The sequence below is a fragment of the Acaryochloris sp. 'Moss Beach' genome (genome assembly GCF_021497025.1).
GTDB lineage: Bacteria > Cyanobacteriota > Cyanobacteriia > Thermosynechococcales > Thermosynechococcaceae > Acaryochloris > Acaryochloris marina_A.
Window position 1 is genome coordinate 1 of sequence record NZ_CP071723.1, and the last position, 115,343, is coordinate 115,343.

The 115,343-nt window shown below is 45.4% G+C and carries 111 protein-coding genes and 10 pseudogenes; 57 read left to right on the forward strand and 64 right to left on the reverse strand.

All coding sequences use genetic code 11. The features are described from left to right. Nucleotides 1-45: 45 nt before the first annotated feature. The 10 genes from HRE53_RS32290 to HRE53_RS32335 all read left to right on the forward strand — a co-directional run bounded on the left by HRE53_RS32290 (nt 46) and on the right by HRE53_RS32335 (nt 4,563). Nucleotides 46-423 (forward strand): DUF6876 family protein, encoded by a 378-nt coding sequence (locus tag HRE53_RS32290; protein ID WP_235112779.1) that lies wholly within the window; start codon nt 46-48, stop codon nt 421-423. Nucleotides 424-481: 58 nt separating this feature from the next. Further along, nucleotides 482-823 carry a hypothetical protein gene (locus HRE53_RS32295; RefSeq protein WP_235112781.1) on the forward strand — a complete coding sequence of 114 codons (342 nt, stop codon included), beginning with the start codon at nt 482-484 and terminating at the stop codon, nt 821-823. A gap of 182 nt (nt 824-1,005) precedes the next feature. Further along, the gene (locus HRE53_RS32300) at nt 1,006-1,338 is read left to right on the forward strand and encodes a hypothetical protein (protein WP_235112783.1); all 333 of its coding nucleotides are present in this window, start codon (nt 1,006-1,008) and stop codon (nt 1,336-1,338) included. Between the two features lie 64 nt (nt 1,339-1,402). Continuing rightward, a complete protein-coding gene (locus HRE53_RS32305) occupies nt 1,403-2,041 on the forward strand; it encodes a hypothetical protein (protein WP_235112785.1) in 639 nt (212 codons plus the stop codon). A 32-nt stretch (nt 2,042-2,073) separates the two neighbouring features. Next, nucleotides 2,074-2,496, forward strand: coding sequence for a hypothetical protein (locus HRE53_RS32310; protein ID WP_235112786.1), 423 nt, complete (start codon nt 2,074-2,076; stop codon nt 2,494-2,496). 83 nt (nt 2,497-2,579) lie between these two features. Further along, the gene (locus tag HRE53_RS32315; RefSeq protein WP_235112787.1) at nt 2,580-2,912 is read left to right on the forward strand and encodes a hypothetical protein; all 333 of its coding nucleotides are present in this window, start codon (nt 2,580-2,582) and stop codon (nt 2,910-2,912) included. Between the two features lie 32 nt (nt 2,913-2,944). Beyond that, nucleotides 2,945-3,355 carry a hypothetical protein gene (locus HRE53_RS32320; protein ID WP_235112789.1) on the forward strand — a complete coding sequence of 137 codons (411 nt, stop codon included), beginning with the start codon at nt 2,945-2,947 and terminating at the stop codon, nt 3,353-3,355. Continuing rightward, nucleotides 3,355-3,738: a hypothetical protein gene (locus tag HRE53_RS32325; protein WP_235112790.1), complete on the forward strand. Its 384-nt coding sequence runs from the start codon at nt 3,355-3,357 to the stop codon at nt 3,736-3,738. Before HRE53_RS32320 ends, HRE53_RS32325 begins: the two co-directional genes overlap by 1 nt. Next, the gene (locus HRE53_RS32330; protein WP_235112792.1) at nt 3,731-3,991 is read left to right on the forward strand and encodes a hypothetical protein; all 261 of its coding nucleotides are present in this window, start codon (nt 3,731-3,733) and stop codon (nt 3,989-3,991) included. Before HRE53_RS32325 ends, HRE53_RS32330 begins: the two co-directional genes overlap by 8 nt. Continuing rightward, nucleotides 3,988-4,563: a hypothetical protein gene (locus HRE53_RS32335; protein ID WP_235112794.1), complete on the forward strand. Its 576-nt coding sequence runs from the start codon at nt 3,988-3,990 to the stop codon at nt 4,561-4,563. Before HRE53_RS32330 ends, HRE53_RS32335 begins: the two co-directional genes overlap by 4 nt. A 169-nt stretch (nt 4,564-4,732) precedes the next feature. Here HRE53_RS32335 and HRE53_RS32340 read toward each other — a convergent pair whose 3' ends face one another. Then, complete coding sequence (locus HRE53_RS32340) at nt 4,733-5,095, reverse strand: hypothetical protein (RefSeq protein ID WP_235112796.1); 363 nt, start codon at nt 5,093-5,095, stop codon at nt 4,733-4,735. Nucleotides 5,096-5,176: 81 nt separating this feature from the next. On the opposite strand from HRE53_RS32340, the gene HRE53_RS32345 reads away from it, so the two are divergent. Continuing rightward, nucleotides 5,177-5,386: a hypothetical protein gene (locus tag HRE53_RS32345; protein WP_235112798.1), complete on the forward strand. Its 210-nt coding sequence runs from the start codon at nt 5,177-5,179 to the stop codon at nt 5,384-5,386. A gap of 713 nt (nt 5,387-6,099) precedes the next feature. Here the strand turns inward: HRE53_RS32345 and HRE53_RS32350 are convergent. Continuing rightward, a complete protein-coding gene (locus HRE53_RS32350; RefSeq protein ID WP_235112799.1) occupies nt 6,100-6,828 on the reverse strand; it encodes a P-loop ATPase, Sll1717 family in 729 nt (242 codons plus the stop codon). Between HRE53_RS32350 and HRE53_RS32355 the strand changes: the two are divergent. After that, a pseudogene (locus HRE53_RS32355) lies at nt 6,811-8,050 on the forward strand (IS256 family transposase). The gene HRE53_RS32350 and the pseudogene HRE53_RS32355 sit on opposite strands and share 18 nt — an antisense overlap. A gap of 5 nt (nt 8,051-8,055) precedes the next feature. Here HRE53_RS32355 and HRE53_RS32360 read toward each other — a convergent pair. The 12 genes from HRE53_RS32360 to HRE53_RS32415 all read right to left on the reverse strand — a co-directional run bounded on the left by HRE53_RS32360 (nt 8,056) and on the right by HRE53_RS32415 (nt 16,784). After that, on the reverse strand, nt 8,056-8,400 hold the full coding sequence (locus HRE53_RS32360) for a hypothetical protein (RefSeq protein WP_235112801.1): 345 nt from the start codon (nt 8,398-8,400) through the stop codon (nt 8,056-8,058). 199 nt (nt 8,401-8,599) lie between these two features. After that, nucleotides 8,600-8,830, reverse strand: a complete 231-nt coding sequence (locus HRE53_RS32365) for a hypothetical protein (RefSeq protein ID WP_235112803.1) — start codon at nt 8,828-8,830, stop codon at nt 8,600-8,602. 204 nt (nt 8,831-9,034) lie between these two features. Beyond that, nucleotides 9,035-9,181: a hypothetical protein gene (locus HRE53_RS35460; protein WP_235112805.1), complete on the reverse strand. Its 147-nt coding sequence runs from the start codon at nt 9,179-9,181 to the stop codon at nt 9,035-9,037. Nucleotides 9,182-9,225: 44 nt separating this feature from the next. Next, nucleotides 9,226-9,786, reverse strand: a complete 561-nt coding sequence (locus HRE53_RS32375) for a DUF6009 family protein (protein ID WP_235112806.1) — start codon at nt 9,784-9,786, stop codon at nt 9,226-9,228. A 94-nt stretch (nt 9,787-9,880) separates the two neighbouring features. After that, nucleotides 9,881-10,669: a PD-(D/E)XK nuclease family protein gene (locus HRE53_RS32380; protein ID WP_235112807.1), complete on the reverse strand. Its 789-nt coding sequence runs from the start codon at nt 10,667-10,669 to the stop codon at nt 9,881-9,883. An 81-nt stretch (nt 10,670-10,750) separates the two neighbouring features. After that, on the reverse strand, nt 10,751-11,278 hold the full coding sequence (locus HRE53_RS32385) for a thermonuclease family protein (protein ID WP_235112808.1): 528 nt from the start codon (nt 11,276-11,278) through the stop codon (nt 10,751-10,753). Nucleotides 11,279-11,281: 3 nt separating this feature from the next. After that, on the reverse strand, nt 11,282-11,620 hold the full coding sequence (locus HRE53_RS32390; protein ID WP_315876959.1) for a hypothetical protein: 339 nt from the start codon (nt 11,618-11,620) through the stop codon (nt 11,282-11,284). Nucleotides 11,621-11,626: 6 nt separating this feature from the next. After that, complete coding sequence (locus HRE53_RS32395) at nt 11,627-11,914, reverse strand: HigA family addiction module antitoxin (protein WP_235112816.1); 288 nt, start codon at nt 11,912-11,914, stop codon at nt 11,627-11,629. A gap of 195 nt (nt 11,915-12,109) precedes the next feature. Next, nucleotides 12,110-13,228 (reverse strand): tetratricopeptide repeat protein, encoded by a 1,119-nt coding sequence (locus HRE53_RS32400; RefSeq protein WP_235112818.1) that lies wholly within the window; start codon nt 13,226-13,228, stop codon nt 12,110-12,112. Between the two features lie 242 nt (nt 13,229-13,470). Continuing rightward, nucleotides 13,471-13,983: a COP23 domain-containing protein gene (locus HRE53_RS32405; protein ID WP_235112819.1), complete on the reverse strand. Its 513-nt coding sequence runs from the start codon at nt 13,981-13,983 to the stop codon at nt 13,471-13,473. A gap of 129 nt (nt 13,984-14,112) precedes the next feature. Further along, complete coding sequence (locus HRE53_RS32410; RefSeq protein WP_235112820.1) at nt 14,113-15,576, reverse strand: tetratricopeptide repeat-containing serine protease family protein; 1,464 nt, start codon at nt 15,574-15,576, stop codon at nt 14,113-14,115. Nucleotides 15,577-15,836: 260 nt separating this feature from the next. Next, complete coding sequence (locus tag HRE53_RS32415; protein ID WP_235112822.1) at nt 15,837-16,784, reverse strand: hypothetical protein; 948 nt, start codon at nt 16,782-16,784, stop codon at nt 15,837-15,839. Between the two features lie 642 nt (nt 16,785-17,426). On the opposite strand from HRE53_RS32415, the gene HRE53_RS32420 reads away from it, so the two are divergent. The 5 genes from HRE53_RS32420 to HRE53_RS32440 all read left to right on the forward strand — a co-directional run bounded on the left by HRE53_RS32420 (nt 17,427) and on the right by HRE53_RS32440 (nt 20,154). Beyond that, the gene (locus tag HRE53_RS32420; RefSeq protein ID WP_235112823.1) at nt 17,427-18,068 is read left to right on the forward strand and encodes a ParA family protein; all 642 of its coding nucleotides are present in this window, start codon (nt 17,427-17,429) and stop codon (nt 18,066-18,068) included. After that, complete coding sequence (locus HRE53_RS32425; RefSeq protein WP_235112824.1) at nt 18,069-18,326, forward strand: hypothetical protein; 258 nt, start codon at nt 18,069-18,071, stop codon at nt 18,324-18,326. It begins immediately after the preceding gene. 130 nt (nt 18,327-18,456) lie between these two features. Continuing rightward, the gene (locus tag HRE53_RS32430; protein WP_235112826.1) at nt 18,457-18,711 is read left to right on the forward strand and encodes a hypothetical protein; all 255 of its coding nucleotides are present in this window, start codon (nt 18,457-18,459) and stop codon (nt 18,709-18,711) included. Continuing rightward, the gene (locus HRE53_RS32435; protein ID WP_235112828.1) at nt 18,708-19,154 is read left to right on the forward strand and encodes a type II toxin-antitoxin system VapC family toxin; all 447 of its coding nucleotides are present in this window, start codon (nt 18,708-18,710) and stop codon (nt 19,152-19,154) included. The genes HRE53_RS32430 and HRE53_RS32435 overlap by 4 nt, the downstream gene beginning before the upstream one ends. Before the next feature lie 682 nt (nt 19,155-19,836). Next, a complete protein-coding gene (locus HRE53_RS32440) occupies nt 19,837-20,154 on the forward strand; it encodes a hypothetical protein (RefSeq protein WP_235112829.1) in 318 nt (105 codons plus the stop codon). A gap of 745 nt (nt 20,155-20,899) precedes the next feature. Here HRE53_RS32440 and HRE53_RS32445 read toward each other — a convergent pair. The 10 genes and pseudogenes from HRE53_RS32445 to HRE53_RS32490 all read right to left on the reverse strand — a co-directional run bounded on the left by HRE53_RS32445 (nt 20,900) and on the right by HRE53_RS32490 (nt 28,812). Further along, complete coding sequence (locus tag HRE53_RS32445) at nt 20,900-21,412, reverse strand: hypothetical protein (protein WP_235112831.1); 513 nt, start codon at nt 21,410-21,412, stop codon at nt 20,900-20,902. A 318-nt stretch (nt 21,413-21,730) separates the two neighbouring features. Further along, the gene (locus HRE53_RS32450) at nt 21,731-22,099 is read right to left on the reverse strand and encodes an HD domain-containing protein (RefSeq protein WP_235112833.1); all 369 of its coding nucleotides are present in this window, start codon (nt 22,097-22,099) and stop codon (nt 21,731-21,733) included. Nucleotides 22,100-22,227: 128 nt separating this feature from the next. Next, nucleotides 22,228-22,827, reverse strand: coding sequence for a tyrosine-type recombinase/integrase (locus tag HRE53_RS32455; RefSeq protein ID WP_235112835.1), 600 nt, complete (start codon nt 22,825-22,827; stop codon nt 22,228-22,230). A gap of 319 nt (nt 22,828-23,146) precedes the next feature. Continuing rightward, a pseudogene (gene ftsH4, locus HRE53_RS32460) lies at nt 23,147-25,058 on the reverse strand (ATP-dependent zinc metalloprotease FtsH4). A 96-nt stretch (nt 25,059-25,154) separates the two neighbouring features. Next, on the reverse strand, nt 25,155-25,352 hold the full coding sequence (locus tag HRE53_RS32465; RefSeq protein ID WP_212664871.1) for an electron transporter: 198 nt from the start codon (nt 25,350-25,352) through the stop codon (nt 25,155-25,157). Between the two features lie 364 nt (nt 25,353-25,716). After that, nucleotides 25,717-26,673, reverse strand: a complete 957-nt coding sequence (locus HRE53_RS32470) for an RpoD/SigA family RNA polymerase sigma factor (protein WP_235112836.1) — start codon at nt 26,671-26,673, stop codon at nt 25,717-25,719. A 116-nt stretch (nt 26,674-26,789) separates the two neighbouring features. Further along, nucleotides 26,790-26,948: a high light inducible protein gene (locus HRE53_RS32475; RefSeq protein ID WP_235112838.1), complete on the reverse strand. Its 159-nt coding sequence runs from the start codon at nt 26,946-26,948 to the stop codon at nt 26,790-26,792. 302 nt (nt 26,949-27,250) lie between these two features. Next, a complete protein-coding gene (locus HRE53_RS32480) occupies nt 27,251-27,394 on the reverse strand; it encodes a chlorophyll A-B binding protein (protein ID WP_235112839.1) in 144 nt (47 codons plus the stop codon). 837 nt (nt 27,395-28,231) lie between these two features. Continuing rightward, the gene (locus HRE53_RS32485) at nt 28,232-28,501 is read right to left on the reverse strand and encodes a hypothetical protein (protein WP_235112840.1); all 270 of its coding nucleotides are present in this window, start codon (nt 28,499-28,501) and stop codon (nt 28,232-28,234) included. Beyond that, nucleotides 28,498-28,812 carry a hypothetical protein gene (locus HRE53_RS32490; RefSeq protein ID WP_235112841.1) on the reverse strand — a complete coding sequence of 105 codons (315 nt, stop codon included), beginning with the start codon at nt 28,810-28,812 and terminating at the stop codon, nt 28,498-28,500. Before HRE53_RS32490 ends, HRE53_RS32485 begins: the two co-directional genes overlap by 4 nt. A 575-nt stretch (nt 28,813-29,387) precedes the next feature. On the opposite strand from HRE53_RS32490, the gene HRE53_RS32495 reads away from it, so the two are divergent. Together HRE53_RS32495 and HRE53_RS32500 are read left to right on the forward strand one after the other, a co-directional pair. Then, nucleotides 29,388-30,200: a HEAT repeat domain-containing protein gene (locus tag HRE53_RS32495; protein ID WP_235112842.1), complete on the forward strand. Its 813-nt coding sequence runs from the start codon at nt 29,388-29,390 to the stop codon at nt 30,198-30,200. A 54-nt stretch (nt 30,201-30,254) separates the two neighbouring features. Continuing rightward, nucleotides 30,255-30,599 (forward strand): fertility inhibition FinO-like protein, encoded by a 345-nt coding sequence (locus tag HRE53_RS32500; RefSeq protein WP_235112843.1) that lies wholly within the window; start codon nt 30,255-30,257, stop codon nt 30,597-30,599. 429 nt (nt 30,600-31,028) lie between these two features. On the opposite strand, the gene HRE53_RS32505 is transcribed toward HRE53_RS32500, so the two are convergent. After that, the gene (locus tag HRE53_RS32505; protein ID WP_235112844.1) at nt 31,029-31,451 is read right to left on the reverse strand and encodes an antibiotic biosynthesis monooxygenase family protein; all 423 of its coding nucleotides are present in this window, start codon (nt 31,449-31,451) and stop codon (nt 31,029-31,031) included. A 75-nt stretch (nt 31,452-31,526) separates the two neighbouring features. On the opposite strand from HRE53_RS32505, the gene HRE53_RS32510 reads away from it, so the two are divergent. Continuing rightward, nucleotides 31,527-32,114 carry a TetR/AcrR family transcriptional regulator gene (locus HRE53_RS32510; protein WP_235112845.1) on the forward strand — a complete coding sequence of 196 codons (588 nt, stop codon included), beginning with the start codon at nt 31,527-31,529 and terminating at the stop codon, nt 32,112-32,114. 562 nt (nt 32,115-32,676) lie between these two features. Here HRE53_RS32510 and HRE53_RS32515 read toward each other — a convergent pair. The 8 genes and pseudogenes from HRE53_RS32515 to HRE53_RS32555 all read right to left on the reverse strand — a co-directional run bounded on the left by HRE53_RS32515 (nt 32,677) and on the right by HRE53_RS32555 (nt 48,052). After that, nucleotides 32,677-34,950 (reverse strand): WD40 repeat domain-containing protein, encoded by a 2,274-nt coding sequence (locus HRE53_RS32515; RefSeq protein WP_235112846.1) that lies wholly within the window; start codon nt 34,948-34,950, stop codon nt 32,677-32,679. After that, entirely contained in the window at nt 34,887-38,759 is a 3,873-nt protein-coding gene (locus HRE53_RS32520) for a WD40 repeat domain-containing protein (protein WP_235112848.1), read from the reverse strand. Before HRE53_RS32520 ends, HRE53_RS32515 begins: the two co-directional genes overlap by 64 nt. Then, nucleotides 38,756-40,066 (reverse strand): P-loop NTPase fold protein, encoded by a 1,311-nt coding sequence (locus tag HRE53_RS32525; protein WP_235112850.1) that lies wholly within the window; start codon nt 40,064-40,066, stop codon nt 38,756-38,758. Before HRE53_RS32525 ends, HRE53_RS32520 begins: the two co-directional genes overlap by 4 nt. Before the next feature lie 114 nt (nt 40,067-40,180). Beyond that, nucleotides 40,181-40,333 carry a hypothetical protein gene (locus tag HRE53_RS32530; protein ID WP_235112851.1) on the reverse strand — a complete coding sequence of 51 codons (153 nt, stop codon included), beginning with the start codon at nt 40,331-40,333 and terminating at the stop codon, nt 40,181-40,183. 192 nt (nt 40,334-40,525) lie between these two features. Further along, nucleotides 40,526-42,800 (reverse strand): annotated as a pseudogene (locus HRE53_RS32535) (tetratricopeptide repeat protein). Between the two features lie 143 nt (nt 42,801-42,943). After that, nucleotides 42,944-44,041: a TIR domain-containing protein gene (locus tag HRE53_RS32545; protein WP_235112854.1), complete on the reverse strand. Its 1,098-nt coding sequence runs from the start codon at nt 44,039-44,041 to the stop codon at nt 42,944-42,946. A 136-nt stretch (nt 44,042-44,177) separates the two neighbouring features. Beyond that, nucleotides 44,178-47,324, reverse strand: coding sequence for an NB-ARC domain-containing protein (locus HRE53_RS32550; protein WP_235112855.1), 3,147 nt, complete (start codon nt 47,322-47,324; stop codon nt 44,178-44,180). Between the two features lie 47 nt (nt 47,325-47,371). After that, on the reverse strand, nt 47,372-48,052 hold the full coding sequence (locus HRE53_RS32555; protein ID WP_235112856.1) for a CHAT domain-containing protein: 681 nt from the start codon (nt 48,050-48,052) through the stop codon (nt 47,372-47,374). A gap of 314 nt (nt 48,053-48,366) precedes the next feature. Between HRE53_RS32555 and HRE53_RS32560 the strand changes: the two genes are divergently transcribed. From HRE53_RS32560 to HRE53_RS32570, 3 genes and pseudogenes are all read left to right on the forward strand, one after another. After that, nucleotides 48,367-48,894 (forward strand): hypothetical protein, encoded by a 528-nt coding sequence (locus HRE53_RS32560; protein WP_235112857.1) that lies wholly within the window; start codon nt 48,367-48,369, stop codon nt 48,892-48,894. Then, a pseudogene (locus tag HRE53_RS32565) lies at nt 48,878-49,507 on the forward strand (hypothetical protein). Before HRE53_RS32560 ends, HRE53_RS32565 begins: the two are co-directional and overlap by 17 nt. Before the next feature lie 385 nt (nt 49,508-49,892). Further along, complete coding sequence (locus tag HRE53_RS32570; protein ID WP_235112859.1) at nt 49,893-51,119, forward strand: transposase; 1,227 nt, start codon at nt 49,893-49,895, stop codon at nt 51,117-51,119. Nucleotides 51,120-51,358: 239 nt separating this feature from the next. Here HRE53_RS32570 and HRE53_RS32575 read toward each other — a convergent pair whose 3' ends face one another. The 6 genes and pseudogenes from HRE53_RS32575 to HRE53_RS32600 form a co-directional block, all read right to left on the reverse strand. Then, entirely contained in the window at nt 51,359-51,661 is a 303-nt protein-coding gene (locus HRE53_RS32575) for a hypothetical protein (RefSeq protein ID WP_235112860.1), read from the reverse strand. A gap of 19 nt (nt 51,662-51,680) precedes the next feature. Further along, nucleotides 51,681-52,298, reverse strand: a complete 618-nt coding sequence (locus tag HRE53_RS32580; protein WP_235112861.1) for a ParA family protein — start codon at nt 52,296-52,298, stop codon at nt 51,681-51,683. 427 nt (nt 52,299-52,725) lie between these two features. Next, on the reverse strand, nt 52,726-52,962 hold the full coding sequence (locus HRE53_RS32590; RefSeq protein ID WP_212666982.1) for a hypothetical protein: 237 nt from the start codon (nt 52,960-52,962) through the stop codon (nt 52,726-52,728). Nucleotides 52,963-53,124: 162 nt separating this feature from the next. Beyond that, entirely contained in the window at nt 53,125-53,430 is a 306-nt protein-coding gene (locus HRE53_RS35065) for a hypothetical protein (protein ID WP_315876969.1), read from the reverse strand. Between the two features lie 28 nt (nt 53,431-53,458). Beyond that, nucleotides 53,459-53,752: a hypothetical protein gene (locus HRE53_RS35070; protein WP_315876970.1), complete on the reverse strand. Its 294-nt coding sequence runs from the start codon at nt 53,750-53,752 to the stop codon at nt 53,459-53,461. A gap of 458 nt (nt 53,753-54,210) precedes the next feature. Beyond that, nucleotides 54,211-54,612, reverse strand: a pseudogene (locus tag HRE53_RS32600) (ATP-binding protein); the annotation flags it as partial. 64 nt (nt 54,613-54,676) lie between these two features. Between HRE53_RS32600 and HRE53_RS32605 the strand changes: the two are divergent. Further along, nucleotides 54,677-56,361 (forward strand): annotated as a pseudogene (locus tag HRE53_RS32605) (IS1634 family transposase). A 15-nt stretch (nt 56,362-56,376) separates the two neighbouring features. On the opposite strand, the pseudogene HRE53_RS32610 reads toward HRE53_RS32605, so the two are convergent. Both HRE53_RS32610 and istA (HRE53_RS35465) read right to left on the reverse strand, forming a co-directional pair. Beyond that, a pseudogene (locus tag HRE53_RS32610) lies at nt 56,377-56,733 on the reverse strand (ATP-binding protein); the annotation flags it as partial. A 664-nt stretch (nt 56,734-57,397) separates the two neighbouring features. Next, nucleotides 57,398-58,135 (reverse strand): annotated as a pseudogene (istA, locus tag HRE53_RS35465) (IS21 family transposase); the annotation flags it as partial. A gap of 264 nt (nt 58,136-58,399) precedes the next feature. Between istA (HRE53_RS35465) and HRE53_RS32620 the strand changes: the two are divergent. The 3 genes from HRE53_RS32620 to HRE53_RS32630 all read left to right on the forward strand — a co-directional run bounded on the left by HRE53_RS32620 (nt 58,400) and on the right by HRE53_RS32630 (nt 61,126). Further along, nucleotides 58,400-58,552, forward strand: a complete 153-nt coding sequence (locus HRE53_RS32620) for a hypothetical protein (RefSeq protein ID WP_235112863.1) — start codon at nt 58,400-58,402, stop codon at nt 58,550-58,552. Nucleotides 58,553-58,684: 132 nt separating this feature from the next. Then, complete coding sequence (locus tag HRE53_RS32625) at nt 58,685-60,025, forward strand: DUF3370 domain-containing protein (protein ID WP_235112864.1); 1,341 nt, start codon at nt 58,685-58,687, stop codon at nt 60,023-60,025. A 681-nt stretch (nt 60,026-60,706) separates the two neighbouring features. Continuing rightward, complete coding sequence (locus tag HRE53_RS32630; RefSeq protein ID WP_212667171.1) at nt 60,707-61,126, forward strand: hypothetical protein; 420 nt, start codon at nt 60,707-60,709, stop codon at nt 61,124-61,126. Between the two features lie 184 nt (nt 61,127-61,310). On the opposite strand, the gene HRE53_RS32635 is transcribed toward HRE53_RS32630, so the two are convergent. From HRE53_RS32635 to HRE53_RS32645, 3 genes are all read right to left on the reverse strand, one after another. After that, on the reverse strand, nt 61,311-61,841 hold the full coding sequence (locus HRE53_RS32635) for a hypothetical protein (protein ID WP_235112865.1): 531 nt from the start codon (nt 61,839-61,841) through the stop codon (nt 61,311-61,313). Between the two features lie 100 nt (nt 61,842-61,941). Then, on the reverse strand, nt 61,942-62,424 hold the full coding sequence (locus HRE53_RS32640; RefSeq protein WP_235112866.1) for a hypothetical protein: 483 nt from the start codon (nt 62,422-62,424) through the stop codon (nt 61,942-61,944). A gap of 211 nt (nt 62,425-62,635) precedes the next feature. Further along, nucleotides 62,636-62,944, reverse strand: a complete 309-nt coding sequence (locus HRE53_RS32645; protein ID WP_235112867.1) for a cell division protein SepF — start codon at nt 62,942-62,944, stop codon at nt 62,636-62,638. 300 nt (nt 62,945-63,244) lie between these two features. On the opposite strand from HRE53_RS32645, the pseudogene HRE53_RS32650 reads away from it, so the two are divergent. Next, nucleotides 63,245-63,662 (forward strand): annotated as a pseudogene (locus HRE53_RS32650) (AbrB family transcriptional regulator). A 243-nt stretch (nt 63,663-63,905) separates the two neighbouring features. Continuing rightward, complete coding sequence (locus HRE53_RS32655) at nt 63,906-64,178, forward strand: RNA-binding protein (RefSeq protein ID WP_235112868.1); 273 nt, start codon at nt 63,906-63,908, stop codon at nt 64,176-64,178. A gap of 310 nt (nt 64,179-64,488) precedes the next feature. Here HRE53_RS32655 and HRE53_RS32660 read toward each other — a convergent pair whose 3' ends face one another. From HRE53_RS32660 to HRE53_RS32675, 4 genes are all read right to left on the reverse strand, one after another. Continuing rightward, nucleotides 64,489-64,803, reverse strand: coding sequence for an RNA-binding protein (locus HRE53_RS32660; RefSeq protein ID WP_235112869.1), 315 nt, complete (start codon nt 64,801-64,803; stop codon nt 64,489-64,491). A gap of 226 nt (nt 64,804-65,029) precedes the next feature. After that, nucleotides 65,030-67,501, reverse strand: a complete 2,472-nt coding sequence (locus HRE53_RS32665) for an ATP-dependent Clp protease ATP-binding subunit (protein WP_235112870.1) — start codon at nt 67,499-67,501, stop codon at nt 65,030-65,032. A 1,398-nt stretch (nt 67,502-68,899) separates the two neighbouring features. Next, complete coding sequence (locus HRE53_RS32670) at nt 68,900-72,673, reverse strand: plasmid replication protein, CyRepA1 family (protein ID WP_235112872.1); 3,774 nt, start codon at nt 72,671-72,673, stop codon at nt 68,900-68,902. A 494-nt stretch (nt 72,674-73,167) separates the two neighbouring features. After that, the gene (locus HRE53_RS32675) at nt 73,168-74,523 is read right to left on the reverse strand and encodes a sigma-70 family RNA polymerase sigma factor (RefSeq protein WP_235112669.1); all 1,356 of its coding nucleotides are present in this window, start codon (nt 74,521-74,523) and stop codon (nt 73,168-73,170) included. 644 nt (nt 74,524-75,167) lie between these two features. Between HRE53_RS32675 and HRE53_RS32680 the strand changes: the two genes are divergently transcribed. The 6 genes and pseudogenes from HRE53_RS32680 (at nt 75,168) to HRE53_RS32705 (ending at nt 78,930) form a co-directional block, all read left to right on the forward strand. Then, nucleotides 75,168-75,353 carry a ribbon-helix-helix domain-containing protein gene (locus tag HRE53_RS32680; RefSeq protein WP_235112670.1) on the forward strand — a complete coding sequence of 62 codons (186 nt, stop codon included), beginning with the start codon at nt 75,168-75,170 and terminating at the stop codon, nt 75,351-75,353. 659 nt (nt 75,354-76,012) lie between these two features. Then, on the forward strand, nt 76,013-76,153 hold the full coding sequence (locus tag HRE53_RS32685) for a hypothetical protein (protein WP_235112671.1): 141 nt from the start codon (nt 76,013-76,015) through the stop codon (nt 76,151-76,153). 102 nt (nt 76,154-76,255) lie between these two features. Continuing rightward, nucleotides 76,256-77,140 (forward strand): annotated as a pseudogene (locus HRE53_RS32690) (hypothetical protein); the annotation flags it as partial. Nucleotides 77,141-77,343: 203 nt separating this feature from the next. After that, a complete protein-coding gene (locus tag HRE53_RS32695) occupies nt 77,344-77,757 on the forward strand; it encodes a hypothetical protein (protein ID WP_235112673.1) in 414 nt (137 codons plus the stop codon). Continuing rightward, nucleotides 77,757-78,470 carry a hypothetical protein gene (locus tag HRE53_RS32700; protein ID WP_235112674.1) on the forward strand — a complete coding sequence of 238 codons (714 nt, stop codon included), beginning with the start codon at nt 77,757-77,759 and terminating at the stop codon, nt 78,468-78,470. Before HRE53_RS32695 ends, HRE53_RS32700 begins: the two co-directional genes overlap by 1 nt. After that, nucleotides 78,439-78,930 (forward strand): hypothetical protein, encoded by a 492-nt coding sequence (locus HRE53_RS32705; RefSeq protein ID WP_235112675.1) that lies wholly within the window; start codon nt 78,439-78,441, stop codon nt 78,928-78,930. The genes HRE53_RS32700 and HRE53_RS32705 overlap by 32 nt, the downstream gene beginning before the upstream one ends. A 123-nt stretch (nt 78,931-79,053) precedes the next feature. Here the strand turns inward: HRE53_RS32705 and HRE53_RS32710 are convergent, their stop codons facing one another. From HRE53_RS32710 to istA (HRE53_RS32740), 7 genes are all read right to left on the reverse strand, one after another. Beyond that, the gene (locus tag HRE53_RS32710; RefSeq protein WP_235112677.1) at nt 79,054-79,482 is read right to left on the reverse strand and encodes a UTRA domain-containing protein; all 429 of its coding nucleotides are present in this window, start codon (nt 79,480-79,482) and stop codon (nt 79,054-79,056) included. A 313-nt stretch (nt 79,483-79,795) separates the two neighbouring features. Next, nucleotides 79,796-80,140: a creatininase family protein gene (locus HRE53_RS32715; RefSeq protein WP_396133531.1), complete on the reverse strand. Its 345-nt coding sequence runs from the start codon at nt 80,138-80,140 to the stop codon at nt 79,796-79,798. After that, complete coding sequence (locus HRE53_RS32720; protein WP_235112679.1) at nt 80,137-80,298, reverse strand: creatininase family protein; 162 nt, start codon at nt 80,296-80,298, stop codon at nt 80,137-80,139. Before HRE53_RS32720 ends, HRE53_RS32715 begins: the two co-directional genes overlap by 4 nt. Beyond that, nucleotides 80,264-80,512: a creatininase family protein gene (locus HRE53_RS32725; RefSeq protein ID WP_235112681.1), complete on the reverse strand. Its 249-nt coding sequence runs from the start codon at nt 80,510-80,512 to the stop codon at nt 80,264-80,266. The genes HRE53_RS32720 and HRE53_RS32725 overlap by 35 nt, the downstream gene beginning before the upstream one ends. A 713-nt stretch (nt 80,513-81,225) precedes the next feature. Further along, a complete protein-coding gene (gene istB / locus HRE53_RS32730) occupies nt 81,226-82,014 on the reverse strand; it encodes an IS21-like element helper ATPase IstB (RefSeq protein ID WP_235112683.1) in 789 nt (262 codons plus the stop codon). Next, nucleotides 82,011-82,193, reverse strand: a complete 183-nt coding sequence (locus HRE53_RS32735) for a hypothetical protein (protein ID WP_235111857.1) — start codon at nt 82,191-82,193, stop codon at nt 82,011-82,013. The genes istB and HRE53_RS32735 overlap by 4 nt, the downstream gene beginning before the upstream one ends. Continuing rightward, nucleotides 82,168-83,475 carry an IS21 family transposase gene (gene istA / locus HRE53_RS32740; protein ID WP_235112685.1) on the reverse strand — a complete coding sequence of 436 codons (1,308 nt, stop codon included), beginning with the start codon at nt 83,473-83,475 and terminating at the stop codon, nt 82,168-82,170. The genes HRE53_RS32735 and istA (HRE53_RS32740) overlap by 26 nt, the downstream gene beginning before the upstream one ends. 108 nt (nt 83,476-83,583) lie before the next feature. Here istA (HRE53_RS32740) and HRE53_RS32745 point away from each other — a divergent pair, with 108 nt between their 5' ends. The 11 genes from HRE53_RS32745 to HRE53_RS32795 all read left to right on the forward strand — a co-directional run bounded on the left by HRE53_RS32745 (nt 83,584) and on the right by HRE53_RS32795 (nt 93,342). After that, on the forward strand, nt 83,584-84,036 hold the full coding sequence (locus HRE53_RS32745; protein WP_235112688.1) for a hypothetical protein: 453 nt from the start codon (nt 83,584-83,586) through the stop codon (nt 84,034-84,036). Between the two features lie 238 nt (nt 84,037-84,274). After that, nucleotides 84,275-84,451 (forward strand): hypothetical protein, encoded by a 177-nt coding sequence (locus tag HRE53_RS32750; protein ID WP_235112690.1) that lies wholly within the window; start codon nt 84,275-84,277, stop codon nt 84,449-84,451. Then, nucleotides 84,435-85,196 (forward strand): hypothetical protein, encoded by a 762-nt coding sequence (locus tag HRE53_RS32755; RefSeq protein WP_235112691.1) that lies wholly within the window; start codon nt 84,435-84,437, stop codon nt 85,194-85,196. Before HRE53_RS32750 ends, HRE53_RS32755 begins: the two co-directional genes overlap by 17 nt. A gap of 11 nt (nt 85,197-85,207) precedes the next feature. Beyond that, the gene (locus tag HRE53_RS32760; RefSeq protein ID WP_235112692.1) at nt 85,208-86,218 is read left to right on the forward strand and encodes a hypothetical protein; all 1,011 of its coding nucleotides are present in this window, start codon (nt 85,208-85,210) and stop codon (nt 86,216-86,218) included. Nucleotides 86,219-86,510: 292 nt separating this feature from the next. Then, a complete protein-coding gene (locus HRE53_RS32765; protein WP_235112693.1) occupies nt 86,511-88,337 on the forward strand; it encodes a hypothetical protein in 1,827 nt (608 codons plus the stop codon). A gap of 3 nt (nt 88,338-88,340) precedes the next feature. Then, complete coding sequence (locus HRE53_RS32770) at nt 88,341-89,447, forward strand: hypothetical protein (RefSeq protein ID WP_235112694.1); 1,107 nt, start codon at nt 88,341-88,343, stop codon at nt 89,445-89,447. Then, nucleotides 89,422-90,057 (forward strand): hypothetical protein, encoded by a 636-nt coding sequence (locus HRE53_RS32775; RefSeq protein ID WP_235112695.1) that lies wholly within the window; start codon nt 89,422-89,424, stop codon nt 90,055-90,057. Before HRE53_RS32770 ends, HRE53_RS32775 begins: the two co-directional genes overlap by 26 nt. Next, on the forward strand, nt 89,987-90,751 hold the full coding sequence (locus tag HRE53_RS32780) for a hypothetical protein (RefSeq protein WP_235112696.1): 765 nt from the start codon (nt 89,987-89,989) through the stop codon (nt 90,749-90,751). The genes HRE53_RS32775 and HRE53_RS32780 overlap by 71 nt, the downstream gene beginning before the upstream one ends. Nucleotides 90,752-90,817: 66 nt before the next feature. Continuing rightward, entirely contained in the window at nt 90,818-91,288 is a 471-nt protein-coding gene (locus HRE53_RS32785) for a hypothetical protein (RefSeq protein WP_235112698.1), read from the forward strand. A gap of 6 nt (nt 91,289-91,294) precedes the next feature. After that, nucleotides 91,295-91,972 carry a hypothetical protein gene (locus tag HRE53_RS32790; RefSeq protein ID WP_235112699.1) on the forward strand — a complete coding sequence of 226 codons (678 nt, stop codon included), beginning with the start codon at nt 91,295-91,297 and terminating at the stop codon, nt 91,970-91,972. 29 nt (nt 91,973-92,001) lie between these two features. After that, complete coding sequence (locus HRE53_RS32795) at nt 92,002-93,342, forward strand: hypothetical protein (RefSeq protein WP_235112700.1); 1,341 nt, start codon at nt 92,002-92,004, stop codon at nt 93,340-93,342. A 74-nt stretch (nt 93,343-93,416) separates the two neighbouring features. Here HRE53_RS32795 and HRE53_RS32800 read toward each other — a convergent pair whose 3' ends face one another. From HRE53_RS32800 to HRE53_RS32810, 3 genes are all read right to left on the reverse strand, one after another. Beyond that, nucleotides 93,417-94,034 carry a DUF4062 domain-containing protein gene (locus HRE53_RS32800; RefSeq protein WP_235112701.1) on the reverse strand — a complete coding sequence of 206 codons (618 nt, stop codon included), beginning with the start codon at nt 94,032-94,034 and terminating at the stop codon, nt 93,417-93,419. Between the two features lie 70 nt (nt 94,035-94,104). Beyond that, nucleotides 94,105-95,424 carry a COR domain-containing protein gene (locus HRE53_RS32805; protein ID WP_235112702.1) on the reverse strand — a complete coding sequence of 440 codons (1,320 nt, stop codon included), beginning with the start codon at nt 95,422-95,424 and terminating at the stop codon, nt 94,105-94,107. A gap of 43 nt (nt 95,425-95,467) precedes the next feature. After that, nucleotides 95,468-96,208, reverse strand: a complete 741-nt coding sequence (locus tag HRE53_RS32810; RefSeq protein ID WP_235112703.1) for a leucine-rich repeat domain-containing protein — start codon at nt 96,206-96,208, stop codon at nt 95,468-95,470. A gap of 184 nt (nt 96,209-96,392) precedes the next feature. On the opposite strand from HRE53_RS32810, the gene HRE53_RS32815 reads away from it, so the two are divergent. From HRE53_RS32815 to HRE53_RS32835, 5 genes are all read left to right on the forward strand, one after another. Next, a complete protein-coding gene (locus tag HRE53_RS32815) occupies nt 96,393-99,251 on the forward strand; it encodes a M23 family metallopeptidase (RefSeq protein WP_235112704.1) in 2,859 nt (952 codons plus the stop codon). Further along, nucleotides 99,187-99,417, forward strand: coding sequence for a M23 family metallopeptidase (locus HRE53_RS32820; RefSeq protein ID WP_235112706.1), 231 nt, complete (start codon nt 99,187-99,189; stop codon nt 99,415-99,417). Before HRE53_RS32815 ends, HRE53_RS32820 begins: the two co-directional genes overlap by 65 nt. Before the next feature lie 135 nt (nt 99,418-99,552). Further along, complete coding sequence (locus HRE53_RS32825) at nt 99,553-99,873, forward strand: hypothetical protein (protein WP_235112707.1); 321 nt, start codon at nt 99,553-99,555, stop codon at nt 99,871-99,873. 356 nt (nt 99,874-100,229) lie between these two features. Further along, entirely contained in the window at nt 100,230-101,246 is a 1,017-nt protein-coding gene (locus HRE53_RS32830; protein WP_235112710.1) for a hypothetical protein, read from the forward strand. A 116-nt stretch (nt 101,247-101,362) separates the two neighbouring features. After that, nucleotides 101,363-101,785: a helix-turn-helix domain-containing protein gene (locus HRE53_RS32835; protein WP_235112004.1), complete on the forward strand. Its 423-nt coding sequence runs from the start codon at nt 101,363-101,365 to the stop codon at nt 101,783-101,785. Nucleotides 101,786-102,122: 337 nt separating this feature from the next. On the opposite strand, the gene HRE53_RS32840 is transcribed toward HRE53_RS32835, so the two are convergent. From HRE53_RS32840 to HRE53_RS32850, 3 genes are read right to left on the reverse strand one after another with little or no spacing between them, the layout of a single operon-like run. Then, on the reverse strand, nt 102,123-102,362 hold the full coding sequence (locus tag HRE53_RS32840; protein ID WP_315876972.1) for a hypothetical protein: 240 nt from the start codon (nt 102,360-102,362) through the stop codon (nt 102,123-102,125). Nucleotides 102,363-102,381: 19 nt separating this feature from the next. Then, a complete protein-coding gene (locus tag HRE53_RS32845) occupies nt 102,382-102,918 on the reverse strand; it encodes a transposase (protein ID WP_235112712.1) in 537 nt (178 codons plus the stop codon). After that, entirely contained in the window at nt 102,902-103,186 is a 285-nt protein-coding gene (locus tag HRE53_RS32850; RefSeq protein ID WP_235112713.1) for a hypothetical protein, read from the reverse strand. The genes HRE53_RS32845 and HRE53_RS32850 overlap by 17 nt, the downstream gene beginning before the upstream one ends. Before the next feature lie 74 nt (nt 103,187-103,260). Here HRE53_RS32850 and HRE53_RS32855 point away from each other — a divergent pair, with 74 nt between their 5' ends. The 5 genes from HRE53_RS32855 (at nt 103,261) to HRE53_RS32875 (ending at nt 107,742) form a co-directional block, all read left to right on the forward strand. Next, on the forward strand, nt 103,261-104,016 hold the full coding sequence (locus HRE53_RS32855; RefSeq protein ID WP_235111995.1) for an IS630 family transposase: 756 nt from the start codon (nt 103,261-103,263) through the stop codon (nt 104,014-104,016). 67 nt (nt 104,017-104,083) lie between these two features. Beyond that, the gene (locus HRE53_RS32860) at nt 104,084-104,857 is read left to right on the forward strand and encodes a TraG/TraD/VirD4 family protein (protein WP_235112714.1); all 774 of its coding nucleotides are present in this window, start codon (nt 104,084-104,086) and stop codon (nt 104,855-104,857) included. Next, on the forward strand, nt 104,847-105,278 hold the full coding sequence (locus HRE53_RS32865) for a hypothetical protein (RefSeq protein ID WP_235112715.1): 432 nt from the start codon (nt 104,847-104,849) through the stop codon (nt 105,276-105,278). The genes HRE53_RS32860 and HRE53_RS32865 overlap by 11 nt, the downstream gene beginning before the upstream one ends. 465 nt (nt 105,279-105,743) lie before the next feature. Further along, on the forward strand, nt 105,744-107,261 hold the full coding sequence (locus HRE53_RS32870) for a hypothetical protein (protein WP_235112716.1): 1,518 nt from the start codon (nt 105,744-105,746) through the stop codon (nt 107,259-107,261). Between the two features lie 244 nt (nt 107,262-107,505). Beyond that, the gene (locus HRE53_RS32875) at nt 107,506-107,742 is read left to right on the forward strand and encodes a hypothetical protein (RefSeq protein WP_212665875.1); all 237 of its coding nucleotides are present in this window, start codon (nt 107,506-107,508) and stop codon (nt 107,740-107,742) included. 561 nt (nt 107,743-108,303) lie between these two features. On the opposite strand, the gene HRE53_RS32880 is transcribed toward HRE53_RS32875, so the two are convergent. The 3 genes from HRE53_RS32880 to mobF all read right to left on the reverse strand — a co-directional run bounded on the left by HRE53_RS32880 (nt 108,304) and on the right by mobF (nt 112,834). Next, nucleotides 108,304-108,714, reverse strand: a complete 411-nt coding sequence (locus HRE53_RS32880; protein ID WP_235112717.1) for a site-specific integrase — start codon at nt 108,712-108,714, stop codon at nt 108,304-108,306. Between the two features lie 188 nt (nt 108,715-108,902). After that, a complete protein-coding gene (locus HRE53_RS32885; RefSeq protein WP_235112718.1) occupies nt 108,903-111,911 on the reverse strand; it encodes an AAA family ATPase in 3,009 nt (1,002 codons plus the stop codon). After that, nucleotides 111,800-112,834, reverse strand: coding sequence for a MobF family relaxase (gene mobF / locus HRE53_RS32890; protein WP_235112724.1), 1,035 nt, complete (start codon nt 112,832-112,834; stop codon nt 111,800-111,802). The genes HRE53_RS32885 and mobF overlap by 112 nt, the downstream gene beginning before the upstream one ends. 101 nt (nt 112,835-112,935) lie before the next feature. Between mobF and HRE53_RS32895 the strand changes: the two genes are divergently transcribed. Then, the gene (locus tag HRE53_RS32895; RefSeq protein ID WP_235112731.1) at nt 112,936-115,179 is read left to right on the forward strand and encodes an SUMF1/EgtB/PvdO family nonheme iron enzyme; all 2,244 of its coding nucleotides are present in this window, start codon (nt 112,936-112,938) and stop codon (nt 115,177-115,179) included. The last annotated feature ends 164 nt before the right edge of the window (nt 115,180-115,343 follow it).

Sequence of the window (115,343 nt, forward strand, 5' to 3'; positions counted from 1 at the left end):
CTCCCGCTGCACTTACACCCAATCGCTACACAGGGAATGAATCTTATGATCACCGCTGAAAATCTTCAGATCGAACTCGCGCATTGTTATTGCAGCGAAACCCACTACAAGCACTGGCTAGGAATCCTTTACACAGAAGGCATTAGAACCCTTGCTATGAAGGGGGAATGCTACTGGCTCTTAGATGCTGTAGCTAGTCATCAACCTACCCAAGCCATCAAGAGTAACCCCAACCTCCGAGAATTCCAACTCTGGATGCTGACTGTCAATGAAAACCACAGTGCAGTCTTAGCCTGCTACGAAGACAGCCCCAACACTTGCGCTCCCGTCATTACCCAAGACATTCCTTCCACTGATTTCCCACTGCCCGAAATCAAGCTCTACGTGGAATATGGCGTATTGCTGCTGCCTTCTGAACACTAATCCCCTGGCTTGGGTGGTGCCTAACCACCCTCCGCTACATTCTCAACTGGAGTCAATCATGCAACTCGCTGAACTACAGACGGATTCTCTGTGGCCGTATCCCCAAATTGAACAAAACCTAACTAGAGAACAACAAGAATCAGACTACTGCGCCCCTTGGATCGAGATTGGGAGTGATGAGTATTGGTGGTTCTTAGAGTGCTTGCCACCTCTCTATCAAGACTCTAAAGGGTACGTAAATCCTGAGCTATACACCCATACCCCAGAAGGTAAGCCCCTCTACTTGGGGGTGATTGAAACCAACCATCAGTATTTTGCAAAGCTGGTGACTTTGGCTGAATACATCGAGCTAGATGTCAGCAAAGTTTCACTGCAACCCAGAGCAATCCCAGTTGCTTGATTTCTACTGGCTTGGGTAGTGCCTTATCTACTTGTTCAACACATTTCGTTTTCTACCGAGATTTTGAAAATTTGGGAGGCAGTTATGGACGCTTACACCCTCATTTGGTTCTTGCTCTGGCAACCCATCTACTTCTCACTCTTTCTCTATTTGTTCATCCCATTCGCCACAGAGGAAAAACAATGAAACCAACGACACGATTCAAGCTCATTCCCCAAGTCCAGTTCACCACCACGATTGAACTCCATGACCAACAGACGGCAATTCTCAACCGCTTGGTGCTGGGTAGCAAGGATCTAACCGATGACGAAGCTCTAGACCTGTGGCTGTCCCTTAATCCCTATATCCAAGTCTGTGACCATGCCAGCCCCAGAGATATTTTTTCTTCTCTCAGATATGCAGCACTAGCCGCTCTGCCAACGAAGCCCGAACCTAAGCCCCTTTACTCTGCCGAGCTTTTAAACTCCGTGCGCTCAGACATTGAAGCCGATGGTCAGGACTTCATTTGCTGCTGAGAGGGCATTCTGCCTATGTTTCCTATAACCGTTCAAACATCTATTCATTTTTGGAGAAAGTTCGATGACTACCGCTTTAGACAACAACGCTACTCGCAATGCTCTGACCAAGGCCATCAAGGAACATATCGATCCCACCAATCCCCAGAAGGTCAATATCAAGAAATACATCATCAAACAGTACAAACCTGAAGACCCCACCGGATTAGACAAGCTAGCTAAGTTTGCCTGGGAGCTTCACCACGGTAATCGCACTATGCGGAACCGCGATCATGTCCTCGAACTCTTCGGACTGTTAACCCTGGAAGCAACGGGGTTAGAACAGCGCAAGACCAATAAGGCCAAAGTCTCTCCCCTGAAAGAGGCAGTGTTCAAAGTGCTTAAACAAGTTGCAGGCCAGGACATTCTGATGATCGTTGCCCTGAATGAACTGATGGATCAACTCACGGTTACCCGGATTAATAGCTGGGAGACGTTCTTTAAGCAACTGTCAATTAAGCGATCAGAACTAGAATCTATAGCCGATACCGTGTATGAACTCTCGGGGGTTTCTCCTGGTGCAGTTGAAGACCTCGACGCTGTGATTGTGCCTCTCTACAACGATGCCCAGAGTGAAGACATCACCGCAATTGATTGGAGTAATCGCTCTTGGTGGGAGTGGGCCAATACAAAGCTACTGGAAAACATTGGCAAAGCTGCCTAGCTCCTCTCAATATTTCATCTTGGGTCAGCCCTGTGGCAATACCTCCCAGTAATCGGGGCTGGCCTTCCCTAGTCACTATTCCTTTGGAGAAAACCATGCAAGCCCAATATCCCTCCCCTGAACTTCCGCTGAATCTCCCCACTATCAATGTCGCTTATTCGCCTGTTTCTGTCCTCACTGTGGCGACAGCAAAAGACCTGATTGCATCCGGTGATCTGACTACCAATGGTGCAAAGCAACTCTTCAATCCTGCGGTCTGGCCCCAGCTAGAACCAGAGATTGAGCGCATTCCCTTTGACCTTCAAAAGGCCCAATGCTTCAGAAACTGCGTTGCCTATCTCATGGCCGGGGCTACAGCACTGAGATCCGAGCGTCGTCAGTTCGATGCTCTCAAATACATAGATATGGCATTGACCCTCGAAGCACTAACCCATAGCGGCTATGTCGATGTGTAGATCATTTCCGAACAGTAAAAGGCATCGCCAAACTCTTGCTGAATCAAGCGATGCCCGCTGTTAGATATTTAAGGCTTATAACTATGAAGCATTTTACACTCCCCCAACAAATTATCGGCAGCATTGAACTACCTTCATACGAGCTGCACACCAGACCTACCGCTGATAACGACCGCAAGCTCAATGTTTTCTTTGGCAGTCGGCTCATTGGGTATGTCTACATCAACTTTATCCAGGGTCAATCTAACTACGTCGGCACTACTCTCAATCATCAGTCCTTCGGCCCCTATTCCCGCAGGATAGAAGCTGCTGAAGCGGTCTTAGAGGCTTTCAATACAGGACTGACAGATGAACAACGTATGAGGGTCGCTCTTGCTCATGAGATGGCCGAGAACATGGCTGTCATTGCTTGCTAATCCCCAACCGTTACAGATGTGGAGGAATCGCCATGAAAATCACTATCGCTAAATCAACCCGTGCAAAGAAAGAGAAGGGCATCCAGATCAATGACCAATCCGTCTTGTTCTCTCCCTTCCATGTGTGGAACCCAGAGATTGAAAGCGACAAAGCCTATCAAGCTTACAAAGCTTATCTATATCAAGTCATTGACAAAGGGCTAGATCCTGCCGACATCGCTAATACCTTGGCCCAAAAGAATGGGCTGAAGATTTCGCTTCGGTGGAAGCCTGTTACTGGGGATGAAGTTAAACGCGAAGTTCAAAACCTAGCGCAAATTGCACAGACAACCAGCGGATTAAGCCTCATCTCAAATCGTGACCTTGGCTCTGAACACGGTCTTAAGGACTATCTCGAATGGAAGTATCCAGCCCCAGAGCAACAATCTTTGTTGGTGTCGTAATGCCAATAATCAAGGAACGATACGCCGACAACTGGGATGACATTGCAACACGGGTCAAGGATGCGGCCAACTGGTGTTGTACTGAGTGCGGTAAACCCTGTCGCAAGCCTGGGGTTAAGTGGTTGCACTTCGCTTTCTGGCTGATGATTAATCATCCTGAATGGTTCTCGCTCACTTCAGAGGGTGAGGAACAGAAGCCCCAACGTTTTACCCTCACCGTGGCTCACCTGGATCAGAATCCGCAGAATAATCACCCAAGTAATCTCAAGGCTCTCTGTGCCCCATGTCATTTGAAGTTTGATGCTCCATTTCGGCAAGCCAACGCTTACACCAAGCAGGAATGGTTTGGACAGTTAAATTTGGAGGATTTGAACAATGGATAGATCGATGTGGAACCTCCTTCAAAGAGGTCGAGGTGCCTTACAACTGAAACCACTGGGATGCCTGAGCAATCACAGCACGTCCTTTTGTTCTGGATGTGAACCTGAACAGTACTACGAATGTCAAGCCTGTGGCTATCTCCAGCCCTGGTGCAAAGGCGCAGCAGATGACTACCCTGAAATCTGTGATGACTGCTGGGGTCTCGCTGAACAAATGCACACAGTTATTAAAATCCCTATGGAATTCGAGCAATGAACGCAACCACAAACACAGTAACCTCCTCAACGCAGCCCAAAGCTATATTGCAACCCGCATCACAGAAACATCAAATCCCATCCCAAGATCCCGATCATGAAAGAGCACTGGGGTTCGGTGACAGTCCATCTGCCCTAGCCATTTTCTGTAATCGAGCCAATACAAGCACTTGGTACATCCTCGATAAAGACTCTCAGCCAGAAGAACTAAAGCAACCTGCTTTAACGGGTTATTTGATCAGTATCGAGTTCGTTCCCAAGGAATTCAGAGGACAACCTTCTTATAAACTCCGTTTCAAGATGAATGCTCATCGTCCTTGTACTTTGGAGGCGGGCTATGATTCGACTTTCGCAAAGGGGTTTCTGATTGCGATCGCAAGTCTGTCACCAGAACAGCTCAAGCAGCGGATCACCATTGAAGCTGTTCCTGCCGATGATGACAAGGTTTTATTCTGCGCGGTTTGGTTGGGGAATCAGAGGGTTTTTCAGCGGTGGGATGAACTGACTGACTGGAAGATGATCGCACGAAAGGCGATGGATAATGTGGCTCGGTTGAGAGCTTCCCCCACATGAACTCATGGGCTGAATACTTTGTTATCGCTAGCTCTAGGCTAATTGCAACCCTTTGGGCCAAACTTGAAATTACCAAGCAATCCGAACCCCTGATTGAGCCATGCCTTGCCGTCCTAGCAAAGTATTCTGAACGCGAGCGCATCAACCTGCAACCCACAAAAATATAGGCTCATCGTTTAATCACTTTTCCAATTAGGAATCCAATCATTATTGCAGTCAACTCGTATGAGAAAATTAGGATTGTAAAACCGATAAATGCGACAAAAGTCGAAAATATAGGGTTACTCTTTTGTCCACCTTCTTGTAATAATTTACCTTTGTACTCCTCATACCCCTCCAGATATTGTTCTTGTGTTAGTTCACGACCTCTTTCATAACTTTGGATACCATCTTGGGTGTAAAGATGACCTGTTAATAGACTAAAACCCACAAGAATGATCATCTTTGCAATAAATACGTTCCTGCCTGACTTTCGGATAACGAAAGTCACACTGTCTCCAGAAGATGGTTGGGGTGTTTCAGTAGAAGCCATAGATCAATCCTTGTTGGTACCTCATACATTTATCTCATAAACGTTTGAAGGCTCAACCAACTTTACCCATTCCACCTATCCATGTCAGAGCAAGATCAATACTCCATAACCCCCTCTCGAAATACTGAGGAAATTCTCGACAACTACAACAGCGATGCCAAGAAGATGCGGGCCAAAGCTGCTAGGGTCAGGATTGCGGCTCGACAGAAAGCGGAGCGGGATGCAGCCCAGAGAGCGGCGATTGAGCAGATTCCGCTAGAGCATCGGTACGTGCCCGATCAGGCTAGTTAGCTTCAAGAACGTACAGCCTGAGAAGCCAAGAGGTCTGCTTTCTATCTTTGAGTAGTTTTGAAACAGAAAGCTACTCAAAGATAGAAACTTTTATATAATAGTGGTTTTAAAACTCATTTTTATTAGACATCTTGACTCATAGTTTTGTACTAGTTGAACACTGGATTAATTAGTATAAAAAAATAGAGTGGTATGCAAAAGACTTCACACCAAATCTGACTTATGTACCCCCAAGATATAAGAAAGCCAAAAAAATGCTAAGAGCAGTAATAGTCATACCAATTGCCCAGCGAAATGACCTGTATTGGCACTCGAAAGTGCTGCAAACTGGTGACTTCTCAAAATTGAATAGTTCATCTCAATAAGCAATTAATATGACCACGAAAGACATGAAAATTTCAAGGTTTTGCTAAGTCAGATTTAGTATCAGTCTTTCTCTAATCGACAGGCTACATTAGTTTAAAGTTCAAAGATATTTAACATTAAATCTTGTTTCAATGATACTTAAATTTCGTATTAACTTTTTTTTCTTGAAGTACCCTAAAAGCAACAACTAAATATTCTTAATATCTACTCGAGGCTCTTTTAGATTTAAGGCACGAATTAAGCCATCATGTACTTTATAAACTTCAGACTCAATAAAACCTTGTGAGGGATAAAAACACTTATATCTCCATGCTGTTGAGGCCCCAGACTTAAACCCTATAATTGAATTAGAAAATAAAAAATCTTAGATCTTTTAGTAACTCACTTTGAGTTACCTCAATGCTAAGATTCTTTAATTGCTCTTCTAATTCTCCGCGAGTAAACTGTGTTGAAGCATGATTTTGAATCGCATCAAATAGCTGTTTGATGCGAGGATGTTGAACAGACCATTCATCGAGTAATTCTTGTTTCAGCCATTCTGAGTAGCCTGGTTCTGCTGTATAAATTGCTTCAACAGTTAAATTGTCGTACTCTACTGGAGTTTCTTCAAATGGGTCATTTACACTATCTTTCATTGCTTCAATAGTTCGATTCATCAAGCAAATCATATCTCTAGGACGCATCATAGAGCGTTTTAAAAGATAATTTGATGGTTTTGTGCGTTGACGCATCTCTTTCTTATCAAATAGTGTGTCAAGCTCTGTTACCGAGTTAATTCCCTTCTGATTAGCATAATAAGAAAGTCTCCGCAAAAGAAGCTTAAATAAATCAACTCTTTCCCATTTAAGAAGTGCTCCACAATCCTCTCGAAGCTTATTTGCATCATTAAGAGGTAAGACCGAGAAGATATCTTCACGCAAAAACACTAATGGACGAATCATGCCATCATATTTGGCAGTAAGAGTATCTGAAGCAGCTACTAATCCAGTAAGAACTTTGAGACTGATCAGAGTTTTGTGTAAGCGGTCTAGAATCCAAACACACCAGGAGACCGCATCATGTCTAGAAAGAAACAAGTACCCAATCGAGTTGATGAGCTATTGGATGAACTCATTGGAGAGAATCCACAGCCAGAGGATATTCTGGGCGAATCAGGACTGCTCAAACAACTCAGCAAACGCCTAGTGGAACGAGCCTTGGCAGGTGAATTGACTCATCACCTGCATCAATCCTCCGTCGATGAGCGTTCTCATGGCCCTAGAAACAGTCGCAATGGTTACTCGAAAAAGACCGTCCAGACTGAACAAGGAGAGATGGACCTATCGATTCCTCGCGACCGTTGCAGTGAGTTTGAGCCTGTCCTCGTGCCCAAAGGCCAGCGACGTATCGCGGGACTCGACGAGAAAATCATCGCCTTATATGCTCGTGGCATGACCACTCGTGATATTCGAGTCTCAATTGGTGGAGCTGTATGGGGCCAATATCTCTGAGGGTCTGATTAGTGACGTCACCAATAGTGTCATGGAGGAGGTTAAAGACTGGCGCTCAAGACCATTGGATGAGGTGTATCCGATTGTCTATCTCGATGCCCTGTATGTGAACATCAAAGTCAATGGCCAAGTCAGCAAGCGAGCCGTCTATGTCGCGCTAGCGGTAACTGTGGAGGGAAACAAAGAGCTGTTGGGATTATGGATAGGGGCTGCCGAGCGGGAGGGAGCAAAATTCTGGCTTTCAGTGCTCACAGACCTTAAAAACCGAGGCGCTCAGGATATCTTGATTGCTTGCTGTGATGGTCTCAAAGGCTTTCCCCAGGCGATTGAATCGGTCTATCCCGATACTCAAGTTCAAGTTTGTATCGTTCATCTCATTCGCAATAGTTTGCGCCATGTGCCTTGGAAGGAAAGTCGAGCCGTAGCTGCAGACCTCAAGCCCATTTATCAAGCGGCCACTTTGGAGGAATCTGAGGCTGCCTTGGATGCGTTTGCCAACAAATGGGACCAGACGTATCCTGGCATCAGCCAAATCTGGATACGGCATTGGGATAATATTGCTCCGTTGTTTAAGTACCCAATGGCCATCCGAAAGGTTATCTACACCACTAATGCCATTGAGTCGCTCAATCGCTCACTGCGAAAGGTGATTAAGACCAAAGCTGTCTTCCCGAATGAAGAGTCTGTCTACAAATTGATGTTTCTGGCGATGAGGAATATCTCGAAGAGATGGACCAGACCGATTTTGAATTGGAAGGCGGCGCTGTCCCATTTTGCTATTCTGTTCCCAACACGATTCAACTATTGAATACGTTACGGCTTACACAAAAATCTAAACACTCTCAGAACTTTTCTTGAGATATCTACAGAAACATCATCCCAGGCTTCATCAACACGATCGAAACAGATAATAATACGAAAATCTAATGGTTTCGACTTAGCAATTGCAGCTTCAAGAAATTTGATTAGATTCTCTATATTTTGCGAGAGCAAAGATTTAAAATCAGTATTTTTGTTAACATCATCAAAAGACAACTCGCCACCAGCCACTTGTAAAGAGTCTAAATTTCCTTCCCCTAAATCAAGCCCAGCACTAGGTAACTTAACTTTTGACAAAGCAAGAAGCTTTCTACCAATTATTTGATATATTGAAGGCAAAGGGTGGTCAAAAAGACTTTCTAGAACTTTCTGTGCTCTCTTAATTTCAGGTGGTACATCACTATTAGTTTCAATACATTTTGAGGCATAAGCTTTTATAACCTCGAGAAGAATTACAAATCTCCATGATTGTTTATAGGTGAGTGAATCCGCTGCATCTGAATTCTGGAGAAGTGAGTGAATTTTCCAATTATAATCTTCAAATGATAATGCAACTAATATATCTTTTTTGAGATAAATAGCTCTGTGGATTTTCTTTTAAGTATCGAAATACTGCTGTTTTCCCTGAGCCTTTACGTCCAAGTATTAAGAAAGAAGAATTACTTTCGAGAACAGTTTTGAGAACCCCGTTGTCATAGAAGTAATGAACAAGATTATCATCACGTTCCGCAGACACTTTTCCAACATTAATCCAATCGAGGACATTCATACAGCAACCCTAAAAATAAAATGAACAATTAATTCAAACAAGTAGAGCTTCTACGATATATTATTGTTCATAATTTACCTGAGATAAGTTTAGCTGTTTCTAACGCTTACTCAAATAAGATGGGTTGTATGTTTCCAAATTATTCATTTTGGTAGTATCACCCACGACAACTACTTTCCACTTTAAAAAAGACATCAAGATAAATCAATCAGCGCTTAAAGAAACACCAACGTCGCTATCGCCCCCCTCCACCTGCTCATCGGTAACCTCCAAATACCCCGACAATGCAGCCAGCGTCCGATGCCCCGATATCCGCTGAATATGCTTCGTCGGCACTCCAGCATTATGCATCTGGGTCAGAGCCGTGCGTCTGAAGCTGTGGGTGATGAAGCCACTTAACCTGAATTGCGTAGCTGAGCTACTTCTTGCTCCAGCGAGTGAATTTTTGATTCAAGTTCACCGACTCTTTCTGATACTGACTGACCTTGTATTGCCTTCTCTAGGTAGTCTTTGAGCGCATTCAATATAACCTCAGTTTCGGTTATACCTACCTGTTGAGCAACAATATTCATTTGCCAAAGATACTCTTGAGGAATGCGCGTAGTTATCTGTGGTTTTTTTGTGGGAGAAATTCCTCTCACCCCGGCTTCTATACTCTGAGGAACCACTGCACCTCTCGGGTAACTATCTCCAGAATACTTTTCTATATCTTCTTCACGGAGTGTAAATAAACGACGACAATGAAGCCCTTTGTTTCTTTCATCAAGGATGGCATCTTCTTTAAGCTCTGCAAAGCCAATTATTCTAGACCCGTTCCTGTGGTGCTGTTCACGGATCTCATTAGGTAAACCTTTTGGGGTTTCTACACATGTATACGATTGAAGTACCCACTCAGGTAATACATCTCGCAACCAAACAATACGAACTTCATCTTTAATATTGACCTGCTTTGCCAAGTTCATCCCTCTTTGATTCTTTAAGTAAATAAGGGTTAGAGCTATTAAAAACCCGCACTATTAAAATACCCAGAGATAATGTTCATGCTGCCAATCAAAACCCTAAGACCAATTGAACCCTTTGTAACTCCTTAGCTGTCTTCGGTAATGGCTCTGGCTTTTCTGATTTCGCTGAACAATATTTCTGATAACCACAGCGATCACAGTGGTTCCCTGTAGTAGGCTTCCAGTCCTGATCTGCCCTCAGCTTCATTGCCATATCCCCGATCAACTCCTTAACCTGCTGGTGATGTTCTAGGGTCACGTCAAATGTGATTTTCTGGCCTTGCCTTAGATAAATAAGGCTCAGTTTCTGAAGGGCTTTTTGATAAGTCTGCTCAAGGATCAGGTAATACAGTCCCAGTTGTAGATCAATCCCATCTAGTGAAGGTATGGTTTTGCTGGTCTTGTAATCTATCAGCTCCAAACCATCATCGGTATAGTCCAAGCGGTCATATCTACCAGCTAGGGAAAACTCGATGTTATTGACTTGGAAATTAGCTTTAAGCTTCGCCTCAACCCCAAGGGGCTTACTCATCATGGGTAGTGGGACAACGTATTTCTCGTAATAGAGCTGCAATGCCATCCACCCCTCATGGATCTGGGTTGGGTTCAGCTCTCCAGTATGCTGTTGCCAGCAGATGGCAAACCAATCTAGGGAAGGGAGGGGATAGGCATAGTTCCAATCTTTGTATATGTCTGCAAGTGCGCCATGAAGGGCATTTCCAAAGGCAGGCGATCCGAAAGCGGAGGGTGAAGAGAGTCCCCGCTCGTACTTAAAGTTGTATGCCTGGGGGCATTGTTTATAGGTGCTAAGCTTTGTAGCTGAGAGACGGTATGCCATCTGGGACACCTGAAAAGGCTAAATTCATCATAGATCCCGTCAATCAATAATGCATGACTGTTTCCTTTATCGTGTTAAGCATTAACGATTTCGCCGCCTAAATTCCCAAGGCATGATGGGGTTTTGTTGACTCCAGAAATTCAGCTTCTGAGATCGGGCCTCTTCCTCAGCAGCAACATACTGATCTGCTGTATCAGCACACCCATCCAGGTAACGGTGATACACCACGGCATGTCCTTCTGTGACAAGCTGAAGCCCAACGGATTTCCCCCTGGAATAAATCTCAGCCACTGTTCGGCCATATTGATCGATGTCAATCACTCGAAGCTCGATATCAGCTCCATTTGGAAGTAATGCCTTGAGTCTTTGGCTTGCCTCCGGTCCATACTCCTGTGAATACTCAGGACTGTCGATGCAGCCAATGCGAATCTTGTTCGGTGAGCCGTCTCGAGATTGCACTTGAAGACTATCGCCATCGCCCGTGCTGAGAACTGTGGCGGGAATGGTGTTTGTTGGGGCAATGTCGTTGGTTGTGGTGCTGGGGGGTGGGCTGCACCCAAAAAGTAGAAGGGTAAGGAAGAGATTGAAGATTGGACTTATGTTTTTCATGAATTAGTTGATCGAATCATCCATCCAACCACATCTTTCACAATCGTAATGGACTGGCCTGCTATCCCCAAAACTTGCACCGCACTTCGGGCAGATTCCTGTGAAGTATGGGTGAGACTCCAGCACCTCAATCCGCTCTACCGAAGTCAGATATCCTACCCAGTCCTTGACCAACTCACCGTTTTCAGAGATTGCCCCTAATGGTTGCCAGTCTTCAATCACTTTCGTAAAGTCTTGGCAAGGATTTTGATCAGGGCCACTCGGATGGATGGCACAAACGAGGAAGCCTTCAGCAAGGTATCCACTGAAGCGATCGCAACGTTGGCAAGCGGGGTGGATCATCAATACTTAAGTGAACTCTAATGCAACCAATTCTTCATGAGGGTTGCCCTGCTCAGCCATCCAGAGATCATAGTTAGCCTGCATGTCTAACCAGCTCTTTGGAGACCCCCCAAGTACTTTTGAAAGTCGAATCGCCATATCAGGAGTAACGGCACTTTGGCCTGAGACAACCCGAGAAAAAGTTGAGTGATAAACACCTAAATGAGTCGCCACTTTCCGGGCACTTATATCAAAAGGCTCAAGGTAGATTTCTTGGATCACTTCTCCAGGATGGGGTGGGTTATGCATTTTCATCAGTGGTAATCTTCATAGTCGAGAACATGAACATCGCCATACCCAAGATCTCAAAATGTCTGAATGTTGCCTCAACTATGGGCTAGATCTGTAACCCTGAAATGAACAGTGCCCAATAATCTATTCCGCTTCCAACGAGATTGGGGTTTAATCAGGCTCAAGAAATCTTATAGAACGAGGAAGATTCCAGGGAACCTATAGTTTTCTGAGTAATTCAAGGACAGTCTGATAGTCTTTTTGATTTCTCTGTTTCAGAAATAGACTGGCTGCAGTTTGTAAATCTTGTCTTGCTAGCGTTTTATTTCCCATCAAGGCATAGGTCAATCCTCTGCTGGTGTATGCTCGTGCACTTTCAGGTTCAAGAGAAATGCCTTTATTTAAATCTAAAAGTGCTTTTGGGTAGTCTCTCAAAGATTTATAGCTAGCTCCTCGATTGTTGTAGGCTTCTGCTAGTTTTGGGTTGAGAGTAATGGCTTTGTTATAGTCCGCGATTGCTTTTGGATGCTGTTTCAAGAGTTGATATACCTTCCCTCGGTTGTAATGTGATCTGGCACTTTTGGGATTGAGGGCAATCGCCATATCAAAGTTATGGATTGCCTTGGGATAATTTTCTAAGATGGCATGAATATTTCCCCGACTATCATAGGCTCCTGCCAATTTAGGATTGAGAGTAATTGCTTTGTTATAGTCTGTAAGAGCTTGGGGATATTTCTTCAAGGCAGCATAGACAAGTCCCCTGTTCCAGTAGATCAATTCGTCGCTAGGTTCGAGAGCAATGGCTTTACTGTAGCTTGCGATTGCTTGGGGATATTTCTTGACCCTTTTGTAGGCAACCCCTTGTACCGTATATGTCTCTGCATCACTAGGATTGAGCGCAGCTGCTTTGCGAAGGTCTGAAAATGCATTTGGATAGTTTCTCAACTGTAGGTAGGATGCCCCTCGGATTTTATATGCTTGTGCATCGCTAGAATCCAGGGTAAGTGCCTTGTTATAGATGGTGATTGCTTGTGGGTACTTCTTCAATCGAAACAGGGCAAGCCCTTGGTTTTTATAGGTTGCCGCACTAGGCTTAGGTTTGTTGATTGTCTTTGTTCTGTGAGGCTTTTGGGGCACCTGTTTGATAGAACGAGGGGGTGTCGCCCTTCTTTGTGGTGTTGGCTTTACATTGCGTAAGCGCCTTTTCTCAAGCTCAATCTGGCGTAAACGTTGCTTGTCTATTTGATGTTCAAAGATACGATCTTCGATGCTCGGAGGACCGACAAGGTAGTCTGATCGACCTGGGGTTGCTGAGCTGACCAGTGTCAAAACAATCACACCAGTGGTAGAGCAAGATCTAAATACAAAGTTTGTGATGCTCATGAGTTGATAAGTCTTTTGACTATGAAGGTTGAGCTAGTTGAGCCTTGTTGAGAACAACAAGGCTCAACTAGTAGATATTATGGGTGGAAGGAGTCTGTTTCTGCACCAGATCGCTCTCAAGCTTCTAGCGATCCTGTGAAAAAAATTAGCCGTATTCGGCATAACCCCCTATAGTGGCAAAGCTCTGTCTTTTCGATCTACTGGGTATGAGGTAGGTTTGCTGGGACTGAGGGGCTGCTTGATATGACAGGCTGTGTATCCAAAAACTTATCCATACTCACATGGACACGTCTTGGAATGTCATTGGGTGTATAGTTTATAGCCCTTACCCGCAAATTCATCAACTTTAAAAGTGTATGACCTGGGTTGCTCTTTTTTTTAAGAGTAAATAAAATATCTGTGCATTTAAGACCAACTGCAGGAGTAATACAGATAACATTTTGTCTTGTCTTTGGATCTCTTCCTGTCGTTAGATAAGCTAGAGTACCTTCTCGATAGTATTGTTCAAATAGGCTGGATACTTTCTGGCAATGAGCTTCTGGAGCCCCACCTGATTCAGAAAAATAATCTGAGTCCCACCGAATCACTGGTACAAGACCTCGCTTAGTTTTAGCGAGAGTCGTAGGAATACCTTGGTATTGGCTACAACTAAACCAAACTTCATTAGCCTGAGCTGGTTGGCTACTCATAAGCAGGGTTGCACCAGCCATTACGGACCATGCATGGATCTGGTAGTGTTTCATGGGCCAGTCAAAATTTCCTATGTCTACATACATGGATTCCCTCTAGACATACTAATGCCTTGGCTAGAATAGATTTATCTCGATCTCAGCTCATATTCAAAGTCGTTGTAGCAAATCCAAAGCTTTTTGATATAGCACTGGTTTATTCTGCTGCTGAAAAAGCCGTGCTGCAGTCTGTAAATCTTGTTTGGCTTTGGGTTTGTTTCCTATAGTTCTGTAGGTAAGTCCCCGGTTACCATAGGCATCGGCAAATTCGGGATTAATTTGGATGGCCCGATTAAAGTCTTTGAGGGCCAGATAGTTTTTTTTAATGGCTCTGTAGGCAGTCCCCCGATTGTAGTAGGGTAACGCAAATTGGGGATTGATTTGGATAGCCTGAGAATAGTCTTTGAGGGCCAGATCGTACCGCTTTAGGGCATAGTAGGTAATCCCCCGGTTATCATAAGCGATTTCAAGTTCGGGATTGATTTGGATGGCCTGAGAATAGTCTTTGAGGGCTAGGTCATACTGTTTTAGAGAATTGTAAGTAGCCCCCCGGTTGAAGTAGGCTAACGCATTTCCTGGATTGATTTGGATGCCCCGATTAAAGTCTTTGAGGGCTTGATCGTATTGCTGCAAGGCACTGTAATTAACTCCTCGATTGAAGTAGACTAATGCATTTCCGGGGTTGAGTTGAATGGCCCGAGTATAGTCTTTGAGGGCTTTATTGTACTGATTCAGGGAATTGTAGGTAAGCCCTCTGTTGTAGTAAGCATCTGCATTCTTGGGATTAAGAGCAATGGCTTGGTCGAAATCTTTAATAGCCTCTTTGTAATTACCCGTTTTATACTTGCCTACTCCTTGTAATAACCAATCATCTTTCGTTAATGTAGTTCCTGTTGATTCAGTTGCCCTACCTACAAATCCTAGATTGGGGCTAATATTTGCTGCTAAGTTTAAAAATGTATTGATAGGGATGCCTAGATTAAACCCCGTTTTCTGATATACCGTTTCTGTTTTTTGAACGCTTTGTTCAGCGTCTGCACGACCATGAATAGCAATGAGTTTGCCCTCACTGTTCAGAACGGCTCCCCCACTCATCCCAGGTAGTGTGTCATTGCCATATATCAATGCATAGCCATCTGCCAACGGACGTTTGGAGTTAGCCGTTACTTTTCCCTCTGAGAAATTCCACACAGATTCTGTAATAGCTGCTGTCGGCAATGGAAATCCAGAGACATAGATTGATGCTCCAGCTTTAACTGCTGTAGAGTCTCCGATATCAGCAACTTTATAAGTTTTTGGACTTGTAAACTCAACTAGAGCCAAATCGACATTGGGCAACTTCTTGACTTTGCTGTAATCCAACTCATGGAACTGGCCATCAGGCGTGACCACATCATATCCATCCTCGGTCGCTACGACATGGGCTGCTGTGAGGACTGTATAGACCTTGCCCTGACGCTTAATAATCACTCCTGAACCAGAGTTCTGACCATCAATCCGAACCGTCACCGCCTCTGCAATTGTGCCTACTTCAGTAGCACTCAATGCTTGGGCTGATTGAAAAGGTGTAGCCACTATTGCCGCTACACCCAAGACTATTGGTGTCAGAGAATAGGGTGATTTCATTAAAATTATTTTCAGCAGTATAAAAACTTGGAATTTATTGTAGCTCTTTGCCAGGCCTCAAACGACCGAAGCTGTATTTAGGGGCAGCTTAAACCCATAAGCTATGAATACCAAAGGTTATAGCTATTCTCATTAAATATTATTTATTGAGAATATTGTTGACTTACAAACGCTGTAACGACCAAAATTGGTTAATTACTATAGTGCATTTATACTAAATTGCCCCATATCGCAGCTACGGTCGTTTGAGGCCTAACAATGCCTTTCTCACGGGCGAGATTAAACCATTCATTAAACCCATCGGGTATTCCCGCCACCGCATCAATCGGGTTAGGGGACCAATGTTCTTGGATGGCTTTGACGAGCATCCCTGCCGGTCGCTTAGCCCGTCCCGCTTTTTTTTGTTGTCTGACGACACTCAGGGCATTTTGAATAATCTCCACAGAGGCCGACATGACCACCCGTTTGATATTCATATTCAGCGGTTGGGGAGCGATCACCTCTTCCACCTCAGCCTGTAATTGAGGGTCTATATTTATTTCTTCGGAGGAAAGCGGCACATTTTGAGGTTTAGGGTTTGAAGAAGAGTCTGTTCTTGTTTTTTCACAACCAGATTCAGATTCAACTGCAACATCAGGATCTACATTTTCCACATTGAGGTTTTGGGTAGAAATGGATATCCCTTCCTTGTCACTCTTAAGAACAGGGAGGAGTGGGTGGTGTGTCTTTGTTGTTTCTCTATTCTCTCTATATATAGAGACGGAGTCATAAGGCTTTGAGGGGTCTGTTTTGGACATTTTTGTCAGAGGTTGGACATTTTCATCCTGGATCTGGACATTTTTGTCACTGATAGAAAATGCGTCATTTGCGGTTTCAGGATGGTTGCAGATCAATTTGAAAATGCGGGCGGTGTAGCGGGTAACGATGGCGATCAGGCCAGTGGCGATCAGTTCTTCTAGAGCACGTTGAATATGCCGGATGCTGTAGGGCTGTTTTCGGTGGCCGCTGGACCACTGGGCAAAGTCTTTAAGATATAGTTCTTGGGGCTTTCCAGCGGGGACTTTCCGCAACAACCAGCGATAGAGCTGACCGGCACACGGAGTCAGGGTGAGGGCGATCGCGTCGTGAATAGCAGTGACGCGGGCAAAGGCTGTCATAATCATTGCTCCTATCGATTACATGGAGCGAGTTCGATAGGTGTCGTTAAGCCTTTTATAGAATGCTTGTCAGCAAGGATAGAAACACTCTAAAATAAGCAAACGATCCTATGGGTTCCTAACTTCTGCCTGCGTAAAGCTTTCAGTTAGATCCCGCGAATACTCGCTAAAAGACGATTTAGTTTTTTAGCCTGATGCCCGAGCTGTTTCTACCAGCTGGGGTTTTTCAGGTTTTGGGGGGTTAGAACACCTTTTCCTCCAAAAAATAATTCACGATGAATCTTAACCACCCATAGTACGCCTCTAGTCAGCCTTGGAAAACCATTTAAAACAAATGATCATATCGGTTCTGATATTTCGTCTTGGTTGATGACTTTACTACCCCCTCCGAGGATAGGCTCAAAATCCCGAGAAGGAAGATAGACCGATTTAGCGAAAAAACGAACTAGCTATAGAACGTCAACAATAATCGCGAAAGCAATAAAACACTATTTCGCTTAAAACCGAAATAGCGAAATAGCACTAATCGATCACAGTGCAAGAGAACAAATAATCCATTGCTATAAAATGTCTGAACCAGAAGACGAATAAACGTTTTCGTGCTATAACGAAGGCGTTCTTTAGCGAAATAGCGAAGAACTTATGACCGAATTTATTGGCTTAATCTCCCAAAAGGGAGGCGTTGGCAAGAGTACCTTAGCTCGACTATTTGCACGTGAATATGCAGCATCAAAGTGGGATGTCAAAATTGCTGATTTGGATATCTCTCAAGGCACAAGTACGGAATGGAAATTACGCCGTGAAGACAATGGCATAGAACCAGAAATCGCTGTTGAGCCTTTTCGCAGCGTGGCACAAGCGCTTAAGCATTCAGCCGCTTACGACTTAATGGTATTTGATGGGCCACCACATTCAATGGCAGGCACTCTTGAAATTGCCAAAGCGTCAAAGCTGGTTGTGCTGCCAACTGGTTTAGCATTAGATGATTTGCGGCCAACTATCCGGCTAGCACATGAGTTAGTAGAGAATGGGATTACAGAAGATAAAATCGCCCTAAGTCTTTGTAGAGTAGGTGATAGAGAGAATGAGATAAGGGAAGCCAGATCGTACATAAAGAAAACTGGTTACACTCTCATTCAAGGTTCTCTTCCAGAAAAAACCGCCTATCGTCGAGCAAGTGACGAAGGTAAATCTGTGTCAGAAGTAACCTATCTTTCTCTCAAAAAGCGGGCAGAAGAGATCGCCCAAGATGTAATCAATTTAATGTCACGGGAAACAGATTAAATGGCAACAAAACCACCACCACCACCGAGAAAAGGGAAAGGAAATCCACTGACAACCAGCAAAAAAGGGGATCCACCTAAAACTACAGAAACCCGTTCCAACTTAAATAAACCTGAGCCAGGTAAAACTGTGGACATGAATTTTAAAGTCCCTGCTGAATTTAAACGTGACTTTAAAATCACAGCAGCTATCCACGGAATTACCCAGAAAGACTTGCTCATGGAGATTTTTCGAGAATGGTCACAAAGAAATGGATAAGATAGCAATTTCGTGCTTTCGCTAAATAGCGACAAGGAATTTCTTCTATCACAACAGCTTTAAATCCCTATATTTCCCTACTTCTGAGATCACTCAAGCCACAAGTAATAAACACAAAAGAGATATTGGCATGGCACAAGAATTTATTACCCAAGAGCATATCGGCACAGATGGCATATTGCATCTCAATATCGACACAGCACTTCAGAATACTGATGTTGCCGTGAAGGTTGTTGTTGAACCGAAAGCTAATGGGCAAGCGTCATCAGATATCACCAATAAAGTCAAAACACTGGAGCAGTACTTTTCGAGTCCATTTCCACAAACACCAATTCTTTCAAACGAAGCTATTAGCCGAGAAGCAATCTATGGCGAACGTGGATGAATATCTTGATAGATACCAACGTTTTATTGCGTGAACGACAGGCAGAAAGTAATCAACATCAGCAAGCACGTAATGCACTTAGAGAACTAATAGTGCAAGGACATACTTTAATAGTGACTCCACAAGTTCTTGCAGAATTTTGGAATGTCTGTACTAGACCGTCAAAAAACAATGGTCTAGGAATGAAAACCAGTGATGTCACTAAAATTCTTGAGAATATCATGCAGATATTCTCTCTACATCGAGATAAGCCAGAAGCCTTCGATCATTGGCTCGATATCATCAAAAAAAATGATGTCAAGGGTGTTCAAGTCCATGACGCCCGATTGGTAGCCGCTATGATAGCTTACGGAATCACACACATCCTGACTTTCAACACAAAAGATTTCAAACGGTTCCAAGGCATAACCATTATCGATCCTAAAGATGTAGGCTTGCCTTAAAGTTAGTTGTAGAAAGATAAATAGAAAGAACGAAATCGTGATTTCGTTCTTTCGCTAAATAGTTCTAAAGCGAAAGAACATCTCTAGTCACGCAAATTTAAATGGCTTAGATATTACTCATCCCTATGATTAACTATTACCAATTTCTTAATAATCTCATATGGCAGTAAGAGCAATATGTATGCAGGCCAGCCTCGAAAAGCAAGAAATATTGAGCATTAAAAGCCAGTCTCTGTAGAATTTCTAGTCTTCATTGCAGGGTACCAGCTACACTTCAATTAGGCTATGAACTCTATTCGCCAATCAGATAAATATGCCTATAACCGATTTCAGCCATTTGAACCCTTTCTTTTTAAGAAGGATACAGTTTTAATAAATAATCTTTCAACTTATATTTTCAAAATCAAATACTTCACTTAATTTATATTGAATCTAGGTGTTGCTGCTTTTAGGTATTTATATCTTTATACCCTATAAATTTTCAATTTTTGGTCTTTGTATAGTTAGTACTCGAACAATTTGGCTGGTAGAGAACAAGACTGTCTTAGCACGCCTAACACCTTGAAATCGAAGGTGCCCCAGAACAGACTTGGGACGCTTCTCTCATGGTGGAAGCTTAGGCACTCATCGTGGGTAAACTAAGATCACTCTTTACTGACACCAACTTTGAGAAAAAAGACTTATGCAAGATATTAATCTTCAGAGTTCAGTCGCACATGCCCTCGCCAAGTATCGTAATCACCTAGAATTTACTGGCTATACCGTGGAAGATGCGGGAGAAGATGGACTCCTTAGCCGCCACCCTAGAAAGTCGAATCTCTACCTTAAACAAGTGGGCAATCGTGGTGTACTAGTAAGTATAATATACGGTGCAGAAGAAAATGTCAGGAGAAGTAATTTTCTAGAATTTTTAAATTCTCTGAATGCTGAATTTTTATTTATGAAAGCATATCTTAATGACAATGGATCGTTGCGGCTTGAGACTTTTTTTCGAAGGTGACTATGATCGCACTAATTTCTCAATACTTTTAGAAAATATTGACTTCGATATGAATGTTTTCTTAAATCATGAATTGCTTGAAGTGTATGTAAAGTAAATATCTGTATATAGGCTTGACCAGATTCGTTTCCCTTGTTAAGCAGAGATTGTTCTGTTATTCATAGTCTAAAAAGACCATACAAAGGCTATATTTTATCTATCAGTCAATCTTTTTCAATAGATACTCATACCCCTGAATGTCTACCATTAGATGCCAGCAGTACTGAAGATTCATAAAATACAAAGTTATATTTCTCTAATCCACTACAATCTTTTTTTTTACATGGCATATAGTTCAATTTAGCAGGGCTTATGTGAAATTCGAGTATAAATTTTCGGCGAGATATCTTTAAATTTATTATTAGACTGATTCTATTTTTTTCAGTAACAAATAATTCTTGAACATTTTTTTATGTTGACACAAATAATACGGACAGCTATAAATTTCTATTTCTTTAGCTATCGGCCAACCTACTAAATTTACAATCAAGATAAAATCTTTTTTACAGTTTTCGCATTTCTGTTTATTCGTGTATATAGCTTACAAACAAAAAATCATACAGATTAGTATAATTCTTATTTCTTAAATAATTTTTTCTTGAATAGCCTATTTTTTTATTCATAGCATCTTGAATTTCTGATGGGAACATAAGGTATTCAATTTTTTTGTTTCTTTCTAATAACAGAAATTATATTACTACTTTCATCATCCTGTAGTGTTTTTTGGCTTTCCATCTTCAAAAAGCCAAATTGCATCATCTTGTTTATAGGTTTTTCTTTTTGATACATCCACATTTACATAATAATCAGATGCATCAGACTCACTAATAAAAGATGAATTTTTACTTACCAGATTTACAGCTTTCTCTTTTAACTTTTCTGCCTCATAAGAATCATTAATAATGATAGACTTAAAAAGATTTCTTGAAATTAAACGTTGACAAAGATCGCACAAAATCGGATCTTTACAATCACACCATTCATCAATAAGAACCCAAATCTGGGCATCCATTATACGTGTATAGTCTTCTATATCTATTTTTTCTCCCTTGATAAATAATTTTCTAACAAGATTCTCATTACCATTAACTCTTCTTGGAAAAACAGATTGATCACCATCATGAAATAATTTTGAGGATCTTTTCAAAATTAATTTCAATATAACTGAAGCTGAACGAACAGCTTGATGATAGTAAATAACACGATACAATTGATCCAATGCTAATATATATGACTCAACTGCTTCAATTGCATGACGACTAATGGCAAGTGCATCAGGTCTATCCGGGTGAATATATAGAAAATTGATTATTCGACTAAGATCATATGTAGTATTTTTTTAGTCCTGCCATAGTTGAATCTCTTAAAACATAATCAAGTCTATCTGCATCCAACTGACTTGAAACAATTTTATAAACCCATTTTTGATTATTTAAAATTCTCTCATTTTTTATCAATATAGCCGACAATTTTTTTGGGTAAATCTTCATCTTCTTCAGTAAGTATTCTGTTGACTTCTGTATCTTCGTTAATCATTCTAATTGTCATTTTTTTCATGAGAAAAATTAGTATGACCAATATCATGAATGATTTCTTCAAAAGTATGACTAAAAGGGCCATGACCAATATCATGAAGCAATGCAGCAATAACTGTTGACACTCGCAGTTGAGGCTCAACTTTATCTGTTAAATCACTATTCAGTAGCACTCGCTGATACATTCTACGTGCAACATGAGCTACCCCAAGACTATGTGCAAATCGTGAATGTTCCATACTATGAAAAACAATATTTGTTAATCCATTTTGGCGAATATATCTTAAACGCTGTAATTCAGGAGTATCAATTAGTTTTCTTATTATATTATTCAGCAATTCAGTTTTCCCGGAAAACTGAATTGCCCCCATGCACTATATCTTGATAGGTTTTAGTACGATTCATATGAACTTAAAATAATTATTTTATTAATAGTTGGAATGCTAGCTATCCAACTATTAATAAAATAATTGAACAAAACTCTTTTCTTCCTTTACTCCTATAACTCCATCTCAAAGATCCGTGCCACATCCTTAGACTGAATTCCCAAATAAGCCATCGTCTGCTGCTGGGACTTATGCCCAAACGCCTCCATCAACAGCGGAATGGGTGTATGCCGCTTATACTGCCAATATCCCCACGTCTTTCTCAACGTATGACTCCCATAATGCCCATTTAGCCCCACCAACCGACACCAGCGCTTTACCATATTCGTCACCGTCGGCACCTGCAACACCGGACCATGCAGACTCCAGAACAGATAATCCTCATCCTCAAACACTCGAGACCTCAGCAGAGACTGAATCACCGACACCGCCTTAGAATTGAGCGTCACCAACCGATACCGATCTGTCTTTGACTGCTTCAGGTCAATCACATCCCCAATCCCCAGATACCGCACCTGGCCTGCCTTCAAAGACAGCAATTCATTCGCCCGATACGCCGTATTAATCCCCAACGTAAACAGACACAGATCCCGAGGACTTCCCGACAACAGCTGCTTAATCCCCGAGATCGCTTTTTTAGTCCGGATCGGCTCCACCTTAATCGATGAACCCAACTTCGGATGATTCGGATTCGACCCTTTTGGCAGCGGCATAAGTCACAAAAATAGCAATTAAGTTACTAGTCTATAACCCCAGAACTTAATCACCTATATTTCCCAGCCCCTACCATCAAAGCCTCAGCCCCTCTCCCCATCTCCCTCTTACCTACCAGAGAGATGATTAACTATTGAGCCAATAGTTAATCATCTCTCTTCTAGTACTATCGCCAGCCCATCATCCAGGTCTCTCAAAACCTTCTCTAATTCAGGCCTGACGGTAAACACACAAGCAGCAAATGAGATAAGAACAGGTCTACAAAAAAAGCCCCCTGCAAAGCAGAGGGCCATCAAAGGAATTTATCAATCAGAAAGTTTAGACAGCCAGAGACTCTTCAGTCTCTTGAACATGCTGTTCAGGCTGCCCCTCTAATTCAGGATGCACCTTAGCTAGCATTTCTCTAAGACCATTACCCTCAATTACTTCCTTCTCCAGCAACTGCTCAGAAATCATCTCCAGCAATTCCTTATTTCCCTTCAGGATAGTCAGCGCTTCTTGGTGAGCCGTCTCCACAATGCCCTTAACCTCCTTATCAATTTCCTTAGCAGTCTCATCACTGACGGCCCGGCGAGCATTCATCCCCCCACCGAGGAAATTATTCTGCTGACCCTTGTCATAAGCCAGAGGACCTAACACCTCACTCATGCCGTAAGACGTCACCATTTGCTCCGCTAAATCCGTCGCTCTTTGTAAATCATTAGAAGCACCCGTAGTAATACTCCCGAAGATAACTTCCTCTGCAGCTCGTCCACCGAGTAGAGTGGCAATCTGACCTCGAAGTTCAGCCTCATTCAACAAGAACCGGTCTTCCGTGGGGACTTGCAACGTGTAACCTAAGGCAGCCATACCGCGAGGAACAATGGAAATCTTCTCCACTTGATCCGAACCGGACATCTTGGCTCCGACTAGAGCATGACCGACCTCGTGGTAAGCCACAATCTTCTTCTCTTTCTCATTGAGCACTCGGCTCTTCTTCTCTAGACCAGCTACCACTCGCTCAATGGCTTCAGCTAAGTCTTGGGTTTCAACCACCTTGCTATTTCGTCGTGCTGCTAACAGAGCGGCTTCATTAACCAAGTTGGCTAAGTCAGCCCCTGCAAAACCAGGAGTACGTGTGGCCATGGCTTTGAGGTCAACATTCTCACCGAGCTTCACTTTCTTGGCATAGATTTCCAAGATGGCGAGACGACCTGTGAGGTCAGGACGGTCTACCAAGACTTGACGGTCAAATCGACCGGGACGTAATAGGGCAGGGTCTAAAGTCTCAGGACGGTTGGTTGCGGCTAAGACAATCACGGTGGCATCGTCGCTAGCACCAAATCCATCCATCTCTGTTAAGAGTTGGTTCAGGGTTTGTTCACGTTCATCGTTTCCACCCACGAAACCATTACCACCAGATCTCGATTTACCAATGGCATCGAGTTCATCAATAAAGATAATGCAGGGGGCTTTCTTTTTAGCTTGTTCAAACAAGTCACGAACCCGAGCGGCACCTGTACCGACAAAGAGTTCGACAAATTCTGAACCAGAGATACTGAAGAAAGCAACCCCTGCTTCACCCGCGACAGCCTTAGCCATCAGCGTTTTACCTGTTCCAGGAGGGCCTACAAGTAAGACACCTTTGGGAATCTTGGCACCAATATCAGTGAAGCGCTTGGGAGACTGGAGAAACTCAACAATTTCTTCGAGTTCGGCTTTGGATTCTTCTACACCAGCGACATCATCAAAAGTGACTTTGTTGTCGTCGCCTTCAACGTAGACTTTGGCTTTGTTCTTGGTCACAGACAAGGCACCTTGGGGACCACCGCCACCCATGCCACCACGACTAAAGAATTGGAAGATGGCCACAAAGATTACGGGAGGAATCACCCAACTTAGTAATGTGGTGAACCAGCGATTCGCAGGGGGGAGGAGTAGCAGCAAATTCAACACCCTTGGATTCGAGCAGCTTGGGTAGCTCTAAGTCAAAAATAGGTGTGGTTTCTTGAACTCGATTGGCATTCTCCTCTGTACCTTTGAGTTGATAGCGGATCACGTCTTGGCCAACATTGACCCGAGCAACCTCTCCATCTTGGACTTGCTCAATAAAGAAGCTATAGGGCACTTTAGAAACTTGTGGACCGTTACCAAAGGTCAACACTAGATTTAATACTAATAGCCCTAGAGGCAGTAACAATAAGATTGTTCTTAAGGGATTAGGACGGCGGGGTTTGTCATTAACTGGCATGAGAAGGTCCTTATCTAAAAAAGTTGTGTATGACTCGATGAGCAAGACTCAGGTCTTGAGGTGGGGATAATGTCCACCCTTTGTGGCGTTGGCTCTTTAAGCGAGGAGTCCAAGACGTTTGCCGTTGTCGCGAGCTAGTCGAATCCAACCTTGACGGCGACTCCGGTCAATACCCATTTGATTGCAGACATTCGTAATGGCTTTAGAGTGCATAGCGATGCCTTTGCCTCTGAGCTTTACAAATTTGGGCTGACCAACGATGTTGCGAACTAGGACGACGAGAGGGGCAAACATGATGAATTCCTTTGTGTAACGTTATGTAAACTATATTAACTAGTTTGTAACGTTGTGTCAAATAAATTTACATATTGGTTTTCTTATGGTAAAGAGATTGATTTTATATTTATTGCATTTTATAGCTTTAGATCAGATATTTTAGAAGTTAAATGTAGATATAGGGTTATAGATCCTATATGAAATCAAATAATCAAGTTTTAATAGATTATTTGCCAATTTATACACTTTTTATAAATTTTTTGACTTCATACTGAAGTGTCTGGGCTGATTGTCTTTTGTAAACGTATGTAAAACAAAAGCAGCTGCTCTTCTATATAAAGAGCAGCTGCTTTTGTAGTGAGGATATTTGAGTGGTCCTAGGTTAAGAGGCCATATACTCTTGTAAAACTACTTTCTGGGACCGAAGGAGTCGAAATGCTTCTCGCTCTACCCGACGTACCCATTCCCGACTCACATTCAGACGCTCACCCACTTTCGCTAAGGTCAATGGGTTTTGGTCAATCAGGCCATATCGTAAGGTAATCACTTTCCGCTGTTGAGGATTTAGATCTTGTAGGAGTTTTGCTAAATCCGACCGTAAAGAAGATGCGGTTGCATAGTCTTCCGGGGACGCATGAGGGTCTTCTAGTAATTCCCAAAGTTCAGTATTTTGCTGATCGCCAATCTGAACGTCCAAAGAAATCGAATGGCGAGCATAACTCAAGAAGGCTTCAACTTTCTTTGGAGCAAGGTCCATTGCCGTTGCTAACTCTGCGACAGTCGGGTCACGATAGAGCTTGAGAGAGAGTTGGCGTTGAGCTTTACGTAGCTTGCTTAATTTTTCATTGATATGGATTGGCAAACGAATGGTTCGTTCTTGTTCGGCAATGGCGCGAGTCATTGCTTGTCGAATCCACCAATAAGCATAGGTAGAAAATCGATAGCCTTTGGTGGGGTCGAACTTCTCTACTCCTCGTTGCAGGCCAATCGTGCCTTCTTGAATCAGATCGAGGAATTCGAGCTTAGCTTTGTTATATTTTTTGGCAATGGAGACGACCAATCGCAAATTGGACTCAACCATTTTTCGATTGGCAGTTTGACCCAACTTTAGATCTTTCTGAAGCTGAGAGACAGACATTTCAGCTTGCTCTGCCCATTCCGATAGCATAGGCTCTCGGTCGAGTTGTTCAGTCAGCTGTTGCTTGAGGTCTTGCAACATGGCCATTTGCTGCACTTGTTTGCCAAGCATGATTTCTTGCTCATGATCCAGCAAAGGAAAACGGCCAATTTCTTGCAAGTAAAGGGTAATCGAATCTTTACTCTGAACTGAGGATTTCATAGTGGGGAGGATTCAATAATGGAAGAGAAGGGGGCAACAAATAACCCCAGCTCACAACTGGGGTCAAATAATAAGGAAGAGATAATTCAGGACGATGAATCAGGCGCAAATCGTCGTTAATTAATAAAGAAGAAAAAGGCAGTCAGTTGTCCAAGGATTCCTTTTCCGGTTAATACCTCGGTGAGCAAGGCGACGAAAAATCCCCACATGGCTAAGCGACCACTGAAAGTCTCTGCAAAGCTGTTAAAACCCCAAGTCTGATTTTTGATGCTCATGGTGTGTGACTCCGTAAATGCGAATTAGCTTATGTAAACTAATGTAAATCTTATGTAAAGTTTTGTCAACCCCAAGATCAAATTTCTGTTGGGCTGAATACTGAGGAAAGAATTTGACTCTGACGGCTGGATGAGAGGGGCAACATTCATGAGAAAACCCAGCCAAAAGGCTGGGTTTTCTCATGAATGTTGAATAGCTGAAAGTATTGAAAATGCTTGAACTGGGGTGTCTCCGTTCGGCAAATATCTATAAATGTCGTATTGCGAATGAGACGTAGGCGAGAGGAGAGTTCAGAAGCGATTTACATCAAGCCCCAGAAGTGTAAGACACCTTTACCGGTGACGAGTTCAATAACTAAGGCGATATAGAAGCCAACCATTGCAAGGCGGCCACTCCAGGCTTCTGCGAAGGGATTGAAACCAAAAAAGCTGTTGGATGAATTCATAATCTTGGACTCCGTGAAATCATGTGTTTTGTAACCTTATGTAAATAAATGTAACAGTATTCCGATGTACTGTCAACTGTGTGAATCGATTTTCTCTTTCCTGTATGCCTGGGGATGGGCAAGATGGCTATCTCGATACGGCCTTTGTTTATCAATAGACACGTTTTGGTCGCTAAGGCTGAAATGATTGTCCAGTATAGGTTAGAGAACTAAGCATAAATGCTTAGTATTTACCTGTTGGAAATTACACCTTGCAAATTTTTTAAAACAGTACTGTCCCATTTACGATGCTTGGGCAGTTTTGGGAAAGTTTCTGAAAGCTATATAAATCAATAGATTTAGAATTCTAGTGTCCCAGATATAGTCAAAGATGGGACAGTAACATCTTTTGCATATCTAACATTTCAGAAGGTAGTTACATTATAGATTTTTAAATTCTGAAATGCTTACTCTAAATAGCTTTCACTCATTCTACTGGCCATATTGCGCGATTACTATTGGAAGGCCGTCTCAGCGATCCTTACTTTTGGGGGCACTACCGTCCATTTTTTAAGCACAAGCGAACTCATCTCAGTCCTTGAAAGGACTGAGATGAGTCTCAACAAACACCACCTCAGATTTAGAGAGTTCTTCTGACTCTCCAACCCACACAATACTTGCGTAGTTTACGAAGGTCCTCTCTATTAATCTCTATTGTCTAGGAGCTTACAAAATATTAAGTGACTCATTATCTAGTCAAACTCCAGTTCAATTTCATCTTCGTCTTCATCTAGGTAATCAATAATTGGTGCGTCAGATTGATGCCTTGGCTCGACCAAATTATGAGCAGATGAAGAGTTAGCAAAAACTATATCCAGGAATTTGGTTCCTCAACTGCTGAAAATAATCTTTTATATTCATCTCAGCTAATTCGATAGCTCGAACGATGTCCTGTTCATTCCCTCCATTGGCAATCATGGCTAGTGGTTCAAAGATGTCTATCAATCTCAATGAGACTTTCTCTGGATATTGCTTGCCATAGAAAGCCTTGATAGCAGATAAAACCATTTCTTCCCGTGAGCCTTTGAGGGGCTGACGACGGATGACAAAATTAGCTCGTTCACTCATGACTGCCCCCAGGTGCGAGTTGATGCTAGGTACAGCCAGATATCCAATGCTCGATAGGCCCACTGAGAATTAATTTCATCGTAGAAATCCCGCAACTTTTTCAGGACTTGATCTAGAGAAGATCTATCGCTCATCTGACACTTGTTGTTTCCATACTCACTCACTCGTCGTGCTGCGACATTAAAAAGCTGGTAAATGAAGAATTCATAAGGTGAAGCATCACCGAAGTCTGCCAAAGCAAATCCTCGGGTAGCTGACGAATCAGTATCGACATTTATGTAGAGTGTCACGCTCTGTTGATTAACGCTCAAGTTTGTCTCCAAAATTTCAAAAATGTTCTTATTGAAAACCTACCCAGAATGGCTTGCTATGAAATTCTCTTTTTTATCCAATTTCGATCCTTGCCATAGAAATAAGTAGATTTGACAATAAAAAAAATGGCTTCAATTAGTACTGAATGCACTTTCATGGGATATACACAGAAAAAGATGAGATTTCTTGAGCAGCTCCTAAAATCCTGGGAAAACACCCCTCAAATACATTCTAGGAATGGATTACAGCGATCCAAAACTGCCTGTCGTCGGGGAAAATTTTAATGTATGCACTACGCCCATGTTTTGGGCCGTCGCGGAAAACTCCAAAAACAGGAAATCAGGGTACTTTGCAAAACCGTGTAAAAAGTTTCACAGCAAGTTCAAAACTCATGCAAACAGCAATGGCAAGAATAAAAAAAACTGAATCCTGGTAGATCTATTTCATGGATGTACCCCAGACAATCCAGATTCTAGATTGCAATCAGAACTATGCAGCAGATGCAGATAAAAATGGTTAGTATACTTGCCCCAACTTTCAACTGCCCATGCCTCGAAAGTGATAGGACGAATTTATGGCCATCAATGACTATCATCCCCCCATCTCAAAATTGCTCACCTATGGTGAGTGCGACTACTCCTCCCCTGAATCCTGGACTAGTTACATTCAAGAACTAGATCTAACGGCTGAGCATATTCCTGAACTGATTCAGATGGCGACGGATCGGGAGTTTGATTTAGAGAGCAGTAATGGGACTGAATGCTGGACACCTGTTCACGCTTGGCGAGCTTTAGGGGGTTTAGAGGCTGAGACTGCCATTATGCCGTTACTCAACCTCCTGGAAGACCCGGATCACGAGTGGGCGCAAGAAGAAATTCCCAAGGTGATGAGTTTGATTGGCCCTTCTGCCTTATCTGCAGTCCAAGACTACATTGCCAATCCCAGACATAACCTATTTGGCCGACTCTCTGCGACTAACTACTTTAAGAGACTGTACGACCGCCATCCAGACCAGCGAGAACAGTGCATCGAGGTTATCACCCAGCAGTTAGCCAGCTATAAAAAGAATGATCTGGGCCTCAATGGGTTTCTCATCCTGGGCCTTTGTGACCTACAGGCCGTTGATAAAGCCCCTGAGATCAAGAAAGCCTTTGAGGCTCAACGAGTGGATCTGACTATTATGGGAGATTGGGATGAGGTTCAAGTTGCACTCGGGCTGAAAACCCGTGAAGAAGTACCTCAGCAAGGATTTCCCATCACGGACGTCTTAGGAGTATTGTCAGACCCATCAGAGCCTATACCGTCTTTCCAACATTCCCCACAACGACCTTCCTCTCAAGGCTTTGGGCACACCTCCTCCAAAAGTAAAAAGAAGAAGAAACGCTAATGAATCATTTCACAATGCCCCTATCTGCTATCACTGATTGAAGAGGATTTAACCATGGCGACTGCCGCCCAGATTCAGATCACCTGCAAAATCTCTGAAGTCCCCAAATCCAAAATAGTCAATGGCTTGGTGGAGTTTTGCTTAACAGAGAACAATCAGGCAGTGACAGTACGGGTCAAACCCAAACAATTCAAGCAGCTGACGGATCATCAGTTTGAGTACTGGGCAGCTTCTATCGTGGGCAAGCTGGGTCCAGTAAATGCCAGAGGCTTTGAATTGCTCAATCCTGGGATTCAGGTCTATCCAAGGAAACCCAAAGCAGGCGAAACCCCCAACCCATCAAACAATCAACCCTCTACTGGCAAGAAGAAACTGACGGAGGGGGTCCACTTTGGCTAAGCCTGAAGTTAAGAGGGTTCATTCCCTGCAAGATTTTGATGGAGAAAGCAAAGGCTAGTTCAGTCCAAGGTTGCCAGTCTCCTTTTTCCGGGTCCGTACAGACACACATTTGCCCATTGACTGGCATGGAGGCCGTAACAGGCCTCAAACGACCGAAGCTGTATTTAGGGGCAGCTTAAACCCATAAGCTATGAATACCAAAGGTTATAGCTATTCTCATTAAATATTATTTATTGAGAATATTGTTGACTTACAAACGCTGTAACGACCAAAATTGGTTAATTACTATAGTGCATTTATACTAAATTGCCCCATATCGCAGCTACGGTCGTTTGAGGCCAAAACAGACCTAAGTATTGAAGGATCCTCTCTACCCGACTAATAAATTGTCCCTGCGTCAAATTTTGCAGAGACAACTGGTAGACGAGATTACTTTGAATTCGAACGGTGCGTTGAGACAACCTGATAAGGATGAAAATCAGGTGAGGCAATTGAAAACACATTTTGCATGTTTGGAGCCTTGCCGCTCTGAATGACCTTCACAGCAGCATCGACTGCTGCCTGATCTGTCCATTGAGCATAAACAACAACATGATCACTATTGAGGCTGCGATGAATTGTTGATGAGATGAATCCAGGCTGCAATTTCATTTCTTCGTCCATCCCCGCCTGCAGTAATCGGATGACCTCATCTTGCTTCCCAGATTCTGGTGTAAGCACGTTTACCATTGTCAATGTTTGTAATGACGGATCGATTGTTGCTGTCCTGACTGGAGATTGGGCAAATCCATTGACACTAGAGAGTCCCGCAATGACGATGGTTAAGGCACTGATGGCTAGAAAACTCTTCATTGCTTTTTCCTTAGTATCTGAATAATATAGTGACTACTATATAAATATTTAATGGCAAAGTCAAGGAATAAAATAGTGATCGATACAAAAAAGAAGAAACCTCGTGGGCGACCGCCCAAATTAGATCGTGACCACGCTATCAGAATAGCCATGCATCTGTTCTGGCAGCGCGGCTACGATAGTGTAGGTATTGCTGAATTGAGTGATGCGATGGGAATCAAGCCACCCAGCCTCTATGCAGCCTTTGGTAGTAAGTTAGGGTTGCTTCAAAAGGCAGTTGAGGCATATGAAACAGATGATGGCCGTTTTGTGCTTGAAGTTGCTACAGCTGCTAACACGTTGCCACAACTAGTATTGGACGTGTTAGTTGAGGCAGCGAAGGCATATACCAGCGATCGGCATCGACGGGGCTGTTTAGTGCTTGACGGTGGGCGAAATAGCAACGACCAAGAAGCGAAAAGTTTTTTGTTGCTAAGACGTAAAGCAGCTTGCGACATGCTCACAGTTGAGCTTGCTCGCCTTGGTGCTATCGATCCCAAAAAACTCGCGGATTACATTCTGATTGCTATGACGGGGCTATCTGGTTCTGCCCGAGATGGCGTTGGCTGCGAAGCGCTGACTAATGCAGCTAAGGATTTTGCGAAAGCTGTTGAATTAGACTGATTTCATGCATCCCTCGTTCGGCGTTGTTCAATATCGGACCAAATTAGGTAACACTTTCACTGCAATACAAAATCCTGAAAAGCTTAATTAAAAAGTGTTTTGAAGATTATAATCTAGTGACAAGTGTTACCCTGATTCGAACACTTTCCAAGTGCTTAACTCAGCGATGGCATGTCGGCATGTTGAGAGAAACGCAACATAAATTGTATAGATTCCAAGATCACTAAATGAGATCTGTGATTGATATTCCTGATTTCTATATAAAAACAGGAATTAAAAAATTGTTGTGTTTAGCTATTCCTTTTTCTATAAGGATTTCAGCGTAATAAAATGTCCGATATGGAACATATCTTTCGCCATATTACACGAACCTTTGTAGGATTTTAGTCTAATAATTCGTCTGCTTTTCAGAGGACATTCTGAGAACTAGACATTAGTCTTTCAGGCAACTGGTTACGATAATGGCAGTTTCCTTCACCAATCATACACACCCTGAATTCCTTTTCAGGTACAGCAGTCTGACTGATTCCTTGCATTGCTGGCTGTGAAGAATCTAGTGGTATCATTCATCAGATAGACTCTCCAGAACTTCATCAGTAAAAGGATCTTTCCCAGTCTTTAAGTCATTGATCCAGCTCTGTCTTTGTGTCTTTTGATCGGTAGAAATATCAGACCATTTAATGTAAGCTTCAAAATCTTCTACCGCACCTTTGAAATTATTGGTTAAAGCTCTAGCTAAACCTCGACTATTGCGCCTCCCTCCATGACTTGGGTCAAAAGCAACAGCTTTTTCACAGGCAAACATCACTGCTTTTGCTTTCCTTTGCAAACTCCCAGCCCAGCAAAGTGAATTCCAAGTATAGGCAGATATTTCTATAGTTGGATCAAGTTTTTGTTGGTGATTCACTTCTCGAAAAATGGTGACAGCATCACTCACTTTCCCTTGTTTAACAAGCTGTTGGGCTTTCTCAAGCTTGGCAGGTGCAGCCCACTTCACAATTAGTTTTTGGGGATCTTGTTCTTTGACCTCAGTACTAGGATCGAGGTCTATAGTTGGATTGAGTAATAGAGCGGTTTGAAACTCTGCAAAAGCTTGATCAGACTTACCTGCCTTGGCTAATTTTTGAGCCTTCTCAAGCTTGGCTGGTGCAGCCCACTTTACAATTAGTTTTTGGGGATCTTGTTCTTTGACCTCAGTACTAGGATCGAGGTCTATAGTTGGATTGAGTAATAGAGCGGTTTGAAACTCTGCAAAAGCTTGATCAGACTTGCCTGCCTTGGCTAATTGTTTCCCCTTTGCAGCCTTGCCAATTGCACCATATTTATTGACTAAAGCATCGATATCTTGATTAATCCCCTGCGTCTGAGGCTCAAAATCTAATTTGGAACTCCAGTTAAGAGCAGTTTGGAATTTTTGTCGTGCTTTATCCATATTTCCTGCTTCTGCAAGGGCTTGGCCTTGTTTGACTAGACTAGGTGCAACCGAACTTAATAGGGACGGACTATGGCAGACCCTCAATGGTTCTAACTCTTGTGGGTAGCGAATAAAATACCCCGACAACCATTTACACCCCCGATCTACCAGATTCTCAAGTTTGAAGTTCCACAATTTCACCGTCTTGTCATAACTCGCCGTCGCTAGGGTGCTCCCATCCGGGCTATAGGCTAAGGCATTGACCCAAGCGGTATGGCCTTCGAGGGTGGTGAGCAGACTCCCCTCCTTCGACCACAATTTCACCGTCTTGTCATCACTCGCCGTCGCTAGGGTGCTCCCATCCGGGCTATAGGCTAAGGCCCAGACCACACCGGTATGGCCTTCGAGGGTGGTGAGCAGACTCCCCTCCTTCGACCACAATTTCACCGTATTGTCATAACTCGCCGTCGCTAGGGTGCTCCCATCCGGGCTATAGGCTAAGGCTCTGACCCAATCGGTATGGCCTTCGAGGGTGGTGAGCAGACTCCCCTCCTTCGACCACAATTTCACCGTCTTGTCAGAACTCGCCGTCGCTAGGGTGCTCCCATCCGGGCTATAGGCTAAGGCCCAGACCACATCGGTATGGCCTTCGAGGGTGGTGAGCAGACTCCCCTCCTTCGACCACAATTTCACCGTCTTGTCAGAACTCGCCGTCGCTAGGGTGCTCCCATCCGGGCTATAGGCTAAGGCATTGACCCTATTGGTATGGCCTTCGAGGGTGGTGAGCAGACTCCCCTCCTTCGACCACAATTTCACCGTCTTGTCAGAACTCGCCGTCGCTAGGGTGCTCCCATCCGGGCTATAGGCTAAGGCCCAGACCACATCGGTATGGCCTTCGAGGGTGGTGAGCAGACTCCCCTCCTTCGACCACAATTTCACCGTCTTGTCAGAACTCGCCGTCGCTAGGGTGCTCCCATCCGGGCTATAGGCTAAGGCATTGACCCTATTGGTATGGCCTTCGAGAGTGGTGAGCAGACTCCCCTCCTTCGACCACAATTTCACCGTCTTGTCATAACTCGCCGTCGCTAGGGTGCTCCCATCCGGGCTATAGGCTAAGACTCTGACCACATCGGTATGGCCTTCGAGGGTGGTGAGCAGACTCCCCTCCTTCGACCACAATTTCACCGTATTGTCAGAACTCGCCGTCGCTAGGGTGCTCCCATCCGGGCTATAGGCTAAGGCTCTGACCCAATCGGTATGGCCTTCGAGGGTGGTGAGCAGACTCCCCTCCTTCGACCACAATTTCACCGTATTGTTATCACTCGCCGTCGCTAGGGTGCTCCCATCCGGGCTATAGGCTAAGGCTCTGACCCTATTGGTATGGCCTTCGAGGGTGGTGAGCAGACTCCCTCCTTCGACCACAATTTCACCGTCTTGTCATAACTCGCCGTCGCTAGGGTGCTCCCATCCGGGCTATAGGCTAAGGCCCAGACCACATCGGTATGGCCTTCGAGGGTGGTGAGCAGACTCCCCTCCTTCGACCACAATTTCACCGTCTTGTCATAACTCGCCGTCGCTAGGGTGCTCCCATCCGGGCTATAGGCTAAGGCCCAGACCACATCGGTATGGCCTTCGAGGGTGGTGAGCAGACTCCCCTCCTTCGACCACAATTTCACCGTCTTGTCATCACTCGCCGTCGCTAGGGTGCTCCCATCCGGGCTATAGGCTAAGGCCCAGACCACATCGGTATGGCCTTCGAGGGTGGTGAGCAGACTCCCCTCCTTCGACCACAATTTCACCGTCTTGTCAGAACTCGCCGTCGCTAGGGTGCTCCCATCCGGGCTATAGGCTAAGGCATTGACCCTATTGGTATGGCCTTCGAGGGTGGTGAGCAGACTCCCCTCCTTCGACCACAATTTCACCGTCTTGTCATCACTCGCCGTCGCTAGGGTGCTCCCATCCGGGCTATAGGCTAAGGCATTGACCACATCGGTATGGCCTTCGAGGGTGGTGAGCAGACTCCCCTCCTTCGACCACAATTTCACCGTCTTGTCAGAACTCGCCGTCGCTAGGGTGCTCCCATCCGGGCTATAGGCTAAGGCATTGACCCTATTGGTATGGCCTTCGAGATTGTTTTTTTGTCGGATACTATATACGGAGTCACGCAATGTAGCTACTCCGTACATGTAATTCTCTAATCGCGTTGGTTGTTGTTTTTCATAATCTAATATGTGCTGGCCAACCATTAAAGCTTTTGTTAATGCCTTCAGATGATAGTTGGAATTGAACAAATTTTTACTTGCAAGACTCAACGCCAAAACTTCAGCGTTAGCTTCTCGTCTTTCAGCTCCATACCGCAGACTTTCTGCTCTCCACAAAAGACCTGCTAATCCCACAATGGCAATAACAGCTCCCCCCAATGAGATCTTCAAGAGTTGCGAACGCCCCGCTTCTGCTTTTTGTCGAGCCTCTCGTTCATTAAAAAGTTGTTGCTCTAAGTCTGTGTCAAAGTGTTGTCGAATCGGTTCAACCAAATAATCATGAACCAGTTGAAAGCGATCGTCTTGCTCTTGAGGCCAATGGACAATTAACCCAGATCCCTGCAATATTCCCAAAATCATGGAAAAGGTTGAAAGAGATTCCGGGGCAGAGGTAGGTACATCTTGGATATTTGAATCCTCAGTGTCCACTAAGGCAAAGGTGTTGACAGCAGTCCATAACTCTTGCTCAGTCCGCAGAGGTCTAGTCCCTTTGGCATCCGTCAGAGAAACCAGCATCTTCCAGGCCGCATCTACGTTTTCTGGTCCACAGTCATCTACAACCTGCTCTAACCACCGACTAGCTAGAGCTTTTTTGGGCTGCTCACCCAGTTCCTTATATTGCTGCAAAGTCGTGATCTGATCTGCCTGTAGTTGCGCGCCTGAAACCTGCAACTCAATCGGACGGACCTGATCCAAATCTGTCGCTAAATCTTTAATCAGCTGCTCAATCACCTGTGACTCCACATGAAACTGTGCTCGCTTCGTTAACCGTTCTGTGACTTGTCGCGCCGATTTTAAGGTGAAATTCCCCAAGTAATGGCGCTTATCTTGGCGTAGAACATCTTGCTCAAACCCATGAATAGCTGCAAATTGTTCAAATTCGAGTAAGTAGTGCAAGTAGTCTTCTCGAAGGGAAAGCACCACTTTCACAAAGGGAATCTCTTTACCGTCTAAACACACCTGCAAAAATTCATAGAAGCTACGTCTTAATTTTGGCTTTTGACAGTTAAAGAAGAACTCTTCGAATTGGTCAAAGATTAAAACAGTCAAGAACTGGTTGTCAGCATTATTCTTGAGTTGATCTCTAACATTACCCAAGAGACTAACCGTATCCGTTGAAGGATCCGGTATTGGAGTCTGGGGTGCAGATGCCTGTTCTAAAAGGTCACTGAGATCATCAGATGCTGAAACCTGTTTATGTTGTTCTACTAATGCCTGGTGTAACTTACCTTTTAACTCCGTCACCCAATCGCTATAGACATTCACCACCACAGGTAAAGCCTTCCGGTCTTTGATTCCTCGCTGTTGCAATACGGGTACTAGGCCCGCCCGCACCAAAGAACTCTTGCCTACCCCAGATGGCCCATACAAAATCACCAGCTTATATTGATCCTGGCTCAAGCGTTCATTGACTAGGGCATCAATATCAAGTTGTCGTCCTGACAACTCGATTGACTCATCCATCTCTCCGTCATTAGCAAGCTGGGGTTGCAACTGTCCCGCCCCGATAAAAGCCTGCAACCGAGATTTCAGTTTGACAGATGTCTCCAGTTGCTTGATATCAAAGGCAGTCTGATAGTCTTTCTGATCAAAATAGAGCTGTCGTAGTTGCTCCAATATTTCAACAAACAAATGTGGGTTCGCAGTGGCATTCGTTACCTTCTTTGTCTGCTCTAGACGCTCAATCGCTTCTGAAACCATTCCCTGAGCTTGCTTTGCCTGGGCATTCAATAAACCCATTCGCATTTGCAAGATTTGCTGCTGTGATTGCAGCTGAAGCTCAGTAGTGCCACACGCCCAAATCCCCTGAGCTGTATCGGTCAATTTTTGAACTTGTTGCCATTCCTGACGTTGCTTGGCTACTTCAGCCTGTAACACCAGGGCTTCCATATGTTGTTCTGGATGTTGTTCTGGTGTAGTTTGCTGAACGTGTTGTTGTGCCAGTGCTGCTAACTCGTCCCAAGCGTTTAACTGTTGTAGAACTTCTCCCAGCTGCCCCCGATAGAGAATCAATAAGTCTGGGGAAGAGGCTTGCTCAAAACAGGCCAATGCCTCTTGGAAGTCACTCCTCGCATTAGCTAAATACTCATGCTGTTGAGATGAGTCCTGTTTCGCTAATGCTCCATAACACCAGCCTCTATGGACAAGGACTATTCCCTTTTGCTGCAGCGCTTCAATTTGAGATGCAGTCAGATTTCGTTCGCTTTCTGCTGGAGAAGCCTCCTCTACGGATATGAGTTCACTGTTCGGTTGCCCCTGCAGACTTTTCCCATAGAGATCGAGTGCTATCTCCCATTCGCCATTCCCATAAGCAGTTCTACCCTGGGCAAAATCAATGGTGGACTGGAGCGTTGAGTCAAGCTCTACCCCTTCCTGTTCTAGTTCCTGTAAGGCAAACCTAATTTCTTGCCGATGGCGTTCCCCCAAGACCTTGGCGTTAGGAATAAACGGTCCTGACTTGAGAATTTGGGTAAGTAATTGGTGGCTACAGTCTTGCAAGTATTGTTCAAGTTCCACCGGGCTGGCTCGAAACCGCAATGAGGTCCCCCAACTTTTCAAGTCGGGGACTAATCGCACCATCAGCTTAAGAAGATCATCATTTAGCCATAGCACTAAGGGGATCGGCAGCTTTTTGCGGAATTCTTCACGGGTTTGATTGGCTGAGGTCAGCACTTGCTCAAGCGCGTCAACGCCTGCTAAGCCCGTGACCATCAACGCTGCGGGTAACTGTTCACCTATGTGTTTTTGAATCGATGAATATAAGGTCAACGCATCCGGTTGTAATCGCACTTGCTGGATAGAAACCGGACAAACTTGCTGCAAGGTTTCGATTAATCCTGCTTGCAGCTGGCCATAGTTGCAGTTCGCTAAAATCAGCGTGAACTGTCCTTCAGACATCTCAATGGTCCAGGCCAGTTCCTCTAAAAGCTCCTGGTTCTCACCCCCCACCGTGATTGGTCGATTCGTCATGACAACTCGCGTGCGCCCGCCAAGACAGGATTGATATCAAACCAACGTCCATCTGCATCATTGCGATATTCAAAGACAAATAGACTCCGCAATAATGCCTGACATTCATCTTCTCCATTGACTTTCTTCTGGGTCGTGACTTGCTTGAGGAGTGCCCACTCATCGCCATCAATGGTCGCTGTCAAGTCATCCCTGGCCTGTTGAATAGCTAAATTCAAACTGTCTTGAGTAATGGGTAAGGATTTACGTTTCCTCAAACAGGCAAATAAGAGGCTTAACAAATTACGGACATGTCCACCACTGGCTATACACAGTTGATCAAGAATGTCCGGGGAGTCAAAAACCTCTGTCAATCCTGCTAGACGCTCTTCTGGGGTGGCATTGGGAAAGGCTCGGGCTAAGGCCATCTGCCGTAACTGCGCCATCCCCACCTGGCATTCATTACCATCTCGCAACCGGATGGGAACCATCGGCAACACCATTGGATCTGTGCCACCCCCAAGGCGATTCTTGAGGGTTTGCAATTCATTGGAGAACATCAACACCAGAGGAATTGTATAGACGACATGACACTGCAGTCCTCCGAGTTGCTCTCCACGGGTAATAAATAAGTATTCTGATTGGGTTTGTCCCGAGGCAATCCGCCGATTATCAACCCGATCTAGGTTGTCGATAATGACAACTAAGCCTTGTTTGCCTTGTTTAGTTAGTTCTTCTTGGGCTGGCTGCAAGAGTTCTCGGTTGATGGCACTTAATAAGCTTTCAGTGCGGGGTTCTAAGTATTGCCGCAGTTGGCTTCTCAGTTGAGGACTTTCTTTAGTTTTGGCGGTTAATTTACCAATCCCTAACGATAGTTCAGCCTCAACCCCCAACTCTACTGGTGTTTTCAGGAAGTCCACACATTCCTGGAGCAGGCCCGTGAAATAACTTGATTGGGTTGAAATCTTGGCTGCTTCTAAGCTTTCACTGACCTGATGGGCGATAGCTAGCAAGATATCGCTAACGTCAACGTCCCCCATATCTAGATCTTCACTAGATTCAAAATAGACAACGTGAAAACCCTTATCTTGTAATTCGGCTTTGAGGCGCAATAGCTCTGTAGATTTGCCGCAACCAATATGACCAGAGAAAAGCTGACAGGTTGGATCTGGGTCCATTAAGGCAATGGTTTGGCCCAGTTCTTCAATGACTTCTCCCCCACGGATGGATGAGAAATCAATGTAATATTGACGTTCTTCTGGGTCTTCAAAGCGGATCGTTTTACCTGGATTACAGGCGCGAAAAAATTGGCGTAACTCTGGTGCCATAGGAACCATCCATTCCAACAGTTTTAATCACAATCACCAATCCACTAAAGCATTGTCATCAGCTCACCTTAAATCTGATCATGCCATAAACCTCTTGAACAGGCGTATTTCTACTTATTCCGCAATATTGGAGCGATAAGATTCTACAAAATACTGTTGATTAGGCAAGGGCACTTCAGATACAGTTTTGCTCTCCTCTGATTTTTCTGTGCCGAACTCTATGAGACGGACGGTTCGGATGTCGGGAATTTGAGGAAAACGCGACATAAATTGCACCACAGAGCACGAACTTGAAGATCACCATATTAGATCGGTTGCTTTAATTCCAGATTTTTATCCAAAATCTGTATTACACGAAAAATTACACGAAAAAATGACCGTTTCACACTGGACTCTGGAGTTCCTGCCAGGATTGACTTTTGGAATTCTGGAGTTGGTTGAGGATTTATTGAAGAAAGGCTAAGGCAATGATCCTAAGTTATTCCTTATGTCCTTGGTGGTAGGATGTTCTGAGCCTAAGGCTTTCTTAGCAATCATCAGTGCTTGCTTGAAGGAAGATTTTGCTTCCTCATAACGTCCTTGGTTGCTGTAGAGTAATCCAAGACAATTAAAGCTAATTGCAATTGAGGGGTGCTCATCGTCCAATAGCTTTTGCTTCATTTCTAAGGCCTGGTGATAGAGAGGTTCTGCCTTCTTATGCCGTCCTTGATTGTAGTAAAGCCTCGCTAAGTTATTAAGGCTACTCGCAACATCAGGGTGTTCTCTGCCCAATAGCTTCTGTCTCATTTTCAAGGCTTGCAGATAAAGTGGTTCTGCCTTTTCATACTGTCCTAGATTATTGTAGAGATATGCCAGGTTATTAAAGCTTTGAGCGATATCTGGATGCTCATTGTCTAATAAGTTCAGTCTCATTTGTAAAGCTTGACGATAGAGCAGTTCTGCTTCCTCATACCGTCCTTGGTTGTCATAGAGTGCTGCCAGGTTATTGAGACTAGTTGCGACCGAGGGGTGTTCATTACCCAATAGCTTCTGTCTCATTTTCAGGGATTGGCTATAGAGTGGTTCTGCTTCCTCATACCGTCCTTGCTTGTCGTAGATTGCTGCCAGATTATTAAGGTCTTGAGCGATATAAATATGTTCATCACCCAATAGCTTCTGGTCTACTTGTAGAGCTTGAATAAGGAGAGGTTCTGCCTCCTCATACCGTCCTTGGTTTTTGTAAAGTACTGCTAAGTTATTGAGGCTAGTCGCGACAGAGAGATGTTCATTGCCAAATATCCTCTGCCTCGTTTGCAGAGCTTGGCGATAAAGAGGCTCTGCCTCTTCATACCGCCCCTGGTTGTCGTAAAGCGTTGCCAGGTTATTGAGGCTTTTAGCAACATCGGAGTGTTCATTGCTCAATAGCTTTTTACTTATTTGCAGAGCTTGGCGATAAAGAGGCTCTGCCTTCTCATACCATCCTTGGCTTTTGTAGAGTGCTGCCAGGTTATTGAGGCTCTCAACAACATACGGGTATTCACTGCTAAATCTTTGTTGAGTCTGTTCCAGACATTCTTGTCTCCAGGGTAAGGCTAATCCATAGTTACCTTGACCTTCATAAAATCGACTAATCCCTATAAAGGGCCAGATTAAATCATCATCATCTAAACAGCTATTCCATCGATTTATTACCTCTTTTAGATGAGGGATTGTTCCTCCGATTTTCTCAATCACATCTATCGTTGGACTTTCCTCTATACCTTTAGCAACCCCAACCATAGCTTTGCAAAATGGGACTTTAATAGAATTGCCATTATCAGCGCATTCATGCAGCTTGAGCCTAAAAAATTCCTGCACAATTTGATGGAGCTGGTACGTACCCTGGTCTACTCGTTTGAGTAAGTTTCTAGCGATCAAACCATCATCTCTGGTGTCTTCTAATTCATCTTGATCTTGTTCAGACAGGCAGCTTTCAACCAAGGTCCAAGGAATAGGTGCAACCGCAAACATCCCTAGAAAGCAGGCCAGCTCTTGTTCTGTCTCACTTAACTCTACCCAGCTTAATTCCAACGCAGCAGCGACCCCAAACTGTGCTGTCATTCCTGATGCTGGAGTCGTCAGGGCTGTGGCTTCCAATCGCTTAGATTCAAGTCGCTCGATCAGTTTATGGAGGGACCAGTCTGGCTTTTTGGCTAGATACCGCCCCACTAACTCTAGTCCCAAGGGCAAGTTCCCCACCCATCTACATAAGGCTTGGGCCTCGTTTAGCTGAGGATCAATGCGCTCGGCTCCAACTAAGGTTCTCAGGAGGGATAAGGCACTCGTATCGCTCAGTTCTGTGATGGAGAGGGAATGAACGGATAGACCTAAATCCTGACGGGTTGTTATCAGAACTTTATACCGGGGGGTCTGATGGCGGTAAGTACGGTTGGACAGTCTCAAGGTCCATCACATCATCAAAAATAATCAGCACCTTTCCAGTAGGCCATTGCCCCCAGATATAGCTCACTTGTTGGTCTTCATCGAGTCCATCCTGGAGGACCAGTGCTAACTTGGTCTGGGCAAATTCGATAATTTGGGCAGCTAGCTCCTGGCCTTTCACTCGCAACCAGCAGAGTCCACCCGGATAATGACCCTGATTGAGCTGGGAGATGGCATATTGCAGGGCGAGTTCAGTCTTGCCGATCCCACCCATGCCTGCTAATGCGGTAAGGGCTACTGGATTGTTCTCTTGGAGGAGCTGGTGTAATTCCAGCAGCGTTTGGTTACGACCGACAAATTCAACGACACCGCTGCGAGGAAGGTTATGAGGAGGACTTTCCTGGGAAGACGGCGAGGTTTCTGATCCCTGGCCCTGATGACTCTCCGATGGTGGACTGAGTCCTGACGAAGAGTTGTCTACTTTTTTGTCAGGGACTCTACCGCCCTCCGTATCCCTTTGACGACATCCAAGAATGCTTCATCGCGATCCGCCCATTTCGTCACGGGCTTGGCATCTTTAGGTAATATCTTCAGCTTACTGAAGGGTGACCCTTTCCAGTCACAGGGACGAAGAATAACAGGGATGACTCGGGCTGTTCCTTCGTTATGGCGGTCTATCGCTCGTTGCATCTCAATGTCGTAGCAATAGTCAGAAGCCATAAAGGGTGGGCTGACCAGTAGCAGAATGATTTGAGCAGATTCTAGACGGTTTTTGATTTGGGTTTCCCATTCTTCCCCTGCTTCAATCGCCCGATCATGCCAAGCAGCAATTTTCCCCTGTCGTTTCAGATTGGAAAGATGGATATCTAACTCTTCTCGTAAATCATCGTCTTTATGGGAATAGGAAATAAAGACCTCTAAGGGTTCATCGGCGTTTGGAGTCATGGGAGAAGGTGTGGGTGTTGGAGGAGTTTGAGCCTTGGGTTGATCCTGATCCTTAGGTTCCTCCGCATTGGGCTTTTTAATCAGAACGGGAGTGAGATGTTCTTCAATGCCTTCCATACGAATGGCAGCGCAGCCCAACTTGAAGGCAAACTCCACATCTCGACCTGACCCCAGGGCATCATAGAATCCCACGGCAAAGGAGATCGCCGCTTTATCTCCAATCGCCCGTTTCATCCCGATGACATAGGGAATATGTTCCGAGATGGCCTTTGCTTGCACCTCGGTGTAGCAGCCATTGAGGACCACACAACGCAGTTGATCGGCAAACAGGTTAAACAGGTCAGCAATCGCCTCACCACTGACCAATTGGGTATTGCCACTGACATCCTCAAAGGCCAAGCCCTCATCCCCAGCCCCATGCCCTGAGAAATGAACGATCTGAGGATTCAGATCTAGCATGGCCCGCTGAATATCAAGGGGGCGAACCGCCAGGCGCTGTTCAAGCTTAAACTCATCTCGATGTTGAGCCCGCTGTAAACCCTCACCAATATCCCTTAACTCCTGATCCAATCGAAGAGTCTTAGTATCTTTGGGATTTGCCGCGAGAAAGAGAATGGTTTGGGCAGTCATGAGGGTAGGGCAGATAAATTCGGGCAGAAGATAGTAGAACGTTCAAGTATTGAAATGCTACGTGGATGTCCTTCGGTTGTGAGAGAACACCCCGAACGTTGAGGCAGGAATTGAAGGGATATTAGAACGGTTTAAGTCATGAGATGACCTCCCCGTCGTCTGAAAAGCTGGGGCCTTCTAGCTGCAGAAAGTAAAGCTGTCCCCCACCATCTCCAGCAATGACGGTGCGGCCATCTAGGGCAATCTCACAACATTGAAATGCGCCTTCTCCCGTGAAGCTCATCACTTCCATGCCCGTCTCCAGGTCCCACACCTTCAGGGTCTGGTCACTAGATGCGGAGACAAGGGTTTGGCCATCGGGGCTGATGCTCACGCCATTGACAAAGGAAGTATGTCCGGTGAGGGTGTGCTGCTCCTGGCCCGTCTCCAGGTCCCACACCTTCAGGGTATTGTCCCCAGACCCAGAGACTACGGTTTGGCCATCGGGGCTGATGCTCACGCCATTGACAAAGGAAGTATGTCCGGTGAGGGTGCGCTGCTCCTGGCCCGTCTCCAGGTCCCATACCTTCAGGGTCTTGTCCCAAGACGCGGAGACCACGGTTTGACCATCGGGGCTGATGCTCACGCCCTCGACAGAGTCAGTATGTCCGGTGAGGGTGCGCTGCTCCTGGCCCGTCTCCAGGTCCCATACCTTCAGGGTCTTGTCCCAAGACGCGGAGGCTACGGTTTGGCCATCGGGGCTGATGCTCACGCCAGTGACATAGGCAGTATGTCCGGTGAGGGTGCGCTGCTCCTGGCCCGTCAACAGGTCCCACACCTTCAGGGTATGGTCATTAGACGCGGAGACTACGGTTTGGCCATCGGGGCTGATGCTCACGCCATTGACAGAGTTAGTATGTCCGGCGAGGGTGCGCTGCTCCTGGCCCGTCTCCAGGTCCCACACCTTCAGGGTATTGTCACTAGACGCGGAGACCACGGTTTGGCCATCGGGGCTGATGCTGACGCCAGTGACATAGCCAGTATGTCCGGTGAGGGTGCGCTGCTCCTGGCCCGTCTCCAGGTCCCACACCTTCAGGGTATTGTCATTAGACGCAGAGACCACGGTTTGGCCATCGGGGCTGATGCTGACGCCCTCGACAGAGGCAGTATGTCCGGTGAGGGTGCGCTGCTCCTGGCCCGTCTCCAGGTCCCACACCTTCAGGGTCTTGTCCCTAGACGCGGAGACTACGGTTTGGCCATCGGGGCTGATGCTGACGCCATTGACAAGGGAAGTATGTCCGGTGAGGGTGCGCTGCTCCTGGCCCGTCTTCAGGTCCCACACCTTCAGGGTAGTGTCCCAAGACGCGGAGACTACGGTTTGGCCATCGGGGCTGATGCTCACGCCCTCGACATAGAAAGTATGTCCGGTGAGGGTGCGCTGCTCCTGGCCCGTCGCCAGGTCCCACACCTTCAGGGTCTTGTCATTAGACGCGGAGACCACGGTTTGGCCATCGGGGCTGATGCTGACGCCATTGACAGGGTCAGTATGTCCGGTGAGGGTGCGCTGCTCCTGGCCCGTCTCCAGGTCCCACACCTTCAGGGTATGGTCCCTAGACGCGGAGACTACGGTTTGGCCATCGGGGCTGATGCTCACGCCCTCGACAGGGGCAGTATGTCCGGTGAGGGTGCGCTGCTCCTGGCCCGTCTCCAGGTCCCACACCTTCAGGGTATGGTCCCTAGACGCGGAGACTACGGTTTGGCCATCGGGGCTGATGCTGACGCCAGTGACAGGGGCAGTATGTCCGGTGAGGGTGCGCTGCTCCTGGCCCGTCTCCAGGTCCCACACCTTCAGGGTATGGTCATCAGACGTGGAGACTACGGTTTGGCCATCGGGGCCGATGCTGACGCCAGTGACATGGGAAGTATGTCCGGTGAGGGTGCGCACTAATGCTCCCCCCGCTTGGTGGAGATGGGGGAATAGACACCTTATCCAGCACTCTCCCGGTCCCTGAGCTAAAGATTGAGTCAAAGCGGTCACATGGGGTGAGTCTTGACTCAACAAACGCCCAAAGAGCTGACTGGGAAGCTGCTCAGGATGCTGATTTAATACATGGCTAGATAACCGTAACCCACTGTGGACAATGTTGAGGTCTTTGTCCTTGGGTAAGGTTTCATAGTCCAATAGCAGGGCATTGATATCGGTGACGCCCAACTTGCGTTGAATCCAACGATAGTCCCAGAGTAATTGCCGTAACTCATCGATGCGTTCTGCCTGCTGGAGGTGATGGGCCAAATGCTCAAAGAAATACCCGTCCTTCGGTCCACAATGCCATCCCTCTGGACAGCTCTGGTGATAAGCCTCCAGAAGTTGCTGATGCAATGTCTTCTGGTCGGCTTGCTGGGCTTGTAAATAATCCTGCTGTAAGTCATGGAGGCTGACTTGCCGCTGGGGATAGTCCCCCTCTAGCCGCAGCATGGCTTTACTCGATAAGGTGGTTAGGATTTTGCCCGCATCTCGCTCTTTTAATGCGCCGGTATATTGCCATAGGCGAACAATGACTGCTTCAGGAATCAATTCATCGGCTGGAAATACTGCCAGTTCTTGATAGCGTTCGGCAGCGATGGGGTTGGTTTCTGCTAAGACCGTTGCACTGACATGCAGGGCTTTGAAGACATCGGGGTAGGAATAATGACTAAACCGTTTTTGGATAAATTCAAGATCTGAATCTTGTAAGGCACTGAGAACATGGGGCCAAGGGGTCAAATCTCGCACCATTGCACCACATTGGGCCAGGGCTAAGGGCAAGTGGCCACATTCTCTCGCGACAGCATGGGCTTGGGAGGGTAGATCTGAGATGGGGACGCCCACCCAGGCGGCTAATAACTCCAGCGCCTGATCCTCATTGAGTACCGAAAGGGAAAAGTCAGTGGCTCCTAATCCCGTGATTAATTCTGAATCACGAGTTGTTACCACCAAGGTACTTTGATGTCCCAGGACATTGAATACTTCTGCATCCGCGATGCGCCAGACATCATCTAGAATCAATAGACTTTGGCGTCCTTGCCATAGGGTTTGGAGTCGGTTTTTTCCTTCATTGATATCTTCAAATACCTGGCGTTCACCACAGAGGGCTGCTGCTAGATCGATTTGCTGAGCCAGTAGATTGGGTTCTATCCCCACCGTTAGCCAGTAAATACCGTCAGGGAATGCCGATTGAACTTGAGGGTCACGAGCTAGGGCTGTGGCCAACACCGACTTGCCAATGCCCCCCATACCCTGAACACCGATGCGTTGCCCGGTCATGACGACAGGCTGGGCTAGATCCGTAAGGACATTCTCTCTTAGGGCTTTTAGGGTCTGAGGACGAGGTAAAAAGTGGGGGGGGTAACTCTGGCACTTTCCAGAGTTTTTTTATGGGGCTGTTGTTCGGGTAAGGGTTGGAGGGGTGCGACTTGAAGGCTAGATTTTTGGACCAACACTGGGGTGAGAGATTCGGGTAAGCCTTCTATTTGAATGGCACTGCATCCCAACTTAAAGGCAAATTCAATGTCTCGGCCTGCACCCAAGGCGTCATAGAAACCCACGGCAAAGGCCAGGGCCGCTTTGTTGCTGATGGCCTGCTGCATGCCTACTACATAGTCAATATGTTGAGCGATGGCTTGAGCTTGCACCTGGGAATAGCATCCATTCAGAATGACGCAGTGGATGTCCTCAGCAAACAGAGTAAATAGACCTGCTAGGGCTGCACCTGTGACGAGTTGGGAATTGCCTGCTTGATCTTCAAAGACGAGTCCTGCTTCTCCTTTGCCACTGCCAGCAAAGTGAATAATCTGAGGAGGCTCATCCAGTAATGCCCGTTGAATATCTCTTACCCTTACAGCCAGGGAGGAATTGAGTTTGAATTGATTTCGACGCTTTGACCGCTGTATCCCGTCTCCAATATCGCGTAATTCTTGGGCTGCTTGCCGCAATCCATCAGGGTTGCTGGCAAGAAATAGAATGGTTTGCTGTTCTGGGCTCAGACTCGTCATTCAGCGTTAATCTAAGGGATATTTTGTTGTCTTTTTTCTATTGGGTTGAGTGTTTAGAACTGACGGTCTGCGATAGATTGCTAATGATGACGGAGCGCTATTTTGAAATTTAATTTAATCCCATCTAAAATTATCGGCACTTTTGATATGCTTTACGCATTTATTAAGGATATTTCTGTAATCTAGGGCGTTGGTGGGGATGGAAATTATTGCCTTTTCAAGTGCTTTTTTAATGGCTTACTAGTTTGATTTAGTCCTGTCAGCCCCTCGATTTTGATGATCTATTCAAGGGTATTGATCCAAAAGAACGAACCATGCCACAACCTCCAAACCCCATCTGCCTCCAATGCATCGACTATTCCCGGATGGAAGCAAAGCGGGTTCATGGGCCTCATGGGGATGGCTGCTGGAAGGATAATGCCTGCGATCGCAAACGAAATCACTATCGCCACCGCAAAGAAAGCAATGCCAAGCGTCGGGGAGAATACGCTGACCAGAAAGCAAAAATAACCCCAGATAAAACCACTGAAACCTTCTCGATTCCCGTACTGGCCCCACCCGTGGCTTTGCTCTATCTTTACAAAGAAAAGCCCAAGGATGCCCACCTCCATGCCCTAGCGATCAGTGTCTGGCAAGGGAGTGAGAAGCTAGCGGCAGTTGAAGCTGTCCACTGTATGGGGATGACGAATACCCAAGTGAATCGGTATTTGAAGGAGGTGCTGAAGGTGCTGGGCGAACGGTATGGCATCACGGAATTTGAACCCCCGATTCGCATGGAACCAACCGAGTGTGAAATTGCAGAATGTCCTCTAAAGGATAAGCTCCATGTTCCAGCAACTTGAGCTAGATTTTGCCAGTGCGCTAGCCTTTGCTTTAGACGAACCTGAGCAAGCTGATATTTCCCTGATGTGTGCCTCACTGGAGCAGCATTTACAGGGACGTTCTCCCCACGAACAGCTCCGGGTGGCTGGCGATGCGATCAAGGATATGGCTGAGGTCTGTTTTCAGCGGGCAGAGCTAATGATCCAGGGTTGGGAAGACAGATACAACTCAGAAGGTCCTGTGTTGGATGAGGATTTCTTAGCTGGGATGATTCAGCAGACTATGTTTCTGGATGTCTCGGATCTGTGTCGTCAGCCGAAGTCACGGAAGAGTCGTCAGGGGTTCACGGGGGTTCCTGTGGAGTCTGTCGTGGGGGGAAGTTAGTAAGGATGCTGTATTGGATTTTGTCGATGAGCTGGAATCTGGGGAAGCAGTTGCCCTGAAGGTTAGCCATGTCGAGGATGTTGGGGTATGGGTGGGTGCGATCCGGGAGTTCCTTGAGAGCGAAAAGGATGCTGTGTTGTTCAGTGACCTGGTTAAAGGGCTTGGTCTTGCACCTGTTGCTGTGTTGATCGGTGTGCTTCTGGGGGGGGCTTTCGGGTGGAACAACGAGGAGGGTTCTACGGGGGGTAGGATTTATATAGAATCTCTAAACCAAAAACCATAATTTGGTTTTTTGGTTTCTGGAATATGGTTTTATATCAGACACAGATACCTATACCTATCGTTTCGTTTGCAATTGAACTACCTTTCAGGAATTTAGAGAATGGTTTCTGGTTTTTGGTTTCTGGAATATGGTTTTATATCAGACACAGATACCTATACCTATCGTTTCGTTTGCAATTGAACTACCTTTCAGGAATTTAGAGAATGGTTTCTGGTTTCTGGTTTCTGGAATATGGTTTTTCTTTATCCAGAAAATGTGCGTGAAGACTCCAACTATACGAATGTTAGTTAGAGATATGTATAGCACTCCATTCCAAGCATATTGTTATGCCGAACATGCTAGTGTAATAGTATGATTGTACTAGAGTTTAAAGCAAGAACCAGTCAGCATCAAACAAGTGCGATTGATGAAGCTATCAGAACGGCTCAATTCATTCGTAATAAGTGCTTGCGCTTTTGGATGGATAACAAAGGTACAGGCAAATACGACTTAAACAAGTTGTGTAGAGTTCTTGCTAATGATTTTCCTTTTGCTAAGCAACTCAACTCTATGGCTCGGCAGGCAAGTGCTGAAAGAGCTTGGAGTTCAATCAGTCGCTTCTATGAGAATTGCAAACAGGGTATAAAGCCCGTTGGCTTTCCAAGGTTTAAGAAGCATTCTCGGTCAGTGGAATACAAAACCTCTGGGTGGAAGCTTCTGAGTCCTAAAAAGATTAAATTCACTGACGGTTTTAATATTGGTGAGCTGCGTTTAATCGGGACTTATGACTTAGCAAGCTATGACGAGAGTCAAATTAAGCGAGTCAGGTTAGTTCGTAGAGCAGATGGCTACTATGTGCAATTCTGCATCAGCGTTGATGTCAAAATTGAGCTAGAACCCACCGGCAACTCCATTGGCATAGACGTTGGCTTAGAGTCCTTCTACACCGACAATAACGGCTACAAAGAACCTCCTGAAAAGTTCTATCGCAGTTCTCAAAAGAAACGTCATCGGTTACAAAAACGATTGAGCAGGACTCAAAAAAGTTCATCCAATCGGCGTAAAGCCATTAATCACCTAGCCAGACATGAGTTAAAAGTCTCACGACAGCGTAAAGAAAGGGCTAAGAGACTGGCCCTTTGCGTGATCCAATCTAACGATTTGGTTGTTTATGAGAACTTGAGGATTCGCAATATGGTGAAGAACCACTGTCTGGCTCAGTCGATCCATGATGCAGGCTGGTATCAGTTCAGACAGTGGCTGGAGTACTTTGGGAAAAAGTATGGCAAGGTCACCGTGGCTGTGGAACCTGCATACACCTCTCAAGAATGTTCTGATTGTGGTGTACTCGTTAAAAAGTCTTTGTCTACTCGAACTCATGTTTGTGCATGTGGCTGTGAGTTAGACAGGGATGAGAATGCAGCCATCAATATCTTGAGAAAAGGAATCGCTACCACAGGGCATGTGGGAAGCGGGCTACTCGATAGTCAAAACGCTTCTGGAGATGAGGCCGCTACTGTGTTGAACTCAGGTTTAATGCAGCAAGTCACGTCGCTGAAAGAAGAATCTCCTGCTATACCCGTAGGGTTAGCAGGATGAGTGTCAATAACTGTAACCGAACAAATTCATGTTTTTGCATAAATCTCTTTAAAACCAGAAACCATATTCCAAATTATGGTTTCTGGAATATTCGTTAATTCAAGTCACAAAATTAAGAATGGAAGACTCAGAAAACCATTTTCTGGTTTCTGGAATATGGTTTTTCACAAAACTATCTCAGATTATAGTTAAATAAACCAGAAACCAGAAACCATTTTTTGGTTTATTCAGCTTCCTTTTCATATATCGTCAATAGATATTCCAGGTGGCAACCCAAATTCGTTCACTAGAAACTCTTTAAGGATCGGACTAAGTTTTACTCTTTTTTCTCTACAACGCTTTTTCCAGTGCTCCCTAACAATATAAGGAACCTTAAAGCCAGCTACATTAACTGCTTCCATATCTTCATCGGTATAGCTAAGAATGGGCGTCTTTTCAATTAGCTTAGCTTCTGGTTTCTGGTTTCTGGTTTCTGGTTTTTGGTTTTTAGTTTCTGGTTCTTGCTCAATTCCCTTATTAACTTGTTCTCTGAAGCGTGCCATTTAACAAGTACTCCTCTCACTAATCAATAATCGAATGAATTTCACTGAATACCTTTTGATAATCTCGCCAAGGCATTCTGTATTTACCAGGTTGTTGAGCCAATGTCGCACCTGCGAGACTGGCATGTCTAACTCCTTCACCTCGACGGACGAATGACTCAAGAACTAAATATCCATCTTCCTTAAGATCTTCTGCCAACTCAGCTCCAGCAGTACCACTCGTTAATACATCAGTGAGTAATATTCGATAAGTACCCTTGCTATCATTTATTGCTTTTGCAGTTTCCGTTGCAGCACTAGCACTATCCACATCAACCTTCGTAGGTATAACAACGAGATCACTATCCTCTGCTAAATCTTTCAGATCATCGTCAGAAATACTGGCTTGAGTGTCCAAAATAACAAAATCAACTCCGGCCACTGCTTTTGCCATCTTTGCAAAAGATGCCACTACAAATGGTGGACTAAATTTTGGATTATCATTAGCCCTAGCCTGCCATTTGAGCACTGTTCGGTTCGCGTCATCATCGATGAGTGCAACTTCATATCCTTCTTTGGTCAGCCAATATGCGTAGTGAATGGCGCTCGTGCTTTTTGCAACTCCACCCTTTTTTGAAACAAAACTGATGTACTTCATTGTCACCACTCGAAATAAGGCTTAAGTCCCTGAGATGATAACTTAAAAACCATAAGATGGAAAATGGTTTTTGGTATTTGGATTCTGGAATATGGAATATGGATAGCTATTGCACTGGTCAAATATAGTCCTAGCATGAGATTAGCTACTTCTAATCAAAAAATTATATGGCAGCTCTAATATAGTTTCTGGTTTCTGGTTTCTGGTTTCTGGTTATTGGTTTATCAACAGTAAAGTTAAAACATACCTTCACCCCCCAAACCCTTACCACTCGCTTCCGATCCAAGCTCACTCCTACCATCTCATCAATCCGCTCCATCGCATCCTCTGGCCTCAGCTCAACCACCTGCAAAATGTCGAACTTATCCTCTATTTCAAAGACTGTTTTAAGCAGAATTCTGTAAAGCCGCAATACATTAGGCCAACATCAGCCGATTTCTTGAAAATCAAAATAATTTTCAGACTGCTTAATCAATTGCTGTAGCTCATCGAATTCCATTGCCTGGATAGCCATTGCTAAACCTGTATGGACGAGTGCTAATCTCTGCTTTGCTTCTGGGCTTAGTTCCTCAGATGCTTCTTCTACACACTCAAACATCGTTGCAGTCTGGGTCAGGTTGTCAAAGGTAACGGCTAATACTTCGGCCAAAAAACTTGTCAACATAATATCTTCGCTTTATCCCTGTGTGCCTTCATATCATCAGGTAAAGGAATTTTAATTAAAACAGAGAGATTACTGATTATTAGTGAGAAGCGACAACAAACTCCTAGTAATTTCCCCTGATAGCGATACTACGCAGGTTAAGGCCATCCACATATGCAACCTTCACAACCCAGCCTCCCCCCAGACCCTACTCACCTTCTCCCGCTCCAGCCCCATCCGCACCATCTCCTCAATCCGCTCAATCGTCTCCGGTGGTCGCAGCTCAATCACTTGCCAAATCTCGAAGTTCTCCTCAATCTCGACAGCGCACTCCAAGCAGAACTCAGCCGAAGCAAACACCTCCCTCACGAAAGGCTTCCCTGTTCCCTTCACCACAATCCAGTACTGCCCAACTCCATTCTTGGCAACAGCCAGATACTCCAGCTCCCCTCGCGTCCTAGTCTGCTCAAGCAAATTCTTCTGCCCCAACTCCAGATTCCTGAATCGCCTCTCCAGGTCAGCCGATATGCTGGGAATTCTCGGTTGACGGGTCTGGGAAATTTCTGAGGCTTTGGACTGAGGGGTGCGCTCTGGTCGGGTTGACCTGGGGGGATGGTCGGGAAGTGCGATTGTTCTCTCCCAGCTCTCCATCTCCAGGTTCTAGCTTGGCTGGCCGAGCACCCTCTGGTGCTTTCTTGGGAAATGCTGTTTTACTTAGGAGTTTTGGGGTGGGAGTGTTGGACTTGGGTTGCTCTGGGGGTGGTCTGGGGGGGGTGAGCTTGGGGTTGAGACTGATGATTTGGGGAGTCATGGGGGGGAGTCCTGTGACGCACCGTTAGTTTATCGAGATCATCTTTGTGGGGAGGGGGATTGTTGCAAAAGGTTATGAGGGGCGAACCTGACTGCCTGACATAAGTACCTCAAAGCCTTTAGATACGTAGCTTTTGGATGCTAAATAGCAGGGTGTATAAGGCTAGCTTTTGGCATTGTTCACACGTCAAACGCAACCTAAACGTATTACCAACTTGTTAAATGTCAATTGCATAGGCGGATGAATTTGGCTTGCCCTTCTCTGTTCTTGGACAGTAAATCTTGAACAGATTTGAGTCTTTGCTCCCTTCATTTGAGATCGAGAATGCATGCTCTCTACCACCAATGATCGCGACAAGGAGCAAATGACAATTATCAATAAAGTCATGCTCAATAAGGATGCTTACTTGAGAGCATCCTTATTGAGCATGAGGTGAAGGAGTTTTTTACTTCTTGGGATTAACTAGAAGTCTTTAGAGAATTGGCCGCGTTTTTAGCTGCTGCTTGTTTTCGAAAACTCTCAGCCTGCATCTCGAAAATAGTGGCGTGATGAATTAAACGATCAATGGCAGCTACGGTCATCATCGAGTTGGGGAAGATCTTATCCCATTGGCTGAAGGGCTGATTAGCTGTGATGAGCAGGCTCTTTCGCTCGTAGCGATGAGCAATCAGTTCGAATAGGACCGAGGTTTCAACATCAGACTTTTGAATATAGCCGAGGTCATCAATGATGAGTAGATCGTACCGGTCCAGTTTGGACAGTAAGGTCTGTAATTCCAGTTGAAGTTTGGCGAGTTGCAGCTGTTGCACCAGGGCTGTGGCTGTGACAAACTTCACTCGTTTCCCCAACTCAATAATGGAACCGACATTCAGCAGGTACTAACCATCAAGGGATAATTTTGAGGTTGTCCCTCAACGCAAGTCCATGTATTCACCTCAAGAGATAGACGTTCAGGATATTGACCATCTCGGTATTATCGCCGGTATCGTCGATGAGATCGGCATTGTCGAAATAGTGGATCGATTATTAGGTACTCACGAGCAAGAGAATGTTAGTTGTGGTCAAGTTGTCAAAGCCCTGATTCTAAATGGTATGGGCTTTTTGAGTGCTCCATTGTACTTATTTAGTGAGTTTTTCGAAAGCAAAGCAACCGAGCACTTACTCGGTCAAGGTGTACTGCCAGAGCACCTCAACGATACCCGTATCGGTCGAGTCCTCGACAAGCTCTATGCCTATGGTGTGACCCAGATATTTATCCGTGTGGCAATGGCAGTCGTTCAGAAATTCGATGTAGCTCTAAGGTGTGCGCATCTAGATGCGACAAGCCTTAGTGTTGAGGGGCAATACTTAGATAAACCACAGGTTGAGGCGTCAGACGAATCCCCCTCTGCACCTGAGTCCCCCCCTCCCCTGCACTGGCTGAGTCAGAGGAGCCGATACCCGTGAAAATCACCTACGGCTACTCACGGGACAATCGTCGTGATCTCAAGCAGTTTGTATTGAACCTACTGGTGAGTGGGGACGGGGGTATTCCTTTATTTTTACAAGTGGGCAACGGTAATGATGCGGACAAAAGTACGTTTGTGCCTATCATCCATGAATTTAAGCAACAGTGGAGTCAGCAACAGCCAGAGGTGATTGTTGCTGATAGTGCCCTCTACAGTGCCGACAATCTGCAAGCATTAGGAAGTACATCTTGGATTAGCCGAGTTCCAGCAAGTTCAACGGCAGCCCAAGACTTACTACAAGGGCTGCCGGGTTCACAGTTTCACCCTAGTGCTCTCAACGGCTATAGCTTTGTCGAAGTATGTAGTACCTATGGAGAGATTCAACAACGGTGGCTGGTGGTTGAAAGTAAAGCTCGCAGAGACTCTGGACTCAAACAAGTGCAAAAGCGGATTGATCAGGCGTTTAGCCAAAAAACTACTGCACTTAAAACCCTCTGCAAACAGACCTTCTTGTGCCCTGCAGATGCTTTAGCTGCAGCCCAAGATTTTGGCAAAATCCTCAGGTATCACACCCTTGACGATCTCAAAATCCATAAAAAACCTCATTATTCAAAGGCTGGACGACCGACAAAAGCAACGGTTGTGACTCACTACACCTATTCTATTGAGGCTACCTTAACCCTCAATGAGCCAGTCATCGAACGCTATCGGCGGCAAGCAGGTCGTTTCATCTTAGCCACCAATCTCTTGGAACAAGAGCAATGGAGCAATGATGATATTCTGCGCGAGTACAAGAACCAGCAGGCGTGTGAAGGAGGCTTTCGCTTTATCAAAGATCCACTCTTCTTTGCCTCTAGTGTTTTCCTGAAGACACCTCGGCGTATCGCTGCCTTAGCCATGATCATGGCCTTGTGTTTGATGGTCTACAGCTTAGGACAACGACAGTTAAGAAATGCACTAGAACAAGTACAAACAACTCTCCCTAATCAGAAGGGGAAACAAACTACGAAACCTACGTTACGTTGGATTCTCCAATGCTTTCAGGCCGTCCATTTAGTTTGGCTTGATGGTGCCAAGCATCTCATCAAGCTCAACAGCAGGCAGCAACTTATCTTGCCGTTCCTTGGGAAGGGCTGTAAAAAATATTATCTGCTCTGCTAGCTAGCCTGCTGAATGTAGGATGGAAGCCCCTAATGCAGAACTGACATGTGTTTTTCCTGTTCCGCTGGGCCCGAAAATTAGAATATTACTACCGGACTCTAGCCAGTGAGTCGTTTGGCAGAACTCCATGATGGCTGCTGGATTGAGACTAGGAATATGGTCAAACTCAAAATTGGTCCAGGATTTTCCGTAAGACAGCTGCGCTTCGGCTAGAGCGCGTGAGATCCGATTCTGTTCCCGACGGCTGGCTTCGCCTTGGGCTAAAGCCAACAGAAACTGGGCGTAGGACCAATTCTCCTGAGTGGCTTGATGTTCGATGCTCTGCCACTCGTCCAGAAAGTGTTTCAACCGCAGCTGCTTGAGGGTCGTCATCAAGTTCTCGTATGGATTGTCCGGTGCTGCAGTGGAGGAGTTGGTCATAACTGGATAAATCGTGTTGTTCTGAAGTGACATCAGGGTATTGCTCAGTAGAGAGCTTGAATTCAAAGGCCCGCTTTAAACCACTCAACGTGAGGGAAGACTTTTCCAGTTGAGTATGGAGATAGTCAGCAACTTGGGATTCTTGGTCTTGAGTGGCTGCAATGTAGAGGGCTTCCGTGATTAATCGTGCGGCCTGGTCTCGGTCAAAGTCAGCCTTGAAGGTTTCCCACAGCTGATGCCACTGGAGGTTGGGGAGTAAGTCTGCTTGCCATTGGCAGTAGAGAAACGCATGGGGTTTACGCCGTAGACTTTCTGCTAGATGCCTGTAGTCTATGCTGCGAGCACGTCTATGCTTCCCAGAGCCATGGACATGGATCCGTGCCAATTCCACTACTGGTGTTGTTCCTAGGAAGCCAACAATGCGGTCATGGTAAAGGTGCAGTTTCAACCGATGGCCAATCAAGCGAGAGGGGACGGTGTAAAGGACACAGCGCACTGTAATTGCACTGTTGCAGCTGACTTTGACACTACGTACTTCATAATCAGGGGTGCGGTATCGAGGTAAGGGCTGTAAGACAGCTTGTTCTATGTCAAACTTCTTTTGACACTTGGCATTCAGCTTGACAATGACATGTTCAATAAACTGCTGATACTCAGCCACTGATGCAAAGTCAAAGCTGCCTCGACGATACAGGGCTTGGCATAATCGCCGCTTAAAATAGCCATGGGACGACTCAATCGCCCCATTTTCATGAGAGACGCCCAGGTTATTGCGTGTCGCCTCCATTCGGTAATGGTCACACAGGGTGGAATACAACTGGGTTAAATGGGGATTACGACCGCCGGTATTCCGGTAGGCAGCACTCAGACTATCAGTGCGATGAGTTTTGGGCACGCCACCACAGGCTGACAAGGCATTTTGTAGTCCTTGGGATAAGCCAATAAAACTCTCTCCGCCTTGAATCACCTGGACGTACTGCCAGCCGCTGTAAGTGAGTCGATAGTGATACAAGATGTGGTGAAAGGCTTCACCTTTAACGGTCACACTAAAACCTTTGAGCTGGGTGAAGTCTGACTGTCCCATCTCGCCAGGATGATGTTGAATTTTGAACATCACTTCCTTGGGCTTACCATGCGCAGCCTTCCATTTAGAAGTTCGGCGTTGCACGGTTCTGATCTTGTCATCATATTGCCCAGGGTGACGCTCTTGTAAGGTCTCAAATAAAGTGGTTGCTTCTAATCGAGGTTCCCGTTCTAGCATGGGCCGAAGTTCTGATTCCCATAATCCATCCAGTGGATCTTGGCGAGTTTTCCAATCGTGAGGACGGCCTCGTTGGGGGACGATGGGTTCCACTTTCAATCCGGTGGGCTGTGCGAGTGGAAATGCCGGCTTTGGCAGCTGCTGTTTCTTGGGAAGAACCAGATCGTTTTGTTTTCATATAAAGATGAACCTGTTGAGGTTTAATAGGAGCTGGCACTAGAGGTCCCTAATTGCGTTAGGAGTACAAACCCTAGTGTCTTTCCTGTATGAGGCTATAAAAAATTGAAAATGACTGATGCTCTCTCTGCAGATGTGATCTCTGGATTGAACTAGATCCTGATATTCCTAGAGAAGACTATGCAATCGACAACCTCTGTCTACGTAATTGTCACTCAACTCCAACTCTTTTGCCTTAGAGGCAGCGTTGCTATTCTTACAGTGCAAACCCTTACGAAGAAAAGGCTTTCAGAGATGTGTCAGGCAGTCAGGGGGCGAACTCACCAAGAATAGTTCCGGGTGGCTATGAATCTGCGATAGCCGAAGGCTGGTTGAAAACCATCGCATAGTAGATTCACTTTTAATCAAAATGTCAGAGTGAACAGTTTGATAGGATTTACACGCTCGTTTACGACCTGGCACAATATGTCATCAATTTTCCTAACATCTTTATTCCTGTCTCAAGTGGCCCCTGCTATTGCTGCACATTCAGAGGTCGTTATACCGCAGGACGTACGGGCATTACCTGGAGAGCTGGATAACAGTCTTTTCTTGAATAGTAATAGTCCTGAGGTTATCAACACAGGGGGAATCTTGCTGTCAACCTTTCCTAAATCAGGCAAAACATCACCTCGTGCCCATCTCGATTTTGCCTTGAATGGAGAGTTTTATGTATTTGCTCATCATGTGACTCGACGTCGCTCAAGGAGAGGCAAGAGATCCCTCTATCAGGGGATACTGCTCCATAATCCCACCAGCAAGCCAGTTCAAGTTAAGGTTCTTCAGGCAACAAGTTTTCTGAGCAGCGCCCATGCTCCCTTTGTTCCCTTAAAAAGTCAGATAGTTGATTCGACGGGTAAAGTTTTTTCGGGACCGGGTAGCCGAATTACCAGTGTCATCCTTCGAGGCAAAAGCCAGCCCGGCTGGACATCAAAAGTTGTTATTCCTCCTCGAAAAAGCCACATGTTGGTCAATCGCGCTATCCCCCCCCCCAGTAACAGTCGCACTACTTGGATGCGATTGAGAACGGATGGCCCGCTCTATGTCGCTAGCATGGCGAAGCATGGAACTCCTTGGTATAGCGGTCCTAGCTTAGCAACCTGGAAACTATTGTTAGCAAAAGGGGAATTGATAAAACCAAGAGATAAAGTGCCCTCTCCCCTTGATTTTAAGGGAAGCAAATTTATTTATGGCCGAGTTGCAGGGATCTCAAAGGGCGGAGAGTGGCGAGCGACAGTAACGGATACTCCTCAGTCCAATGAACTTAAAATCCCTAAATCTGGTCAAGCATTCTCCTATGTGATCAGTTCACTCCATCGAGGCACATTCGGAACTGGGCAAATCCAAAGTGCTCCGATGTTAAAGCGCTACGATGACACGGCATATCTTGCTCACGGTAACTATGGTCTCAAGTACAACCTAGATATACCTTTACACAATATAACTCAGCGCACTCAGACAGTAACCATTACTCTGCAAACTCCCCTGAAAGAGGACCGTCTGACTCGCAAAGGTCTCCGTTTTCTAAAATCGCCCTCTGGTCCGATCTGCTTTCGGGGGACGATCAAACTGAGCTTTCCTCAGGGGTCTCCAACCCAAAGTGTCCCTGAACAACAGTATTTTCATCTGGTACAACGATGCGGTCAGCAGGGGAAACCTCTAGTCACCTTGCCAATTTCTCCGCAAGGAACAATTCGAGCCAAGGTTGAATTGCTATATCCTCCTGATTCAACACCCCCTCAAGTGTTAACGATCCGCACCTTGTAGCAATGTTGCAGAAGTTAGACTTGCAGAAGTCTGTGCAAACCCGTTAGTGATTGAAGGGGAAGATATGTCGGCTTGGGTGGATGCGATCACGCAGTACTAGGAAGTTGATGGAGTGATGTAATTCTCAAATTTGGAAAGAGCAGTGCAGTTGCCATTGGTGGCAGTTTGGATTGAGATTTTGTTAGGTGGTTTTCGAGTGGAGCAGCGGGGAGGGCTTTATGGGCAGACAATTTGGGTGGGGTGATGGCTGAGTTCTTGAGAGTGCCTGAATGCCGATATCTTTGCGGATCTTTGGAGGAAGACTAGCTGCAATGGCAGGGGGTTGAAACTATTACAGGTGGACCAGACTACCAAGGAGTCTTATAGCCTCAAAGGCAGGTGGGTGACGACTATTGAACTCCTAGCGTCTCGACGCTTACCAGTATATGAACGCACCCATTGCTGACGGTGAGTTGTGATCGATGAATTCTCAGGGGTAGGCAGTTCTAAGCCAACTACAATTAGGACCTTAGAGACTTCCCTATTGACTGTCCACTTCAGGGCATGTACTGGGTGATCAAGTCAGAAGAGGAAACGACAAGCTTTCAGATTACCCTGATCGCTCATAAGACTGTTACCCGGTTATGATCCAAGTCGTGATGACCTAATCTTATTAAATATCGACGAGTAGGCGTTTTGGCAATGGCATCCTGGGTATACGATCCGCATTCAGGCGGCATGAAAATTCCAACTCGACTGAAAGAGTCGATCAAACAGCGCATACTGGCCTATGCGGCAGAGCATTATGCTGGCAAATACAATCGGATTGACGTGCGCTTTCGAGACAAGTTTTGCTATATCGATGCCTACCTAGAACCCGAGGTACCAGCGGAGAATTTTAACGAGGAATTCTATGGCTGCACGCGGGAAGAGCGGATTGAGTTTTTGAGGACAGTGCCGATCCATCTGTGCCGCTTGCGCTACAGTGGCGATGCGGAAAAGTGGGCAATGGCATTTTATACCTACAGTAACAACAAGTATGAGCCTTGTGTGTTCAATAACGGTACTTTTCAGGGCACACCAGAAGACGCTTTTAATAGCTCAGCAATGTATCTTCAATAGTTGATTTTCTGCCCAAGAATATTCTGTTGTCATGAAAGTTAAAGTCACTATTTTCTTGTCTTGTTCACTTTCTGAATAATTTCAAGGCTTGAGGAGGGCAGCACTTGATCTTAGCAATTATAAAAAGAGTGTGGAAATTGAAACATCAAAAAACGACGAACAGCATGATGATAAACTCAGCTACTCAGCTATATTTCGCAGATATAAAGTACTTTTTGAAGATTCGTGAAAGCTCATCATGGAAGCCCCAACCCATTTCAGAAGTACTTCGGACAATATTCTTTGCCTGAGAAAAGTAGTTATCTTGCAATCTATTTTTAGATGCTAGTTTGGCCGCCCGTTCAAACAAATCTTCAAATGCCATATAGAATTTCTCATCGATATCTCCGTAGGCCAGTGTATAATCCACACCTGCCTCAACACAAAAGTAGATGAAATTAATCACCTGATTAGAACTTGTTGCTTCTGCTTCGACTTTCTGAACCATCTGATATGCGATTGATGGGTTGCCACCTCCATGATCCCCAACAGGGAAAAATTCAGAGCGAACATACGCCTTGTATTCATCAAAGTTGTGGTCTGAGGTTGTGATACCAACTTTTGAGTTTAAGAAACGTTCAGCGGCGGCATTATCCTTAGCCAGTTCTAAAAACATCTCTATGAGTTCATCTTTCGAGCAGCTCCTGAGATGTTTTTGAATGATTCGTGTTTTCATGGGATGTTGCAGGTCAAAGGTTTTAGCTAAGTACACACATGGAATAACGCTCGAACTGAGTTGCTTGCTAATTCTCAAGTCGTCCAATAGCTTCCCCTAATCAACCCCAAGCCTTCGCCACCCGCTCCCGATCCAACCACACCCCGATCATCTCCTCAATCCGTTCAATGGTTTCCCCTGGCCGCAGACTCAAAACCTGCAACACATCGAATGTGTCTTCTAATTCCAAGGCACACTCAAAGCAAAATTCAGGCGTTTCAAACGAAATTCTGATGAAGGGCTTGCCGCTGCCCTCGACGGTGATCCAATACTTCCCTGAACTGCTTTGGGAAACGGTCAGATACTCAAGCTGCCCCTTTTGCTTGGTCTGCTCAATCAGAGTCTTTTGACGCTTCTCAAGTGCGTGGAATTTGGACTCAAAGTCTCTGGATACTCTGGGGGGTCGGACTCTTCCTGGTGTTTGCCGAGCTGAATACCCTCGCTGTGTTCTTCGTGTGTCGGTGGGTTCGCTGCGGTCGTATTTGGGAGTGGGTTCAGTGATGCGATCATCGTCTTCAGGCTGTGGAGTCGCCTTGCGCTTCACTGGCAGATCATCTTTCCTGTCGATGGTCGGGAATGATGCCTTGTCTGGGTATGCAGGGGGGTGCTTCGGTGTTTGTCGAGGGTTTCTCTGGGAGGTCGGCTGGTGGTTTGGGCTTCAGAGAGATGAGTTTAGGGTTCATACAAATATTCTCTGCCAAGATAAATTCAGTGTAGCTTTTGGGGATAAGGTCTGGGGGAATTCAGGAGAAAGCTTAATTTTGGGATGGGGGTTGATCTTCGTCAGTTATTTCTGAGGCTGTTTGAAGCGGGATAGTGGGTGGAGCAAATAGGTAAATACCATTGCCAACCTCAGTGAACTGACCGCATAGAGAATAAGCGCTGCCCGCTAGATAATCACTAATTCTCTGTGCTGATGTAGAAGGCAAATCCGCTAAATTGACCAATAGCAGTTGTCCCTTTTTTAAGGACTGTACATCCGCTTCTGCTTCAGTAAATGAACTAGGTTGAGACAGAAGAATCTCACAGGGAGTCTTCCTATGCAATGGAATTAGGTTATTCATAGGGCTATCTAATGCTCAGAGATTCTGTTCATTGTGGCACAATGAACTTTACATTTATTCAGCGAGAAAATAACTCAGGGTTTTGATCAGGGATGGTTTTCATACTCCCATTCAATTCTGACCACCAGATTCACTTATAATCCAATAACTGCAATACTTGCAGATAATTCAGTAAAAAAAACTCTATATTTTTATTCAGTTTTGATTTTGCTGACATCTACCCCGCACTCATCGAGAAATCAGGAGTTGTAGTAGGCAAAATTGTTCTCAATTCAGTTCAGTCAAGGATATACAGTATTTATGGCTAAAAAAACAGCCGCCGCAAAGAAAACAACAACAACAAAGAAAAAAACAGCCGCAAAGAAAAAAGATATTCAACCCCTAGTCGGGAAAGAACTACTCAAAAAGCTCAAGGATTTATCTCACCTCTCGAAGCGGGATAAAGCGAAAGAGTGTGGCTATGTAGTCGGCAAGCAAGTTAACCTAAGTGGTTTTATGAATGCCATTTTGGAAGCCAAGGGCATTTCACTAGATGGTGATGCCAATAACGACGGTAGAGGTCGAGAGGCAACCTATCGAGTCAAAGTTCATCAGAATGGGCAGGTGGTCATCGGGTCTACCTACACCGAAAAAAATGGGTTTACAGACGGGTGATGAGTTTGAAATCAAGGTCGGCTATAAGCACATTCATTTAAATCAATTGACGGAAGATAAATAAGAGTATTTACGCTTTTACCCAAAATTAATTCGATTTCTCGCGAGAATCTAACAACACTCATATCCTGCTATCTCACATCCTGAAAGAGATTGACAAGTTTCTTATAAATAGCTTTGGACTTAAGCATAAGTCAGCAAACTGAATACCTGGAATACATCACATCTCTATGAAGATTGCTTTTATTCTCAAAGGGAAAAATGGGAATCGGGTAGCATGAACATCACTAATATTGGAAATGACTGCATGTCAATTTACGTTGGTAACCTCTCTTATGACGTTACAGAGCAAGACCTAAGAACCGTTTTTGCAGAATATGGCACCGTAAAAAGTGCCACACTTCCCACTGACCGAGAAACAGGACGCAAGCGTGGCTTCGCCTTTGTCGAGATGAGTAATGATGCTGAAGAAGCCAAAGCTATTGAGGAACTAGATGGTGCTGAGTGGATGGGACGTGACCTGAAAGTGAACAAGGCAAAGCCCCGTGAAAATAGAGGCGGTGGTGGAAATCGCTACTAAAGCTGATTTTCATTAATGGAACCAGTTAGGTGGTGAGGTGAGATTAAGTACCTAGCCAAAAATAATTACATACTTGAGTAGCCTAAAAGTCATATCCAGAGAGGATAACTGTTGTAAATAATTCTGCACAGGTACTTATCTCAGCCCCCTTGATGGAATACTGCAGAACAAAGACTACAAGATTGATGTATTCAGTCAATACGTTTTGTCTGAAGTACTTATCTCTAGGTGACTCCAAAGGGAGGATGAGATTATCTCAGCCTACTACCTATTTTTCTAGGTACTCTCAAATCTTGAATTCTAAAATGGCTCACTTGTGAAAGTTATCAGCCTGAGAAAGACGATCAGTCCTATGCTCACTACCTAATGATGAGACTCTATATTTTTTCTGAGGTCTCGCTTGATCGACCTTCAGATCTCGACCCATCCATTCCGCACCATCAAGGGCTTCAATAGCAGCTTTTTCTTCAGTATCAGACTCCATATCAATAAAAGCAAAGCCGCGTGTACGGCCTTTTTCATCAGTTGGAAGCTTAACTTTTTTTATTGTCCCATATGATGAAAATACTGTTTTTAGAGCAATCTCTGTAACGTCATCGGCAAGATTACTAATACGAATTGACATAGATTTCTTTTAATCTTTATTGAGTATTGAAAGTGGAATCTTGAATACCAATCTGCTTACTAAAAGCGGATTGGTATTCTTGGCATATAGCTTAATCAATACAACGCATCTAAACTAAACACCTTGTAACTTCATAATAGTAAGATATTAACTGATTGATAGGTAGTGATACTCTAACGCCTCCACCTACCCATATCAGGCTTTGGTAGAAGCTTACTTATATTCCTCAATCACTCTTCTCTGTTTGTTTAATGAGAACTTTTGTTTGCCCCACCTCATCGATATCCATAACGATTTCATCTCCTGCCTTAACACGACTGGTCAGAATTTCCTCAGCAAGACAATCTTCCAAAAGATGTGTGATCGCTCGACGTAGCGGACGCGCTCCCATCTCGGGATCATAGCCTACATCTACTAGCCGCTCCTTAAACAAATCAGTGACCTCCAAAGTGATCTCTTGCTCTGCTAATCGAATACACACTTCCTGCAGTAGAATGTCAGCAATTTGCTTAACCTCAGTTTTGTTGAGCTGCTGGAAAACAATAATTTCATCAAGACGATTTAGAAACTCAGGACGGAAAAACTGTTTGAGTTCTTCATTAACAATTGAGACCATGCGGCTATATTGGGCAGCACCTTGATCTGCAGAAAACTCAAAGCCCAATCCACTTCCTCCTTTTTGAACCACCTTTGAGCCAATGTTAGAGGTCATGATCAATAGAGTATTTTTGAAATCTATAGTACGGCCTTTGGCATCAGTCAGGCGGCCATCTTCCAGGACCTGTAGCAGTAGGTTGAATATATCTGGATGGGCTTTTTCAATTTCGTCAAATAGCAATACTGTATATGGTTTTCGCCGAACTGCTTCCGTGAGTTGCCCCCCTTCGTTGAACCCGACATAGCCAGGAGGGGAACCGATCAGCTTAGAAACCGTGTGGCCCTCCATGTACTCAGACATATCCAGCCGAATCATGGCAGCTTCAGATCCAAAATAAGAAGATGCCAGAACCTTTGCCAATTCAGTCTTCCCAACTCCTGTTGGACCTGAAAAGATAAAGCTGGCAATGGGACGGTTGGGATCTTTAAGCCCCGTGCGGACTCGGCGAATGGCACGGGAAATAGCTTTAACAGCTTCCTCCTGGCCAATGATACGTTGATGCAGGATGTCTTCTATTTGCAATAGATTTTCAGACTCAGATTCCGTCAATTTATGAAGTGGAATGCCTGTCCAAGAAGCAACAATATGGGCAATATCGTCTTCTTTAACAATTAGGGAAATAGGAACAGTAGACATGGAGAACCCAGTTTGGCTAGCACTCTGAATCTTTTTCTGAATCTCAACTTCGCGAATGCGTAGTTCTCCAGCAAGAGAGTAATCTTGTTTTTGAGTAGCAGTCCCTTTGTCCTTAAGAATCTGCCGCAATTCTTGATTGAGTTCTTTATCCGCAGGGGAGCTTTTGGAGTGGCTGATGCGGACCCGTGAGCCTGCCTCATCAATCAAATCGATCGCTTTGTCCGGCAAGAAGCGATCGCAGATATAGCGATCTGAAAGTTTAGCTGCTGCTTCTAAAGCCAGATCAGAAATTTCAAGCTGATGATGTTGCTCGTAACAACTTCGCAAACCTTGCAATATTTGAATGGTCTCTTCAACGCTGGATTCGTCTACCATCACAGGCTGAAACCGTCGCTCTAGAGCAGGATCTCGCTCAATGTTCTGACGATAGTCATCGAGGGTGGTTGCACCGATACACTGAAGTTCGCCTCGGGCCAAAGATGGTTTGAGGATGTTTGCCGCATCTAGTCCACCTTCTCCTGCCCCAGCGCCAACTAAGGTATGAATCTCGTCAATTACTAGGATGACATCGCCATTGCTGCGAACTTCCTCCACAATTGCCTTGAGTCGTTCTTCAAATTCACCCCGATACTTTGTACCCGCTAATAAGGAGCCAACATTGAGCGTAAGAATTCGTTTCCCCTCTAAGGTCTCAGGAACATCGTGATTGATAATACGTTGTGCCAGTCCCTCTGCTAGGGCTGTTTTTCCCACTCCGGGTTCGCCAATTAAGATGGGATTGTTCTTCCTACGGCGGCTAAGGATTTGGATCATTCGCTGCACTTCCTTTTGGCGACCCACGACTGGATCAAGATTGCCCTCTATTGCAAGCTGGGTTAAGTCGGTGCCTACATCGTCGAGGATGGGCGTCTTTTTTAAGTTTTGGTTACCCAGCTTGCTTGGACGACGACTAGAGGGAAGTGCTATTGGTTTATAGAGCATCTGCATCACTTGAGTTCGAATATCGATGAAGTCAATCTCAAGGTTCACAAGAATTTGTACAGCAATACTTTGCTCATCCTTGGTAAGCCCCAACAACAAGTGCTCAGTACTCACATAGTTATGCCCTAACTGTTGAGATTCTTCCAGGGCTAGCTCCAGTACCCTTTTGCTTCGAGGGGTAAAGGGGATGTCAACTTTTTCTACAGAGCTTGTTCCACTTACCCCTAATTTTTCAACTTCAATTCGTACTTCTTCGAGGTTGGCTCCTAAAGAATTTAGGACTTTCGCTGCAATTCCAGTTCCCTCAGCAATGATACCCAATAAAATTAGCTCTGTTCCAACACATGTTTGCTTGAGGTGACGGGCTTCTTCCTGGGCAAGTGTAATTGCCTTAATGGCTTTTTCAGTAAAACACTCAAACATGATAGGTATCCTTACGGTGGGAAATAATGTCTAGCCATTCGGAGATTATTTCCAAAAATAGCTTCAAATCAAGATCACTCAAGAGGGATAGAGTATCTTTAAGGGTTCTTATTATTAGTCGCCAGGCATGCATAGATTTCGTTCAAGTTGCTCTAAGCTTATTCAATTGGTTTATCGAGTAACTCTATAAAATTAAGGACTTCAGCAGCATTTTTTGTTCAGGGTTCTTGATTTGACAAGATTCTTAGATATTCATACTTTATTCACATTGAAAGTGCTCTGCAGATAGATTAGATCAACCTCTAAGAATTAATGCTCGGGAAAAGAGTAGAAATAACAGAATTAGTACAGATGCGAAGACAAAACCACACGGATCCCGGCGAATACTATCAGATATCTTCTTCATGGCTGCTCTTTCAAGAAAAAGATTGGAGATATTTCTCTAATAAAATTTTTGAAAAGCTGATAACAATAAAGCTCTGAATTTGATCGATCTAGAAGCACTAGAAACCTCTCTAATATTAAGCTCTATCTAACATTAAAATCCTTCTCAGGTAGAGTTATCTCAAGATATTGTTATAGCTTTAGGGCAAACCAAATCAATTCTTCATAAAATACTTGGATCTACCTCTTGTAACTTTCAATATTTATAGTTATTTTCCAGAAAACTGGATATGTTCTCTTTATTAGAATCTATATATTGATTGTCCATAATTCCAGGTAGTCAGGTGAGATTATCTCAGCCCCCCTTGATAAAATACTGCAGAATAAAGGTTTCAAGAGTTATATATAAGTCAATACATATTGCCTGAAGCACTGATTTCTAGGTGACTTCAAAGGGGGGTATGAGATAATCTCACCTGACTACCTAATTCCATAACTTGCTTTATTTAGAATTATTTAAGCAGACATACTCTAAAAGTAGTGTCGGCAATACCAACAAAGTTCTCCTAAATATATCTGACGCAATAAAAAAATCCGAACAGCAAGGATAATTCTGTCTATGGGTAATAGATTTTAGTATTTCTTTATCCTGAAATACTAAAATTAGCTCTGTAAAACTGACTCAGCTTAAGTCCGACTTACAGGGCTAAGCCCATTTAATTCTCGTTTTCTAAATTTTTCCCCAGCCTTATATTTTATTGGAATCTTTTTGGCATCCATAGTGGCTGCCTCATAATGTATAGCGTTATCGCTGTGGATACGTTTATCTTAACTCACATTGCTTTTCTATAACCTTTCAAAAGCCAGACCCACCCAACCACGACATTGATGTCAGCGAGTTTTATGGGCAAACAATGGGTTGCTTTGGAAACATAAGATGACCAGGGTGAAATTGAGTCATTCCAGAAAGAACTAACCGAGATCAAGTGCCTGAAACACTAGCTTTTTGGCTAGTTATCGGAAAATAGTATTCGATCCATCATTACCACCCAAAATCACCTCTGTTTCCACCGAGAATCCAACATCACCTCCCTCTCGTTGCCCAATTTCCTGATCAGATCCATGACCAAATCCATCAATTTCAGCTTGCTTTTCAGTTTCTGTAATTAGATCACTGTCTTTATTACAGAGTTCACAAACTGGTCTATTTTTCTCTAATCTCTGATTCCATTTCGCCTGAAATGCCTTCAGCATCTGGTCTTTGTACGCTTCATTGCCTGAATAGCGAATCACATACAGACTCACAGATTCCTCACTGCCTACCTTCACCAGCTCATGGGCTACCCGCTTAATGAGCTTATTGGCGATGGCTAATGCACTCTGACCCTCACAGATGACATTCCTAAAGTGTCGATAGATCTGATAGCGATACTCCAACGCCTTCACCTTGATATCCTCCAGTCGCTGATCGGCCTCCGACATCACCATAATTTCCATCCGCATTCTCGCCTCTACCTGCTCATATCGAGCCTGGGTAAACGCCTGAGACTGCTGCTCAATAGCATCCACTAACCCCTGCTTCTGGTTCTTCAGCCCCTGCTTCTGCTGCTCCAACTGCTCCAGCTCCCCTTTCAGCTTCGCCTTCCTAGGATGGGCCTTCCTGCCCAATGCTGTCAGCTTGGCCTGAATCACCTTCTGCTCCTGAACCAACTCACTGATCTGCCCAGACAGCCCCTTGACCTCCAATCTCAAGGACTGCCGTTGCCGTTGTACCTGGCGTCCCTTCTCCAATGCCTTATCGTAGGCTTCATAATCAGCGCTAGTGACGTTGTAAGTATCCACCAAATCAAATACCCCGATGTCACGAAGTAACTGCACCTGGATTCGATTGTTGGATAACCGATGAGTCAGAACGAACTTGCTATTGAGCTGTTTCATAAAATTTCTCCTGTCTAATTCCTCCGCTACTTCAGGGTGATAAGACATCCAATGCAACTTAGTGGCACTCTTCAATCGACCTCGATGCTCCACACAGACTTGATGGATAAACTCATCCGTCAGCTCCACACCGGGCAACTCATCCTGCAACAGGGATTTCTTAGCATCCAAGGTATCTGCATAGGTCGCTGATGAACTGCCCATCACTCGGATGGCCTGATCCACCGTGAACCGTTCCCCGTCAGCCGTTCCCAGCATCACCGCAGTTTCCACCTCGATTTGCTTTCGCACCTTACTAAAGGCTTCCACCACCGAAGAATTGCGCTCCTTCAGCTCCTCTAACTCAATGGGGTGCCCATGGCCTTCTAGCAACACCAGCAATGATTCACGCAAAGCTAACAGTGAAGCAATCGAGCGAGTCTGATACCGAGCAAAGCTGACATTGTGAATATTGTTGGGGTTCTGCTGATATGCCTTCAGTGCTGCCAACTGTTGAGCTGTTTCAGGAGACTGATCATGAACCAACTGCTGTTCTAAATCAATGGAAGCAGCCACATCCTGACCATACTTAGACTGAAGCATGATGCATTGCTCCACAGACTTAATGGAAGGAATATCAGGGATATGAGCCTTTCGAGTTACATAGATTTCTCGGGTGACCTTGGCCCGATATCGCCAGAGCTGCTGATAGACACTACGGGCATGGTTAGAAGAGGCATAGCAAAACACTCTGCTGAAATAAGGAATAAGACGAGGTTCATCAATACTGACCCCACTCTCAGCCGTAGGACTCAAGAACAAAGCCGTGGGTTGATAGTCCTCAACAAACTGAGTAGGGTTGGCCTGAAAAATTTTGTTCTCAGGCCGCTCCGAAGTCTTGCGGTCATGGCGTAGAATCCCCTTAGCAAACTCCGGGTTCACATCCGCAATCATCCGCTCCAACTTCTCAAGGAACTCCTGAGAAGTTGCCACAACGATAAACCGCTCATTATCAGCAACAGCAGTTAGGATTCTCTCTAGAAACTGAGAAGTCTGTCCTGAGAAAACCTTAGTGGGGAAGTTATCGGTAGGTTGAAACTCATTGACGACAATCTTGGTGTTGTATTTGCCCCCTGTGATGCCCTTGATATAGTCAATGGGAATTTGAGACAGGGAATCTTCCAACAGAATGATATTGCCCCGAGTCTCTAAGACCCGGTTAGCAATGGCATGAAAATGCTCCAGGATCTGATTCTGCCGATCTCCCAAAGTCTGACCACTGAGAACATGAAAGAGAGCAGCATCGGCTTCATCCAAGATAATGCAGCTATCCGGTTCAATATCATCGACATCAATCTTGAGCAGGCTATCGAAGCAGAGCAGGATAGAGCGTTCAGAGCGAAAGCCCATACTGATATCGCCTTTGTATTCCTTCTGTAATCGGAAGAGGTGAATGAGATTGTAGAGGGTATTGCCATAGGCATCTTTAGAAGTGAATCGTTCCTCCGTGTTGTAGAGCAGGTTGTTTCGGTAACCCGGCATAATCACTTGGCCCTTGACTCCCTGCACCAGAGACTTCAGCATCTCTGTTTTCCCCGTGCCACACATGGAAGCAATGGCGACGACGGACCCTGGATCAATCACACCCAGATCCGAAAGTTCGATGTATTGCTTGTTGATGAGGATCGTGGGGGTATCCGTTAGACCATTCAGCTTCATAAAGAGCTGGCCCAGTTCATATTCCAGACCCAAGCTATTGAAGAACCAAGTGGGCTTAAAGACAATCTGAGCCAATTCCCCTGGAGATAGTTCATCGATATCAACAGCGTTATCTTTATAGTTCTGACCCCACCAGGCCACTTCCACCTCATAGCCCCACTCTTCTAACAGTCGAATGACTCTTTGATACTGGCGAAAGACATTGAGGTTACGGACAGCCCCAGCATCAGGATAGAGAGTGATGATCGGGGGCTGGGATGCCTCTTTGGATAGGACTGATAAAGATTCCCGCAGGGTTTCAGGAGATGAGGCCCACATGCCCCCTGCTGCCCCTATGACGGGGATATTGAGTCGAGTGCTAGTTAGGAAAGGCTTGATGCCTGTTCCTTCCACCAATCCGATCCGCGAATAGGGACCAAAGGACTTGTAGACGGCTAAGGGAATTTCACCGTTGACGTGAGGACCATTGCCGTCAGGATGGCGACGGGTTGAGCTGGATAGCCAGATATAGCGGTTGTCCTGATGAACATTCCGCTTCCGCAACTGCAAGGCCACGATTTGACCGTGGACATCATAGAGAGGCCACAGATACCCTCCCTGAGAATTGAGGATGCCACCGGGAAGAACACCGGGTAGATCTGAGGATAAGTTTTGGACTCGTTGGAACTGGCCCACAGAGACGGCATTGAAACCCTTGATTTCAGCCTGGGACATGCCCCGCCGATCCAAGTCTCCTTGATCCATTGAGCAAAGAGATAGATCAGAGAGTAACTTTCGGTACTGCTGATCTCGGAGTTGGGGAGGGAGTTCTCTAGCAATGCGTTGGCGACGTTCTTCAGCGGCCTTCTGATCGCGGATGGCTTTGCGGGCTTTCCAGTCAATAGAGTTGTAGTCTTTGCCTGTGTGGGGTGCCCAAATACCCCAGGTGTTATCTTTCGATAGCTTGCGGAACTGATAGCCGTTGACTATACCGACATCATAGGTTTCGGTGAGGCAAAGGATGATTTCGTCGCCTTTACTGCATCGTCCATCATTAGAGTCACAGATTGGGCAATGGTTACTTCTTTTGAAAGGGGTCAGCTTCGAGGTGCTTCTCGTTGAGGAGCCAAAGCCGAGTTGAGTTGAATTGAGATCTATGAGAGTGGAGGTCATGGGTTGCCTCCTTGATGCATAGGTGTAAAGGTCGATTCCCAAGCCATTAGCGGCTCGGGGAATAAAAATATAGAAACCATGAAAAGTCCCTCTATCGTTTGTCAGTAGAGAGATAGAGAGGTGTGGTAAGTAAAGTTCAATTACAAAATTCTTGCAGCACAAACTAGGCTGCACTAGAATTAGAACACACCCCGTGGGTCACTAACTTTCCGCATTCCCAAGCTTTCAGTTAGATCCCGCAATCTCTAAAAAATATTTTGTTTTTCTTGGAGCCCTGGCTATTTCCGTAGCTGGGATTCCTTTTTTTTAGGTCATTGTCACCTCCTGGGGAAAAATATAGGGATTCTTAGTGAACCATACTACGCTTCAGCCCTCAATACGCAAAGGCTTTAAAACAAAAGATCATCAAGGGTTTCAGGATCTGAGGCAGCATGATTCGATAAGGAAGAAATGGGTCAATTCCTCGGATAAGAATGAAGTAATTCGTTGTTGGTTCAGGGCAAACTTTCATTGAAATCTGGAGAGTTATTCGGCGGTCGAGGATGTTCTCTCCTGTATCCGATCCCAACATCTTGCAATAAATCTGTAGTGAAGAACGACATTATTGACCTCCTTTCGTTCGGTTGATCATTGTGCTGAAATCCTTTAATAGCATGAGATATAAGCGCTAATGGCAGCAAAAGCATACGGAGAATTACTGGGCTGAATCCCAGATATCCTCGCCAATCGTCTTGAGTTCTCTCCAGTTGACGGCATCGCTGATTCTCTGGGGTAAGTCGATGCCTCGCGACATCAGCAATCCCGTGATTGCTACACCGACGAAGAACCAGAATGTGTTCCTGAGCATTGGTTAGTTCTCCATGATCATGAATATGACTCTCTTTATTGGTTTGATTGAAAATCCGTTTGATAACTTTGCTGATTCTCCCGCCCAGTCGTGAGGCGTCAACTCGTCTTATGGCAGGTTCTCTGACTTCTTCAGGTGCAGGCAGATCGAGAGGTAACTGATCACCCTCGCCAACTGGCTCAAAGGTGTGGTGGGTGGATACGGGGGTAATTGTCTTTGGCTTCAAGGTGCCTTCGACAAAGGCAGAAACTTTGCTTGCTGCGTCTTTGAACAACTGGCGTACCCGCTCTCTGGATAACCCTAGCTCTTCCCCAACCTCTCTATTGTTATAGCCCTGGTGCCTTGCAATTAGCGTTGTGACCTGGCGATCTTCCAGGTGACCCTCACCTTGGAGTTGATCAAGAGTGGTTAGAATTTCGGCCTCTTCTGAAGTGCGCCAAGGATCAACGGTTTCATCGGACTGAAAATCTAGCCACTCAGGACAATCATCGTCAAACCTTTGGTTAAAGCTCAGGGGCTGAACAAAAGCCTTATGTTGCCAGGTAGTCAAGATTTGCTGTTGAGATAATCCACTGCGCTCTGCAATCTCTTCTAGGGTTGGCTCTCTGCCTAACTCTTGACTGAGAGCGGTTGAGACGTTTGATATTTTGCGAAGATTGGTTAGTGTATTGCGACTAATCCCTGCCTCTCTACAAAAGCAGTCTCGAACTTCAGACCAAAGAGTTGGCACCAAATAAGTTGAGAATTTATTGCCAGTAGACAATTTAAATCCTCTTGCAGCTAGGACGACAGCCATCTCTCCAGCAGAGTTTAAGATTCTGTGATCCACTTGAAAACCATAGCGCTTGACCTCTTTGGTGATCAGTCCTTTGTTTTTATGAATTAGCTGACGTGATGCCCGCTCGTCCCCAACCTTGATTCTCAGAATCAGATCGTATTCTTCTTCACGGGTAAGGAGTTCGATTGTTTGGGATTGTTTGTTGCGTGAAGTAGCACCTATCATGGGCTTAACCTCATAGATTCTTAACGGTTTCTGAGGTCAGTGGCTCTCTGGTTGTTTTAGTAGGCGGTTAGAGAGCCACTTGAATTATTAAATTGAACAACGGTGCTGAAGCACTGGCGGGTTTCTGAGGTTGGTGGCTCTCTGGTTGTTTAGTAGGCGGTTAGAGAGCGGAATTGAATTGTGGGTAATCTGGGTAGCAAACTTCTAAATAATCGTCTGGCAAGAAGGTTACCCTTCAGGAGTGAACTGGGGTATTTCCTGGGTCTACTCTGTTGGCTGTTGCCGATCCTGATCTTCGTTGGATTTGGCTGGTGAGCAACCTGTTTTTCTGGAGGGAAGCAAGCCAGGATTATGATTTGAGCTAGTTTACAGACTCTTTTGAAAATTACTGTTTGTAGGTCTTGTGTTGTGATGCCTATCATTTGGATATAAACCTCCTGTTTAGGTTTATTTACTGCTCTCCCGGCTTTGCCAAGCTGTGGAGAGCATTTGTGTTTTAGGGGCAGTGGTGGCTGTGTCTTTAATGAAATTTACCGACTTGAGGTAATGTTACCGTATCCCCTCCTATACTAACAGGAGTAGGGATAAAGTAGGGATACTTTAACCTTAGAGATTAGAAAGCTATTACTATACTCACAGTGTTCATGAAATTTGAAAGCGTGCCGTCAAAGAAGCCAAGGATAGGGGTTTACATCTCAGAGGAGTTGAAAGCTAAAGCTGAAATTGTTGCTGAGTCTGAGAGTAGATCCCTTAGCAACTGGATAACGGTTTTGATCGAAGAAGCAGTAGAAAGAGCTGAATCAGAAGGGAAAATTAAGTTCGACGATTAAAACTGTGATTTGCTGAAATATCTTGCATAAGCCAGAATCAATACCGATAAATGTTTGCCAAGGTATGTGACCTGCTCTTGACGGTAAACGTGGCATTAGGATTTAAGAAACTATTTAAGAGCAAGATTGGGTTTAGACTGCCGCTACTATGCGGCACTTCGCAACAGTCTCTCTAGAGAAAATTTGTATGTGTGCAGGGCTGCTGTTTTGGTTGGAAGCTCCAGCTTAAGAACAAGAATCTGATTAGGCTTAGAACTTGCTTTAGGAAAGTAGTCTGGTTGCTTGGGGTGGAAATATCTATTAAACCTCCTTGTTGGATTAATCTTTCACATTCTGGAGTTAAGGCTCTGTATCAAAGAGCTATTAGTTTGTGCAATCAAGCAAATAAGCCTATGTCAAATTCCATGAGATGAAGATTAGTTATGGCTCCTTGCTACTCCCGGTAAATATAAATTCGTTGTTTACACCATAAACGGTACTAAATACCTCGAAGCAAGTCAGGTCGGGTATCCGTGGAATAGCAATGAAATGGTGAATCTGCCGAATCTTCAAGAAAAAAACTTCGAGGGCACCCCCAAAGTGGAACTCGTCATAAAGGCTGAAGTGCCTATGAATAATATAATTGACGGAAATATATGAATTGAACTTTGGGGTAAAAGGTGAAGCAGTCATATGGCAAAGCTTCAAAAGAAAGGGTCATTAGAGTGCTGGAGGCAATTCTTGCTACATCAGTAGACTTAGACCATGATATTGATTGCTCAGATATATCTAAAGAAGAAATATATATCGGTAAAAAATAAAAATGAGATTTTCATAAAAAACCACAACTAAGAATCTCATTGAATTAGTTTGGCTATATGAAAAACGAAAAGGAATAAAAAGAAAATCCAAGATTAAAAGGTTGGGCAATTAGAGATGCGCTTAAGCATTTAGAAAATACACTGGAAATCTTGCAGGATTTACGGAAAAGACGTCAGGGTTCGTCAGAAATTTTTATCATGCTAAAAATGTGGCATGAACCAAAGCATATTCAATTTAATATCAACAAAATAAATGAATGCTGGGGTAAACCACAAGATATTGACATTACGGCTAAATATTCATCAAAGGCAGGCCAGGAATATAACAATGATATAAATACTAATATAAATAAATTTATCTTTCCTGATTATTCATATAAAACCACAAACATATATATAGGCAGAGAATGGCTCATTGATGATGTTATAAATATTTTAAATGAAGATGTAATAAGAGCAGTACTCCTAATAAGTGAATTGGGGCTTGGGAAAACTTCATTTTTAAGAGAGCTAATAAATAGAAAAGAGCAGCTAAATATTTTAGCTTGCTATTTTTGTCAAAGAGATATTAAACATAGCTTAAAAACAAGTACTTTTGTCTCTAGCTTGATAACGCAAGTAAGCGAAGTAATTGAAGAATATTCTATGTTTCTTGCTAGAGGCAATGATAGCAAAGTAAGTTTCCATGATGATTTAGAAAATGATCCTATATATGCACTAGTAGAGGGGCTTATTAAACCCCTGTCACAAATACAAAATCCAGGCAAACAATATTATATTTTGATTGATGCCTTGGATGAGTCATTAGACACAATATATACTCAACGATGTAAAAATATACCAATTACACTGCAAGAATATTTAGTAAGTTTTCCTGAGTGGATAAAATTCATCATAACTACAAGAAAGATTCCAGAAATAGTTTCAAGCTTTGATAGGTTTTCTCAGATTGAAATCCGTGCCCAAGATAAAAAGGAATCTAAGTGATCTATCAAAATATATAGACCACCATGTTAATCAGTTAGCTCATAATAATGAATTAAATTTTGACAAGGTTCAATTAGAAGATATAAGCAAAAAAAATATGTGATTATAGTCAAGGTAATTTCTTATATGCTCAACAAACCATTGAAGGCATCAAAAAATAAGTATTATAGCCCAAAAAAAATATTGGATCTTTACCTCCAGGTTTGTTTGGCTTATATCTAGAATGTTTCAATAAATTATTTGAAAACCCAAAAGAATTTGTATCAATAAAACAGATTTTACAAATTTTATCTGCCTCAGCAGAGCCACTAAATAAAAAAGAAATTATACAAATATTAAATCTTGTCTCTGAGGAAGATTTAGAAAAAGAAATACTTCCTATTCAAGAGTACCTAAATATCTCTAAAGGGCCTGATAATAACGAATATATAAGGATCTTTCATCAATCACTGACCGATTGGCTTACTAGTAAAGATGTAATAGGTACGTCTTTCTATATCTCTGTACGTCAAGGCCATGAAAGTATTGCAGATTGGTGTCTAAGAATGATAGAGGAGCGTCAGCTTAGGCAATGCTCAAGTTATGTTGAAGAATATACCCCCCTATCATTTAATTAATGCCTGCTTGGTTAATAAGTTTGTTGACTTACTCCAAAAAACATCCAATCTATATTCAAAAATCTATAAAATCAATTATTGATAATTGTATACGGTCTCAAGAATGGCCAATACATACTATAAGTGATTTTCTTCATAAATTAGTCAGGACAAATGAGCATTTTGCTGTATTAATAGTACTAAGTATATCTGAACAATTATTAGAGAAGAGGCAAAATATTTCTGCACAAAATGTAATTAGTTTAATTCCTCCTGACTTTATCTACTTTAATATAATCCAAAATATTTTCAAAGCTAAATCATGTTTATTAGAAGCTAATTATATACAAGCTAAAGAATTTTTAGTAGATATATTCCAAGAAGAATCAATTCCAAAATCAATTAGAGGTATAGCAGGATTAAACCTAATTGAATCTCATAAGTTTCTTGGTGATATAACAGAAGCTAAACAAGCGACAATAACTTTAGGGGAATTACTAAATCCAAAGTATGAGTTTGAACTATGGATGCGTTCTCAATGTGAGCTTTCTGAATTAGAATTCATTGAAGGAGATTTACCGAACTCATGGTGCCGATTAAAAGCTCTCCAAAATTGTTCTAATTATAGAAAATCTAGCAGGCTACTATCGATTATAAATTATTTGAGGGGTGAGATATTATTTTCTGTAGGTAAATATTCAAATGCAAATGATGCTTTTTTTATTGAGTGTTGAGCAATCTGATGTAGAGAATTTACCCGAACAAGTTATTTTATCTCGGATTTGTTTAGCTAAAACCTATGTATTTCTCAATACATCGGAAGTAGAAAATATTTTGAACCAAGTAAAAAATGAGTATAGTGAATCAAACTCTCTATATACAGGGTTAATTCACTATGTTGAAGCATTATACAACCTAAAAAGTAATGTGCTTAATAATGCACTTTATCTTGTCAATGTAGCTGAAAATATCTTCTCAAGGTTATCGATTAAAGTTCTATTCTCACAATGTATATTGCTTAAATCAAAAATACTGTTTGATTTAGGGCAGTATGAAGAATGTTGCTCATGTGCATATAAGGCTAACTATTACTTTCAAGAGAAAAACATATTTCCTCTTTTAAGGAAGCAAGCTTATGAACAAATGATGATTTCAGCTCAGTTACTGGGTCATGAAGATAGATATAAAAAATAGTGACAATCCTAGAAGCATCACGAATATAGACAACTTTTTGAATTTGCTTCATGATGACTGTTTGAATAAAGCATGACTATGATTTCTTTTCATAGACTTAGAATATTTTTTTCGATGAAATATTTATGAATTCATGCTCACATTGTAATTGAATTCATATAGATCACCACGATCACAAAGAATGCATATCTCAACTAATGTTGAATTTGACCAAACTCTACAATCTAGTCTAACAACCTGTTGTTGCTTATTATGCAGAAGCTCTAAGAATTTCTGTTCTTTTGGTGTAGGCATATCTACATATAAACGTTCTTCTTTTTGAGTGACTGGATATCCTAATTTCTCCATTAACACGTATAAATCTATGGCAGAATCTCTGAGAACAGGGAATATATCTTTAAATAATGAATAGGGTATGTATGTATCTGCAAGTGCATGAGGAATATTATCAACTAACTGTAGATGGTAATGATGAATATATAACAACTCATCTTGGTTTACAATATATTGCTTGACTTCATCATTTATTTGATCTCTTGATATTAGCTCCAATACGATAGATCTAATTTTGGGGCGACGACCTTTGTCACTATAATCAGAAATAAAACCAACATCTCGACTTGATCGAGTTAAACTTTTAATTTTTTCACTTTTGTCATGTATAGTGTCAATTATTCCTTCTGCAATGAGATAATTGACGGCTATTTTTTATTGATTCTATTGAGCAGTTAAGCTTATACTCATTTTTCAGAAACTCATAATTTGTTTCACTATTTAAACAAAAAATCATTTTTAGATAATTTCTCTCGTAGTTCTCGATATGTGCTGAACCACTCTGTTTGCAAGAGTTCCTCGTCTAACATATTTAGCTCTTAAAGCAAAATGAATTGATATCTTCTATTGCAGATTTAGATAGAGACTCTAGTAGCAGTTTTCCTTTTGCCTTGTTTGCCAATGTTGGTAAACCTATAACTCCCGACTGTGTATACCCTTTCATGCCAAGCAAATGTAAGAAGGAGCGATTTGACGCTAACTCATCGACCATCTTGTTTTCTCTAACTAAGCCTTGATTTAGGTGAAGTAGGATAGAAGTTTCTATCTCACCTGCATGCATATCTTCATGGAGTGATGTCTCAATATTTGCATGCACTATAGCTTTCTTCCAATGTTCATTTGTCGGAAATATAAGTATGGTTTTTTTCGGTATTATTTAATTCTTGTGCAATATTTTTTAAGGACATAGTTACCTCCGTGACCATTTACCAATACGAGAGCTTCTATATCTGAATAGCTTAAGGAATCTACTATATCAAGAATTATATTTGAAAGTGTTTTAGATGTAATAAATGTACTTCCAAAAAAAACCATTGTGTTCTTGAGAACAAGTAATGGTAATTGGGGGAAGAAGTAGAAAATTACTCAGTTTACCAATAGCTTCACTTATTGCTGTTGCAATGAGTGTATCGGTTGTCATTGGAAGATGATGCCCGTGTTGCTCGAATGAACCAATAGGAAGTATTGCAACTCTAGGTTTTTCGTTTTCTATCTCTTTGTAAGTATAATTATATGACTCAAAATTCATGATTGTAGATATAATCTTTGAAATTACATTGATACAGATTTTTTTGCTAAAAATATTGGAGCTGTTATTTATATTTTCTGTGGAAAATATGTTTTGAGGCTCTTATTCATCACTTTCTACCTTTTGAACTTCAACCTTCAGATTGACCAATTAAACTTATGGATATGGAGGGTCAACGACATACAGATTTTAGGTGAGGTTCTCTAGGTGAGCCTATAACCTGTCTAGCCTGTTCGTTTGATTAGGCCAAAAACATATAGGATAAATGACCATACATGCTTCTCTAGGCACCGTTATCTACTTGCTCATGATGATCAGGTTAATCAATACTTCAATTTATCTCTGAATACACTACTCTACAAGGCTTTACAGCTTTCTGGTTTTATTCAGTCAATTAGCTTTTAGACTTCGTTCAAATATAGATCGAATCACAGATATTAACCTGGATCACCTCTAGAAACAGTAGTTATCTCTGAGAGGTACTTGCTTGGTGATGGTTAGGCGAAAACACTTCGGTCTTTCCTTGCAAGGATTTGTTAGTCAGTTTGTTTCTCCATTTGCACCTCACAGCCCATCTTGCCTATGTTTCCTGTGTAGCTCATCGGCCACACAGAAAATGCTGTGAATTCCGGAAACTCTGACTGGCAGATCGAGGATCTTTTCCGGAAAGTTTGACCACTAAATTTATTGATCGCTTAGCTTGTCATTATCTGTCAATTTTCTGATTTAGTATCACCCCCTTTTGTGGCCGTAGGGCGCTCAGAAATAGCTGGCAGATCCAAATCAATTTTTCGACCTTTCAATCGATAGGACGCTCCAGTCAGCTTCATGTACTCGCCATGGTGAAGGGTCCGGTCAATAATGGCCCGAGCCAGCTCTTCATCATGCAAAACCCTCCCCCAATGCTTGAGGGGTTTGTTAGTGGTAAACAGAATGGGCTTGCCTTTGAGATAGCGTTGGTCCACCACTTGAAACAGAACATCAGCTGCTCCAGATCCATAGCCGAGATAGCCCATCTCATCAATCACCAGTACATGAGGTTGCAGATAAGGCTTGAGGGCAAGGTTGAGATCATGGGCAACTCTTAAGTCATTAATCAGTGCAGTTGCCGTTGTAAAACGGGCTGAAAAGCCATTCTGAATTGACTTGTAGGCAATACTAATACACAGGTGTGTTTTCCCCGTTCCTGGGGGACCTTCAAGGATTAATGAGCGATGTTCGCTCACTAATTCTGGGCCCAGAAACCGTCCAAGCATCTGCAGTTTGAGATCGCTTTTGAAAGTGAAATCAAAGGTTTCAATGGTCGCCTGAAACGGAAACTTGGCTTTGGCAACCTGATTAGCGATCCGATTTTCTGCCCGTTGGGCAATCTCCTCAGAGACCAGGCGTTCGAGGAACTGAGTATAAGACCAAGCCTCTTTCTCAGCGATAGGCGTCAGTTCCGGTAGTACTCGTTGGACTGTACTCAACCCCAATCGCTTCAGCATGATGTCTAACGTCATTTAGCAATACCTCCTTCAGAGGAGTTCTGGAGAAGATGAGAGTCGGCACAAGCATGAGGATGCTCTACAAACTCCAAGAGATATTCACTGCCAATGCAACGGGCTTCTACTGCAAGTTCAATTGCTGCCAATAATTCAGTCCGACCTACTTTCTCATACAGCTGATAGGTCAAGTCCACATCCTCTGCCCAAGCTTGGGGACGGCGATGCACCAACTCTGTCAGATAAGGCTCCACTAATGGATCTAAATCCAACAAGATTTGACGTTGGGCATAGGGCTTTTTTGTGGGGGGAGGTGAAAAACTCTTGAGCATGTTCACTCAAGACACTGGACTTTCCATTTTCCGGAAATCTCGGATGGACTCCCAAACAGCGATCACCTTGATAGATGCTCACTTGTTCTTGCTGTAGGTGTAGAGTCACGGTTTGACCCACCGCATGGCCAGGGACGGAGTACTCTATCCCTCGATAGTGAACCCGTGCCGTGGGCCGGACGACGACACTGACTTTGAAGGCATAGGTTTGAGCCTGATGATTCAACGGTTGCAGTGGCTCACGCTTGAGCAGCACAGCAGGAATTTCACCAGTGGCATCACAAGGTCTTTGCTCATTGACATGGTTCATCCAGTCCTGAAGTTGCTGATGAATATCTTCCATGTCCTTAAAGGTCCGACCACAGAAGAAGTTACCTTTGACGAACCCCACTAGATTCTCAACCGACCCTTTCTCTTGTGGACGATAGGGCCAGCAAGCTAGGGGAATCAAGCCACAATCAACAACGAACTGACCAAAGCGTTCTGTCCAATGGACTTTGACACTGCCATCTTCTTGCATCTCTCGGGATTTGACCGCACTGCTCATGTTGTCAAAAACTCCCATCATCGGCACCCCACCAAAATGCTCAAAGCCTTTGAGTAAGCTGCGAACTACCGTTTCTTGTTGTTCGTTCTCGACGATCTGGATATCCACAAATCGAGAGTATTTGAGCCGGGAGGCAAAGAAGCGAACCAATTTGCGAGTGCCATCTGCAAAAGTGACCCAGCGCTGACCAAAGTCATGCTGGGAAAACTCTCCAGGTAATCCCTCAAACCGAAGGATAGGCTTTGGAGGCTCCTTCGGTCTGATGCGCCTGACTAATTCATAGACAGCCGATTTACCACCGGTATACCCTTGTTGTCTGAGTCGAGCCAGAATCTCTTGGCCTTTAATCAGTCCATCTTCAGGCGCACGAGGTTCTTGAAGCCATTCCAAGATTTGTGCCTCATATTGGCTAACGGGACTGGGTCTACCCATGTTTCTAGATTTCCGGAAAGCCTCCTCATTAATGTCGGTGATCTCGGGTTCTTTCTCAATCCGTTGAATACTTTTTTCACTAATGCCCGTGAGTTCTCGAACTTCCTTTTGGGAGACTTTTTTCTTTCTAAGTTTTTGCACCACGTAACGCTCCAATTGCTTATACATCTGGACCTGCCACTGATTTAGATGACTATTTTCATCTTGCTCAGATAGTGGCAATGTTGGAGACAAACTTTCCGGAATTGGTGCAGTCAGAGTTTCCGGAATTCACAAATGCTCAAAACCACGTTATTGTCATTTGGCTTATTGGCGATCTCAACCCCTTTCGCCCTCGCCAATCCCGCCACCGTCCCCATAGATCAAGCCTTTAAACAAACTCAAAAACTGGATGTCTCAGAAGTAGACCATCTCCTCGACTTCTCAGACACAAACTACCGAGTCATCAAAGCCTTTCCCAGCAACCCTCAACAGTTGCGGGCCTTAAGCCTGTCTCGCAACGATAACCAGCAGCTCCTTCTCAAGTGGACTCCCAACGGGACAGCGAAAAAAGCCAGTGTCTTCCTTCGGGTCATGGGGCCAGGGGGAGAGCAAACCATCACCCTCCTAGTGAAACGATCTGGCAGGGAACCAGACAACATCCGAACAGCCTTTGTCCCCAGTCAAGCCGTCTCTAAAAATGCAGAGATCGGGAAAGTAGCGCACATCCCTACCCAACCCCCCAGTTGAACCCATCGCCACCCCACTCATACGCCCCAACTGGAAAGCCCTAACTCCACCCCCAAACTGCCCAGCCTGTTCAACCGCCCTCCACCCTGAGCCACCCGAAATCCCCACCCGCTATCAAACTCAGGACAACCCCCCAAGCCCGTCCCCCAGAATAGCCAAGGTATCAACCACGGGTCAGCCCCTCATTGACCGCTCAACCCTAGACCAGAACGCCCTCGCCAACTATCTATTACGCGGATTGCACATCGCCAGAAGTCGCAGGCAAATCAACCGCAATCATGACAACTACTGGTTTGCTCAATCCATGGCCCGCTATCTGAAGCGGGATGTATCCATTGAAAAAGCCTTGCGCTGGTCCCGACTGCCTGAAAAGACCTTCAACGACCTCCTCGGTCACGGTGGCGTTAGTCCCTAAAAGTACTGCTGTTACAGCAAGTTTGCACCTCAAAGGTCATCTTGCCTATGTTTCTATCGTCCCCTATCGGAGATGGACTCACCATGCTTCCCCTACCCCTTCAAACCGCTCGGCACTATGCCCACAAACACGGACCCCAATGGTCATCCCCAGTTCTCCTCATCCTCCTCACCCTCAGCCCCCGTCCTTCTCCCCCCTAAACCCAGGCACCCAGATTGCATGGCTCGAAATCATGGCAATGGTCTGGTCCACCGCCCTCTTCCTTTACCTCTACCAACAACTCAACATTCAATCCAAACTGGGCCTCTACCTGTTCTTCTCCACCCTGATCGCCCTCACTCCATCCATGGTGAAAGCCCAAAACAACATCGGCAACGCCCCTGCAAGTGCCTGTAACTCCGGCTTCTTCCTCATTGGCCCCATGCTTGGAGCCATCGACACCTCCTTGGCCTGGTTCCTTGGTGGCGTTCTCGCCTACTCCCTCTGCGCCTTCATGATTGCCCTGATGATCGTCTTCTTCCTCATCGTCATCGTCGGCCTGATTATGGCAGGGGCCGAATCCCACAACAGCAAACGCACCCTATTTGAAGTCCTCTCTCAATACATGAACGTGATCATCACCCTCATGGTGATCGCCTCCTTAGTCACCGTCTTTAACCTGCAGCTAACGTCCAGTGGCAACGCCGCTCCCGTCCCCGTGGGTGGGCAAAACGTCCCCCAAGGCAATACCACCGTCCCCAACTAGGAGACTGAGCAATGAACCAGACCGAACAAATCGAAAAAGAACTGCGCTACGGCATCGTCAACCCCTACATTGGCCCCACTCAATTCCAACTCCTGAGCGGACAGCAGATCGTCACCCTCGCAGGCAGTGGCTGTATCTGCTTTATCCTCGGCTTCTCCATCGGCTGGTTTATGGCCGCATTCCTGTGGCTGGGTATCTTCGTCCTCACCGTCTTAGCCCTAGGCAAAGACTATTCCCGCATCTTCGCCCGCATGAGTAAACAGCGACGGTACTACAGTGACCGTCCCAACTATCAAGTCAAGGGAGGAGTCCCCCTGATGGTTAAAGAACACCCTGAACCCTTCAAACTGAGTCAACTGTTCCGTCAAAAGCCTCAGCAGAAAGCCTTAAAGAAAATTGAATCCGAATTTGACCTGAGAGCCTATGGAGAAATGCTCCTCGGTGAAGACATTGGCTTTTACCTCGTCCATCAAGACAAGCAGGACCGAGCCATGATCATCTTCGGCTTCACCCTCAAAGGCATCGACCCCACCCTCTCAGAACAAGACGCCATGGACAGGCTGCAAGCCACTGTCCAAGCCCTCCAGAAAATCCCTGGCATTGAACTCAAATTCTTCTGGGACGTAGAAGGATCCGCAGATCAAGTCCTTCTGCATCAGCATGATCTCATCACCCACCATGACCTCGACCCCCTGAGTGAAAAGCTGATCAAAAGTGAGGCCCAAGTCGCCGTTGATTTAGCCGCAGAAGGAAAACTTGTCCATTCCGTCATCCGCGTCTATGGCAAATACAGATTGAGTTTGGCCGATGACTATGCCGTCAAAGAAGACCGCCTAGATAAACTCCTCGCCCATACCCAGCCCCTCGTCGGCACCTTCCAAGAGTATCTCAACCCCCCAACCCGATGGCTTCAGCTCCAAACAAGCCTGGGAGAAAGTCTTAGACCGAGCCTATCAAGCCGGGTATATCCCCACCGTCCAAGCCCTCACCCAAATGGGCGTCAAACCCCAGCCCATGAGTAAACCGGATCTATGGGCCATCGACTGGGAAGACACCCACTCAGAAGCTGCTGACCCCTGCCCCCCAAGCCATTACCTACAGTGAAGCGGGCCTCTTTCCCTTTAGTGAAGATCAGACCCTGCCCTATCACATCCTCGGGGGAACTCTTCAGCCCCCGAGCGAGGCTTACCCGCCGTTCCCACCCCTTACCTGTACACCCTCTATCACCCCATCAAAGATCAGTGGGCCGCCCTCGTTAAAATCAACCAGCTCAGCACCTACAACAAAATCGATAACGTCCTCTCCATCGGCTATATGAAATTCCTCCTTCAAGCCCTAGAAGGATTTCATGGCTATCGCCTGATCTCAGAAATCACCCAGATTGAACCCGAATCCCGCCTCAAACTCGTCAACTCAGCCATCAAAGAACGCAACCGCAAAGCCATCGATGCCCAACTCCTCCACAGCACCCGCAACGTTCAGGCCGAAACCGATGTCAACGAACTCGTCGATGCCTCCCGAGAACTCAGCTCCGGTCGGTGGCCCCTCAAAGTCAGCCTCGGCATCTGGGTCTACCGCCAAGACAAAGCCAGCCTCACCGCTGCCGTCCAAGACCTGATTCGCCGACTGCCCACCAGCAAAACCGAGCAAGTCAGCAATCACCTGATGACCCACTGGATTTCCAGTCATCCCTTTCATTGGGAGAGCCTATTCTCCAAACCTCAACTGCGGCGAGAAGAATACCAATGCAATCAGGGCATCCCCCTGATGCCCTTAGTCCACCCCCAGCCAATAGATGATAAAGGCGTTCCCTTCGTCTCTCGCGGCGTTGCCATCCCCGTCTATCTCAACACCGCCCTCCAGAAAGCCCTGATCGCCATCTTTGGACCCATGGGAGTCGGCAAGTCCGTCCTCATGAACCGGATGATCTTCGAGAACATCATCCACCGCATCTTTACCGTCGTCATTGATGTGCCCCCCGGTAACGGCAAGAGTACCTATCAACCCTTTATGAAGCAGCTTCAGGCCATCGGGGTCGCAGCGGCCTACTTCGACGTTAAAGCCCATATCATCAACGTCCTCGCTGAAATCGATACAAGCTGGGCCGGCGATCTCCTCTCCACTCAGCTCCTCAAGAAGATTAAGCAAAACCACCTCAGTCTCCTGAGAGCCTTAGTCCTCGGAGACGACCTCGACCATCCCCTCTACAAAACCATCAAATCCGTTCTCGCCCTCAGCTACCAAGACTGGCGGGCCTTACCCGACATAGACCAGCGCTACCGCATCGCCAAAGCCGCAGCCTTTGGGTCTGAGCCATCCCAACGAATGCCCATCCTCCAAGACTTCGTAGATTACTTTCCTATCTGGGTAAGACAGTACAAACAGGATAAAGACTGTGAAGATCTAGAGCTGCAAGCCATCGCCATGATCCGCACGGAACTCGAAGCCGTCCTCACCACGGACCTCGGCGAATCCATCAACGGCGTCAACACCTTTAACTTCGACCTCCAAACCCTCGTCATTGGCCTCACGGATTTGCAAGACCCCCAAGAGAGCGTCATTTATTCCATGGCCGCCATCAACCTCATGGAACTCCAGTCCTTCCGCTATCCCCGCTCCGCCATCTTTGGCGATGAAATCTCCACCACCTTTAAGTACCGCTCCATCTCCATCCGCTTCGCAGAAATCTGTACCAAAGGCCGTAAAGAAGCTAAGAACGTCGTCATCGCGGGCACCGAAGAGAACACCCTCGTCCAATCCGAAGGGGGCAGAGATATCCTCAACAACCTAGATGCCGTCTTCTATGGACATTGCAACCCCACCGCCGTTGAGAATGCCGCTAAACACCTGCGCCTGAAGCCCGAAATCCTCTCCAAATATGTCCGTCCTGAATATGCCCCCAACCTCGCGGAACTCTGCACCTCCTGGTATCTGCGGAAAGGCAATCAGCACTTTGAACTGCTGTTCTATACCTCAGCCCTAATGATTGCCCTGCTCTGCACCCAACCCGAAGAAACCGCAGCTAGAGATAGAATCCTGGCCCTTTACCCTGACAACCCCCTCCAGGGCTATATCAAGTTTGGGCATCTGCTGAAACGGGCTTACAAACTCAACCTGCCGTTGTCCTCCATTGGAGCCTAAGCCATGCCTAAACCTCAAGCCTTAATCTTCTCCCTAATCATCGTCTTCTCTAGCCCCCAGCTCACTAAAGCCCAAGTCTTCTCTGACGGTGGGTATGACCTCCAAGGCATCTATGAAGTCGATGATATCTACCAGGATGCCAAAGACACTAAACCTAGCTTCTTAAAAGATGTCCTGTTTGGGAGCAACGGCAAACGCCCCCTTCATCAAAGCACCCTAAAGCTCTATGACATCTTGGGCAAAGCCCAGCAAGGCTTACAAACCTACAAGAACGTCAAAAAAGTCTATGACGGCATCAGAGGAAAGAATGCCAACAGCATTACCGATGGCGTCTTCAACATCCTCGAACAGTACGGCATCATCGACCCCCAGAAAGCCACCACAGCCTCTAATCGATCTACTCCCATCCTCATCGGTCAAGGTAATCAAGGTCCCGCCTATGCCACGGCTGGCTCCGTGGGAGTCTTAAAGCTCGACCCCCAAGAACCCTATGAATGGCGGGCCAAAGCCTTAAACGAAAACATCGTCTATAAAAACGCCATCCAGAAAACCGGGGACTTTATCTACTCCCCAGAATCCCAAGAGATTCTGAAAGTCCAAGATCAGGTGGCCGCTGATGCCAGAGATGCCGCCGCTGCCGCCGCTCAAGGAGGACTTGAATCGGTCCTCGCCTCTACCCAAGTCAAAGACCAGAGCATCTATGCCAGCACCGTCGTTGGTGAATATGGCACCTCAGCCCAAAGCTCCAAATCCACCCAAGCCGTCAACAAACTTGAGACAAAGCAAAACACCGAGATTGCCAACATCTTGGCGGGCAATGCCTTTCAACTCAATGCCGTCAACGAATCCATGGTGCGAAACACCTCAGCCCTAGGCAACATCGTCACCACCCAATCGATTCTCGTAGACAAGCAAACCGTCTCCCAATACCTCGATGCCGCTCAACTGCGCCAGCAAGGCCAAATCTTCACCACCCTCAATAACCAGCATGAATATGAAAAGCTCAAGGACATGTACCAGCACCTGGCCGCATCCGACACCAGTAACCTCCTACATTTCCCAGGCTTGGTGGAACCTCAGCCTGTTGCTGCAGCCCAAACGCAACCGTAGAATTGCCCTTGCCCTCCTCTTTGGCATCCTCATCGTTCTACATATGGCAACCCATGCCCATGCCGACTTTGCCGAAGACCTGATTAGCGATCTCGAACCCTCTGCCGCCCATGACGGGTTTTGGGATGAACTGTGGCAAGCCACCTTTGACCGCTCTAAAGGATTAGACGGTCAAACCAACCGCATTGCCTTTGGAGCCGTTGGCACCGTCGTCCGTTGGGTCACCCTCTTTGCCCTCTTCGTCGTCCTCCTCCATTACGGCTCAGGCATGATGCAGGCTGGCCCTAGCATCACCAAAGGCACCATCTTCAGCATCAAGAGCGTGATCCCCGTCGTCGTTATCCTCGTCCTCTTAGCGAATAACTTTGCCGGGGTTCATGCCGTCGGCCTATTTATCAATCAGGTCCGCTTAGGCATCATAGGGGAAGCCTATGTTCAGACCGAATTCGCCACCACCTTCCGCAGTGCCATTAAAGATGCCTACCTAACGGAGAAATACCGAGAAAGTATCGCCTTCCGCACCAAGCAATGCAACCTGATTGAAACCCCCCATTACCACCATCCCCTCCCTAGAAGAACCCACCAACCCCGATACCCCCCTGACGGATGAACAGCGTCAGTACTACAAGAAGATTCAGTGCATTCAGTCCATGACCGCCTATATCCAAAGCCTGCAAGAAGAAGTTGCGGCTGAATGTGAAAAGGGCTGTGTGGGGACCAATATTGCCGTCGCCACGGACCTCAAAAAGTATGGCGTGGATGGCCTACCCGGTTTCGTCGCTGAGAACCTAGATACCTTCGTCATCCCCCTGCAAAAAATGGGAGAACTGGCCTCAGATGCCGCCAAGCATGGTTCCCAAGAAACCTATCGCCTGATCTTCCGAGCCATCCAATGGGTATGGACCACCTTTTTGAACATGGGGTTTTACCTAACCGCCGTCGCTGCCCCCATTACCTATGCCATTTCCCTGATGCCCACCAAGCGACACTTTCTGTTTGACCTCAACTTGTTTTCCCTGATGATGTTTTCCCTAGCCGAGTTTGGCAATATCCTCTGCATCGGCATCGTCGCCTTGATGCTGCAAAAACCAACCTTGGTTGAGCTAGGGGGATATATCTTTCCCTTGACCTATGGCCTCCTCGCTCCCCTCGTCTCTGCCTCTATGTTCTATGGCGGGTTCAAAGCAGCGTCCAGCTTTAGAGGGGGAGCATTAGGAATGGCGGGTGCGGCTGGAGGGATTGCCGGGGGCATTGCCAGCTCGGCCATGATTGCCTCTCGTAACCGTAGAGAGCAAGCCTATTAAGCCGATTTGCATCTCAAAAGCCATCTTGCCTATGTTCATTACAACCAAGATTAAAGGGAGAAAATCATGCCCTTGTACCAAACCATCGCCGTTATCTTTATCGTCTTTGCCCTGATGCTGATCACTCTCAACGGGGGCTTTGCCGATCTGACTCCCTTATCTGGGGTAATGGCCTGCATCGTCCTCACCTTGTTTGCAGGCTACCACCGCATCTTTGCTGGGGCAGAGCAGCTATCCGGGTTGGACTCCTTTTTCACCTTGGGCTGTGGACTCATATTTTGCCAGCTCTTTGTCCCCGACTTTCGCTTTTGGTGGTCAGACTTCCGGTTTATCTATGGGATGACCGTACTGTTCTATTTCGCCTTCTGCTGGACCTTTGACCATTTCATCTTTATCTGGTTTTTCCTGTCAGGATTGACCCTATTTTTCCTATTCGTGCAACTCCTGATTGGATCTACGAGTTCTAGCGGCAGAAGCACTCGCGAACTGGACGATATTTATTCCGAATTTGATTATTCGATCTACGACGAGTGGTAACTGCCAATGACTAAGAAACTCTCTCGCTTCCTTCCCCTCCTGGTAGTTTCAGCTCTCTTGCTGAATATCCTCGTCTGCTTCTCCTGGTTTACCCAAGGGGTCAGAGCGCAAGCCCCCTCTCAGGTGTATATCCAAACCGACTCCGGGTTAGTCGTCAAAGGTCAGCCCGTGGACCCCTTCTATCGCAGTGATGATGTGGTCTTGAGATTTGCCCAAGAATTTGTCTCCGTCGCCTATACCTGGCCCATGAATGGTGAAGGCCACCGTGAAGGCAAGGTGATCTATCCCTTGCCCATGTATACCCAAGCCTTCAAAATCCATCCTGATATCCGGGGAGAGTGGCTAGGGCGTCAGCACATCGCCTATGCCAAAGCCAAAGACCCCTTCACCAACTATGTGGGCAAATCCCACCATACAAAGACCACCCTCACGGGAGCCAAGATTGAGCGATTAGATCCAGAAGCCCATGAATGGGATGTGCGCTTATACGCCACCCAATACCGCTTTGATGGTCAAAACAACCTGATCTATAACCCCGTTAAAATCAACAAAATCTTGACCTTGAGAGCCGTCCAAGGGTTTAGACCCAACTGGCAAATTGCTGATACAGAGCTGGGCCGCATGATTGATGATGCCCTCCATGCAGAGCTATTGATTACCAACATTGTGGACCTGCCCACCTAGAACAACAGAGCAAAGACAAGGAGCGAGACATGCCGACAGATAAACGCCAGGTCGAGGAAGCCAAAGCCACATTGTTGGATGACCCGGAACTCAATGAACTCTTAGAAGAGAACAAGGTGGCTGAGGGTCGTCCCATCAACGATCTAGAGAAAATGGTGGATCCAGGGGATAAGGTCAAACATCCCTACTATCTGCAGCCCTGGTTTAGGATTGGGAGTATCGCCATCCCTCTGCTTATCACTGGGTTCGTGGGCTATAAGCTATGGGGACCGAAGCCCCAGGTGGTGATGGCCTTGGGAGATAAGGATAAGCAGATTATCAGCCTGACGGAAAAGCTTCAAAATGCTCAAGGTCAGGTCGCTGAGCTTAAACAAGAAAACATGGGATTGACCCAGGCCGCAGACTTAGAGCCGTTTGATCAACGACAAAAGCGGCTCAAGCAGCAGAAAGCTCAGCAGCAAAAAGCTCAGCAGGCCAAACAGAAAAAACCCGTGCCCGTGGGTGGTAAACCCGTTCAGCGCAAGAATACCGTTAGCATTCCTCGTCGGCTCTATGGCAAGCCGACTCCCAAACGCACCTATACTCCAGCAAAGCCCAATCCTTCCCTACTGGCGAAGTCTAAGCCTAGCGGCCCTTCATTGAATGAATGTGTGGGCTATGTGGAGCGGAGTATGAACGTTCCAGGCTGTAACCGTTATCAAATCAGTCAGAAATCCCAGTCATCGCCCCAAACATCCTCGATAGGCAAAATCCCAAAAGCCCCTCGTCCCACCTATACCCCTCGGCCCCAGGCTAAACCCGTCAAGCTAGCCTTTGCCAATAAGAGTAAACCTCAGACAAAAGTAAAGCCTGACTATCAGGTCAACTTTATGGCAGGGGAGATTCAAACGGTGGATCAGTTTGAGTCTGAGTTCTATGGTTCAGGCCAAAGTGCAGCCACACCGACCCGGACCTCCATGAAGGCCAAGGTAATTGATCATGTGGAATGGTTATCCCCTCAAGATGCTCAACAGATGGTCATTCCTTTGAAAATCACCAGTGGACCCCACAAAGGTCAGATGGCTGAGGCCAAGATTCAAAAGATGAATGGCTTGCAGTTCACGGCTCATGTGGTCAGCATCAATGGTCAAGAGATTGAGCCAGGGACGATGGAGGTCAGACGCAAGAATACTAAGTACCTGAGAGCGCAACTGAAACGCCAGGGAGGAGAATCTTTCGGGGATAGAGTGATGGGGACAGTGGCTGCGATTGGGGGGAGAGATCGCCACGGACCAGTTAGCGGATGTGCGGGGTGGGAATCATCTTTCAAAGCTGGTGCCTCAGTCCTCACAGGGAAGCAATCAGTCAGTCACGCAGTTCTGGAAGTTTGAGGGTGAGGTTGAGATTGTGCCAGTGGGTTGATTAACAGATACCTTACTGATGATGGATATAGAACGAAATGCTTCTAGCTATATCCCAACTCGGATAGAAGTTTGGGTAGTTGTTCACCGAATTGATGCTTGAGGTCGTTAATATCATTATATGTAGTATAGAAGTGCTCTAAATCCTTAAGTTTCTGCTTAAAGTTCAAGAGGCTGAGAATTTCAGATGTAATATCATTCAGATTCACGGCTGCACCTTTGAAGTAGGTATAGATGAGTGGCCTGTTGTGAGCTTTGAAGGTTTCTAGCGCTTTCAGAAATTCTTCTTCGGTATACTTCCCAGCTTTGGTATGAAAGAGACTAACGAATACATCACATTCCGCAACGGCTTTATTGTATTCATCTTGAGATCGGGTCGGAGACATAGCATCTAGAAAATCTTCCCAGAGTACTAGCTCAAAAAATATGCCTTGTCGAACATGTTTTTTGTTCTCGCGGTTGATAAAAATCTCAAACTGTTGTCGATCCGCCTTCAATTCAGAGGATGAGGCGAGAAATATTTTGATGGTGTTCATAGTTGCAGAAGTTTCAATCTTTGGCTCAGTAGGAATAGCTAGGTTTAGATCGTGGGGGGCAGGGATTTCAAATCCAGCTAGCAATAGATTTAGGGGGACGTCTATGGCACTAAGTTGACATTCCATAGTGGTTTTTTTTCTCAATTTCTGGCGATCTTTCAGGATTGTAAAGTTGAATAAATGGGGTTGATCGCTCTCAATGCACTGGCTGCATTGACAAGGCACCATTTTGAAGTACTTTAATTGTTGAAAAAAAAGAACTGATCTCATCAAGAGTGTCAATAATAATGGCTCGGAATTCTGGAATACTGGAGCCTGTGAATCGTAAGTAAATGCGGCGATCCGATAGGCTTTCTACAATCTCGGCTCTAGTTCCTTGACGCTCCAGGATAACACCATTGCGCCATACCCAAGTGTGATTTTCGATGTAGCGATATAGCCGGACAACAAACTGCCCAAAGATACCTTTGGGCATAAATAAATCGTAGCGATACTCCATGTAAGTATTGTTAGCAGACTCCCAAGAGTAATCAGGGGTACTTTGGGGCAACAATTGAGGTGCTACTAAGTTTCCAGACTGTCCAATTTCATAGACTAGGTGAAAGTTTTTCATCAACTCAATCAACATATCGTGCATGAAGTTGTATTGAGTATCGTGCCAGAGAGCAAAACATTCTTGACGGGTAAATCGACCTCTTTTGGCCTTGATGGTATCGTCATCAAAAATACGATAAACCGCATTGGTGGCCCAGGAGGGTTTTAGAATGACTCGATTGTGCAAAAAGGGGTTGTCGTCAAAATGGAGAAGGACGCCTAGATCATGGAAATAACCAAGTAGGGTTGCAATATCTTCTGCTTTAGTAATGTCTTTGGTATGGCAGAGGTTATGGAACTGTTCTAAGGAAATACTGTTACGCGAGTCCTTTTCTATGGATTGTCTTACTTCTACCCATAGCGCAGGTACTGGTTCACCAATATGGGGCAGATCTTGGACGACATTTTCAATATCTCTGATCAGCTTAGTGATGCCGTGCAACCTTTCTCGCTTTTTCTCTGAGTCGGGTTCTTCCTCGGTTTTAAAATTAACTGAGCAAATGTCTTTGATGCTGCTGGGGTAGCGACTGCGCAATTCTGAATGATTGACGTTTCGCTGAACTTCTCCTTTTTCATTAAGGACAATAATCAAGGGACTGTCCCCTGCGAATAGCTCAATGATATTGAGCCAATAGTTAAAGTCAGTGTCATCCTTGCGGTTATCTGCCACCAAGACATATAGGGATCGTTTAGACAGGAAAAATCTGTGGGTGTAGTGGTAAATTTCCTGGCCGCCGAAATCCCAGATGTTGAGTTGGAAGGGTTGAGTCTCTTGGTGATGATGTGATTCGCAGGAGAAGTGGTGGGTATGAATGGTTATGCCTTTGGTTCTATCGTCTATATGAGGCAAAGGACAGTTCTTATCTTCTATTTTGGCTGCTAAGGTTGTTTTTCCTGCTTCACCCTCGCCTACGATGAGCATTTTAGCTTCGTATAAATAATCTTCCCCTTGGCTTTCTAATTGATCATAATAATTTTGGATGGCTGAGTTGCCTTCTTTGACGATTTCTAATGGTGGTGTTTGGATCGGGTTTTTTATACAAATTGATGCAAGAATGTGCGAATTCTTCAGTGGAAATAGGAAGACCCTTTTCAGTTAACCATTTAGGAATATTAGAAATCTGGTTGTTCCCTAAATCGAGTGATGTCAGCCCTTTGAGGTCTTGTAGAAAGGAGATATCAGCAATCTGGTTGAAACTTAAATCGAGTGATGTCAGCCCTTTGAGGTCTTGTAGAAAGGAGATATCAGCAATCTGGTTGTTCCTTAAATCGAGTGATGTCAGCCCTTTGAGGTCTTGTAGAAAGGAGATATCAGCAATCTGGTTGTTCCTTAAATAGAGAGTACTTAAGGTGGTTATCGCACTGACATAAGATGCAGTTGTTAAATCAGTACCCGTTAGTGCAATGGCTTCAAGTCTTCTGAAGTGATCATAAGAAATCACTTCAGAAGACTTGATATCAAATAAATATAAGAATGAGAGGTGGTGAAACTTATCTATTGACGCTTCTGCTAAATCTTCACCATCAATTCCTTGCAAACTGAGTCCTATGACATATCCATCATTATTCAGAGCGTAGGAATTAGGCAGACGTTGCGAATGGCGATAGATGTTGTCAAGACTGTCTCTAAAATCATCAACAGAAATTTCTTTGAGTCGTTTCCTAGTTATTTCTTCTAGCTTCTGAATACGATCTTTCTGAGACATAACAGATTAAATACAAAGAAATTGGTCAATTAACGATGAGATACAAGACAAATATCGTAATTTATACCCTTCCTTAAATTACCGTAATTAATTCGATTTGCACCTCAAAGGCCATCCTGCCTATGTTTCCTCTGTAGCCCATCTACAGAGGATTCTTGTTTGTGACCCTCCCTGTTCTCAAGCGATGTCCTACCCTCATCGCCTCCATCGTGATCGCAGCCTCCCAGACCCTTCCCGTCTGGAGTCAGGCCCAACCAGTCGGGACTATCCCGCCCCAGAACTCGCCAACGTTCCTGGGCTAATCTACGATCCACCCCCTGAAGCTCAAGGCGTTTCCTTCTCTAATCTCCCCGGTGCTAGCTCCTCCGGTTGGGTCGTCGTCGATGACCCCAACCTCAGCTATGACCCCAACCGAGCTTGGCCCGCAGGAGCCACCCCAGACAAAATCATCAAATTTGGAGACCTAAAGCAAAACCCTCAATTTGCAGGCTTCACCCAACACAGCCTCAGAGACTTCAATGAAGCCATCGGCACCGACATCGGAGGAGTACCCATCGGCCAGATTGAACTAGTCAATGGCCTCAACCTTGAACAAGTCAAAGACATATACAACAACGGCGATATCAAACTCAAAGACTCCGCTCCCCTATTCCAATCCGTCGTCGGAGTCGTCCTCGATCCCACAGGTGCCCAGAAGCAGCTTCAACGCAATGCCCTGAGTACAGGCAAGAAAGTCCTGATCAACGAACTGAACAAAAACCCAGCCCTCAAAGATATTCCCTTTGAAGACCTCCTAGATGGCGACTGGAAAGGGGTCATCAAAGAAGGAGAACAGGTCCTACTTCGAGAAATTGGCAATGACCTTCCTTCAGAGCTGCGCCGATTACCCGTAGGCTCACTCACCATCGAAGTCATCGAAGGCAACTGGGAAACCGCACGGCAACGCGCCCAAGCCTATGCCATTGATGAAATCCAAAACTTCACCCTCAACGAAGTCATCAAAGAATTCCCCGAACTCAAGCAAGTGCCCATCGGTGGCATCGTCCATATTGCCAATCAGCCCTTAGACCAAGCCTTACCCCAACTGGCAGACCTGGCCCTAGAGCGATTCCCCGGCATAGAAGACAAGATCCTAAGCTCCGTCCCTGGCCTCGGTGATACCGCCCTTGGCTCCATCGTCGCCCCGATCATCTTCAATATCCTTGCCGGGGATATCTTTGGTCGGTTCGATATCGCCCATAGTGGTCAAGATGGAGCAGAAGAACATTACGGTAGGCCCATCAGTGGCGGCACCCCTGACGGAAAATTCAAACCAGAGCATGGCATCAAGAGTGCCACTAGCAGAAGCAAGCGACCCAAAAGAGGGTTTCCCCGGTTTGAGATGGCACCCCTAGAACCAGGGACCACCATTCTCGGTGATCCACTTCTGGGAAAAGAGTGGATGGGTCGAGATCAGGAAGTCCCCGGATGCAAAGGCTTTCTCTGCCTATTTGGAAATAAAGAACGAGCAGGCATCAAGCCCTTTGGCAATGGCTCCCTCACCAAATTCAGCCTGGGAAATATCACGGAATACGATGATAAACCCGCAGAAGCTCGGCTATGGGTAGACTTCCAAATCTGCGTCACCATCCTATTTGAGAAGCACTGCACCGCTCATATCTTCAGCTTCAAAACCCCGTGGAAAGTCAAAGTGGGGGGCATCTTCCCGATCCTGGCTCGGCGTAAAGTCCAAGACTACTTTCCAGGGATTAACGAGAAAGCGAGAACCATTAACTTCTGCCAAGCCCCTGACTTCTTAGGAGGGAATACGACAGCAGCAGCAGGGAACAGTTCTCCACCCCAAGGAGAAGTAGAAGCCTTTGAACGATTCAAGTCAGATTCAGCGGACCTGGGCTTAAGCATTGACCGAGATCAGCAAGGTCGTTTACTGGTGAATGAAGAGAATGAGAGTGCGACTTTAGCCTGGGTTGCACAGGAAGCTGGAACCTATGGATTTGAGGTAAATGAAGCAGACAATGGCACGATAACCTTTAATTACACGGGTGTAACTCATCCATCGCCATCCAACAGTGAAACCACCAGTAATGATGGTTTTTCGGGTGTTTACCAAGGGACACTTCGGGGTCAACAGGACAACAGCAGTTTGCAAGCTGACGCTCAATCTAATGGCGTTCAGCTTCAGCCCATTGATGGGTCCACGAATGCGCCGAAATTGGATGGTATACCGGGTAGACCAGGGGCAGTCAGTAATTCTGGCAGCACAGCCACCAAACCCTCAGATCCTCAACATAACCTCAGACAGTATCTCGCCCGCATTGCCTTGGGTGAGTCCTTTGGGGGAACGGATATTGACGCCAATCCTGATACCGGAGCGTATGGGGAATATCAGTTTATCCCTGAGACACGAAAGACGATATTGGATCGGTATGGGGTAGATGCCTGGTCAACGAATAAAGCCGAACGCGATCAGGCGGCAGTGGCATTGATCCAGGACTTCTCGGGTCAAATAGGGACCGATATCATGGGCCTGATTGAGGCTGGTGACTTTGCCGCCGCTGATCTACTGCTAGGTCGGCCCGTTCCTGGGAAAACCAAATACGGCCAGTTTACGAGCCTGCCGGGGGGAGCTGAACAGCATGAGATATGGAAAGACCCGGCAATCTTGGCTCAATATGGTCCGAATGGGGATGCAGGGCAGAATCCATTGTTGGCTGCAATCAATACGAATGCACAGCGGTGTAATCCTGCGTTGTTGGCAAGTGCCAATCCTGGGCAGTCGGGCATTATCCAGCCTGAAGGAAATGGCATTGCAACTGGTGAATTTGTTAATCCTACACCTGGTCATCCGGTTACTAGCCGATATGGTCCTAGGAGCCTCGGCTGGCATGGCGGCATCGATGTTGGTTTACCTGTGGGCAGCCCTGTCAACGCTTCTGACGGTGGTATCGTTGAAGAAATCGGGTATGAAGCTGGTGGGTATGGCAATTTTATTGTTGTCAACCATAAAAAATGGCTATTCCACGCTTTACGCCCACCTAAGTGAAGTACAAGTTAGGGCAAATCAAAAAGTCACGAAAAGCACACCAATCGCCCTCAGTGGTAACACAGGGCGAAGTACTGGGCCTCACCTACACTTTGAAGTAGTTAGGACAGTCAATGGTGTTACACCCCGTAAAGGGGGGCACAATCAACCCCGAATTTTTAGTTGACTTCAATTGACAAGGACATTTGGCTCCATGAAATTCAAACTGCTTTTGCCCCTTAGCATACTACTTGCGTCTATTCCCCTGTCGGCTAGAGCTGATGTTAATAGCTGCACTCAGCAGCTTATCACCTCAAAAAAAGTGTTCAGCCCTTGGGCATTCACAGGCGGCGATCACGTTGCAAAAACTGAACACAACGGAGCAAATTACCACCTGATCTACCTAGCGGATGAGGCGGGCCGAGAAACTACCGTTGTTGTAAAAGAAAATGCATCTGTTTGTGAAGCTGCCTTTTACAGTCCTACGGGGAGCGGCCCAGAAGCTGAGGAAGTCTTACCTGGTCCCGTGTTCAAGGCTTTAATGCCAGCGGCAACGGCCCGTAACAAAGCAAGGTTTGAGCAAGAAGAGGCCCGTAATCGTCAGCTTGTGGAGGAGTTCAAGAGACAGCAGAAGAATCCATAAGCCTAATATGTATTGCGTAGATACTACCTCGGCTTATGTCAAAACACATCTAGCAACCAGCGTCGCCCCTGCCCAGACCTATACAGCCTAAACAGTCTTTTTGGTCTATCCAAACCATTGTGATCATGGGCGCGGTAATGCTGGCGTTTTTGGTTTTTTATGCAACTACAACCTCAAAGTCTAAAACCAAAAATCCCCAAAAAGATGCCAGATGCACTGGTTGCAATCAATGATCAAGATTGATGTGAGTCGGTCTTCATAGACATTCCTGGTCTTCCTCCAACAACACTGAATTTGCACCCCACAATACAATCTGCCTATGTTCCCATTAGAACTCTCTAATGGGAATTTTCTGTATGCCCCAACAAACCACCCAACCCTCATCAGACTACAGAGGGTTCCACAACATTCCCCTCAACTACGGCTGGCTCACCGTAGGCTTCCTCAGCCTCGTCTTTATCATCTGGCTGGGCACCCTCAACAAACGCAGAACTCAAATTCCCGAGGGAATGCCAAACGCCAGAGAAGCCACCCCCAAAGAAATCAAAGAAGGGTCCAACAAAGCCAAACTGATCCGAGCTGAAGGCGACATTGAAAAATCCGCGATCCAACTCAACCCCGAAACAGGCATCACCCTTGGTCCCGTCAACCCCGGTGGCCTCGTCTCAGGTAAAAGCGGTGGTGGAAAGACCGCAAACTTTGCCCTTCGTGTGATCGAATCCCTAGCCGAAGATGGGGCCGCAATGGTCATCGGTGACATCAAAGGTGAACTGATGGAGGCAACAGCCGCCTATCTCCACGACCTTGGCTATGACATCCACTTTCTCGCCCCAGGCATCAAAGAAGAATCAAAATACTCCGCAGAAAAGCTCCCCTTCTCCGGTGGCCTCAACCTCCTCGACCTGATCGAGAGTGAAGAAGACCTTGCAGGCACCCTTGAACTGACCCGAGGCATCAACATCAACGCCGTCGAGAACTATGAGCGTAGACATCAATACTTTGGTCCCCAGTCTGACCTTATGCAACAGTCCATGATGCTGGGAGCTAAAAGCAGTGAATATGCCGACATGCTCATGGTCTGGGAACTCATGGGCCTTAACAACATTGCCGAACGCTTAGCCGCAGCCAAAGACAACGACAAAATGGGGAAAGGGCTACCCTACTTTATGACTCATTTAAGTCGAGGACTAAGAACCGTTGCCAATAGCTCCAGTAGCGCGAACCCTGGTCCCACCATTCAATCCACCGCTAGCCAGAACTGGGTGCAATTCCTCGACCCCGAGATTGCTAAATGCATGACCAAGACCACCATTCCCTTAGATCTGACAGGTAAACAAGCCATCTTCTTCCGCATCAACGAAGACCAGCTATAGATCTTCAGAAAAGCATCCGTGGTTTTAGCGACACTACATCTTCATTAAATATAGTAACTAGCTCCTGATACTCTTAGCTCTGGCAAGGATTTCAAGATTATCAGAGGTCATCCAGTATGCTCGCACAATTCAAACTGCGCTTTACCCAATCAACACGCAAAAAGATTGAAGCTAAACTGCGCCAGGCATACGGGAGTCAGAATTTACGTCTGGTCAAACGTATTAGTGCTTTATTGCAGCTTGGTCAAGGTGGTTCAGTGGCACAGGTAGCTGAAACATTGGCACTAGGCGAACAAACGCTCAGGGATTATCTGCATGCATTTCTAAAACGAGGTATCGCTAGCTTTAGATACAAAGCGTCTCAAGGACGTCGCAGCAAACTCACTCCACGGCAACGACAACAGCTCAAGTCATGGATTAAAGCAGGTCCGCTCAAAGCTGGATACGAGTGTGGTTGTTGGAGTGCAGTCATGTGGATTGTCAACCGGAATGTAAAAATATGCCTTTCAATTTCAGCAAGAACTAAACCCAACCTCTAAATAATGACAAAGATGGGTAAATTTAGTTGGAATACCTATTCTGTTCAATCTAGATATTTAGCCTTGTAATCTACCACCTCCAATACTCTAATTTGGAAGAAAATATATTGAAAGGACTTCCTCGACTTGCAGTCATTCGTAAGTCATAGTCGTAACTACGCTACATATTCCTGGTTCGTTATAGAAAGGTCTGTGCCCTATACATTAGTAAGTGGTCAGTATACTGCTCACAGCACTCCAACCTGGGTCACAGTAGTAGGAAATTGTCGATACTGTCTTTCCGTAAGTTGTTTCTTCCTGTTGAATTTTACCTTTGTGATAGGGCTATTTAAGATATTTACAAGGGGGTATCTGGATATCCTAATTGGTATTCCTCACCCTTTTGAAAAGCGGCCCGAATTCGTCCAATTAGTTTTCGAGCAACAGCAACAATAGCCTTCTTCTTTCCTGTTCTCGGAAAAAGCCTATTAAAAAACTGAGCTAAAGCTTGGTCTTTTTCAATGGCTCTCCAGGCAATCTGAATTAGGATACTTCGGACTTGAACATTGCCCTGATGAGTAATATGTCCCCTATGGATCGTTTCACCACTGGAATGTTCACTGGGGGGTCAGACCTGTGTAGGAAAATAATTGGCGCTCATTCTTAAACTGAGACATATTCCCCAGCTCATTCGATAACACCCGAGCAGACTGTGGCCCAACTCCTGGAGCAGAGCGGTAGGTCTTTTCGTTAGGATCTTCTTTGGCTTGCTGTTTGAGTTCTTGCTCAATTTTCTTGATTTCTTCTTCTAAATTTTTCCAGACGCTCCAATAGGCAGTAATCACAATTGCCAATTCTTTTGATGGAGAATTAGCTAGAGTTTCTGTGACAAGTTTATGAGTCATCTCACGAGTTTCATCAGCATCAATTAAACCAAATTGATGAAACTTCATCCTGATTTTATTCTTAACGCTTGTGCAATCTCCAACAAGCTGTTTCCTTGTCCGACTCAATAACCGATGTGCTTCTTCTTCCTCGCTAGGAATGCGAATCCCCTTTAAGCGCTTTGCTTCCAAAAGCGTTGCCAGCTTGAGAGCATCACGTTTATCTGTTTTGACGCGATTGTTTACAGCAACTTCAATTCCCCGCAGCATTCACTACGATATTCTGGATGCCATGTGCTTCGAGTTCTCGATGCAATACAAAACCTGAAAACCCAGCTTCATAAGCACTATAGATCGTAGCACCATCAAAATATTTGAGGAGTTGTTGGGCTAATGATTGTGGTGAGGCTTTCGTTGTCCATTTCTTGACGACCTCCTCCTCGAACCTAGCAACAACTGTATAAGTCTTCTTGTGTACATCAATCCCAATGAAGACTTCTTTCCCAACATATGATCTTGCTTTGGTATTTTTCTTCATGACGGAACTCCTTGATGTCAAATCATAGAAGTAAATGTATTCCTAGCATTTAGGCTTGCACCTTACTGAGTGCAATGCAATCCATCATAGAAACATTAATGGTTCAAGACCTGATTGCGAAACGCTTCAATGTTTCCTATCATCCCCATTATGTGAGTACTCTACTGAGGAACTTAGGCTTTTCATTTCAAAGAGCACGGTTTGTTGCAGCTCATCTCAATGAAGCCAAGCGACAAGAATGGATGACACACAAATGGCCTGAGATTTTGCGTTTATCAGCAGCCAAAGATGCCCTAATTTTATTTGGGGATGAGGCCAGTTTTGCGCAGTGGGGGTCGTTAAGCTACACCTGGAGTCTTCGTGGAGAGCAGCCAACATTGCCCACCAGTGGTAAACGGAAGGCTTACAAGGTGTTTGGATTAATTGATTATCATTCTGGTCAGTTCTTCTATCAAGGTCAGACGGGACGCTTCAATTCTGAAGGGTATACTGCTTTTCTAACTCAAGTACTCCAGCAGACTCACAAGCATATTATTCTCATTCAGGACGGGGCTAGATATCACACCAGTAAAGCAACTAAGCAGTTCTTTGACCAGCAATCCGCTCGCCTTACTCCTTTCCAATTACCCACATATTCTCCTGACTTCAACCCAATTGAATTCTTGTGGAAGAAACTCAAAAAACGCAGCACACACCTACGGTTCTTCAAGCAATTTGATGACTTAGTTCAGCAGGTCGATGAGGGGCTACTGTACTTTAGTCAGACTCCCAATGAAATTACTGTCTTAATGGGCAAATATTGCAAAACCTTGGGTACACAAGCTGCCTAGCTAATCACGGATCTTTATCTGTAGATCTATAGAAGCCACCAAGACCTATTTAGCCGCTGCCCAACATATGCTGATCAAGCGCAACATCAGCTATACCCGCAGACGCCAGAACAATCTCGGCGTGATCATCGAAGAAGCCAGTTTCACCCTCTATCCCAATGCCAAGAAATGGTCAGCCCTCGGACGGCAAAATGGTCTCTTGATGTGGATGATTTATCAGCAAGAAGAACAGATGCAGGAACTCTATGGCGAGAAGCGCTGGGAAAGCATCGCCGCTAACCTGCCAACCCGGATCTATATGAACCAAGGATCCTATAAAAGCAATCAAGTCATCGCCAATCGCTTAGGCAAGAAAACCATCATCAGCACCACAGAAAACGAGTCCTTCGGTTCCAACCATTCCAGAAGTCGCAACGACAGCTTTCAGCAAGTGGATTTGATGACCGCAGACCGCTTAGATGCCATGAAGAAACCAGGGCAATGCATCATCGTCGATGCCTCCACCAACGGCCACCCAATCATCTACGAAAAGACCCAGCTTCCCTATGACGAGAACAGTCCCCAAGCCAAGATTCGGAAGCAGTGTGAAGTCGCATGGCGAGAGGATATTCTGCCCAGCTTACAAGAGGAACATCAGAAGCACTTTGGGGATATCAATATCCAAGTGGCAATGGAGAATAGAGCCGCAGCCGCCGAGGATCTGCTACCACCAGAAGACTACTATGCCATCGAAGAAGAAGCCGCTGAAATTGACGCAGAGGAAGGCACTGATGATACCCAGGCAGATAAAACCACTGATGTAGACGAAGACGAACAGGAGGATATGAGCGATGCAGCCTAGTCAAGACCAGACCTTAGAGCGGGATGCTGATAAAGGAATGCACCTGGCCCAGGAAGGTGTAGAAAAAGGGGCCAAGCTCACGGCTCAAACCCTGCGAATTCTGAGGGCACAACTCGCTAAGTTCAATAATCGTGTGTCCATCAAATTTGAGTCACGGGCTGATGATATCGCCAACGTCAAAGCAGGGATGAAAGGAGGGCTGAAAGGGGCACAGCTCAGGCAAATTGTTAGAGCTGGCAACTCCATTAAGGAAGTGGCTCAGCGCACCCAGTCAGCAGAGAAAGTGAAGCTGTATGAGGACCGAGTAATGTCCAGGGCACAACATGAGCTAAATCGAGACAAGGTAGAGCAGCGTCGATCCCAGCAATCGGACCAGTCTCAGAAGCAGAGTCAAAAGCAATCTCAGTCGATGGAGATGTGAAGCTGAGATGTAATTCAATTATTGGTTATTTAACCGCAACGTCGAATGCAATTACGATCTGCTGGATGGCATGAGCATGAGTTGGGGTTTAGGTTATCTTGGATAGGGTTTATTGCAGCTTTACATGAACTGCTTGTTGCTAGGGAACCCATAGAAAGGCTTATTGCACTAATCAGGCTGATCAAGCAATATTTCATGAGATTGAAATCCTAAAATGACTTAGAAAAACGGTATCACTGTAACTATGTGAATCATCAATATTTTACGTTTGTTGATGTCAAGAACTTATGCGAATTTTGATTGCCTGCTTTTCTCTCTGCTCCAAGAATTTATTTGGTTTATGTCTCAAATCTCTCACCATCAGCGCGATAAATAACAGTCTTTAAGCCTATCCCAGTCTCAGGATTTGGGTCTTTAGAGTCATTCTGCCTATGTTTCATAGGTAAACCTCTCGCGAGGGTTGAAATGTCTACCTTCAAAGACCTATACAACACGGCAAAGGAGGCAGAGGATGTCGCCTTTGCCGTGTCCCCGATCCCCCTTGGATTCGTCAAGAGTGGGATTCAAAACGTCGGTGTGCCCTTAGCCGTGACAGCAGTCGCCACCCATACCCCCTTTGTCGCACCCTTAGCAGGCACCGCTATCAAGTGGGGGAGTGATGCCTTTCAGTCCGGTACTCACTCTTTGGCCCAACAGGCCATGAGTAACTTTGGGGAATCCGTCATGTCTGGACTCCCAGCCTTTGGGGGGATTCAGACCAGCTTTGATTGGATTTCATCAGAATCTTCTCAGGTGATGTTGGCAGGTCAGGATATGGTCACCCATGCCGTGGGATCTGTGGGTACATCTCTGATGTTGGGTCGCACAGTGGCTAATTCTGCCGTCGTTGCCTTTCAGAAGATTCGACCCATGACCATCAACGAGGTGATCGCGAATAGTCAGCGGGCCTTAGATCGCACCCAAGAATTCTTGACCAGTGCTGCAAGTCATATCCGTCAAATCGGAATCCATGCTGAATTATTTGTAGAACAGGAGTTTGCAAAATTGTCTAACACCGAAGACCAGACTACTCAGGTTCAGCCTACTGAATCTCCAGAGCAAGGTGCAGTTATGGCGATAGATAAAACACAAATAGAACCCCAACTCAAAGCAGCGGCTCAAGTCGAATCAAACGGCACCCAGCCCGAAATCAACGTTCAGCCCTCTGAGAATGGCAATGGTCATACAGAACGGGGTACACAGGCCAATATCTTTGAGGCCGCAGTGGAGACGGCTGCTAATGTGGTCAATCCGATTCGTTCAGAATCTTCTGAAGAGGCAGAAGATTATGCATTGGGCCTAGTGGATAAGCTAGCCTCAAACAATATGAACGTGGATCGGCTGTATATCAAGATGGATGGCATTGACATCTTCAAAATGAAGAACGGTGCCCCAGATCCGTCCACCTCGATTACCGACTCTCAACGAGACGCCTTGCAGCAAGCCTTGGAAGACCCCGCAGCCTTTGGGGGGAATCTCGTCATCAAGCAGGGTAATAAAGTCTTGCTGAACATCAAAGAGGGTCGGATACTGCACAATCCGTTGGGTTTAGCCAAGCAATCTCTGAGTGCTGAAATGGAAACGAAGGGGCAAGTTCAACAGCAGTCTAATCAAGCGGCCAAGGTTGAGGTTCCGAATAATCCTGCTGAAGGTCTGTGGTCTAAGTATGGGGCGAATGTTTCACCTGGCTTGAAAGGAGTCAAGCTAGCGGCAGATAACGCCTTAAAGGATGGCCTTAAGCCCAAGGAAGTGCGGGCGATGGTGGGTCAGTCTGCTCACTTCCAAGGTCTGAAAGCAGACAAAGGGGAATCAGTGGCAGAGAAGGTCATTGCCCGCACCGTGAAGACCGCTCAGGCTAGAGTGGCCCAGCAACAGCGACCCCAGCAGAAAGCACAGCAAAAAGAGGAACAGAAGCAGGCCGCAGTGATGGCACCTGGCCTCTAATTAAGTGCCATTGGCAAACCTTTCAACCTCTTGATCCGGCAGCGATTGAGAGGTTTCTTTTTGCAATAAAAAGTATTACTTGGAGGAGTCGTAGGAGCTTTGCCGTGAAGATGTTTGTACTTCACCCACAAAACTAAAACCGGACCTTAAGATCAAGATTGCCGTACATCATTAAAAAAAGATGAAAGTAAGATGTATGGCAGTCAATGTACAAGCACCAATAGTATTAGGCGGTTTAACTTTAATGTCACCTCCCCTTCTCCGCCAACTCTGGCAAATGATTGAAGAGATTCCTCAGTACTCCCTAGAAAGACTGGATGATTCAGGTTTGGTGAGCTGGGTGCTGTCTCATCTAGAACAAAATAAAAGTCTGAAAACAGACGAACGAGCAGCCGCTGAAAGCTATTTATATGATCACATGATGCTGATTCGTGATATTGCTGAATCACAACAACTTCATCATGGTTCACTAGCAGGCTGATTCACTAGAAATGGATAGGGTGAAAGAGCAAAGTACATAACACTCCATCTATGCAAAACCGCCAGCGAATAAAACCGTAGAGACTCAAAAACAGCCCTGAAAAGATAACGAACAAGACTGCAAAGAACCAAGTCAGTCTAGATATTTGATGGATCAGAGCAGTTGTTTTAGTCATCATTCACACGATATAGATTATTGCCTGGAGAGTGCTAGCAACAGAAGAGAGCGAAACTAGCTGTGTCTTTCTCAGACACAGCCTACTCAAGTGATTCGTTAAGGGAGAATTAGGTAACGAGTCGTAAATTAAGCACTAGCATTTACCTTAGAATTTATCTGCTTATTCCTAGCCTAAAAAGGTCACAAGAAAGTACTGGAAAACTAAAGCGTCAATTGTTATAAATAGGCCATCACAAGCCTAATTTGACATCAGTAAAACAGGTAGATGCATAAAACTCTAATTATGAAAATAGTGTACAGCTAGTTCTTAACAAACTATAGATAAGTTAACCTTGATTTCATAATATGTTGAATTCAAAGTGAGAAAGACAGCAGATTCAGGATTCATTTCAAGGCAGCTAATACTTTTTCATTCTTAATTTCTTTTTCAGTGGCGAGGAATAGGAAGAACTTCTTGAGGGCTACGCGCAAATCGCTTTCTGTGGAGGAATCCCAGACCTTACGCTTATACCACTTCCTGAAATGGCTATTGACCATGCCTTTGGTGATGTCCTCGATGGCTTCGACATCGGTATAGCCGCAGATGAAGTGAATAAATAGCTCGATGATGTTGGTGTGTTTTCTGACGGTCTTCTTGGAATATTTGGCAGATAGGAAACCCGCAAAGTCTCGATTGAACTGTTCGAGAGACTGTCGGAAAGGCGCTCTGGCCTCTTCTGCGGCTTGCATGGCTTCCAGATACTGATCCATTTGATTTGCTGGAATAACCACTTTACCTGTATAGACTTTTGCCATTCTGCTGTCCTCCTGTGAGTGGTTACGGATCATGCAAGTGCTGTTGACAGCAACTTAAGAGTATTGATAGTTTATTCCCCAATCTAGATTCTAGTAGTACACTAGAACTAATGCTTACGATTGCCTGCTCAGAAAAGAGACAGGCATTTTTCCTGGGCACATACTTACGAGATTGCTCACTTTAAATTCTAATACGACTGCCCCATATCAAAATTGATTTGCTCACTCTGCAATGGCGTGGGCTTCTCTTTGACAATCTGCAACTTGACCCGATTCTGCACCATCTCAGGCATCCGCTGATTGAAGTTGATCGGCTTATCCGAGTTCATCAAATCCTCATAGATCGGTGAGACTTTATGAATCGCCAGCAAATACAATCGCTTCTGCTCTGGAGTCGCAGCCCTCATATGATCTGACTCAGAGATAAACCGATGAGCATCATCCAGCTCTGCATATTTCTTGCAGTAGGCGTAAACCTCCAGGTCAACCCGCTCCTTGGGTATCTCCCCTAATCGTTTCTGCACCCTCTTAGAAATGTCATTGTACTGACCCCTGTAATGCCGTTTGATTTCAGCCTCTGGGGGAACAGCATTGGCAATCGCAACATTGTAAGCTCGTGGACCCGCCTTCACGATCAGGTCATCCAATCCCTTTCCTAGCTTTGGCTCCCACTCGGCCACCTTGCAGACCACCCCCGCAGCCTGCATAAACTCAAGGGTACGGACTAAATCACGTCTGACATTCACGATGCTCGATACCTTTGTGTCTTGGTCAAAGGCAAAAGTGATTTGTCTCCCTGACTTAGCCAATGCCTTGCCATAGTCCGTAAACTCTCTCTGGGGTAATCGATTATCGTATTCATCCTTGGCCCGATACAAAGCCGTGACACCGGGCAATCCCACCGTCAGATGTCCCTGACTTAGAGAGGCCCATGTCTTTTTCAATCCCTCCGTCAGCACAATCGGCAGATTATATTGATCCGCTACAGACCAGACTCCTTTAGCCCGTTCCTCTGGGGTGGGGTTAATGGCATTACGACGATAAATCTTCTCGGCAATCTCATCAGGGATATGAGGTAGAAAGACCTGCTGATCAACTCCCTTGGGGGTTTCATACTTGTTTTCCTTCCCGTCAAAGATTCGAGGTGTCTTGGGTTTTACCTGGCAGTAGAGAGAGGGTTGAGGATTACCCTCGACGATGGAAAGCAGATCAGTACCGCCATAGCCGATCCACCCTCCCCCTTCAGCAATGCGGCTATAAGCCCGTTCAGGATCGTCTACCCACTGACCATTAACCTTGTGAGTACCATTGAGCTTCACCTTCATCTCCTTGGTCACTTCTTGGCCTGCGCCATACTTGGATTTAGTAAACTCAGCTTCGAGAAGAGCTGCAAGCAGCACATTGTCGCGCACAGACGGTTTATTCGTACCCTTCACTGTTCTTAGATGACCTGGGGTTAACAAACTCGGATGAACCCCACTGCCCTTCATCTCCGTCCAGGTATCGGCATCAATCTGCCAGGGCTTCTCCACTCCCGTATAGTCAGGCTTCCATCCTTCCAGGGGATCGAACAAAGTTTCAATGGCATTCTCTTGAGCATTAGAAGTCCCCACCCATCCTTTCAGCTTCTCTAGGGATTCTGTAAACACAGAGAGATGCTTCGTCCGGTTTCTTGAAATACCCACATAGAAGGACTCCTTGGCAGAAGTGGGATTGAGACTGGCAATGTAGATGGTCTCTGAATTGGTCCCCCCTTGTGCCCGATAGGTCGTCGTTGCCCAATCATGGTCAATCTGTAGAGCCTTACTCAGATCAAGCAGATGCAGTTGGTCCTTATTGCCTCTAACCGTAGCGATGCCGTCTTTGATACTGATGCACTCTAAATAGGCATTGGTATAAATCCCAGCCTTCTTATTCGTTGAAGTAAACCTGAGTTTATCCCCTACGGCAATATGATTCTTCCTAGCGGTATAGACCTCCGTCCTTTTATGCTGAGCTGGATTAATCTTGAACTTCCTGCCCCCTGGTGACTCCACTCGCAAATGCTGACCTTCCACTGCCAAGACTTTATAGGGGACATGGGTTTGCAGTTGGGTATAGGTGCGGTGCTTGCGATGGAGTACGAGTAAATCACCTTTGTTGTAGTTCTCCGCTCGTTTCTTCTGCACCTTAGTGAGATTGCGATTCTTGAGCTGAGTAAATTCAGTGTTATGGGTTAGGCTTCCTTCTTCGATCAGTTGGCCCCTGAGTTGATCCGTGAAGTCTTCTCTCTCGGCATTGGTCCCGATCACCACCAAGGTTTTATCGCGTCGGCTTTGGGGCAATCCCATATAGTGATTGACTGCCCCAGAGAGTTTAGAGTCAGCATCTGCGACCTGATGAACAAAGCCATGCTTTTCTAGGACATTGAGGGCTTCAAGGCCATGTCCTTCAGCGATCATTTCAACAGCCGTTCTTTGGTCTTTGTTCTGCTGCCTGATGATTTCCCTAAGCTTATGGACCGTTGCCCCTCGATGCATCAGCATTCGGACGGGTGCGCCTGCGGCAATGGCTCCATTCTGCCCCGTATCTCCTACAGCCCAGACCCGTGCATTCACTTTGGCTGCTTTGTTCATCACCATTTCAAAGTCTTCAGAGCCGACCATGCCTGATTCATCTAGAATCCAGAGCTGATTGGGTTCAGTCGTCGGTTCACTGACGGCTAGTTGAGCGATGGTTGCTCCCTCTAGGTCAAAGGATTCAGCGATTGCATTCTTGGCATTGTGGGTGGCGGCAAAGACTTTGATCACGGTTTCAGGGGGTAGCTGCTCTCGGGCTATGCCCATGGCAGTGGTTTTGCCCGTGCCTGCGAGTCCTTTAAGGATTTGGTATTGATCTGGTGAGCTGAGTAGTCGCTGCATGGCTTCGGCCTGACCACTGTTGAGGATGGTATGGCTAAAGTCAGCATTGGGGTTGAGGGGTTGAACCCTGTCATTGCCCTGGAGCCAGTTATCAATAATGCGGATATCCCGATCCACTGCGGTTTGAGTGGTGTATCGTCCATCCCAGGCATCTAATAGATTGGGGTGGGTATCAATCTCTTGGTTCAGAGGTTTTTCGTCAAAACTGCGGAGATGGGAGAAGACGAACCGTTGAATGTCTTCACGACTGAAAGAGGATTGCCGTTCAGAGAGATGGCCGATAGCAGCATCAAGCAATTCTCTGGGGGGTTTCCTGATTCTGGGGGTGTGATCGGGTGATGGGCAGGGGTAAGGCCAGTGAAGCCCACTGCTGCCATTTCATTGCCCCATCGGTCCTGCTTCTGTTCTAGGGTTTGGCTTTTGTCCTTCGCCATCCGAGTCTCAAAGACGGCTCTCTGTCGATTCTGAGGGGTCTTGTCCCAGCCCTTCGCTTTTAAGTAGTCATCAATTTCAGTGGAGCGTTTAGAGAACAACTCTCTTTGATCTGTCGTTGTTCCTGCGAGTTCAAAGCCCTCTTGGGTTTCCTCTATCTCATATCCCAAAGCCTGAACTTTGAGGGCCAGCTTTTGATGATAGATATCTCCCAAGATGCCACTTTTACTCAGCAGCTCCTTGTATAACGCCCGGTGTTCTCCATCAGGACAGTGAGTGCCATTGAATAAGACCACATGGGTATGGACATGGGGATCGCCTGCTCGACTCTCATGGTGATTGACCAGGCAGGCAGCGATATTCCCTGTTTTAATGACTTTCCGATCACCATTTACCTGCACCCTCGAAGCAGCATAGCGTTCTTCCGCAATCGCCATCACCTCTTTGACTGCTTCGATGTGAGCTTGCCAGAGTTGCTTATCACCATCAGGAGCATGGATCTGCATACTTAGAGATTTACCAGGAACAGCGAATGTCAGATCAAAGCCTAAGCGTTCTTTGCCATCGCCTAAGACATCGCCTCGCATCCGCTGACCATTAGGGAGATTGCCATAGAACAACTCAGTGAATCGCTTTGCTGAATAGGGTTTATTCGGTGCCATGTTGCCAAACCATTCTGATTTGGTGATGGCCTGGATTTCTTCATCCTCGCTGTAGTAGCTCTCTTCTTCGGTGTAATATCTCTCGCCGTTTTCAATGCCTGAGTGGATGGTGACCATATCTAGCATTGTTCTACTCCTGGAATGAAGTTCTCAAGTAGAACATAGGCAGATTGCTATGGATCGGCCAAATCAACTAACTTTCTTGCAGGAGTGATTGAAATGTTTCCGTGACTGATAGCCCTGCGGTTATGCTGGTCGATGAAGGGAGTTACTATAGCTTGAAGTTGATGCTCTGCTGCCTGAACCCTGATTGCGAAAAGCCAATTAATCAAGATACCGATAAGTTTTGCCAGTCTTGCGGAACCGAGCTAACAGCAGTGCTCCGTCATCGATTCAAAATCATCAAGCCGCTGGGACGCGGAGGATTTGGTAAAACTTATTTAGCAGAAGACACAGACAAATTAAAAGAGAAATGTGTGGTCAAACAGCTTGTTTATCAAGCTCAAGGCTCCCATGCCAGTAAGTTGATTGTTGATTTGTTCATGCGGGAAGCAGAGCAATTACAGCAGTTATGGGAAAATCCCCAGATTCCGTCTCTGTTTGCTTATTTTGAAGAACGTGGCTACTTTTACCTCGTCCAACAGTATATAGAAGGCCAGGATCTTCTAAAAGAACTGAAAGCAGATGGTTGTTTCAATGACAAGAAGATCCAGTCATTGCTTCAAGATCTGCTGCCAGTATTTGAAGCCATTCATCAGCGCAAAGTCATCCATCGGGATATTAAGCCAGAGAACATCATGCGTAGAGGGAGTGATGGCAAGTTAATCCTGATTGATTTTGGCGTGTCCAAGCAGCTTTCTAAATCGATAGTGTCTATAGCTGGAACAATAGTGGGTTCATTAGGCTATGCAGCCCCAGAACAAATGGAATCAGGTATCGCTCACGCCAATAGTGATTTATATAGCTTGGGGGCAAGCTGTTTCCATTTAATGACGGGAATAAACCCTTGGAGTTTATGGAAAATGCAGGGGTATGGCTGGCTAAGTGAATGGCGCAAGCATTTACAGCAGCCCATTAGCGCAGAACTAGGTCAAGTTCTAGATAAACTACTCCAGATAGAACCCACCGATCGTTATCAAACTGCGAATGAAGTTCTAACAGATCTAGTGAAGAATCCAGAGCCCGCTCCTGCGGAAAATTTACGACAGTATGAAGCAGAGCTAAAAAAAATAGTACGATCCGTCTATCCCCTGGATGACTATGTGCGAGAGGGGCTTAAGCAATTACAGCAGTCCTTGGGATTGCTGGATGCAGATGTGGCTCGGATTGAGCAGCCTATTTTGAAACAAGCTGAGGTAGAACGACAAGAGAGAAAAAAACAACAAGCTGAAGCCAAACGTCAGGAACAGCTTAGGCAAAAAGCGGAAGCCAATCGGCAGGAACAACTCAGACAACAAGAGAAAGCACGTCAGCAAACCCCAATCTCACCAACATCTTCATCCCAGGCTTCAAGTCCAGCCCCTCAAAAAAAGAATCGCCGTCAATTCTTGACCTTAGTGGCCTTTGGCGGTGTGGGCTTAGGTAGTGTGCTGGCATGGGAAGCAATCAAGAATAGTTCAACCTCGTCTGATTCACCTGAAGCCTCCCCTCTCCTTTCATCTTCATCCAACTTAAACAGCTTTGAGTTTGAAGTCGTAAGTGTTGATGAAGTTGGAAGCATTACCAACCGTAAACAAGAGCAAGCTCAGTTTTTTGCAGAGGAGCTAGACAGCAGCACGACCTTAGAGATGGTGGAGATACCAGAAGGCACCTTCACAATGGGTTCACCTTCCAGTGAAGAGGAAAGGGATGATGATGAAGCCCCTCAGCATGAAGTGACCCTTTCCACATTTTATTTGGGCAAGTATCCAGTTACCCAAGCCCAATGGGAAGTGATCATGGGGTCTAACCCCTCTAATTTCAAAGGAGCTAATCTTCCTGTAGAGCAAGTATCTTGGGAAGATGCGGTGGGATTTTGCCAGAAGCTTTCCCAGGAAAGTGGCAAAGACTATCGACTACCCAGTGAAGCCGAGTGGGAATATGCCTGTCGAGTGGGAACGACCACACCGTTTTATTTTGGAGAAACCATTACTCCAAAGCTAGTCAATTATGATGGCAACTATACCTATGGATCTGTTTCAAAGGGAGAATTTAGAGAGCAGACAACTGATGTAGGCAGTTTTCCTCCCAATACCTTTGGTCTTTATGACATGCACGGGACTGTTTGGGAGTGGTGTCAAGATACTTGGCATGACAACTACACCGGAGCGCCCACAGATGGGACTGCCTGGATTAATAAAAATACGTCTAAAAGAGTTATTCGCGGTGGCTCCTGGCTCTGCAATCCGAGGTATTGTCGCTCGGCGAATCGCCTCAGGAACGATCCCGGTGACCGCAACCTCTACGTCGGTTTTCGGGTGGCCTTATTCTAGCTAGAGCTTTTGAGATAGAGAGAATCTAGGTGTCAGAATATCAAGTGGGAATCTTGTGGGCGCGTAAATAATATCCAAAAAATAATCGAAGTTCAAGTATCTTGGTAAGCCATGCTGATGAGTTGTCTGACCTAATCCTGTACTAGCGGAGATGAAATTTCAGG

What these genes read in the sequence shown, in the direction of transcription:
- HRE53_RS32850 (WP_235112713.1), bottom strand. Translation starts at nt 103,186, where the DNA reads ATGAAGAAAAATACCAAAGCAAGATCATATGTTGGGAAAGAAGTCTTC.
- HRE53_RS32830 (WP_235112710.1), top strand. Translation starts at nt 100,230, where the DNA reads ATGCCCCAACAAACCACCCAACCCTCATCAGACTACAGAGGGTTCCAC.
- HRE53_RS32880 (WP_235112717.1), bottom strand. Translation starts at nt 108,714, where the DNA reads ATGGCAAAAGTCTATACAGGTAAAGTGGTTATTCCAGCAAATCAAATG.
- HRE53_RS32315 (WP_235112787.1), top strand. Translation starts at nt 2,580, where the DNA reads ATGAAGCATTTTACACTCCCCCAACAAATTATCGGCAGCATTGAACTA.
- HRE53_RS32520 (WP_235112848.1), bottom strand. Translation starts at nt 38,759, where the DNA reads ATGACGAATCGACCAATCACGGTGGGGGGTGAGAACCAGGAGCTTTTA.
- HRE53_RS32345 (WP_235112798.1), top strand. Translation starts at nt 5,177, where the DNA reads ATGTCAGAGCAAGATCAATACTCCATAACCCCCTCTCGAAATACTGAG.
- HRE53_RS32480 (WP_235112839.1), bottom strand. Translation starts at nt 27,394, where the DNA reads ATGAATTCATCCAACAGCTTTTTTGGTTTCAATCCCTTCGCAGAAGCC.
- HRE53_RS32705 (WP_235112675.1), top strand. Translation starts at nt 78,439, where the DNA reads ATGCAAATGATGCTTTTTTTATTGAGTGTTGAGCAATCTGATGTAGAG.
- HRE53_RS32500 (WP_235112843.1), top strand. Translation starts at nt 30,255, where the DNA reads ATGGCGACTGCCGCCCAGATTCAGATCACCTGCAAAATCTCTGAAGTC.
- HRE53_RS32555 (WP_235112856.1), bottom strand. Translation starts at nt 48,052, where the DNA reads ATGACGAGTCTGAGCCCAGAACAGCAAACCATTCTATTTCTTGCCAGC.
- HRE53_RS32470 (WP_235112836.1), bottom strand. Translation starts at nt 26,673, where the DNA reads ATGAAATCCTCAGTTCAGAGTAAAGATTCGATTACCCTTTACTTGCAA.
- HRE53_RS32835 (WP_235112004.1), top strand. Translation starts at nt 101,363, where the DNA reads ATGCTCGCACAATTCAAACTGCGCTTTACCCAATCAACACGCAAAAAG.
- istA (WP_235112685.1), bottom strand. Translation starts at nt 83,475, where the DNA reads ATGTATAAGCAATTGGAGCGTTACGTGGTGCAAAAACTTAGAAAGAAA.
- HRE53_RS32295 (WP_235112781.1), top strand. Translation starts at nt 482, where the DNA reads ATGCAACTCGCTGAACTACAGACGGATTCTCTGTGGCCGTATCCCCAA.
- HRE53_RS32655 (WP_235112868.1), top strand. Translation starts at nt 63,906, where the DNA reads ATGTCAATTTACGTTGGTAACCTCTCTTATGACGTTACAGAGCAAGAC.
- HRE53_RS32570 (WP_235112859.1), top strand. Translation starts at nt 49,893, where the DNA reads ATGATTGTACTAGAGTTTAAAGCAAGAACCAGTCAGCATCAAACAAGT.
- HRE53_RS32625 (WP_235112864.1), top strand. Translation starts at nt 58,685, where the DNA reads ATGTCATCAATTTTCCTAACATCTTTATTCCTGTCTCAAGTGGCCCCT.
- HRE53_RS32770 (WP_235112694.1), top strand. Translation starts at nt 88,341, where the DNA reads ATGCCTAAACCTCAAGCCTTAATCTTCTCCCTAATCATCGTCTTCTCT.
- HRE53_RS32805 (WP_235112702.1), bottom strand. Translation starts at nt 95,424, where the DNA reads ATGCTCATCGTAGGCGAGGGTGAAGCAGGAAAAACAACCTTAGCAGCC.
- HRE53_RS32560 (WP_235112857.1), top strand. Translation starts at nt 48,367, where the DNA reads ATGCCACAACCTCCAAACCCCATCTGCCTCCAATGCATCGACTATTCC.
- HRE53_RS35070 (WP_315876970.1), bottom strand. Translation starts at nt 53,752, where the DNA reads ATGACTCCCCAAATCATCAGTCTCAACCCCAAGCTCACCCCCCCCAGA.
- HRE53_RS32745 (WP_235112688.1), top strand. Translation starts at nt 83,584, where the DNA reads ATGCTCAAAACCACGTTATTGTCATTTGGCTTATTGGCGATCTCAACC.
- HRE53_RS32475 (WP_235112838.1), bottom strand. Translation starts at nt 26,948, where the DNA reads ATGAGCATCAAAAATCAGACTTGGGGTTTTAACAGCTTTGCAGAGACT.
- HRE53_RS32395 (WP_235112816.1), bottom strand. Translation starts at nt 11,914, where the DNA reads ATGAAAATGCATAACCCACCCCATCCTGGAGAAGTGATCCAAGAAATC.
- HRE53_RS32680 (WP_235112670.1), top strand. Translation starts at nt 75,168, where the DNA reads ATGAAATTTGAAAGCGTGCCGTCAAAGAAGCCAAGGATAGGGGTTTAC.
- HRE53_RS32530 (WP_235112851.1), bottom strand. Translation starts at nt 40,333, where the DNA reads ATGTCGCGTTTTCCTCAAATTCCCGACATCCGAACCGTCCGTCTCATA.
- HRE53_RS32335 (WP_235112794.1), top strand. Translation starts at nt 3,988, where the DNA reads ATGAACGCAACCACAAACACAGTAACCTCCTCAACGCAGCCCAAAGCT.
- HRE53_RS32760 (WP_235112692.1), top strand. Translation starts at nt 85,208, where the DNA reads ATGAACCAGACCGAACAAATCGAAAAAGAACTGCGCTACGGCATCGTC.
- HRE53_RS32785 (WP_235112698.1), top strand. Translation starts at nt 90,818, where the DNA reads ATGCCCTTGTACCAAACCATCGCCGTTATCTTTATCGTCTTTGCCCTG.
- HRE53_RS32700 (WP_235112674.1), top strand. Translation starts at nt 77,757, where the DNA reads ATGCCTGCTTGGTTAATAAGTTTGTTGACTTACTCCAAAAAACATCCA.
- HRE53_RS32420 (WP_235112823.1), top strand. Translation starts at nt 17,427, where the DNA reads ATGACCGAATTTATTGGCTTAATCTCCCAAAAGGGAGGCGTTGGCAAG.
- HRE53_RS32385 (WP_235112808.1), bottom strand. Translation starts at nt 11,278, where the DNA reads ATGAAAAACATAAGTCCAATCTTCAATCTCTTCCTTACCCTTCTACTT.
- HRE53_RS32630 (WP_212667171.1), top strand. Translation starts at nt 60,707, where the DNA reads ATGGCATCCTGGGTATACGATCCGCATTCAGGCGGCATGAAAATTCCA.
- HRE53_RS32330 (WP_235112792.1), top strand. Translation starts at nt 3,731, where the DNA reads ATGGATAGATCGATGTGGAACCTCCTTCAAAGAGGTCGAGGTGCCTTA.
- HRE53_RS32365 (WP_235112803.1), bottom strand. Translation starts at nt 8,830, where the DNA reads ATGAATGTCCTCGATTGGATTAATGTTGGAAAAGTGTCTGCGGAACGT.
- HRE53_RS32855 (WP_235111995.1), top strand. Translation starts at nt 103,261, where the DNA reads ATGCAATCCATCATAGAAACATTAATGGTTCAAGACCTGATTGCGAAA.
- HRE53_RS32300 (WP_235112783.1), top strand. Translation starts at nt 1,006, where the DNA reads ATGAAACCAACGACACGATTCAAGCTCATTCCCCAAGTCCAGTTCACC.
- HRE53_RS32305 (WP_235112785.1), top strand. Translation starts at nt 1,403, where the DNA reads ATGACTACCGCTTTAGACAACAACGCTACTCGCAATGCTCTGACCAAG.
- HRE53_RS32450 (WP_235112833.1), bottom strand. Translation starts at nt 22,099, where the DNA reads ATGGGGGCAATTCAGTTTTCCGGGAAAACTGAATTGCTGAATAATATA.
- HRE53_RS32790 (WP_235112699.1), top strand. Translation starts at nt 91,295, where the DNA reads ATGACTAAGAAACTCTCTCGCTTCCTTCCCCTCCTGGTAGTTTCAGCT.
- HRE53_RS32320 (WP_235112789.1), top strand. Translation starts at nt 2,945, where the DNA reads ATGAAAATCACTATCGCTAAATCAACCCGTGCAAAGAAAGAGAAGGGC.
- HRE53_RS35460 (WP_235112805.1), bottom strand. Translation starts at nt 9,181, where the DNA reads ATGCATAATGCTGGAGTGCCGACGAAGCATATTCAGCGGATATCGGGG.
- HRE53_RS32845 (WP_235112712.1), bottom strand. Translation starts at nt 102,918, where the DNA reads ATGCTGCGGGGAATTGAAGTTGCTGTAAACAATCGCGTCAAAACAGAT.
- HRE53_RS32725 (WP_235112681.1), bottom strand. Translation starts at nt 80,512, where the DNA reads ATGAATTTTGAGTCATATAATTATACTTACAAAGAGATAGAAAACGAA.
- HRE53_RS32765 (WP_235112693.1), top strand. Translation starts at nt 86,511, where the DNA reads ATGAAATTCCTCCTTCAAGCCCTAGAAGGATTTCATGGCTATCGCCTG.
- HRE53_RS32645 (WP_235112867.1), bottom strand. Translation starts at nt 62,944, where the DNA reads ATGAATAACCTAATTCCATTGCATAGGAAGACTCCCTGTGAGATTCTT.
- HRE53_RS32660 (WP_235112869.1), bottom strand. Translation starts at nt 64,803, where the DNA reads ATGTCAATTCGTATTAGTAATCTTGCCGATGACGTTACAGAGATTGCT.
- HRE53_RS32440 (WP_235112829.1), top strand. Translation starts at nt 19,837, where the DNA reads ATGCAAGATATTAATCTTCAGAGTTCAGTCGCACATGCCCTCGCCAAG.
- HRE53_RS32325 (WP_235112790.1), top strand. Translation starts at nt 3,355, where the DNA reads ATGCCAATAATCAAGGAACGATACGCCGACAACTGGGATGACATTGCA.
- HRE53_RS32635 (WP_235112865.1), bottom strand. Translation starts at nt 61,841, where the DNA reads ATGAAAACACGAATCATTCAAAAACATCTCAGGAGCTGCTCGAAAGAT.
- HRE53_RS32580 (WP_235112861.1), bottom strand. Translation starts at nt 52,298, where the DNA reads ATGAAGTACATCAGTTTTGTTTCAAAAAAGGGTGGAGTTGCAAAAAGC.
- HRE53_RS32390 (WP_315876959.1), bottom strand. Translation starts at nt 11,620, where the DNA reads ATGATCCACCCCGCTTGCCAACGTTGCGATCGCTTCAGTGGATACCTT.
- HRE53_RS32590 (WP_212666982.1), bottom strand. Translation starts at nt 52,962, where the DNA reads ATGTTGACAAGTTTTTTGGCCGAAGTATTAGCCGTTACCTTTGACAAC.
- HRE53_RS32405 (WP_235112819.1), bottom strand. Translation starts at nt 13,983, where the DNA reads ATGGCTGGTGCAACCCTGCTTATGAGTAGCCAACCAGCTCAGGCTAAT.
- mobF (WP_235112724.1), bottom strand. Translation starts at nt 112,834, where the DNA reads ATGCTAGATATGGTCACCATCCACTCAGGCATTGAAAACGGCGAGAGA.
- HRE53_RS32435 (WP_235112828.1), top strand. Translation starts at nt 18,708, where the DNA reads ATGAATATCTTGATAGATACCAACGTTTTATTGCGTGAACGACAGGCA.
- HRE53_RS32720 (WP_235112679.1), bottom strand. Translation starts at nt 80,298, where the DNA reads ATGGTTTTTTTTGGAAGTACATTTATTACATCTAAAACACTTTCAAAT.
- istB (WP_235112683.1), bottom strand. Translation starts at nt 82,014, where the DNA reads ATGACGTTAGACATCATGCTGAAGCGATTGGGGTTGAGTACAGTCCAA.
- HRE53_RS32340 (WP_235112796.1), bottom strand. Translation starts at nt 5,095, where the DNA reads ATGGCTTCTACTGAAACACCCCAACCATCTTCTGGAGACAGTGTGACT.
- HRE53_RS32430 (WP_235112826.1), top strand. Translation starts at nt 18,457, where the DNA reads ATGGCACAAGAATTTATTACCCAAGAGCATATCGGCACAGATGGCATA.
- HRE53_RS32800 (WP_235112701.1), bottom strand. Translation starts at nt 94,034, where the DNA reads ATGGAATGTCAACTTAGTGCCATAGACGTCCCCCTAAATCTATTGCTA.
- HRE53_RS32415 (WP_235112822.1), bottom strand. Translation starts at nt 16,784, where the DNA reads ATGACAGCCTTTGCCCGCGTCACTGCTATTCACGACGCGATCGCCCTC.
- HRE53_RS32425 (WP_235112824.1), top strand. Translation starts at nt 18,069, where the DNA reads ATGGCAACAAAACCACCACCACCACCGAGAAAAGGGAAAGGAAATCCA.
- HRE53_RS32505 (WP_235112844.1), bottom strand. Translation starts at nt 31,451, where the DNA reads ATGAAGAGTTTTCTAGCCATCAGTGCCTTAACCATCGTCATTGCGGGA.
- HRE53_RS32465 (WP_212664871.1), bottom strand. Translation starts at nt 25,352, where the DNA reads ATGTTTGCCCCTCTCGTCGTCCTAGTTCGCAACATCGTTGGTCAGCCC.
- HRE53_RS32620 (WP_235112863.1), top strand. Translation starts at nt 58,400, where the DNA reads ATGCAATCGACAACCTCTGTCTACGTAATTGTCACTCAACTCCAACTC.
- HRE53_RS32665 (WP_235112870.1), bottom strand. Translation starts at nt 67,501, where the DNA reads ATGTTTGAGTGTTTTACTGAAAAAGCCATTAAGGCAATTACACTTGCC.
- HRE53_RS32380 (WP_235112807.1), bottom strand. Translation starts at nt 10,669, where the DNA reads ATGGCATACCGTCTCTCAGCTACAAAGCTTAGCACCTATAAACAATGC.
- HRE53_RS32455 (WP_235112835.1), bottom strand. Translation starts at nt 22,827, where the DNA reads ATGCCGCTGCCAAAAGGGTCGAATCCGAATCATCCGAAGTTGGGTTCA.
- HRE53_RS32875 (WP_212665875.1), top strand. Translation starts at nt 107,506, where the DNA reads ATGTCACCTCCCCTTCTCCGCCAACTCTGGCAAATGATTGAAGAGATT.
- HRE53_RS32810 (WP_235112703.1), bottom strand. Translation starts at nt 96,208, where the DNA reads ATGTCTCAGAAAGATCGTATTCAGAAGCTAGAAGAAATAACTAGGAAA.
- HRE53_RS32545 (WP_235112854.1), bottom strand. Translation starts at nt 44,041, where the DNA reads ATGACTGCCCAAACCATTCTCTTTCTCGCGGCAAATCCCAAAGATACT.
- HRE53_RS32860 (WP_235112714.1), top strand. Translation starts at nt 104,084, where the DNA reads ATGCTGATCAAGCGCAACATCAGCTATACCCGCAGACGCCAGAACAAT.
- HRE53_RS32550 (WP_235112855.1), bottom strand. Translation starts at nt 47,324, where the DNA reads ATGACCGGGCAACGCATCGGTGTTCAGGGTATGGGGGGCATTGGCAAG.
- HRE53_RS32670 (WP_235112872.1), bottom strand. Translation starts at nt 72,673, where the DNA reads ATGACCTCCACTCTCATAGATCTCAATTCAACTCAACTCGGCTTTGGC.
- HRE53_RS32795 (WP_235112700.1), top strand. Translation starts at nt 92,002, where the DNA reads ATGCCGACAGATAAACGCCAGGTCGAGGAAGCCAAAGCCACATTGTTG.
- HRE53_RS32675 (WP_235112669.1), bottom strand. Translation starts at nt 74,523, where the DNA reads ATGATAGGTGCTACTTCACGCAACAAACAATCCCAAACAATCGAACTC.
- HRE53_RS32290 (WP_235112779.1), top strand. Translation starts at nt 46, where the DNA reads ATGATCACCGCTGAAAATCTTCAGATCGAACTCGCGCATTGTTATTGC.
- HRE53_RS32495 (WP_235112842.1), top strand. Translation starts at nt 29,388, where the DNA reads ATGGCCATCAATGACTATCATCCCCCCATCTCAAAATTGCTCACCTAT.
- HRE53_RS32485 (WP_235112840.1), bottom strand. Translation starts at nt 28,501, where the DNA reads ATGAGTGAACGAGCTAATTTTGTCATCCGTCGTCAGCCCCTCAAAGGC.
- HRE53_RS32820 (WP_235112706.1), top strand. Translation starts at nt 99,187, where the DNA reads ATGGCAATTTTATTGTTGTCAACCATAAAAAATGGCTATTCCACGCTT.
- HRE53_RS32575 (WP_235112860.1), bottom strand. Translation starts at nt 51,661, where the DNA reads ATGGCACGCTTCAGAGAACAAGTTAATAAGGGAATTGAGCAAGAACCA.
- HRE53_RS32525 (WP_235112850.1), bottom strand. Translation starts at nt 40,066, where the DNA reads ATGGCACCAGAGTTACGCCAATTTTTTCGCGCCTGTAATCCAGGTAAA.
- HRE53_RS32865 (WP_235112715.1), top strand. Translation starts at nt 104,847, where the DNA reads ATGCAGCCTAGTCAAGACCAGACCTTAGAGCGGGATGCTGATAAAGGA.
- HRE53_RS32815 (WP_235112704.1), top strand. Translation starts at nt 96,393, where the DNA reads ATGTCCTACCCTCATCGCCTCCATCGTGATCGCAGCCTCCCAGACCCT.
- HRE53_RS32870 (WP_235112716.1), top strand. Translation starts at nt 105,744, where the DNA reads ATGTCTACCTTCAAAGACCTATACAACACGGCAAAGGAGGCAGAGGAT.